The 115,343-nt window shown below is 55.5% G+C and carries 93 protein-coding genes and 5 pseudogenes (1 of these 98 running past the window's edge); 55 read left to right on the plus strand and 43 right to left on the minus strand.

Annotated elements, in window-relative coordinates; genetic code table 11:
• Positions 1–201: 201 nt before the first annotated feature.
• On the plus strand, positions 202–1,233 hold the full coding sequence (murB, locus tag AC3Y5R_RS10150) for a UDP-N-acetylmuramate dehydrogenase (protein WP_489921237.1): 1,032 nt from the start codon (positions 202–204) through the stop codon (positions 1,231–1,233).
• Positions 1,230–2,195, plus strand: a complete 966-nt coding sequence (gene birA, locus AC3Y5R_RS10155) for a bifunctional biotin--[acetyl-CoA-carboxylase] ligase/biotin operon repressor BirA (RefSeq protein WP_489921238.1) — start codon at positions 1,230–1,232, stop codon at positions 2,193–2,195. Before murB ends, birA begins: the two co-directional genes overlap by 4 nt.
• A gap of 53 nt (positions 2,196–2,248) precedes the next feature.
• Here birA and AC3Y5R_RS10160 read toward each other — a convergent pair whose 3' ends face one another.
• From AC3Y5R_RS10160 to AC3Y5R_RS10180, 5 genes are read right to left on the minus strand one after another with little or no spacing between them, the layout of a single operon-like run.
• Entirely contained in the window at positions 2,249–3,028 is a 780-nt protein-coding gene (locus AC3Y5R_RS10160; RefSeq protein WP_489921239.1) for an SDR family oxidoreductase, read from the minus strand.
• A 15-nt stretch (positions 3,029–3,043) separates the two neighbouring features.
• Positions 3,044–4,114, minus strand: a complete 1,071-nt coding sequence (locus tag AC3Y5R_RS10165; RefSeq protein WP_489921240.1) for a M24 family metallopeptidase — start codon at positions 4,112–4,114, stop codon at positions 3,044–3,046.
• Positions 4,111–5,763 (minus strand): GMC family oxidoreductase, encoded by a 1,653-nt coding sequence (locus tag AC3Y5R_RS10170; protein ID WP_489921241.1) that lies wholly within the window; start codon positions 5,761–5,763, stop codon positions 4,111–4,113. The genes AC3Y5R_RS10165 and AC3Y5R_RS10170 overlap by 4 nt, the downstream gene beginning before the upstream one ends.
• Before the next feature lie 11 nt (positions 5,764–5,774).
• A complete protein-coding gene (locus AC3Y5R_RS10175; RefSeq protein WP_489921242.1) occupies positions 5,775–7,088 on the minus strand; it encodes an MFS transporter in 1,314 nt (437 codons plus the stop codon).
• A gap of 51 nt (positions 7,089–7,139) precedes the next feature.
• The gene (locus AC3Y5R_RS10180) at positions 7,140–8,006 is read right to left on the minus strand and encodes an MBL fold metallo-hydrolase (RefSeq protein ID WP_158782733.1); all 867 of its coding nucleotides are present in this window, start codon (positions 8,004–8,006) and stop codon (positions 7,140–7,142) included.
• 178 nt (positions 8,007–8,184) lie between these two features.
• Here AC3Y5R_RS10180 and AC3Y5R_RS10185 point away from each other — a divergent pair, with 178 nt between their 5' ends.
• The gene (locus AC3Y5R_RS10185; protein ID WP_489921243.1) at positions 8,185–9,357 is read left to right on the plus strand and encodes an ROK family transcriptional regulator; all 1,173 of its coding nucleotides are present in this window, start codon (positions 8,185–8,187) and stop codon (positions 9,355–9,357) included.
• On the opposite strand, the gene AC3Y5R_RS10190 is transcribed toward AC3Y5R_RS10185, so the two are convergent.
• Positions 9,354–9,725, minus strand: coding sequence for a winged helix-turn-helix transcriptional regulator (locus AC3Y5R_RS10190; RefSeq protein WP_489921244.1), 372 nt, complete (start codon positions 9,723–9,725; stop codon positions 9,354–9,356). The genes AC3Y5R_RS10185 and AC3Y5R_RS10190 overlap by 4 nt on opposite strands.
• A 59-nt stretch (positions 9,726–9,784) precedes the next feature.
• Here AC3Y5R_RS10190 and AC3Y5R_RS10195 point away from each other — a divergent pair, with 59 nt between their 5' ends.
• The 5 genes from AC3Y5R_RS10195 to AC3Y5R_RS10215 all read left to right on the plus strand — a co-directional run bounded on the left by AC3Y5R_RS10195 (position 9,785) and on the right by AC3Y5R_RS10215 (position 14,782).
• Complete coding sequence (locus tag AC3Y5R_RS10195) at positions 9,785–10,516, plus strand: SDR family NAD(P)-dependent oxidoreductase (RefSeq protein WP_489921245.1); 732 nt, start codon at positions 9,785–9,787, stop codon at positions 10,514–10,516.
• A 248-nt stretch (positions 10,517–10,764) separates the two neighbouring features.
• Positions 10,765–11,013: a helix-turn-helix domain-containing protein gene (locus AC3Y5R_RS10200; protein ID WP_489921246.1), complete on the plus strand. Its 249-nt coding sequence runs from the start codon at positions 10,765–10,767 to the stop codon at positions 11,011–11,013.
• A complete protein-coding gene (locus AC3Y5R_RS10205; protein ID WP_489921247.1) occupies positions 11,013–12,329 on the plus strand; it encodes a type II toxin-antitoxin system HipA family toxin in 1,317 nt (438 codons plus the stop codon). The genes AC3Y5R_RS10200 and AC3Y5R_RS10205 overlap by 1 nt, the downstream gene beginning before the upstream one ends.
• Before the next feature lie 106 nt (positions 12,330–12,435).
• Entirely contained in the window at positions 12,436–13,914 is a 1,479-nt protein-coding gene (locus tag AC3Y5R_RS10210; protein WP_489921248.1) for a GIY-YIG nuclease family protein, read from the plus strand.
• Between the two features lies 1 nt (position 13,915).
• Positions 13,916–14,782, plus strand: coding sequence for a hypothetical protein (locus AC3Y5R_RS10215; RefSeq protein ID WP_489921249.1), 867 nt, complete (start codon positions 13,916–13,918; stop codon positions 14,780–14,782).
• Between the two features lie 56 nt (positions 14,783–14,838).
• On the opposite strand, the gene katG is transcribed toward AC3Y5R_RS10215, so the two are convergent.
• The gene (katG, locus tag AC3Y5R_RS10220) at positions 14,839–17,019 is read right to left on the minus strand and encodes a catalase/peroxidase HPI (RefSeq protein WP_489921250.1); all 2,181 of its coding nucleotides are present in this window, start codon (positions 17,017–17,019) and stop codon (positions 14,839–14,841) included.
• Positions 17,020–17,304: 285 nt separating this feature from the next.
• Entirely contained in the window at positions 17,305–18,657 is a 1,353-nt protein-coding gene (gene gorA / locus AC3Y5R_RS10225) for a glutathione-disulfide reductase (protein ID WP_489921251.1), read from the minus strand.
• Positions 18,658–18,836: 179 nt separating this feature from the next.
• Here gorA and rnz point away from each other — a divergent pair, with 179 nt between their 5' ends.
• On the plus strand, positions 18,837–19,751 hold the full coding sequence (rnz, locus tag AC3Y5R_RS10230; RefSeq protein ID WP_158782723.1) for a ribonuclease Z: 915 nt from the start codon (positions 18,837–18,839) through the stop codon (positions 19,749–19,751).
• 49 nt (positions 19,752–19,800) lie between these two features.
• On the opposite strand, the gene AC3Y5R_RS10235 is transcribed toward rnz, so the two are convergent.
• Positions 19,801–20,643, minus strand: coding sequence for a 23S rRNA (adenine(2030)-N(6))-methyltransferase RlmJ (locus tag AC3Y5R_RS10235; RefSeq protein ID WP_489921252.1), 843 nt, complete (start codon positions 20,641–20,643; stop codon positions 19,801–19,803).
• Between the two features lie 91 nt (positions 20,644–20,734).
• Positions 20,735–21,559: a CPBP family intramembrane glutamic endopeptidase gene (locus tag AC3Y5R_RS10240; RefSeq protein WP_489921253.1), complete on the minus strand. Its 825-nt coding sequence runs from the start codon at positions 21,557–21,559 to the stop codon at positions 20,735–20,737.
• 202 nt (positions 21,560–21,761) lie between these two features.
• Here AC3Y5R_RS10240 and prlC point away from each other — a divergent pair, with 202 nt between their 5' ends.
• Entirely contained in the window at positions 21,762–23,807 is a 2,046-nt protein-coding gene (gene prlC / locus AC3Y5R_RS10245) for an oligopeptidase A (protein ID WP_489921254.1), read from the plus strand.
• Positions 23,807–24,562, plus strand: a complete 756-nt coding sequence (rsmJ, locus tag AC3Y5R_RS10250; RefSeq protein ID WP_489921255.1) for a 16S rRNA (guanine(1516)-N(2))-methyltransferase RsmJ — start codon at positions 23,807–23,809, stop codon at positions 24,560–24,562. The genes prlC and rsmJ overlap by 1 nt, the downstream gene beginning before the upstream one ends.
• A gap of 71 nt (positions 24,563–24,633) precedes the next feature.
• On the opposite strand, the gene uspA is transcribed toward rsmJ, so the two are convergent.
• Positions 24,634–25,071 carry a universal stress protein UspA gene (gene uspA, locus AC3Y5R_RS10255; RefSeq protein ID WP_158782718.1) on the minus strand — a complete coding sequence of 146 codons (438 nt, stop codon included), beginning with the start codon at positions 25,069–25,071 and terminating at the stop codon, positions 24,634–24,636.
• A gap of 442 nt (positions 25,072–25,513) precedes the next feature.
• Here uspA and uspB point away from each other — a divergent pair, with 442 nt between their 5' ends.
• On the plus strand, positions 25,514–25,849 hold the full coding sequence (uspB, locus tag AC3Y5R_RS10260; protein WP_489921256.1) for a universal stress protein UspB: 336 nt from the start codon (positions 25,514–25,516) through the stop codon (positions 25,847–25,849).
• 59 nt (positions 25,850–25,908) lie between these two features.
• On the opposite strand, the gene pitA is transcribed toward uspB, so the two are convergent.
• Positions 25,909–27,411, minus strand: a complete 1,503-nt coding sequence (pitA, locus tag AC3Y5R_RS10265) for an inorganic phosphate transporter PitA (protein WP_158782716.1) — start codon at positions 27,409–27,411, stop codon at positions 25,909–25,911.
• 244 nt (positions 27,412–27,655) lie between these two features.
• Here pitA and AC3Y5R_RS10270 point away from each other — a divergent pair, with 244 nt between their 5' ends.
• Complete coding sequence (locus AC3Y5R_RS10270; RefSeq protein ID WP_489921257.1) at positions 27,656–28,840, plus strand: BaiN/RdsA family NAD(P)/FAD-dependent oxidoreductase; 1,185 nt, start codon at positions 27,656–27,658, stop codon at positions 28,838–28,840.
• A 56-nt stretch (positions 28,841–28,896) separates the two neighbouring features.
• On the opposite strand, the gene AC3Y5R_RS10275 is transcribed toward AC3Y5R_RS10270, so the two are convergent.
• Together AC3Y5R_RS10275 and AC3Y5R_RS10280 are read right to left on the minus strand one after the other, a co-directional pair.
• Positions 28,897–29,328 carry a PTS mannitol transporter subunit IIA gene (locus AC3Y5R_RS10275; RefSeq protein WP_489921258.1) on the minus strand — a complete coding sequence of 144 codons (432 nt, stop codon included), beginning with the start codon at positions 29,326–29,328 and terminating at the stop codon, positions 28,897–28,899.
• Complete coding sequence (locus AC3Y5R_RS10280) at positions 29,328–30,764, minus strand: sugar porter family MFS transporter (RefSeq protein WP_489921259.1); 1,437 nt, start codon at positions 30,762–30,764, stop codon at positions 29,328–29,330. Before AC3Y5R_RS10280 ends, AC3Y5R_RS10275 begins: the two co-directional genes overlap by 1 nt.
• A gap of 518 nt (positions 30,765–31,282) precedes the next feature.
• On the opposite strand from AC3Y5R_RS10280, the gene AC3Y5R_RS10285 reads away from it, so the two are divergent.
• The 10 genes from AC3Y5R_RS10285 (at position 31,283) to AC3Y5R_RS10330 (ending at position 41,024) form a co-directional block, all read left to right on the plus strand.
• Positions 31,283–32,170: a LysR family transcriptional regulator gene (locus AC3Y5R_RS10285; protein ID WP_489921260.1), complete on the plus strand. Its 888-nt coding sequence runs from the start codon at positions 31,283–31,285 to the stop codon at positions 32,168–32,170.
• A gap of 225 nt (positions 32,171–32,395) precedes the next feature.
• On the plus strand, positions 32,396–33,208 hold the full coding sequence (locus AC3Y5R_RS10290) for an alpha/beta fold hydrolase (protein ID WP_489921261.1): 813 nt from the start codon (positions 32,396–32,398) through the stop codon (positions 33,206–33,208).
• Complete coding sequence (locus tag AC3Y5R_RS10295; protein WP_489921262.1) at positions 33,205–34,323, plus strand: LLM class flavin-dependent oxidoreductase; 1,119 nt, start codon at positions 33,205–33,207, stop codon at positions 34,321–34,323. Before AC3Y5R_RS10290 ends, AC3Y5R_RS10295 begins: the two co-directional genes overlap by 4 nt.
• A gap of 83 nt (positions 34,324–34,406) precedes the next feature.
• Entirely contained in the window at positions 34,407–35,372 is a 966-nt protein-coding gene (locus AC3Y5R_RS10300; protein WP_489921263.1) for a BMP family protein, read from the plus strand.
• Positions 35,373–35,376: 4 nt separating this feature from the next.
• Positions 35,377–36,885: an ABC transporter ATP-binding protein gene (locus AC3Y5R_RS10305; RefSeq protein WP_489921264.1), complete on the plus strand. Its 1,509-nt coding sequence runs from the start codon at positions 35,377–35,379 to the stop codon at positions 36,883–36,885.
• Complete coding sequence (locus AC3Y5R_RS10310; protein WP_489921265.1) at positions 36,878–37,975, plus strand: ABC transporter permease; 1,098 nt, start codon at positions 36,878–36,880, stop codon at positions 37,973–37,975. Before AC3Y5R_RS10305 ends, AC3Y5R_RS10310 begins: the two co-directional genes overlap by 8 nt.
• Positions 37,957–38,898, plus strand: coding sequence for an ABC transporter permease (locus AC3Y5R_RS10315; protein WP_489921266.1), 942 nt, complete (start codon positions 37,957–37,959; stop codon positions 38,896–38,898). Before AC3Y5R_RS10310 ends, AC3Y5R_RS10315 begins: the two co-directional genes overlap by 19 nt.
• A gap of 43 nt (positions 38,899–38,941) precedes the next feature.
• Positions 38,942–39,343: a RidA family protein gene (locus tag AC3Y5R_RS10320; RefSeq protein WP_489921267.1), complete on the plus strand. Its 402-nt coding sequence runs from the start codon at positions 38,942–38,944 to the stop codon at positions 39,341–39,343.
• Between the two features lie 64 nt (positions 39,344–39,407).
• Complete coding sequence (locus AC3Y5R_RS10325; RefSeq protein WP_489921268.1) at positions 39,408–40,415, plus strand: aldo/keto reductase; 1,008 nt, start codon at positions 39,408–39,410, stop codon at positions 40,413–40,415.
• 51 nt (positions 40,416–40,466) lie between these two features.
• A complete protein-coding gene (locus tag AC3Y5R_RS10330) occupies positions 40,467–41,024 on the plus strand; it encodes a flavin reductase family protein (RefSeq protein ID WP_489921269.1) in 558 nt (185 codons plus the stop codon).
• A gap of 70 nt (positions 41,025–41,094) precedes the next feature.
• On the opposite strand, the gene AC3Y5R_RS10335 is transcribed toward AC3Y5R_RS10330, so the two are convergent.
• Positions 41,095–41,481, minus strand: a complete 387-nt coding sequence (locus AC3Y5R_RS10335; protein ID WP_489921270.1) for a RidA family protein — start codon at positions 41,479–41,481, stop codon at positions 41,095–41,097.
• A gap of 321 nt (positions 41,482–41,802) precedes the next feature.
• On the opposite strand from AC3Y5R_RS10335, the gene AC3Y5R_RS10340 reads away from it, so the two are divergent.
• The gene (locus tag AC3Y5R_RS10340; protein ID WP_489921271.1) at positions 41,803–42,675 is read left to right on the plus strand and encodes a hypothetical protein; all 873 of its coding nucleotides are present in this window, start codon (positions 41,803–41,805) and stop codon (positions 42,673–42,675) included.
• A 338-nt stretch (positions 42,676–43,013) separates the two neighbouring features.
• Entirely contained in the window at positions 43,014–45,233 is a 2,220-nt protein-coding gene (gene fhuE, locus AC3Y5R_RS10345; RefSeq protein WP_489921272.1) for a ferric-rhodotorulic acid/ferric-coprogen receptor FhuE, read from the plus strand.
• A 216-nt stretch (positions 45,234–45,449) separates the two neighbouring features.
• Here the strand turns inward: fhuE and AC3Y5R_RS10350 are convergent, their stop codons facing one another.
• Complete coding sequence (locus AC3Y5R_RS10350) at positions 45,450–46,313, minus strand: SDR family NAD(P)-dependent oxidoreductase (RefSeq protein ID WP_489921273.1); 864 nt, start codon at positions 46,311–46,313, stop codon at positions 45,450–45,452.
• Positions 46,314–46,405: 92 nt separating this feature from the next.
• Between AC3Y5R_RS10350 and AC3Y5R_RS10355 the strand changes: the two genes are divergently transcribed.
• A complete protein-coding gene (locus tag AC3Y5R_RS10355) occupies positions 46,406–46,981 on the plus strand; it encodes a TetR/AcrR family transcriptional regulator (protein ID WP_489921274.1) in 576 nt (191 codons plus the stop codon).
• 23 nt (positions 46,982–47,004) lie between these two features.
• On the opposite strand, the pseudogene AC3Y5R_RS10360 reads toward AC3Y5R_RS10355, so the two are convergent.
• The 5 genes and pseudogenes from AC3Y5R_RS10360 to ltnD all read right to left on the minus strand — a co-directional run bounded on the left by AC3Y5R_RS10360 (position 47,005) and on the right by ltnD (position 51,868).
• A pseudogene (locus AC3Y5R_RS10360) lies at positions 47,005–48,148 on the minus strand (GntT/GntP/DsdX family permease).
• Positions 48,149–48,292: 144 nt separating this feature from the next.
• A pseudogene (gene otnI / locus AC3Y5R_RS10365) lies at positions 48,293–49,069 on the minus strand (2-oxo-tetronate isomerase).
• Between the two features lie 2 nt (positions 49,070–49,071).
• Positions 49,072–49,695 carry a 3-oxo-tetronate 4-phosphate decarboxylase gene (gene otnC / locus AC3Y5R_RS10370; RefSeq protein WP_489921275.1) on the minus strand — a complete coding sequence of 208 codons (624 nt, stop codon included), beginning with the start codon at positions 49,693–49,695 and terminating at the stop codon, positions 49,072–49,074.
• Positions 49,692–50,954 carry a 3-oxo-tetronate kinase gene (gene otnK, locus AC3Y5R_RS10375; RefSeq protein WP_489921276.1) on the minus strand — a complete coding sequence of 421 codons (1,263 nt, stop codon included), beginning with the start codon at positions 50,952–50,954 and terminating at the stop codon, positions 49,692–49,694. The genes otnC and otnK overlap by 4 nt, the downstream gene beginning before the upstream one ends.
• A complete protein-coding gene (gene ltnD / locus AC3Y5R_RS10380; RefSeq protein WP_489921277.1) occupies positions 50,954–51,868 on the minus strand; it encodes an L-threonate dehydrogenase in 915 nt (304 codons plus the stop codon). The genes otnK and ltnD overlap by 1 nt, the downstream gene beginning before the upstream one ends.
• A gap of 212 nt (positions 51,869–52,080) precedes the next feature.
• Between ltnD and ygbI the strand changes: the two genes are divergently transcribed.
• The 4 genes from ygbI (at position 52,081) to AC3Y5R_RS10400 (ending at position 60,215) form a co-directional block, all read left to right on the plus strand.
• The gene (ygbI, locus tag AC3Y5R_RS10385; RefSeq protein ID WP_489921278.1) at positions 52,081–52,839 is read left to right on the plus strand and encodes a DNA-binding transcriptional repressor YgbI; all 759 of its coding nucleotides are present in this window, start codon (positions 52,081–52,083) and stop codon (positions 52,837–52,839) included.
• Positions 52,840–53,350: 511 nt separating this feature from the next.
• A complete protein-coding gene (locus AC3Y5R_RS10390) occupies positions 53,351–56,800 on the plus strand; it encodes an autotransporter outer membrane beta-barrel domain-containing protein (RefSeq protein ID WP_489921279.1) in 3,450 nt (1,149 codons plus the stop codon).
• 189 nt (positions 56,801–56,989) lie between these two features.
• Positions 56,990–59,113, plus strand: coding sequence for a TonB-dependent siderophore receptor (locus AC3Y5R_RS10395; protein ID WP_489921280.1), 2,124 nt, complete (start codon positions 56,990–56,992; stop codon positions 59,111–59,113).
• Between the two features lie 13 nt (positions 59,114–59,126).
• Entirely contained in the window at positions 59,127–60,215 is a 1,089-nt protein-coding gene (locus AC3Y5R_RS10400) for an ABC transporter substrate-binding protein (protein WP_489921281.1), read from the plus strand.
• A gap of 54 nt (positions 60,216–60,269) precedes the next feature.
• Here the strand turns inward: AC3Y5R_RS10400 and proP are convergent, their stop codons facing one another.
• Positions 60,270–61,775 (minus strand): glycine betaine/L-proline transporter ProP, encoded by a 1,506-nt coding sequence (gene proP, locus AC3Y5R_RS10405; RefSeq protein WP_489921282.1) that lies wholly within the window; start codon positions 61,773–61,775, stop codon positions 60,270–60,272.
• Positions 61,776–62,259: 484 nt separating this feature from the next.
• On the opposite strand from proP, the gene AC3Y5R_RS10410 reads away from it, so the two are divergent.
• Complete coding sequence (locus tag AC3Y5R_RS10410; protein WP_489921283.1) at positions 62,260–62,508, plus strand: hypothetical protein; 249 nt, start codon at positions 62,260–62,262, stop codon at positions 62,506–62,508.
• 53 nt (positions 62,509–62,561) lie between these two features.
• On the opposite strand, the gene AC3Y5R_RS10415 is transcribed toward AC3Y5R_RS10410, so the two are convergent.
• The 6 genes from AC3Y5R_RS10415 to AC3Y5R_RS10440 form a co-directional block, all read right to left on the minus strand.
• Positions 62,562–63,518, minus strand: coding sequence for a D-2-hydroxyacid dehydrogenase family protein (locus AC3Y5R_RS10415; RefSeq protein ID WP_489921284.1), 957 nt, complete (start codon positions 63,516–63,518; stop codon positions 62,562–62,564).
• A 14-nt stretch (positions 63,519–63,532) separates the two neighbouring features.
• Positions 63,533–65,116 (minus strand): EAL domain-containing protein, encoded by a 1,584-nt coding sequence (locus AC3Y5R_RS10420; RefSeq protein ID WP_489921285.1) that lies wholly within the window; start codon positions 65,114–65,116, stop codon positions 63,533–63,535.
• A gap of 109 nt (positions 65,117–65,225) precedes the next feature.
• Positions 65,226–66,281 carry an AI-2E family transporter gene (locus AC3Y5R_RS10425; protein WP_489921286.1) on the minus strand — a complete coding sequence of 352 codons (1,056 nt, stop codon included), beginning with the start codon at positions 66,279–66,281 and terminating at the stop codon, positions 65,226–65,228.
• A gap of 63 nt (positions 66,282–66,344) precedes the next feature.
• Positions 66,345–67,997, minus strand: coding sequence for an ABC transporter permease (locus AC3Y5R_RS10430; protein WP_489921405.1), 1,653 nt, complete (start codon positions 67,995–67,997; stop codon positions 66,345–66,347).
• Positions 67,998–68,045: 48 nt separating this feature from the next.
• On the minus strand, positions 68,046–69,020 hold the full coding sequence (locus AC3Y5R_RS10435) for an ABC transporter substrate-binding protein (protein ID WP_489921287.1): 975 nt from the start codon (positions 69,018–69,020) through the stop codon (positions 68,046–68,048).
• Positions 69,017–69,721 carry an ABC transporter ATP-binding protein gene (locus AC3Y5R_RS10440; RefSeq protein ID WP_489921288.1) on the minus strand — a complete coding sequence of 235 codons (705 nt, stop codon included), beginning with the start codon at positions 69,719–69,721 and terminating at the stop codon, positions 69,017–69,019. Before AC3Y5R_RS10440 ends, AC3Y5R_RS10435 begins: the two co-directional genes overlap by 4 nt.
• A 248-nt stretch (positions 69,722–69,969) precedes the next feature.
• Between AC3Y5R_RS10440 and AC3Y5R_RS10445 the strand changes: the two genes are divergently transcribed.
• Complete coding sequence (locus AC3Y5R_RS10445; RefSeq protein ID WP_489921289.1) at positions 69,970–71,190, plus strand: MFS transporter; 1,221 nt, start codon at positions 69,970–69,972, stop codon at positions 71,188–71,190.
• A 47-nt stretch (positions 71,191–71,237) separates the two neighbouring features.
• Here AC3Y5R_RS10445 and AC3Y5R_RS10450 read toward each other — a convergent pair whose 3' ends face one another.
• On the minus strand, positions 71,238–72,053 hold the full coding sequence (locus tag AC3Y5R_RS10450) for a TIM barrel protein (RefSeq protein ID WP_489921290.1): 816 nt from the start codon (positions 72,051–72,053) through the stop codon (positions 71,238–71,240).
• 490 nt (positions 72,054–72,543) lie between these two features.
• Here AC3Y5R_RS10450 and AC3Y5R_RS10455 point away from each other — a divergent pair, with 490 nt between their 5' ends.
• Together AC3Y5R_RS10455 and iolB are read left to right on the plus strand one after the other, a co-directional pair.
• Positions 72,544–74,049, plus strand: coding sequence for a CoA-acylating methylmalonate-semialdehyde dehydrogenase (locus AC3Y5R_RS10455; protein WP_489921291.1), 1,506 nt, complete (start codon positions 72,544–72,546; stop codon positions 74,047–74,049).
• 88 nt (positions 74,050–74,137) lie between these two features.
• Complete coding sequence (gene iolB / locus AC3Y5R_RS10460) at positions 74,138–74,962, plus strand: 5-deoxy-glucuronate isomerase (protein WP_489921292.1); 825 nt, start codon at positions 74,138–74,140, stop codon at positions 74,960–74,962.
• A 136-nt stretch (positions 74,963–75,098) separates the two neighbouring features.
• Here iolB and AC3Y5R_RS10465 read toward each other — a convergent pair whose 3' ends face one another.
• The 4 genes and pseudogenes from AC3Y5R_RS10465 to AC3Y5R_RS10480 all read right to left on the minus strand — a co-directional run.
• On the minus strand, positions 75,099–76,583 hold the full coding sequence (locus AC3Y5R_RS10465) for a nucleobase:cation symporter-2 family protein (RefSeq protein ID WP_158780831.1): 1,485 nt from the start codon (positions 76,581–76,583) through the stop codon (positions 75,099–75,101).
• Positions 76,583–77,697: pseudogene (locus AC3Y5R_RS10470) on the minus strand (amidohydrolase family protein). The gene AC3Y5R_RS10465 and the pseudogene AC3Y5R_RS10470 overlap by 1 nt, the downstream one beginning before the upstream one ends.
• A gap of 2 nt (positions 77,698–77,699) precedes the next feature.
• A pseudogene (ygfK, locus tag AC3Y5R_RS10475) lies at positions 77,700–80,288 on the minus strand (putative selenate reductase subunit YgfK); the annotation flags it as partial.
• A gap of 44 nt (positions 80,289–80,332) precedes the next feature.
• A pseudogene (locus tag AC3Y5R_RS10480) lies at positions 80,333–80,956 on the minus strand (xanthine dehydrogenase family protein molybdopterin-binding subunit); the annotation flags it as partial.
• A gap of 345 nt (positions 80,957–81,301) precedes the next feature.
• Between AC3Y5R_RS10480 and AC3Y5R_RS10485 the strand changes: the two are divergent.
• From AC3Y5R_RS10485 to fdhF, 3 genes are read left to right on the plus strand one after another with little or no spacing between them, the layout of a single operon-like run.
• Positions 81,302–83,242, plus strand: coding sequence for an FAD-dependent oxidoreductase (locus AC3Y5R_RS10485; RefSeq protein WP_489921293.1), 1,941 nt, complete (start codon positions 81,302–81,304; stop codon positions 83,240–83,242).
• Positions 83,239–83,778 (plus strand): 4Fe-4S binding protein, encoded by a 540-nt coding sequence (locus tag AC3Y5R_RS10490; protein WP_489921294.1) that lies wholly within the window; start codon positions 83,239–83,241, stop codon positions 83,776–83,778. The genes AC3Y5R_RS10485 and AC3Y5R_RS10490 overlap by 4 nt, the downstream gene beginning before the upstream one ends.
• Positions 83,771–85,921 (plus strand): formate dehydrogenase subunit alpha, encoded by a 2,151-nt coding sequence (fdhF, locus tag AC3Y5R_RS10495; RefSeq protein ID WP_489921295.1) that lies wholly within the window; start codon positions 83,771–83,773, stop codon positions 85,919–85,921. The genes AC3Y5R_RS10490 and fdhF overlap by 8 nt, the downstream gene beginning before the upstream one ends.
• Positions 85,922–85,981: 60 nt before the next feature.
• Here the strand turns inward: fdhF and AC3Y5R_RS10500 are convergent, their stop codons facing one another.
• Together AC3Y5R_RS10500 and AC3Y5R_RS10505 are read right to left on the minus strand one after the other, a co-directional pair.
• On the minus strand, positions 85,982–86,824 hold the full coding sequence (locus AC3Y5R_RS10500) for a MurR/RpiR family transcriptional regulator (RefSeq protein ID WP_489921296.1): 843 nt from the start codon (positions 86,822–86,824) through the stop codon (positions 85,982–85,984).
• Between the two features lie 246 nt (positions 86,825–87,070).
• Positions 87,071–88,990: a bifunctional 5-dehydro-2-deoxygluconokinase/5-dehydro-2-deoxyphosphogluconate aldolase gene (locus tag AC3Y5R_RS10505; protein WP_489921297.1), complete on the minus strand. Its 1,920-nt coding sequence runs from the start codon at positions 88,988–88,990 to the stop codon at positions 87,071–87,073.
• Between the two features lie 540 nt (positions 88,991–89,530).
• Between AC3Y5R_RS10505 and iolD the strand changes: the two genes are divergently transcribed.
• Positions 89,531–91,849 (plus strand): 3D-(3,5/4)-trihydroxycyclohexane-1,2-dione acylhydrolase (decyclizing), encoded by a 2,319-nt coding sequence (gene iolD / locus AC3Y5R_RS10510; RefSeq protein WP_489921298.1) that lies wholly within the window; start codon positions 89,531–89,533, stop codon positions 91,847–91,849.
• 112 nt (positions 91,850–91,961) lie between these two features.
• On the opposite strand, the gene AC3Y5R_RS10515 is transcribed toward iolD, so the two are convergent.
• Both AC3Y5R_RS10515 and AC3Y5R_RS10520 read right to left on the minus strand, forming a co-directional pair.
• On the minus strand, positions 91,962–92,519 hold the full coding sequence (locus AC3Y5R_RS10515) for a DcrB family lipoprotein (protein WP_489921299.1): 558 nt from the start codon (positions 92,517–92,519) through the stop codon (positions 91,962–91,964).
• Positions 92,520–92,616: 97 nt separating this feature from the next.
• Positions 92,617–93,282 carry a 7-cyano-7-deazaguanine/7-aminomethyl-7-deazaguanine transporter gene (locus AC3Y5R_RS10520; RefSeq protein WP_489921300.1) on the minus strand — a complete coding sequence of 222 codons (666 nt, stop codon included), beginning with the start codon at positions 93,280–93,282 and terminating at the stop codon, positions 92,617–92,619.
• Positions 93,283–93,549: 267 nt separating this feature from the next.
• Here AC3Y5R_RS10520 and tusA point away from each other — a divergent pair, with 267 nt between their 5' ends.
• On the plus strand, positions 93,550–93,795 hold the full coding sequence (gene tusA / locus AC3Y5R_RS10525; RefSeq protein ID WP_158780797.1) for a sulfurtransferase TusA: 246 nt from the start codon (positions 93,550–93,552) through the stop codon (positions 93,793–93,795).
• On the opposite strand, the gene AC3Y5R_RS10530 is transcribed toward tusA, so the two are convergent.
• Entirely contained in the window at positions 93,792–96,065 is a 2,274-nt protein-coding gene (locus AC3Y5R_RS10530) for a zinc/cadmium/mercury/lead-transporting ATPase (RefSeq protein WP_489921301.1), read from the minus strand. The two genes, tusA and AC3Y5R_RS10530, sit on opposite strands and share 4 nt — an antisense overlap.
• Positions 96,066–96,156: 91 nt before the next feature.
• Positions 96,157–96,783: a lysoplasmalogenase gene (locus AC3Y5R_RS10535; RefSeq protein WP_489921302.1), complete on the minus strand. Its 627-nt coding sequence runs from the start codon at positions 96,781–96,783 to the stop codon at positions 96,157–96,159.
• Positions 96,784–96,923: 140 nt separating this feature from the next.
• On the opposite strand from AC3Y5R_RS10535, the gene AC3Y5R_RS10540 reads away from it, so the two are divergent.
• A complete protein-coding gene (locus AC3Y5R_RS10540; protein WP_489921303.1) occupies positions 96,924–97,280 on the plus strand; it encodes a DUF2500 domain-containing protein in 357 nt (118 codons plus the stop codon).
• 60 nt (positions 97,281–97,340) lie between these two features.
• Here the strand turns inward: AC3Y5R_RS10540 and AC3Y5R_RS10545 are convergent, their stop codons facing one another.
• On the minus strand, positions 97,341–97,610 hold the full coding sequence (locus AC3Y5R_RS10545; protein ID WP_489921304.1) for a DUF1145 family protein: 270 nt from the start codon (positions 97,608–97,610) through the stop codon (positions 97,341–97,343).
• The gene (gene rsmD, locus AC3Y5R_RS10550; RefSeq protein ID WP_489921305.1) at positions 97,600–98,205 is read right to left on the minus strand and encodes a 16S rRNA (guanine(966)-N(2))-methyltransferase; all 606 of its coding nucleotides are present in this window, start codon (positions 98,203–98,205) and stop codon (positions 97,600–97,602) included. The genes AC3Y5R_RS10545 and rsmD overlap by 11 nt, the downstream gene beginning before the upstream one ends.
• 165 nt (positions 98,206–98,370) lie before the next feature.
• On the opposite strand from rsmD, the gene ftsY reads away from it, so the two are divergent.
• The 4 genes from ftsY (at position 98,371) to rpoH (ending at position 102,707) form a co-directional block, all read left to right on the plus strand.
• A complete protein-coding gene (gene ftsY, locus AC3Y5R_RS10555; RefSeq protein WP_489921306.1) occupies positions 98,371–99,936 on the plus strand; it encodes a signal recognition particle-docking protein FtsY in 1,566 nt (521 codons plus the stop codon).
• A gap of 5 nt (positions 99,937–99,941) precedes the next feature.
• On the plus strand, positions 99,942–100,610 hold the full coding sequence (ftsE, locus tag AC3Y5R_RS10560; protein WP_158780783.1) for a cell division ATP-binding protein FtsE: 669 nt from the start codon (positions 99,942–99,944) through the stop codon (positions 100,608–100,610).
• Entirely contained in the window at positions 100,600–101,589 is a 990-nt protein-coding gene (ftsX, locus tag AC3Y5R_RS10565) for a permease-like cell division protein FtsX (RefSeq protein ID WP_158780776.1), read from the plus strand. The genes ftsE and ftsX overlap by 11 nt, the downstream gene beginning before the upstream one ends.
• A 263-nt stretch (positions 101,590–101,852) precedes the next feature.
• Positions 101,853–102,707: an RNA polymerase sigma factor RpoH gene (rpoH, locus tag AC3Y5R_RS10570; protein ID WP_158780774.1), complete on the plus strand. Its 855-nt coding sequence runs from the start codon at positions 101,853–101,855 to the stop codon at positions 102,705–102,707.
• A gap of 129 nt (positions 102,708–102,836) precedes the next feature.
• Here the strand turns inward: rpoH and panM are convergent, their stop codons facing one another.
• Entirely contained in the window at positions 102,837–103,232 is a 396-nt protein-coding gene (gene panM, locus AC3Y5R_RS10575) for an aspartate 1-decarboxylase autocleavage activator PanM (RefSeq protein ID WP_489921307.1), read from the minus strand.
• Positions 103,233–103,617: 385 nt separating this feature from the next.
• On the opposite strand from panM, the gene AC3Y5R_RS10580 reads away from it, so the two are divergent.
• From AC3Y5R_RS10580 to ugpQ, 10 genes are all read left to right on the plus strand, one after another.
• Positions 103,618–104,733, plus strand: a complete 1,116-nt coding sequence (locus AC3Y5R_RS10580) for a branched-chain amino acid ABC transporter substrate-binding protein (protein ID WP_489921308.1) — start codon at positions 103,618–103,620, stop codon at positions 104,731–104,733.
• 88 nt (positions 104,734–104,821) lie between these two features.
• Positions 104,822–105,748 carry a high-affinity branched-chain amino acid ABC transporter permease LivH gene (gene livH / locus AC3Y5R_RS10585; protein WP_158780769.1) on the plus strand — a complete coding sequence of 309 codons (927 nt, stop codon included), beginning with the start codon at positions 104,822–104,824 and terminating at the stop codon, positions 105,746–105,748.
• Positions 105,745–107,019 (plus strand): high-affinity branched-chain amino acid ABC transporter permease LivM, encoded by a 1,275-nt coding sequence (locus AC3Y5R_RS10590; protein WP_158780768.1) that lies wholly within the window; start codon positions 105,745–105,747, stop codon positions 107,017–107,019. The genes livH and AC3Y5R_RS10590 overlap by 4 nt, the downstream gene beginning before the upstream one ends.
• The gene (gene livG / locus AC3Y5R_RS10595; RefSeq protein ID WP_489921309.1) at positions 107,016–107,783 is read left to right on the plus strand and encodes a high-affinity branched-chain amino acid ABC transporter ATP-binding protein LivG; all 768 of its coding nucleotides are present in this window, start codon (positions 107,016–107,018) and stop codon (positions 107,781–107,783) included. The genes AC3Y5R_RS10590 and livG overlap by 4 nt, the downstream gene beginning before the upstream one ends.
• A 1-nt stretch (position 107,784) precedes the next feature.
• A complete protein-coding gene (gene livF, locus AC3Y5R_RS10600) occupies positions 107,785–108,495 on the plus strand; it encodes a high-affinity branched-chain amino acid ABC transporter ATP-binding protein LivF (RefSeq protein ID WP_489921310.1) in 711 nt (236 codons plus the stop codon).
• Positions 108,496–108,773: 278 nt separating this feature from the next.
• Positions 108,774–110,090, plus strand: a complete 1,317-nt coding sequence (gene ugpB, locus AC3Y5R_RS10605; protein ID WP_489921311.1) for a sn-glycerol-3-phosphate ABC transporter substrate-binding protein UgpB — start codon at positions 108,774–108,776, stop codon at positions 110,088–110,090.
• A gap of 117 nt (positions 110,091–110,207) precedes the next feature.
• Positions 110,208–111,095: a sn-glycerol-3-phosphate ABC transporter permease UgpA gene (ugpA, locus tag AC3Y5R_RS10610; protein ID WP_489921312.1), complete on the plus strand. Its 888-nt coding sequence runs from the start codon at positions 110,208–110,210 to the stop codon at positions 111,093–111,095.
• Positions 111,092–111,937, plus strand: a complete 846-nt coding sequence (ugpE, locus tag AC3Y5R_RS10615) for a sn-glycerol-3-phosphate ABC transporter permease UgpE (protein WP_489921313.1) — start codon at positions 111,092–111,094, stop codon at positions 111,935–111,937. The genes ugpA and ugpE overlap by 4 nt, the downstream gene beginning before the upstream one ends.
• 3 nt (positions 111,938–111,940) lie before the next feature.
• Positions 111,941–113,014 (plus strand): sn-glycerol-3-phosphate import ATP-binding protein UgpC, encoded by a 1,074-nt coding sequence (locus tag AC3Y5R_RS10620; protein WP_489921314.1) that lies wholly within the window; start codon positions 111,941–111,943, stop codon positions 113,012–113,014.
• Entirely contained in the window at positions 113,011–113,769 is a 759-nt protein-coding gene (gene ugpQ / locus AC3Y5R_RS10625; RefSeq protein WP_489921315.1) for a glycerophosphodiester phosphodiesterase, read from the plus strand. The genes AC3Y5R_RS10620 and ugpQ overlap by 4 nt, the downstream gene beginning before the upstream one ends.
• A 137-nt stretch (positions 113,770–113,906) precedes the next feature.
• Here ugpQ and AC3Y5R_RS10630 read toward each other — a convergent pair whose 3' ends face one another.
• Positions 113,907–114,203 (minus strand): DUF2756 domain-containing protein, encoded by a 297-nt coding sequence (locus AC3Y5R_RS10630; RefSeq protein WP_489921316.1) that lies wholly within the window; start codon positions 114,201–114,203, stop codon positions 113,907–113,909.
• 156 nt (positions 114,204–114,359) lie between these two features.
• Here AC3Y5R_RS10630 and ggt point away from each other — a divergent pair, with 156 nt between their 5' ends.
• Positions 114,360–115,343, plus strand: partial view of a gamma-glutamyltransferase gene (gene ggt / locus AC3Y5R_RS10635; RefSeq protein ID WP_489921317.1) — the 5' portion only. 759 nt of this gene lie beyond the right edge of the window; only the first 984 of its 1,743 coding nucleotides appear in the window; its start codon is at positions 114,360–114,362; the stop codon falls past the right edge of the window.

Here is a 115,343-nt window from a genome sequence, read left to right on the forward strand (position 1 = left end):
GCGCCGATGGTAGTGTGGGGTCTCCCCATGCGAGAGTAGGGAACTGCCAGGCATCAAATAAAACAGAAAGGCCACCCCTGCGGGTGGCCTTTTTGTTTTGTCTGTATCCAGGTGGTTACTCTCTGACAAAGTAAAAAAAGAAGCCCTCACCCCCATCCAATCGGGTAAACTACCGGCAGTTGAATTCGTTAAGGCCGTATCATGTCCAGCCAGCTCCACTCTTTAAAACCTTTCAATACTTTCAATCTTGATGCCAGCGCAGAGCAAATTGTGGTGGTGGAAACCGTCGCTGAACTGACCGCCGCCTGGCAGAACAGCCAGCAGCAGCCTGTTCTTTTGCTTGGCGAAGGAAGCAATATCCTGTTTCTGGAGGATTTTCAGGGCACGGTAATTGTTAACCACCTGAAAGGTATCAGGGTGGAAGAGAGTGAAAGCGCCTGGCATCTGCATGTTGGAGCCGGTGAAAACTGGCACAGGCTGGTGCAGTACACGCTAAAAAACGGCTTCTCTGGCCTGGAGAATCTGGCGATGATCCCTGGCTGCGTCGGTTCAGCCCCGATTCAGAACATCGGCGCTTACGGCGTTGAGCTGAAAAACGTCTGTGAATATGTCGATGTACTGGATCTTGCCAGTGGTGAAACGCAGCGTTTATCTGCAGAGCAGTGCCAGTTTGGCTATCGCGACAGCATCTTCAAACATCAGTATCAGGCAGGCTATGCCATTGTGGCTGTTGGGCTGCTGCTGAAAAAGCAGTGGCTGCCGGTAATGACCTATGGCGATCTGATCAAATTAGATCCCGCCACCGTCTCGCCGCAGCAAATTTTCGACTCCGTCTGCCAGATGCGCAGCAGTAAATTGCCCGATCCCAAAGTCACCGGAAATGCCGGGAGCTTCTTCAAAAATCCGGTAGTTAACGCCGAACTGGCGCAGTCTCTGCGGGAAAATTATCCTGATGCTCCACTCTATCCTCAGGCTGACGGTAAAGTCAAACTGGCGGCTGGCTGGTTAATCGATCGCTGCGATCTGAAAGGGTTCAGCGTGGGCGGGGCAGCCGTACATCGCCAGCAGGCGCTGGTGCTGATCAATCAGAATCAGGCCACTGGCAGCGATATCGTGGCGTTAGCGCATGAAGTGCGCCAGCGCGTGGGCAGCAAATTTAACGTCTGGCTCGAGCCTGAGGTGCGGTTTATCGGCGCCCGCGGCGAAAAGGATGCCGTCGGAGTGATTGCATGAAAGCAAATACCGTCCCCTTAACGCTGATCGGCCTTCTCGCCGATGGCGAATTTCATTCCGGCGAACAGCTTGGCGAACAGCTGGGCATGAGCCGCGCGGCTATCAACAAACATATCCAGACCCTGAAAGACTGGGGCATTGATGTGTTCACCGTCACCGGCAAGGGTTACAGCCTCCCCGCACCGATTCAGTTGCTGAATGAAGAAACTATCGTCTCCCAGCTCGATCATGGTCGCCTGGCGGTGATCCCGGTGATCGATTCCACCAACCAGTATCTGCTGGAAAGAATGGATGAGTTACAGTCCGGCGATGCCTGCGTGGCGGAATATCAGCAGGCAGGAAGAGGGCGGCGTGGCAGACAGTGGTTCTCACCATTCGGCTCTAACCTTTATCTCTCCATGTACTGGCGCCTTGAGCAGGGCCCGGTAGCCGCTATGGGCCTAAGTTTGGTGATTGGTATCGTGACTGCTGAAGTCCTGCAGGCGCTGGGTGCGAGTGATGTGCGGGTAAAATGGCCGAACGATCTCTACCTTAACGATCGCAAACTCGCCGGTATCCTGGTGGAATTGACCGGTAAAACTGGCGATGCTGCGCAAATTGTCATGGGTACGGGCATCAACCTGGCAATGAACTCGCCGGATACCGCTATCGTTAATCAGGGCTGGATCAACCTGCAGGAAGCGGGCGTTAAAATCGATCGTAACACTCTGGCAGCCAGCCTGGTCAATAAAATGCGCGAGTCTCTGGAGCTGTTCGAGCGTGAAGGCCTGGCACCATTTATCGATCGCTGGGGTGAGCTGGATAACTTTATCAACCGCCCGGTAAAACTGCTGATTGGCGACCGGGAAATCCCCGGCATTGCCCGAGGCATCGACCAGCAGGGCGGCTTATTGCTGGAACAGGACGGCATCGTTAAATCCTGGGTGGGTGGCGAAATTTCGCTGAGGCCGCAGGATAAATAACAGCACCCCGGCGGCTTTGAAGCCGGTTGCGGCATATTCACCAGGGACGCCGCCTAATCATGATAAATCTGGCTACGGCCGCCATCCATCACAATGTCCGCCGCATTTATAAACCGCGCTTCATCCGACGCCAGGAACAGGGCTGTATAAGCCACTTCTATCGGTTCACCAATACGCTTACAGGGCAGCAGATCCTGCTGGCGCTGGCGTTCAGCGTCCGGTTCCGGTCTGCTGTTAAGCCATGCTTCAGCCGCAGGAGTCAGTATCAGCCCCGGCGAAACGCTGTTGATGCGTATTCCCTGGCTGGCGTACTCCACGCCTAATGAACGGGTTAAACCAATCAGGCCATGCTTGGCCACCGGATAAGGGAAACTTCCGGGAATAATCTTGTGGCCATGCACCGAGGCAATATTAACAATATTGCCATACCGACGTGCCAGCATCCCTGGCAGCACAGCCCGGATACCATTGAGCGGCCCCTGGAGATTTACTGACAGGCAGCGCTGCCAGTCTTCTTCACTGAGGCTCAGTGGGTCGCGGAACACATTAATTCCTGCGCAGTTAATCAGAATGTCGGGCTGGCCAAGGTGGTTTTCCGTTTCACTGACACACTCGCGCAGACGAGCGGCGTCAGTCACGTCGGCTCGTAAAGCGAGACAGTGCTGACGGGTTTCCTCTGCCAGTGAGAGTGCCAGTGAATCGCACTCATCAGCATTAATATCAATCAACGCCAGTCTGGCCCCCTCCCTGGCAAACAATTGTGCAATAGCACTGCCGATACCGCTGGCGGCACCGGTGATGATGGCCGTTTTTCCTTTCAATCGTTCTGACATACATTTTCCTGTTGGTTAAGGCCTGGTTATCAGCCAGTCGGCAAACCTCATCACGGAGTCGCCACGCTGCAGAGATATTGTCGGCCAGTTACCGGTATGGGTGAGGGAGTGCAGCCCCTCTGCCGTGAGCAGCACTGTTTCTTCACTTTTTACGCCAGGCAACGTCGGATTCCATGCCAGCGCTCTGTTGATGGTCAGTTTGCCCGGTGTATCGGGGGTGACAATAAAATCCCGGCACCCATAGCCTGCCGGGCCACCCTGATGATGCGCACGCCATTCATCAGGAAAACCATAACGCGAGTAGCTTGCCTGGATATCGGCAAAGATGGTTTGCCAGTGACGTTCTGGCCGTGATGCAGCCAGCATATCCGCATGAATTTCAGCCACCGTATGCAAGCGCTGGCGGCTGTCTGCGGCAGGTTCTCCCAGATGGATCATGCGGGTAATGCTGATGTTTAACCCATGGCGCTCGGCACCCAGGGTGATCATCATTTGTTGCTGTATCTGAGCCGGGCCGGGGACAGGGTGCTTAAAGGCTGCAATACGGTCATCGGCGGCGACCAGGGTACAAACCGGGCGGATAGCCAGCGGCAGGCATTCGGCATAAATTTGCGCGTCGACCTGTTGTTCACTCATTCCCGGCCGTACGCCGCGGGCCACCTTTTCAACCAGCGTAGCGACTTCCCTGCCCAGCCTGATAAAGCGCTGGCATTCGGCAGCGTTTAAGTCTGTGCGGATGTTTGTCAGCTCCCGGCTGTTACCCAGCGGTATATCACTGCCTGTGCGTGAAAATGGCAGGCTGGCGAGAACGGTATTCAGCGTGGTAAACCACGGATAGGCGATCGTTTTCAGCGGAAATGGCAGTGGTTCCTCGGCTAAAATGCGTGACATCTCATTTTCCGGGGCAATCAGCGTAACCCCTTCTGCGGTAATTAGCAGGCTGGCCACACCGGTTTCGGCGCGGTCAACCACATAGAAGCTGGCCCCTTCTGTCAGCCACGCGACATTGTCCCGGCGGGTCAGCAGCAGGGCGTCAAGCTGCTCTTCTCGCAGACGCTGTTGGAGGTGGCGAATTTTCTCGTTCATGCCACGATCCCCTGCGATGATATGTTCTGATGGTATGACTCTTTGCCCATGATCAGATCGGCTGCACGATGCGCTACGGCCATCACCGCAGCATTGGTATTGCCACTGATAATGTTCGGCATCATTGAGGCATCCACCACCCGTAAACCCTGCACGCCGCGAACGCGTAAATCAGCATGAAGTACCGCCAGGGGATCGTGGTCATGGCCCATGCGGCAGGTTCCTACCGGGTGGTAGCCGGTTTTAACCATACGTTTGCAATGGTCAGCGATCTGCTGGTCTGAAGAAATGTCTTCTCCGGGGAAGATCTCCCTGTCGACCATTGCCTGGATTGGCTGGGAGGCAATGACTTTGCGGGCAAAACGCAGGCCTGAAATGGTGGTTGACAGGTCATCGGGATGACCAAAAATCTGCGTATCAATCCGCGGTAGTGAAAGCGGATTACGATCGCGTAAGGTGACGCGCCCCGTTGCTTTCGGGCGCAGAAGTAGTGAGTTGACGGTCACACCATTGCCGGGGTCGGTGCCCATCACATCGCGGTCAAGGTATATGGTAGGCACACAGAACATCTGGATAGTGGGCGTTGCGCTGAGATCATGCGGGTTAAAGAACGCGCAGGTTTCAACGCCGGTAGTCGTGACCGGCCCACTTTTAAACAACAAATATTGTAAACCGGCTTTGATCATTGGCCAGCCTTTATCCTGACCATAGTAGCCAAATGCTCCGTTAGTGCTGGCGACTACAGGAACTTCATAGTGATCCTGTAAGTTTCCCCCCACGCCGGGCAGAGAGTGACGCAGTGGGATATCCCAGGCGGCCAGCTCCTCCTGTGGACCGATACCAGAAAGCATCAGGATTTTCGGGGTCTGATAGGCTCCGGCGGCCAGAATTACTTCCTGCCCGGCACGGGCCTGCTTCGTCTCGCCTTTCTGTACATATGCCACCCCCACGGCCCGATCGTCTTCGAAGAGCACCTCACTGACACTGGCTTCGGTTGCGACAGTCAGCCTGCTGTCATCTTTTAGCGGCGTGATAAATGCATCAACGACGCTGCATCGTTTGCGGGTTTGCCAGTCAATAGTGTGTTGCATAAAGCCGACCCCATAGGGGTTGCCGGTGTTGAAATCCGGCGTATAAGCAATCCCCAGTGCCTGCATCGTTTTCACATAAGCGCGGCTGAGCGGGCTGAAGTGCCCCAGATGTGAGACTTTCATCGGGCCACCGACGCCGTGGAAAGGGGCACCCAGGTGATCGTTATCTTCTGTCGCCTTGAAATGAGGCAGCAGCGCGGCAAACGACCAGTCGATATCGCTGCGCTGAACGGCAGTGTTCCAGTCAGCGTAATCCTGTTCATGACCGCGCATATAGACCATGGCATTTACCGTTGAACCTCCCCCCAGCACTCTGGCCTGCGGCACAATCACCCCCCGACCGTTCAGTTGCGGCTGTGGCTCGGTCTGATGCAGGGTCAGGTAAGCATCGCTGGCGAGGAATTTCATATAACCCGCTGGCATTTTGAGTACCGGATCGTAGCGTCCACTGCCTGCTTCCAGTAACAGCACACGTGCGCCCTGTTCCCGCACCAGCCTTGAGGCGACAATACAGCCTGAGCTTCCGCCGCCAACAATAATGTAATCGTAAGTTTTCATTGAGTAGTCCATTATTCCGAAGCCATTGGGTCCAGAATCCGGGCTCGTGCTGCTGCCGGATTATTTTGTTCCCCCGGATCGAGCGGGCTGAGCAGGAAGAACCAGGAAAAGAGCGCGCTGACGAGATACAGCGAAGCGTAGACCCAGATCACCCCGGCAGTTCCAAACAGCGCATTGAGAATGCCGTACAGCGCAGGGCCAAAGAAGGTGGAGAGTCCTGCCGAGAAACAATAAATCGCCATCGCATTGCCTTTGTCTTTCGTATCGCACAGCGAGGAGAACAGCGCCGCAGCAGGAACATAGCCGCATAATGTAATGCCGTACAAGCAGGCAAAGATGACGCTAAGCGCGAAGTTACCGTGACTCCACTGCGGAACGAAGTACATCAGCAGCATGGAAACCGCCGAACCAATACCGCCAAAAAAGGTCAGCACGCGTCGCCAGCCGATCCGGTCGCTGAGCTTGCCAATCACCGGGTTAAAGCTCATGCCAACCAGCCCCATGATGGTGATCAGCGTCAGGTATTCGGTCTGAGAGAAGCCGATGCCGGTAAAAAATCCCGGCAGGAAAATGAAAAAGCCGAAATAAGGCGTGGTGTTAATGATGCGCACCACTGCGGCGGCAGCGATACGCGGACGCCGCCACAGGATATCGATACCGCCCATCAGGGTGCGTAATGTGCTCTGCTGGCGATGTGATTCATCCAGCAGAGGGACATTGCCGGTACGATCTTTCACCGCAACGAACATAATGGTTGCTCCCAGCGCCACCAGTACCAGTGACAGCCAGAAGGTGGCATATTCGCCCATCACCTTGATGGAAAAAATAGCGACCAGCGAGCCCAGCGTGGGTAAGCCTCCGGTAAACGCAAGCCAGAACCAGCCGGTTGCTGACCCTCGCATCTCTGCCGGGGCGGCGGCCTGTATCCACACCAGGAAGGCATAGGCAAACATCGGGTAGGCGACCCCCCGCAGGCCGTAAGTTAGTGCGGTTAACACCACGCTTTTATTGGGTAAAGCGAAACTGAGAAACAGGATTTCGAACACGATCCAGATAGCTGCCCCCAGCAGCATCACGCGACGCGGGCCATATAACGTCGAAAGTGAACCAGCCAGCCAGGAGCCGAGCGTCACCGTAATGCCGTAGAAGGCGATCACGGTAGCGGCAATATCAAGCGTAAAGCCATTCTGGCTCAGGTAGGGAGCCAGATAATTGGATTCAACGCCGTCGCCTATCATGAAGATCAGTACGGCGATATAGCCCCAGGCAAGATTCCCCGGAATGCCAAGCCGTTGTAAAAGTGTAGGGTGAGATGAGGTGGTCATCGCAGGTTTATCCCATATGTTGTTATGTTAGTGTTCGCGCCACCGGCGCTTTTACTGGTGTTGGGCATCCTTGAGGTACAGCAGTCGTTCTCCTGGCATCATCAGATGGAATTTCTTCCCCGGATAACGCGCCATGATGTAATCCACGAAATAGCTAGGATTGTCGCTGTTACAGCTGAAAAGATCGTAATGGCAAGGCAGCAGCAGATCGCTGCGCAGGGTATGGTGGAGATCGGCCGCATCCCGAAAGCTCATGTTGGGCAGGATGCCGCGCTGACCACGCGCGTAGTCGCCACCGTTGATCGGCAATACCACGATATCCGGCGAGAGCGACTGCATTTGCGCCAGCAGTTGCTGAGTGACCAGCGTATCTCCACTGTGCCAGAAGCGGATATTATCGGTGGTGATAAAATAGCCGAGGTAGCGATCATGACCCTCGGCATTTTTTTCATACTCGCTGTGGGCTGCGGCAATAGGTTGAATGTGAAATGCACCGACCTGGAAGGTTTCATTGGTGATGGCCGGACGCACATTCTGCGCAAAGGGATGGCTCTGCGCCAGAGGGATGGCATCGGGCGAGGGTAGCCATATCGGCAGACGCGGTACGGCCTCTGCCAGCGGGGCCAGCGTAGCCATGTCCATATGGTCATCATGGAAATGGCTGATCAGGACAGCATCACAACCTTTCAGGTCCGTTGGGGCCAGCACCGGGGGATAATTACGGACAAATTCCGTTCCCGGATTTTCCCGCTCAATGGCGTCACTCAGATAGGGATCGATAGCCAGCAGATCGCCGTGGGCATTTTTCAACACGTAACCGGCCTGACCTAGGCTCCAGATCGCCAGCATATTTTCAGGCACGCAGGTAGCTGACAGTTCTGCGGCCAGGCGCTGTGGTTCGCGAAGCGTAAAATGCATGGTTCGGTGTCCTCGTCCCGTTTACTGATACAGGCTGAACTCTAAAAGAAACAGGAAATAAGGGATCGAGTGCGGCTCACAGAACATAGTTAACAGAGTTTAGTAAACTACGATTGCGCCTTGTCAGCGTGAAACCGGGCGTTCATGCTGCTTTATTTCCTGCAGGGGAGAGGGACGGATGTTTACCAGCGGCCTTAACAATCAGCAGATACGTTACTGGAACAAACAGCTATTTATGCGTCTGTTATGGCGTCATAAGCGCCTGAGTCAGTCCAGAATGGCGCAGCTCAGCGGACTTTCTATTCCGGCTGCGGGCAAAATTCTACAGGAGTTGATGGATGAAGGACGCATCTGGCACTCTGGCCTGCGGCTCAGTAACAGAGGGCGACATAGCGGTAGTTATCAGTTACCTGAAGCCGGTGACTGGACTCTGTGTATGAACATCACCCCGACCCGGATTGAAAGTATTCTCGCCGATGCCCAACTGGTGGCGCAGGATGACTATCAACACCGGGCGATTAACGTCGCCTCGCCGGAAGCGTTGCTGACCGAGATTGAAGCGGTCTGGCAGCAGTACCGCAAATGCTGGCCATCACGCACTATTAAGCTGGCCCTGGCGGTACATGGTCAGGTCGATCCTGTTACCGGTGTTTCGCAACATATGCCGCAGGCCGCATGGAAAAAACCGGTCGAACTGAAGTTTTTGCTGGAGGAGAAGCTGGGGGTTCAGGTTCGTGTGGATAATGACTGCGTCATGCTGGCGCTCGCCGAAAAATGGCTGAGCAGCAGTCATCAGGCTGATTTTTGTGTAATCAATGTGGACTACGGCATCGGCTCTTCTTTCGTTACCAATGGCTTAATTTTTCGTGGCAGCCTGTACGGTAGTGGCCAGATAGGGCACACCGTTATCAATCCTCACGGCGCGCGCTGTAGCTGTGGCCGGCAGGGGTGTCTGGAAACGGTAGCCTCGCTGTCAGCGCTGAAGCAGCAGGCGCACCTGCGTGCGCCAGACAAGCCAGCCCCCATCACCACGCAGTTGCTACAGGCATGGCGTTCGGGAGATCGCTGGGTACAGGAGTGGGTTAATCAGGCGGCTACCGCTGTGGGGATAAGTCTCTATAACCTGCTAAATATTATCAATATTAACCAAATCTGGTTTTATGGCCGCAGTTGTGGCTTTGGTGAAACCTGGCGTGACACCGTGATCCACCAGATTGCTTTTAATCCTTTCGATCAGCAGGACAGCCTGAAGAGCAAAGCCACCAATATTCACTTTGGTCAACTGTCGCGCGCCAGCCAGATCCTGGGCATTGGCTATTTATATGTGGAAGACCACCTGCCAGCGGGCTAAATATCTGGCCGCTGATCATAGGCCGCCTGAGCCTGTTCCATCTTGCCGCTCTCCTGCTGTGCCCAGTGAATCAAAGCTTCAAAAGGCTGCCGTAACGAATGTCCCAGCGGCGTGATGGCGTATTCCACTGCTACCGGAGAAGAGGCGATAACGTGCCGTGTCACCAGGCCATTCCTTTCCAGCCGTCGCAAAGCTTCAGTCAGTGCCTTATGAGTGATCGGATCGAGCCTTTTTTTGATCGCATTAAATCGCGATGGTTTCTCGCAAATCACGGTGAGGATAAGCACCGACCACTTGTTGGCGATCTGCTCCAGCATTGGTCGCGTGGCGTTAATGTTGGCCAGTATGGCCTCGACGGAGTGGGTCATCGGGTTTCCCTGTGTATATCTTGATGATTCAACTTCAGCCAGAGAAAAAAGGGTTCCTGATGCAGAAACTGAAAGGTAAGACCGCGGTGATCACCGGCGGTAACAGTGGGATTGGCTTCGCCATTGCAGAGCGTTTTATACAAGAAGGAGCCTTTGTTTTTATCACCGGGCGACGCCAGGCCGAACTCGACAAAGTCGCCACGCAACTGGGTGAAAGCATTGAGGTTGTTCAGGGAGATGTCACCGATTCAGCCGATCTTCTGAAGCTGTTTGAAACGGTTAAAGCGCAGAAGGGCAAGATCGATATTCTGGTCACCAGTGCCGGCTATTCCGAGCATTCCGCGCTGGACAGCGTCACCCCTGAGCATTTCGATAAAATCTTCGACCTGAATGCCAGGGGAACGCTGTTTACCGTACAGGGCGCATTGCCGCTGATGGAGAAAGGGGGAGCCATTGTGCTGATCGGCTCGATTGCCGGATCGGTTGGCGTGGAAGGCTACGGCGTTTATGCAGCCTCCAAGGCTGCTACCCGCTCCCTGTCGCGCACCTGGACCAGAGAGCTGGCCGGCAAAGGCATCCGGGTTAACACACTGAGTCCTGGCCCGGTCGACACGCCGATGTTTGACGGCGCCTCGGACGAATTCAGGAAAGCGATGACCGACCTGATCCCGCTGGGGCGTCTGGGTAAACCGGAAGAGATCGCTTCTGCAGCGCTGTTCCTGGCCTCCGATGAGAGCAGCTATATCGCCGGAGCCGAGTTGTGCATTGATGGCGGCATGACTCAGGTCTGACCGTTTTAGCCCTGCCTTTATTCCTCTATAAAAAACGATGCTCAGTTCTCTGGATTGGGCCTCGTTTTGCCTCTCACCCCCTTTTCCCGCATCCTTTTTACCTGCTTTGACAGGTATAACCAATTTTACACGCTCGGGCAGGTAAACCTGTTTTTACCCGCTACAGCCGTTAAAATTGATTTTACCTGCTATAGCCGGTAAATTAACAGCAGGCTGGCTACTCCATGACCAGATGCCGGAGCGTATTAATGAAAATTACATCCCCGAGACAACTTTCGATCTATCTGAAAGACCTGAGAAAATCGCAGAAGATTAGTCAGAGCAGCGTGGCAAGCCATGTCGGGATCCGCCAGGATACTCTCTCAAAATTCGAGCTGAATCCAGACACCACCAAAATTGAAACGCTGTTTAAGATTCTTTCGGCGATGAACCTTGAGCTGCATATTGAACATAAAAATGAGCGCAACAGAGCAGAAGAATGGAAAGAGGAGTGGTAATGAAAAGCCTCTCCGTCTATATGAATGGTTATCTGACCGGTTCTCTGATTCAGCAGAATAACGGCGGGAATACCTTCGTGTATCATCCTGACTGGCTGGCCCTTGAAGGAGCGCGACCGCTCTCTCTCTCGCTACCGCTGCGCAGAGAAAAATATGAAGGCGCTGAAGTTTTTAATTTTTTCGATAATCTCCTGCCTGACAACCGCAGCATTCGTGAAAGGATCGCGGCTAAGTATCATGCGGAGTCCTTACAACCTTTTGATTTACTCTATGAAATTGGCCGGGATTGCGTAGGGGCGCTGTTGCTGTTGCCGGAAGGGGAGATCCTGCCGGAGATCAGGGTGATCAACGGGCAGCCGCTGAATGCCGCAGAGCTGAGCGCAACGTTAAAAAGTTATCAGGTAGCTCCCACTATGGGGCAACAGCCAGAAGGCGAATTTCGGATTTCCATCGCCGGAGCGCAGGAAAAAACCGCACTGCTGTATCACGAAGAGAGCTGGGCGATCCCTCTTGGGGTGACCCCCACAACCCACATCTTTAAACTGCCAATAGGTTCGTTGCAAGGTCATGATTATAAGCTGGATCTGACCGACAGCGTGGAGAATGAATGGCTGTGTATGCAGCTGGCGCAGGCGTATGGTCTGGAAGTGGCCCGCAGTGAAATGATCTTTACCGGAGAGGTGAAAGCGCTGGCAGTTGAACGATTCGACAGACGTCTGGCCAGCGATGGATCGTGGATTGTCAGGCTGCCACAGGAAGATTTTTGCCAGACCCTGGGTCTTGCTCCGAGCAAAAAATATGAAGGCGATGGCGGGCCGGGTATCGTCAGCATCATGAATATTTTGTTGGGATCCGACACTGCAAAGCAGGATCGTGAACACTTTATGCGAACCCAGGTCTTTTTCTGGTTGCTGGCCGCCAGCGATGGTCACGCCAAAAATTTTTCTCTGTTTATTTTGCCGGGCGGCGGGTACCGCCTGACCCCACTGTATGACATTCTTTCCTGCTATCCGATGGTGGGTGGCCAGGGGCTGGCAAAGCAGGATATTAAATTAGCCATGGCTCTGTCTTCTACTGAAAAGGGGAAAAAGGATGACTGGTTACGGATTTTCCCACGGCATTTTCTGGCAACGGCAAAAAACTGCGGCTTTGATGAGAAGGAAATGCAGTCGATAATGACAGAATTCTACGAAAAAACACCTGCCGTACTGGAGCAGGTTCGTGCTGCATTGCCTGAGGGTTTTCCACAGAAGATCAGTGATGCCATTCTGGGGGGCATCGGGCAGTACTACTCCCGATTAGGCCGCACAGAATAATCAGGTTGTCTGTTTCCGTCTGTTTTAAGAGATAGTTATAAGCTAAGTATTTGCCAGAAATTGCCGATAACCCTGAGAATTTCCAGTTCAGGGAGAATCAACGACCATGAGCCACATCATGCAGGAAGAGTACCCGCAGCTGCGGAGCCTGGATCCACTGGCGAATACTATTATTGATAAAACCGTCGATAACGTTACGCGAAAACTGGTTGCCGGATACCGAAATAAAAATAACTCTCAGCCCGGAGCTAAAAATCCAAAGGGCGATATCAAAGTTAAAGATACTCTGGCGGCCACATCGGCACAAAGCGTGCTGGATGTTGCCAACCGGGGAGCGGGCTGGAAAGAGTTGATTGTGAAAACCTTCAGCCATGGCCTTTCCTCTCTTGCCACCATGAAATTCGACGGTGAATTTACGGTCAAAAATGGTGTGGCAGTGGGGTTAAGTGACGTTCCTGACTCGCCGGGTGTTTATGTCGTTTTCAATAAAGACGGTCAGGCCCAATACATTGGGGATGCCGGGAAAATAAAAACCCGCTGGCTGGCGGGGCACCTCAATGAGCATAAACAAGGTGAGCGGAAAGGAGAGCCTTATAAGCTGGCCACTGAGTTTGAGGAAGGTTGCACGGTAAAATTTATCAGCCTGGACTCGGTGGAAACCGCTGCAGCAGTGGAAGCTCATATTTTGAAAACTGAGCTTCCACCGGTCAACAGCCGGGAGGAACTCAAATATGAACAGGGCAAAAGATCGAATATTGAAGCCCAAAAAATGAAAGACGCCCTGAAGAGTGCCGGGACACTGGCAGCCGGCGCGGCTAAAGAAGCTGCGTACAATGTTGGCTGGGACGTTTTTGAGCGGCTGACCACCACGATGATCAAAGCATTAAAAGATGAAATGGTGGATCTGTTTATCACCTGTAAGGCACAGCTTAAAATCAGGCTTAAGCGCTTTTTCAACAAAGTCTGGCAGATTATCAGACAATTGATTGAAGCCCCGCTGTCATTGCTGAAGGGGATATTTGAGTTTGTACTGAATGCATTAAGTCAGACCATCGGTAAAATTTATCAGCTGGCGAAAAATATCTATGAATTAGGGCTGTCGGCCGTTGCCCTGATAAGAGGATCGGAAAGCCTGTCCCGCCAGGAGATGACGGATAAAATCTCCGAAGTCATTATCACCAGCGGAGCGCTTATCTTCTGGGATGCTTTGGAGCCTTTTATCGAGTCCGGGCTGACAGGATTATTTGCACCTCTTGCGCCATTCGCACCTTATATCTCCGCCACGGTTTGCGCTGTCGGGTTTGGCGTCACCAGCTATTATCTCTCCGCCATTGTTCCGGGCATAGTTTCCCTTATCGTTAACAGCGAACCTCGCTTTGCCGCTGCCGGGCGGGAGGCTTATACGGAGTTGGTCAATAATTTTGAAGCCAATGAGAAACTGGTTACGGAGCTGAACGATTACGTCAGAACGTCGTCCGGGCTTATTGTCGAAATGGAAAGCATGACGCAGGAGTTGAACAATAATGTCATAAAACTGACCCGCTTTTCACTGGCTGATGAAATCGCCGTTTTAAAAGGAAACTAGTGTGACTTCTTCTGTGCCAGCACTCACAAGAGACGATCGCCAATCTGTTGCCCAATTTCGGGAAAATATCACCTCGTTACTCACCCAGCTAAAAACGGAGTTAGAGCAAAGTAAAAGGATCAAAGACGAAGCCCAGGCGTTTAATGAACGGGGATTTATCAGCCGCTGGACAGGAGCACTGACCACTCAGAATGATAAGGATCTGGCCCAGATGATTGCCGGTTTAGGCGGCAGTCTGCGGATCACTCAGGAAGTCGTGCAGTGCTTACTGCAGATTCAGTCGCAGAAAAATCAGGCGCTGAAAGGTTTCCACGGCGCGCTGGTGGATAAAATCGAAGAGCTGAGTTCGAATGACACCGTCCTCGATTTGAACATTCGGGGTAACCTTTCCCTGATCCTTGGTCACCTTAAGGAGCAGGTAGAGGAAAAGCTTGAACAAGCTGAGCGGGTGGAACAGCAAGCTCTGCAACTGGAAGAACAGGCTGAAAATCTGGAACGTCTTGGCGACCGGATTTCTGCTGAGAAAAGAGATCGTTCCCGGCTTGCAGAACAACAGGCCGACCTTGAAGAGTTCACTGAACGGCTCGGGGAAAAAAACAGGCTGGTAGAGGAAGAGGTTGCCGCTTTACGTCTGCAGGTCAGCCATCTTGAACAGGCGGCAAAGAGTGGCCAGCAGCAGCAGGAAGCTCTGCGTAATGCACTGGAAGAGAACGAGGAAAAGATGAATCTCTCTCTGCAGTTACAGGAAGATAAAAATGCATTCCTGTCCCGGACGATGCGGAAAAACCGCATCGATTTTCGCGATGCTCTGCTTTTTCTGACCAGTGTGGCCGTGGTGGCACTGCTGTGGATACAGTTCGGGAAATAATTCCGTGCGCTTATAGCCCACTAAAGCCAGCTGACGCTGGCTTTAGTGAGTTGGGCTTACTGCAGATCGAAACGATCCAGATCCATCACCTTGCTCCATGCTGCCACAAAGTCAGTGACAAATTTCTCTTTCGCATCGCTGCTGGCGTAAACCTCCGCCACGGAACGCAATATCGCATTGGAACCGAATACCAGGTCAGCACGGGTTGCGGTGAACTTCACCTCACCGCTCAGGCGGTCACGCCCTTCAAACAGCTCGGCAGTGCCGTCAGTAGCTTTCCACTCGGTGCCCATGTCCAGCAGGTTAACGAAGAAGTCATTGCTGAGTGCATCAGTGCGCTGGGTGAAGACACCGTGCTGGCTGCCGTCGAAGTTCGTGTCGAGCACTCGCAGGCCACCTACCAGTGCCGTCAGCTCTGGCACCGTCAGCGTAAGCTGCTGCGCCTTGTCGATCAGCAGTTCTTCCGTAGAAGCACCATTGCGCACGCGGCGATAGTTGCGGAAACCATCTGCCGCCGGGTTAAGCAGCTCAAAGGCTTCAACATCGGTCTGATCCTGACGGGCATCCACTCGTCCGGTCGTGAAAGGCACGCGGATATTCACGCCTGCAGCCTGAGCAGCCTTCTCAACACCGACCACGCCAGCCAGCACAATAACGTCAGCCAGCGAGGCTTTGCCGGAAGCCTGCTGGATGCTCTCCAGCACGGACAGGGCATGAGACAGACTGGCGTTCACCGGCCAGTCACGCTGTGGAGCAAGCGCCAGACGGGCACCATTCGCACCACCACGCTTATCGCCACCGCGGAAAGTAGAGGCAGAAGCCCAGGCCACTGAAACCAGTTCGCTGACCGACAGGCCAGACTGTGCGATTTCCGCCTTCAGGTTTTCAATCTCTGAGGCCCCAGGCTGATGGATAGCCTGCGGCAGCGGATCCTGCCACAGCAGCGCTTCTTTAGGCACTTCCGGGCCGATATAGCGGGCTAACGGTCCCATGTCCCTGTGCGTCAGCTTGTACCAGGCACGGGCGAAGGCTTCGTTAAAGGCCTGCGGATCGTTAAGGAAGCGGCGTGAAATCTTCTCGAATTCCGGATCGAAACGCAGCGTCAGGTCGGTCACCAGCATGGTGGGCTTACGCTTCCTGGTGGTATCGAACGGGTCCGGAATGATCTCCGGCGCGTCCGAGGCTTCAAACTGAATGGCGCCAGCCGGGCTTCGGGTCTGGGTCCATTCATATTTGAACAGGTTCTCGAAGAAGTAGTTACTCCACTGGGTCGGCGTCTGCGTCCAGGCCACTTCCAGACCGGAGGTGATGGCATCTGCCCCTGCGCCGCTGCCATGGGTGCTTGCCCAGCCAAGGCCCTGTGCTTCAATTGGCGCGGTTTCCGGATCGACGCCGACATGGCTGGCAGGAGCCGCGCCGTGGGTTTTCCCCAGAGTGTGGCCACCGGCAATCAGAGCCACAATCTCTTCATCGTCCATCCCCATATTGCCGAAGGTGGCGCGGATCGCCGGGGCCGCTGAGGCAGGATCGCCGCTGTGGTCTGGCCCTTCCGGGTTGACATAGATCAGGCCCATTTCGGTAGCGCCCAGCGGTGAATGTGCCAGCGACTCAGGATGACGGTGCTCAAGCCACTTTTTCTCATTGCCCCAGTCCACGTCCATATCCGGTTCCCAGACGTCCTCACGTCCGGCACCGAAGCCAAAGGTGCGGAATCCGGCGTTCTCCAGAGCAACATTACCCGCCAGGATAATCAGGTCGGCCCAGGAAATTTTCTGACCATACTTCTGTTTCACCGGCCACAGCAGGCGGCGAGCTTTATCCAGGCTGACGTTATCAGGCCAGGAGTTTAATGGCGCAAAGCGCTGCTGACCGCGTCCCGATCCGCCACGGCCATCGGCAGCGCGATAGGTGCCAGCACTGTGCCATGCCATACGAATGAACAAACCGATATAGCTGCCCCAGTCGGCAGGCCACCACGGTTTAGAGTCGGTGAGAACCGTTTTAAGGTCGCCTTTCAGAGCGTAATAATCTAACTTGCTGAATTCTTTACGGTAGTTAAAATCAGGAGAGAGAGGGTTAGAACGGTTCGAATGCTGGTTTAAAAGGTCAACGCGCAGCTGATTTGGCCACCAGTCACGGCTGGTCGTGCCCCCACCGGCATGCTGATCCTGCTTGCCCTGATGGAAGGGGCAATTTCCGGCAACTAAGGTATCGTGTGAATCGGTTGGTGTGCTCATTGCTTGACTCCGTTTTCTGAGGTGCTGATTTTTTATTACGATAGTCGCCTTTCATGATAAGTCCTATCTGTAAAGACCTACGGATTTAATAGTCATTACCTTTCATTAAGGCACGAAAATATTTCCTGACGGGCGCACTATGGCTCACGGAGTAAAGATTAGGGCAAGGTGAAAGGCCTTGCTTTGATAGGGATATAGTACAGGAGAGATTTTTTGATAAAAAAAGAAGCTCCGGGCGGAGCTTCTTTACGACGGGTGGGAAAAATGCCCGTGAACAGGCGCTGATTAGCGCATGGTCACAAATTCTTCCGAACCGGTTGGATGGATAGCAACGGTGTTATCGAAGTCTTTCTTGGTTGCGCCCATTTTCAGCGCCACGGCGAAGCCCTGCAGCATTTCGTCCATGCCGTAGCCGATGCCGTGAATACCGACGATCTTCTCTTCTTTACCAACGCAGACCAGCTTCATGCGGCATGGCTGCCGGTGCTGAGTGACGGCGGTATACATGGCGGTGAAGGCGGATTTATATACTTTCACTTCGTCATCGCCGTACTTCTCACGCGCTTCCGGCTCGCTCAGGCCCACGGTGCCGATTGGCGGGTGGCTGAACACCACGGTCGGCACGTTGCTGTAATCCAGATGCTCTTCCGGCTTATTGTTAAACAGGCGCTCAGACAGACGGCGACCCGCTGCAACAGCCACCGGAGTCAGCTCAACAGCCCCGGTGTTATCACCGACCGCATAGATGCCGGAAACATTGGTGTTCTGGTATTTATCGACGCTGATATAGCCCTTTTCGTTCAGCTTCACGCCGGTAACGTCCAGGTTCAGGTTGTCGGTCATTGGTTCGCGCCCAATTGCCCACACCAGACAATCCACGGTCTGCTCTTTGCTGTTTTCCAGCTGCAGAGTCAGGCTGCCGTCCGCATTTTTGATCACCGCTTTCGGGATGGATTCAGTGTGCAGCGTCGGTCCTTCGGCATTCATCACTTCAACCAGCGTTTCCACGATCAGCGGATCGAAAGTACGCAGCGGCGCATGTTTACGCACGAACAGATGCGTTTCAGAGCCCAGTGCGTTGACCACGCCAGCAATTTCAACGGCAATGTAACCCGCACCGACAACGGCAGTGCGTTTTGGCAGGGCATCCAGCTCAAAGAAGCCGTCAGAATCGATACCGTATTCCGCGCCAGGCACGGACGGATGGGTTGGACGGCCACCGGTAGCAATCAGGATATGGTCAGCGGTAATTTTCTCACCGTTCACTTCCACAGTGTGGGCGTCCACAAAGCGGGCGTAGCCTTTGATCACGTCAACTTTGTTTTTACCCAGGACGTTATCGTAAGAGGTATGGATGCGATCGATATAAGCGCTGCGGTTTTTAACCAGCGTAGCCCAATCGAAGCTGTTCACCATCGTGTTGAAGCCATAGTCAGGACCGTACTGGTGGATCGCTTCGGCGATCTGCGCTGCATGCCACATCACTTTTTTCGGCACACATCCGACGTTCACGCAGGTGCCGCCCAGATCTTTTGCTTCGATCAGCGCGCATTTTTGTCCGTACATGGCCGCGCGGTTAATTGAGGCAATGCCGCCGCTGCCGCCACCGATGGCGAGGTAGTCATAATGTCTGGTCATCGAGAGGGTTCCATAAGTCAGTGAAGTTAATTGGCATAGAGTGTAACGCCACTCGACCGAATGCCGCAAAGTTTGCGTCTATGATTGTGATAGGGCAGGCACGCCGAAATCGGTAATAATTAGGATTTACTGCGACTGCGATCGCTGTTTTCGCTTATCAACTGGCAGAGAGAGGCCGGATGGAACTGCTATTTTTAGGAACCGGCGGGGGAACGCCCAGCCGCCTGCGTAATGTCACCAGTATCGCATTGAATTTGCAGGGAGCGCGCAGTTGTTGCTGGCTGTTTGACTGCGGTGAGGGCACCCAGCATCAGATGCTGCGTAGCCCGGTAAAGATCGCCAGGCTGGAGAAAATTTTTATCACCCACCTGCATGGCGATCACGTATTTGGCCTGCCAGGTTTGCTGACCAGCCGCTCGATGAACGGCATCAAAGATCCCATCACGCTGTATGGGCCAAAGGGGATTAAGACCTTTGTGGAAACTGCGCTCAGCCTGAGTGGTTCGTGGCTGACTTTCCCGCTGGAGATTGTCGAAATCACTGCCGGAGAAGTCTTTGACGATGAGCATTTTCGCGTGACGGCTTACCCGCTGACGCACCCTGTTGAATGTTATGGCTACCGGATAGAAGAACAGGATAAGCCGGGAACGCTGGATGCTGAAAGCCTGCTGGCCGACGGGATCAAGCCGGGCCATCTGTTCCAGCAGCTCAAGCTGGGGAAAACGGTGACGATGGAAGATGGTCAGGTTGTCGATGGCCGTCACTACCTCGGCCCGTCGGTGCCAGGGCTGACGCTGGCTATATTTGGCGATACCAGCCCGACGCCTGCCGCGCTTGAGCTGGCTGCCGGTGCGGATGTGATGGTGCATGAGGCCACGCTGGAAGTGGCTCTGGAAGAAAAGGCCAATGGCCGGGGACACTCTTCAACCGTGCAGGCAGCCACGGTGGCGAAACAGGCGGGGGCGAAAAAGCTGATAGTGACGCATCTCAGCTCGCGTTATCTTCGGGAAGATACGGAACGTTTAGTGGCGGAGTGCCGGGCAATCTTCCCGGAAACCGAGATGGCGCATGACTTTTCGGTATTTCGTTTCTGACCAGTGAGGGCAGCGTGGGACGAATTTCTTCGTCCCACGCTTTCAGTTCTTACTCAGGCACAATCCAGCTGACTTTGGTGTGGCCGGTTCCGGCGGGTACCAGATGTTTGTGCAGCCACGGCAGCACGTTGTTCATCTGCTGCTCCAGTTTCCACGGAGGGTTGATCACCACCATGCCGGAAGCGGTCATCCCTCGCTGATCGCTGTCCGGGCGCACCGCCAGTTCAATCTGCAGAATACGGCGGATGCCGGTCGCTTCCAGCTCGGAGAACATACGCTTGATTTGCTGACGCAGCACCACCGGATACCACAGCGCATAAACGCCGGTACCAAAGCGCTTGTAACCTTCCTGAATCCCTTTCACCACCGCCTGATAGTCGGTTTTGATTTCATATGGTGGGTCGATAAGGATCAGGCCACGACGGGAAGGAGGCGGCAGTTTGGACTTCAGCTGCTGGTAACCATCGGCGCGTTCAGTGCGGGCACGTTCATCTTTCTGGAACTCATTACGCAGCAGCGGATAGTCGCTCGGATGCAGCTCGGTCAGGCTGAGTTTGTCATCAGCGCGCAGCAGGTGACGGGCGATCAGCGGTGAACCCGGGTAGTAGCGCAGCTTGCCGTTCGGGTTCAGCGCCTTAATGCAGGAAATATAGCTGGCCAACTCTTCTGGCAAATCGTCCTGCTGCCAGATGCGGGCAATCCCTTCCAGATACTCACCCGTGCGTTCGGCGTGCTCGCCGCTCAGCTGATAGCGCCCGGCACCGGCATGGGTGTCGAGGTACAGGAAAGGCTTCTCTTTCTCGTTAAGCGCATCGATGATCAGGCTCTGAACGGTGTGTTTGAGAACGTCGGCGTGGTTGCCGGCATGAAAACTGTGGCGATAACTCAGCATGTCGTGGGATCTTTCCGGTGTTAAAGCGATTGTACCGCCTGAGCGGCACAGGTTGCGGACAGTATAACCGTCCGCAGGGGAAATTGCTCTGTTATCCTGGCTGGTGCTGCCAGACCGGATAGGTGAAAAACAGCAAATGAAGCATATTAAAGCCGAAATGTACCAGCGTGGAGACCCAGATCCGCCCGCTCCACAGCCACGCCAGGCCGTAGATCACACCGGTCAGGGCTGCGAAGAACACCAGCAGCGGCCCGCCAGCAGAATGCGCCAGACCGAATACCGCCGCCGCAATTACCAGTCCCCAGGTATTTCCCGCCAGCTGGCTCAGCCGCTGCTGGATATAGCCGCGAAACAGCGCCTCTTCCGCCAGTGAAACAAAGAACAGGTTAGCCAGCATAAACGAACCCAGCCACTCGGGCTGATGCAGCTCAACGCGCAGTCCGCCAGCCAGCGTGGCAACCAGCAGCAGGATCGGCATCGCCAGCAGCAACACCAGCCACCACAGCTTATTGGCTGGCGGTTCGGCAGGGCGCTTCAGCAACGTAGGCATGCAGCCCAGTAGCACGAACGGGATCAGCGACTTATCGAAGTTGTACCAGAAAGAGAAAGGCGCGCTCTCCGGCCCGGCCTGCACGCCGGAAACAATCAGCTGATTGTTAAAGCCCGGGATCAGATGCAGCATCAGCGCGGCCGCACTGGCCACCAGAAGGATTTCTCCCGGCAGGGCAAACGCGGACTGATCTTTCTGCCTGCCACAGTAAATGGCGACCACCGCCATCAGTGCCAGAGCAATAATCCCCAGCGGTTGCAGAGTGTGGTTAACAACTGCGAACACCACCGAAATCGCCAGCAGGCCCAGTGAGGCCCGCAGATGAAAAGGTAATAAGAATAACGATGCGGCTAAAAGATACCACATGGTAGGACGCTCCCTGTTTTATGACCAAAAGTACCAGCAAGCTGGCGGCAAAAGTATGCTACCAGCCCGCTTTACAGGCAAATAGATTAGTGCGGCAGGCGGCTGTCTCTGCCCCGCCTTGATTTTCACTACACTTAGCCTCATGTTAGCTTAATCGCGTGTTAAACCGCGCTTCAAACATATCATGAACAAGGACTGCGCTATGACCAATCCGCTACTCACATCTTTCACGCTTCCTCCTTTCTCCGCTATCAAACCAGAGCACGTTGTGCCAGCTGTGACTCAGGCTCTGAATGATTGCCGTGCGGCGGTGGAAAAAGCCGTGGCCCAGGGCACGCCTTACACGTGGGAGAATCTGGTTCAGCCGCTGGCGGAAGTGGACGATCGTCTGGGGCGTCTGTTCTCCCCGGTCAGCCACCTGAATTCGGTGAAAAACAGCCCGGAGCTGCGTGAAGCCTATGAGCAGACGCTGCCGCTGCTGTCCGAGTACAGCACCTGGGTTGGTCAGCATGAAGGTCTGTATCAGGCTTATCGCAACCTGAAAGAGCACAGCTACGAAGGGCTTAGTGCCCCACAGAAGAAAGCGGTCGATAACTCGCTGCGTGACTTCGAACTGTCCGGTATTGGCCTGTCGAAAGAGAAGCAGAAGCGCTACGGTGAGATTGCCGCACGCCTGTCCGAACTGGGTTCGAAATACAGCAACAACGTGCTCGACGCCACCATGGGCTGGAGCAAGCTGATTACTGAAGAGAGTGAACTGTCCGGAATGTCGGAAAGTGCGCTGGGCGCGGCTAAAGCTCAGGCTGAAGCGAAAGAACAGCAGGGCTGGCTGCTGACGCTGGATATCCCAAGCTATCTGCCGGTGATGACCTACTGCGACAACCAGGCCCTGCGCGAAGAGTTGTATCGTGCCTATTCAACCCGCGCTTCCGATCAGGGACCGAATGCCGGTAAGTGGGACAACAGCGAAGTGATGGCTGAAGAGCTGGCGCTGCGTCATGAGCTGGCTCAACTGCTGGGCTTCGACTCTTACGCGGATAAATCACTGGCGACCAAAATGGCCGAGAATCCGGCTCAGGTCACTGACTTCCTGACCGACCTGGCGAAACGCGCTCGTCCCCAGGCTGAGGAAGAGCTGGAGCAGCTGCGTGCCTTCGCGAAGAAAGAGCACGGCATTGACGAGCTGAATCCGTGGGATCTGACTTATTACGGCGAAAAACAGAAGCAGCATCTGTATGCCATCAGCGACGAACAGCTGCGTCCTTACTTCCCGGAAGAGCGTGCGGTTAGCGGCCTGTTTGAAGTGGTGAAACGCATTTATGGTATCACCGCAAAAGAGCGTAAAGATGTGGATGTTTACCATCCTGACGTCCGCTTCTTTGACCTGTTCGACGAGAGCGGCGAACTGCGCGGCAGCTTCTACCTGGATCTGTACGCACGTGAGCACAAGCGTGGCGGAGCCTGGATGGATGACTGCGTGGGCCAGATGCGTAAAGCCGATGGAACGCTGCAGAAGCCGGTTGCTTACCTGACCTGTAACTTCAACCGTCCGCTGGCGGGCAAACCTGCACTGTTCACCCACGACGAGGTGACTACGCTGTTCCATGAATTCGGCCACGGCCTGCATCATATGCTGACCCGCATCGAAACTCCGGGCGTATCCGGCATCAGCGGTGTGCCATGGGATGCGGTCGAACTGCCGAGCCAGTTTATGGAAAACTGGTGCTGGGAGCCGGAAGCGCTGGCGTTTATCTCCGGCCATTATGAAACCGGTGAGCCGCTGCCGCAGGAGCTGCTGGATAGAATGCTGGCGGCGAAAAACTACCAGGCGGCGCTGTTTATCCTGCGTCAGCTGGAGTTCGGCCTGTTCGACTTCCGCCTGCACGCCGAGTTTGACCCGGCGAAAGGTGCGCAGATCCTTGAGATGCTGAAAGAGATTAAAAAGCTGGTGGCCGTGGTGCCAAGCCCGTCATGGGGCCGCTTCCCACACGCCTTCAGCCATATCTTTGCCGGTGGCTACGCGGCGGGTTACTACAGCTATCTGTGGGCTGACGTGCTGGCAGCTGATGCTTATTCTCGTTTCGAAGAAGAAGGGATCTTCAACCGTGAAACCGGCCAGTCTTTCCTGGATAACATCCTGACCCGTGGCGGTTCGGAAGAGCCAATGGCGCTGTTCAAACGCTTTCGCGGCCGTGAACCACAGCTGGACGCCATGCTGGATCATTATGGAATTCAGGAACAGGCGTAGTGAAGATTGCTTTAATTGATGAATCGGGCGCCGGATACGGCGCCTTATCTGTTTTGGCCGCACGCTGGCAGCTGGAGCACGATGACGGGGCGATAATGGCGTTAGTGATGACGCCAACCCATCTGGAGCTGCGCAAGCGGGATGAGCCGAAGCTGGGCGGCATCTTTGTCGATTTTGTTGAGGGTACCATGGCTCACCGTCGTCGATTCGGCGGCGGCAGGGGAGAAGCGGTGGCAAAAGCGGTGGGCGTCAAGGGCAGCTATCTGCCGGCGGTGGTTGATGCTACGGCAGGGCTGGGACGGGATGCGTTTGTGCTCGCCTCACTGGGCTGCCGGGTGCAGATGCTGGAGCGTCATCCGGTGGTGGCGGCTCTGCTCGACGATGGCCTGCAGCGCGGTTATCAGAGTGCGGAAATTGGCGGCTGGCTGCGCGAGCGGCTGACGCTGATCCACGCTTCCAGCCTGGCGGCACTGAGTGAAATCAGCGAAAAGCCGGACGTGGTGTATCTCGATCCAATGTATCCCCACAAGCAGAAGAGCGCGCTGGTGAAGAAGGAGATGCGGGTATTCCAGACGCTGGTGGGCGCGGATGATGATGCGGACGGTTTGCTGGCACCGGCACGCAGACTGGCGAAGAAACGGGTGGTGGTGAAGCGTCCGGACTACGCACCGCCGCTGGCCGGTGTGGCAACGCAGTCTGCGGTGGTGACCAAAAGCCACCGTTTTGATATCTACCCGCCGCTGGTGGGTGAATGAATCCTGTTTCTTCGTGAAAGGCATGCCCTCTCAGCTGAAAGGGCGGAATTGATTCCGCCCTTATTACGCAACTACTCGTCTTCCTCGTCGCGCAGCGGCACAATCAGCATATCGATATGCACGGTATTAATCAGCTGGCGGGCTGAAGACATCAGCTTGCTCCAGAAGTCCTGATGGTGGCCACAAACCACCAGGTCCACGTCGTATTTTTTAATCGCATCAACCAGCACCTGGCCCAGATCGCCGCTGCCGCTCAGGGTTTCGGAAACCGGGTAGCCTGCGCTGTTGGAGAGATCGGTCAGAGCCGTGTGGGTCTCTTCGGAAATGCGTTTTTGCATATCGCCCAGGTTTACGTCGATCAATCCGGTATAGAGGTCGGAATAGTTCACATCAACGTGGATCAGGGAAATTTTGGCATCGTAGGGACGGGCCATGGAAACCGCTTTGTCGACCAGCAGTTTACTCTCCGGCGAAAGGTCGACTGCGATCAGAATGTGTTTGTAAGACATAACGATACTCCTTCCATTCGTTGCGGCTGCGTATCCGCAAGACAAAATTGTCTTTGTGGCATCTTAACACATTGAAATCCGTTGTAATGTTTACGATGTGGGATTTCGCGACGCGCGCCCGGCATTTATTTTGCTGGCGCTTATCTTATCTCCCTCAGTATAGCCCTGATTGTTAACAGATGAGTATGCCGTGCGCGGCCTTTGCGAGCGGGATCAAAATGAATTTTTCTCTCTTTCCTGCCGAAGCGAAAAACATCGCTGGAAAAATTTTAAGCAAATCTCCTACACTGATATTAACGGCTTGTTATGCGCTAATAACGCTCGCTCTGCGGTTACAACTACAATTCTGTTTGGTTCAATGAAGTGATTGGCTAGTCATCGTGGGGCTTGTCCGGCTTTCCCTGCTGAACACTCCCTTTTGATGGATTGCCGGGAGGGGATCATGATCAGCACCATCGCGCTATTTTGGGCTCTGTGTGTAGTTTGTGTGGTGAATATAGCGCGCTACTTTTCCTCTTTGCGCGCGCTGTTAGTGGTGCTTCGCGGGTGCGACCCTTTGCTGTATCAGTACGTGGATGGCGCAGGATTCTTCACCTCTCATGGACAGCCGGGCAAGCAGGTGCGGCTGGTTCGCTATATCTGGTCACAGCGCTATCGCGATCATCATGACGATGAATTTATTCGCCGCTGCGAGCGGGTTCGCGGTCAGTTTATCCTGACCAGCGCGCTGTGCGGACTGGTGATTATCAGCCTGGTGGGCCTGTTTCTCTGGCACTGATCGATGAAAAAAAAGGTGGGAACCAGTCCCACCCTTTTCTGTTTTCGCCGCTGAGAACGTTAAACGAACTTCAGGGCAATCCAGTAAAGCGCACCGGACAGGACAATCGACACCGGCAGGGTGAACACCCACGCCAGCAGGATATTTTTGATCGTCTTACCCTGAACGCCACCGCCATCGACCAGCATCGTTCCGGCGACGGAGGATGACAGGACATGAGTGGTGGAGACCGGCATACCGGTATAGCTGGCCACGCCGATAGAGACGGCTGCGGTCATCTGTGCCGACATCCCCTGAGCGTAGGTCATGCCTTTCTTACCGATTTTCTCACCGATAGTGGTGGCAACACGACGCCAGCCAACCATGGTACCCAGCGACAGCGCCAGGGCCACCGCGACGATAATCCATACCGGCGCGTACTCAACGGTATTCAACAGATCGCTTTTCAGCTTGTTGAGGTAGCGCTGATCTTCACTGGAGGTTTCCGGCAGTTTGGCCGCTTTGTCGGCGGTATCGGAGATGCACATCATCAGACGACGCAGCTGGCTGCGCTGTTCAACGCTCAGTGCATCGTAGCTTTGCAGGTTGTTATTCAGCAGGCTCTGGGCATGCTGAATAGCAGGCAGCGCCCGGGCTGCATCGCAATGGAACTCATGTGGGCCACCGGCACTTTCTTCCGGGGTGGGAACCACCGGCGGAGCCATCTGGATGATGTGAGTCAGCGAATCAGCATGCTGCTGATAATACTGCTCCAGATGGTTGACGGCATCGCGGGTGCGGGCGATATCGTAGCCGGAGGCATTCATGTTCACTACGAAGCCAGCCGGTGCCACGCCAATCAACACCAGCATGATCAGGCCAATGCCTTTCTGACCGTCGTTCGCACCGTGTGAGTAGCTCACGCCGATAGCGGAAACAATCAGCGCGATCCGGGTCCAGAATGGCGGCTTCTTCTTGCCATCAATCTTTTCACGTTCCGCAGGCGTCATATGAATACGGCGACGCTTCTTGTTGCCGCTCCAGTAGCGGCGCAGGATAAATACCAGCCCGCCAGCCAGCACCAGGCCAACAATGGGTGAGATCACCAGCGACATAAAGATGCCGATCATTTTCGGTATATTCAGCGCGTCGACGACCGAGGTTCCGGTGATCAGCGCGTTGGTCAGGCCAATGCCGATGATGGCCCCGATGAGGGTATGAGAGCTGGAGGCTGGCAGACCGAAGTACCAGGTGCCAAGATTCCAGATAATCGCCGCCAGCAGCATGGAAAAGACCATGGCCAGCCCGTGAGCCGATCCGACATTGAGCAACAGATCGGTGGGTAGCAAATGAACGATAGCGTAAGCAACGCTCAGCCCGCCCAGCAGTACACCAAAGAAGTTAAATACCCCGGCCATCACCACCGCCAGTTGCGATCGCATTGCTCGGGTATAAATCACTGTAGCCACCGCGTTTGCCGTGTCGTGGAAGCCGTTGATGGCTTCGTAGAACAAAACAAAGAGCAGGGCGAGGACGAGTAACAGGCCGGTATGGTAATCAAGACCAGCAAACAGATGTAGCATAAGCGTTACGCCATTTTTTGGAGGACATGAACGCGGCGCATTATCCGCGAGAACCTGTCTCAGGGGAAAGTGAAATATAGACTTTTTTTGACATTAATGTGTCAGTAAATCGAATTTACCCCCTTAAAATGCTTATAAATCATCGTGCTGTAAAATGTTTCTGCTGTGACACTTTTGTGACTCTGGTATCCCCGCGCCCTGAACATTACAATCACCGTTTTTGAGCAGTGGCGCGGAGCGAGTTGTGGGGAAATTTGACGTTATCATTATTGGCGCCGGTGCGGCTGGCCTGTTCTGTGCCGCCCAGGCGGGGCAGCGGGGCAAGCGCGTGCTGTTGCTTGATAACGGCAAAAAAGCCGGGCGAAAAATTCTGATGTCTGGCGGTGGCCGCTGCAACTTCACTAACCTTTACACCGAACCGGCGGCCTATCTTTCGCACAATCCCCATTTCTGCAAATCCGCGCTGGCACGCTATACCCAGTGGGACTTTATCGATCTGGTTAACCGTCACGGCATTGCCTGGCATGAGAAGACGCTGGGCCAGCTGTTCTGTGACGACTCGGCGCAGCAGATTGTCGATTTGCTGCTGAAAGAGTGCGAGGCCGGGAACGTCGCGCTGCGTCTGCGCAGTGAAGTACTGAATGTGGCGCGTGATGATGCAGGGTATACGCTGGAACTGAACGGCAGCACGGTGCAGGCGGAAAAGCTGGTTATTGCATCAGGCGGCCTCTCAATGCCAGGTCTGGGTGCCTCGCCGTTTGGCTATAAGATCGCGGAACAGTTTGGCCTGAAGGTGTTCCCGACCCGCGCCGGACTGGTGCCTTTCACGCTGCATAAACCGTTGCTGGAGCAGCTGCAGACGCTTTCCGGCGTGGCGGTACCTTCAGTCATGACGGCGGAAGATGGCACGGTATTTAAAGAAGCGCTGCTGTTTACCCATCGCGGCCTGTCCGGCCCGGCAGTGTTACAACTTTCCAGCTACTGGCAGCCCGGCGAGTTTGTCACCATCAATCTGTCGCCAGAGCGTGAACTGGATGCCTTTATTAATGAAGAGCGTGAAGCGCACCCGAACCAGAGCCTGAAAAACACCCTGGCAAAAGTGCTGCCACGTCGCCTGGTTGAATGCCTGCAACTACTGGGCAACGTTCCAGAATACACGTTGAAACAGCTTAACAGCCGCCAGCAAAGTGAGCTGGTGGAGTCGCTGCACAACTGGCGCGTACAGCCGAACGGTACCGAAGGATACCGCACGGCGGAAGTGACGCTCGGCGGCGTGGACACCAGCCTCCTGTCCTCGAAAACGATGGAAGCGCGGGATGTGCCGGGCCTCTATTTTATCGGCGAAGTGGCAGATGTCACGGGCTGGCTGGGTGGCTATAACTTCCAGTGGGCGTGGAGCTCGGCCTGGGCTTGCGCTCAGGCTTTGTGACGATTTTCGACCATCAGCCCCATAGCCAAATCCGGATACTATGGGGCTTGTCCCTGCTATTTGCGATTCAAAATCCGCAGAAAGTCCGTCTTGCTGGTAATCAGTGAGAGCGCGTTGGAAATAACCTCATCGCTAAAAATAGATGCGATATCTTTCAGCACATCAATATGTTCTTTCTCTTTGGCAATCACGCCGATGGCAATAAACATGACGTTGCTTCTGTCCCAGATCACTCCATCAGGAAACTGAAAAATCTCCACGCCGGTTCTGAGGATGATCTGCTTTTCCGATTTGGGGAGATGCGGCAGGGTAATGCCGTTGCCGAGGAAGGTGGAGACCTGGCGCTCTCTTTCATTCAGAAAGCTGACGCAGTCCTGGCTGACATACCCTTTGAACAGGCACTCTTTCCCCACCATGGCTAAAACCTCGGCCTTATTTTTTGCATGGCAGCCGAGATGCAGATTCTCAACGGTGATCGTATCGAGCATTACCTTTCTCCTTTTATTGCTTCCAACACAGCATGTTCTTCACTGCCTGCCGACAACTCTGCTTCCAGCTGTTCCAGCGATTTATTCGAGGTTTCCGGCAGGGCTTTAATCACGAAGAGGATCGCAAGGTAGTTGATGGCGGCAAATATCAGGAACACCGGACCCAGCCCCAGTTTCGCCTGCATAACTGGGAAGAGGTAGCTGACAACCGCGTTCATAATCCACATAAAGAACACCGAAATACCCATCGACAGGCCACGGATTTTTAGCGGGAAGAGTTCAGCCAGCACGACCCAGGTCAGGAAACCAATCGTGCCCTGCATCACGCCGACAAACAGTGCGCCCAGCAGCCAGATCACCGTCGCCTTGATATCGCCGGTCATCGTGTAGTCTGCTACGGCAATCAGCAGGTGCAGCGTTGCCATAATGGCAAAGCCATTAACGATCAGCGTTTTCCTTTTAAAACGATCGACCAGATACAGTACGCCAAACAGCATGCCACCCACCGAGAACACCCCATTGAGCACGTTACAGATCAACGAGGTTCTTTCAGAGAACCCGGCACTTTTCAGGATCTCCGTACCGTAATACATGATTACGTTAACCCCGGAAGTCTGCTGGATCGCGGCCCAGGCAATCCCGACCAGCAGCAATTTCAGGATCCACGGCGTATTGAAAATAATGTGGAAGGCACCTTTAGCGTGCAGCTTGTTCTCCTTTTCAATGTCCATCAGCATGATGATGTCTTCATACTCTTTAATGGCACGCTGTTCAGGACGGATCTGTTTTAAAATCACCAGCGCTTCTTCGCGGCGATTTTTACTGATCAACCAGCGCGGGCTTTCTGGCGATCGCCACATCCCGACCAGCAGAAAAATTGACGGGATAGCCTGCACGAGCAGCATATAGCGCCAGACTTCCGGGAGATGTCCCCACAGGGAACCAATCGCCGCATTCACCGTGAAGGCGGCCAGCTGACCAATAACAATGGCCACTTCATTCAGCCCGGTCAGTTTGCCGCGCATTTCTGTGGGGGCGACTTCAGAAATGAAGGTGGGCGCAGTGACCGATGCCCCTCCCACAGCATAACCCAGCAGGAATTGGGCAATCAGCAGGCTGGCGATGTTGGGGGCGAGTGCGGAACAGAGCGCGCCGAAGAAGAAAACAAATGAGAGGCAGAGTAAATATTTTCTCCGGCCGAAGAAGTCAGCCAGTTTTCCGCCACAGACGCTGCCAATGGCGGCACCGATCAGCAGCACGCCCATCACCAGACCTTCGGAAGTCGGTGTCAGGGCCATATCTGTTTTCAGAGAAGAGAAAGCGCCATTGATGACCCCGGTGTCATAACCAAACAGCAAACCACCAAACGTAGCGACTAAGGCAATCTGGTGTAATCGTTTTCTTTGTTGTGGGTTCAGATTCATCAGCAAAGACATAATTTACCCTTTTATTGAATTATCCGTTACAGGCAGGTTGGTACATAACCCAATGAGGTACTCACCGGGTGATATGGCATCAGAAGATAGCACTGCAATTGAAATGAAAATTCCACATCAATCACATTGCGATTGTTTAATTCCGTTTAATTGTAATCCTGGAACAGGAATCTTCATTCAACCCCGATTTTTGTTTATTTTAATCTGTTGATTAAAAATAATTTTTGTGTGTAATGAGAAATAGCTCACAAAAAACCTTAAAAAAATAAGACTAAAAATAAAATATTTTTTATTTTTTTGCTATTTTATTTTTTCATTTTTAATATTTTACGGAATGATAATTCCATTTAAGGAGAGCGCTTTCTTGCGGGCAGGGTGCCTGCAGGGGGAGTTAAAAACCGGAACGATTCACGAAAAATGTGCTGCCCAAAAGGCAACAGCCTCAACGCCCGCCTGGTCCCAAACTTGCATCATCAACCGCATCAGATTGGGCGATGTTCAGGCAGTTGAGGTCACCAGTGAATTTAAATACCTATAAATATTTCAACGAAGTAGCGGAAACCGGATCGATCCGTCGCGCCGCCGATCGTCTGCATGTTGCCCCCTCCGCCATCAGCCGCCAGATCTCATTATTAGAGCACAGCATGGGCGTGATGCTGCTGGAGCGCACCAATAAGGGGATCCGCCTGACGCCAGCCGGAATGTTGCTGGAGCGGTTTACCCGCAAAATGGTCCGGGATTTGGATCGTATTCACGAATCGATAAAAAATTTAAAAGGGCTGCGCGAAGGCGAGGTCAAAATCTGGGTGATTGAGGCGGTAGTGCAGGCGATCCTGCCACGCATCATGACTGAATTTAATGAAAATTACCCTGCTATCCAGTTCTCGATTAACAGTGAATCCTCGGACCGCACCATTGAAGCGATTATTCGCGACGAAATAGATATTGGCATCGTCTTTAACATGGGCGATCGTCCCGGCATTGAGGTGGTACGGCGCTGTCCTGCACCGATTCAGTGCCTGGTGTCACCAAAGCATCCTCTGGCGGAGCATCACTCCCTTACGCTGGAAGAGATCTGCTCGTACCCGGTTGCGCTTCCCGTTTCCAGTTTCGGCAGGCGGCAGACCTTCGATAAGGTCGCCCGTAGCCTGCATCTCAGCCCGCAGTCCATTGTGAACACCAACAACCTTGAGCTGACCAGAGCGATGGCGATTGCCGGACGTACGCTGACCATCGGGCCTTCGCTGATAGCGAAAAAAGAGATTGAACAGGATCTCCTGCGCGCGATCCCCATTGAGAATGACGCATTGCAGTCTGCCAATATTGAAATTTGCGTGCATCGCGACCGCACGCTCTCTTTTGCTGCCCACCAGTTTCTTAAGCATGTCTGCCGGGCCTTTGACTGACACCTGATAAGTTTTTCTTATTCTCCTGGCAAGAATCGTTCTATTTAAATGACTTATTTAAAACGGTTTTTTCTGGCGTCTGGTGTTCTTAAACCGGCAACGCGGCGTGCTGCATTCGGTATTACTGGGGTTCGCGGGCAGCGTGGTACTTATTAGTCATCGCGAACAAAACCCCCTGACGTGGTCAGGTAAGAATCCAACGAGGGTAAAGAGATGCCGAGCATCATGACGAATGGAATACGGACCCATTACGAGATTCAGGGAACGGGTCCGGCAATCATTTTTGTTTCCGGGCTGGGCGGCACGGCCGCTTACTGGAAGCCCCAAGTGGACATTTTTGCCAGTGATTTCACCGTGGTGACCTATGACCAGCGTGGTTCCGGTACTTCGGATCACCCTGCCGGGCCTTACAGCATCGAGACTTTGGTGGATGACCTGCACGCGCTGATTGAAGAGTTACAGCTGGTAAAACCGGTGCTGATTGGCCATTCCACCGGCGGTGCCATTGGTCAGGTCCTGGCGGCACGGGATCCTGAGTTGCTGGCAGGCATGGTGCTTTACGCAAGCTGGGCAAAATCAGATATGCATTTCAACTGGTGTTTCCGCATGCGCCGCGCGCTGTTAGTTGGCAGCACGCTCGAAGAGTACGTCCATGGCAGTGCGCTGTTTCTTTATCCGCCCGAGCATGTCCGGGCGAATGCTGAAGCGCTGTCGCCTGAGCTGCTCGCCTCAGCTACGAAGTTTCCCGAGCGGGAGGTGGTTCTCAGCCGCATCGACGCGATCATGGCGCACGATGCTACCGCAGCTCTGCCGCTGATCAGCATCCCAACTCTGGTGACCTGTGCGAAGGATGACATTCTGACGCCGCCTTACCAGTCGCGGCTGCTGGCAAGCGCCATCCCCGGCGCTGAGCTGCACATCGTGCCGCAGGGCGGCCACAGCTTCTCGGAAACTGAAACCAGTTTGTTTAACCAGATTACGCGCGACTTTATGGCGGGCATCCATGCTCCGGCGCATTCCCTGAGGAGTCCTCTATGAGCAGTACCGACAAATGCACTGAGTTTGGCGTTTTTCTTCCTGTAGGCAATGGTGGCTGGATCACCTCCACCACCAGCCCTCAGCTGCCTGCCACTTACGACTACAACAAAGAAGTGACGATCCTTGCCGAGAAGTTAGGCTTCGACTTTGCGCTGTCGATGGCGAAATGGCGTGGCTACGGTGGCCCTTCCCGTCACTGGGACGTCACCCTGGAAAGCCTGACGACCATGGCCGGTCTGGCGGAAGCCACCAGCCGCATCGGCGTGTGGGGCACGGTACACACCATGGTCTTCCACCCGGCCGTGGTGGCCAAAATGACGGCGGTACTTGACCAGATCTCCAGAGGACGTTTCGCGCTGAATATCGTCTCGGGATCTAACCCTTCCGATCAGGGGCAGATGGGCCTGTGGATGGATCTGGATCACGCCGAACGTTACGAACTGGCCGCTGAATGGCTGACCGTGCTGAAGCGCCTGTGGACCGAGGATCGCGTCGACCATCAAGGCAGGCACTATCAGCTGACCGACTGTATGTCGAACCCAAAACCGGTCAGCCCGCCGCCGATTATCTGTGCCGGAGCGTCTGACCGTGGCTTCCTGTTCACCATGGAGCACTGCACCGGCAGCTTTATGCTGGGGTCAGACCATGACGATTTCATTAAAACCGGCCTGCGGGCCAAAGAGCTGGCTGCGCAGCAGGGCAAGCCAGACTTTAAAACTTACGGCCTGTTCACCATCGTGCCGGGCGCTACCGATGCCGAAGCCCACGAACGTGTTGAGCTGTATGACTCCGGCGTGGATACCATCGCGCTGGATAACCAGACCCGCGAATACTCCGGCGATAAAAGTTTTAAGCAGAACACCATGGCGCAGCGTTTTGTCTCGCAGGGTGAGCAGCGTAACTCAATGACTCGTGCGGCGCTGGTCGGCTCCCCTGAGACGATTGGCAACAAGCTGGCGGCCATCATCAAAGGGGCGCAGCTTGATGGCGTCACGGTGATTGTGCCGGACTTTATCGACGACCTCCGCATTGTGGGAACCGAAGTGCTGGAAGTGCTGGAACAAAACGGCGTGAACACTAACGCCCGTGCTTACCAGAAATCTGTGAAAAGTTGACCTGTCGTACCGTTCAGGCTGAGAACACTTCAGCCTCATTGTGAATTCTCTTACCCGCCAGGCGGATTGTCAGGAGTTGAGCTATGAAGATGAAAATGATGTTGGCTGTGGCGGTGTATGCCGCGCTGGGTTGCGCCTCGGTGGCTCACGCAGATGACAGCAAACCGCGCGTTGCGGCGCTGTTCACCCAGACCGTGACTCAGGGATCGTGGGATATGGCGGGTTATGGCGCTTTCAACGCGATGGCGACCAAAGAGGGCTTTACTCCCAGCTATCTCGAACATACCACTTATGAATCGGCTCCTTCGATACTGCGTCAGCTGGCTTCGGACGGCGTGAAGCTGATTATTGCCCACTCCTCAGGATATTCGGCAGCCATCAAGGAAGTGGCTCCTTCCTTCCCGAATACCCAGTTTGTGCTCTACTCCTACGAAGGCTCCACCAATAACCTGGCCAACTACTCGGCGTGGTCGGTGGACTGGGATGAGTACGGTTTTGTGCTCGGGGCGCTGGCTGCCACGGCAAGCAAGACCGGCCATATCGCGGTGATCAGCGGTGAACCGATTCCTTCCGCCGAGCGTACCGTGCAGTTCATCAAGAAAGGGGCGGCATACGTCAATCCCAAAGTGCTGGTGGACTCCGCCTACGTTGGCTCATTCACTGACGTGGCGCGTGCCAAAGAGATCGCTACCGGGGCCATCGCTCGCGGCGCCGACTTTGTGATCCCTTCTGCCGATACGGCGGATGCGGGCATTCAGCAGGCGGCGGACGAAGAGGGCGTACTGACCATCGGCTCTTATACCGACCAGTCGAAGTCCTTCCCGAATTCCGTGATGACCTCAACGGTGATGAACTTCGATAAATCCTACGCCGATATCGGTAAACACTTCGCCGACCATCAGTTGGGTAACCGGATTATCACGGAAAACTTAGCCACTGACGGCTGGTCGCTGCATACGCCATTTGCCCACGTTGGCAAAGACGTACAGGCCAAAGTGTTCAAGGTTATCGATGACCTGAAGGCCGGTAAGATCAAGATTGAGGAGTAACATCATGTCCAGTCCCGTTATCGAGCTTGATCACGTTTCGAAGCGTTATCCCAACGGCTTTGTCGCGCTTGATAAAGTGAGCCTGGCCTTTTATCCGGGGGAGATCCACGCGCTGCTGGGCGAGAACGGTGCGGGCAAGTCGACATTGATGAATATCCTCTACGGCGTGCATGAACCTACCGGAGGCGGCGTGCTGATGGCGGGCCGCCAGGTCATCCACCGGAGGCCTGCCGATGCCATCGCTAATGGCATCGGCATGGTTCATCAGCACTTCAAGCTGGTGGCGCCGTTTACGGTGGCGGAGAACCTGGCGTTGGTGGCGCGCGGAGAGCGTAAAAAAGCCTTCCGCCGTCATGCCGATATCCGGGCGTTTATGCAGGCCTACGGAGTCGATCTGGATCCGAATGCCATCGTTGGCCAGCTGCCGCTGGCTTTGCAGCAGCGGGTAGAGATCCTTAAAGCCCTGGTGAATGACACCCGTGTGCTGCTGCTGGATGAGCCTTCGACCATCCTGACGCCGACAGAAATTGTCGCGCTGTATGACACGTTACGGCGCATCTGTGAACAGGGTACGGCGGTGGCGGTAGTGACCCACAACGTGGATGAAGTGCTTGCCAACGCCGATCGCTACACCATTTTGCGGCGTGGCAAAACCAATGGCACCGGGCTGACCAGAGAGTGTACGCCAGCCGCGCTGGTGGAGATGATTATTGGCCGCGCGGTTGCCAGCGGCACCCGCCCTGGCTCGCCACGCAGCGCTGGCAAAGAGCAGATGCGCATCAGCGAAGTGAACCTGCGTCCAATGAGCGGTTCTCCGGGGCTGCACGATATCAACCTGGTGCTGAGCAGGCGCGAAGTGATCGGGGTTGCGGGTGTGGAAGGCAATGGTCAGACCGAATTCTTTGAACTGCTGGCAGGCCAGCGGCGGCCTGATTCGGGTGAAATTACCCGCAGCGGGGCTGATATTACCGTGGCGCTGGTGCCGCAGGATCGCCATCACGAGGGGCTTTCGCTGGATCTTCCGGTTTCTCACAACCTGCTCTATCCAAAAATTATGCAGGGCGAATACCGGCGGCTCGGACTGCTGGATCACGCGGCGATTGCGGAACGCGCCAGAGAGATGATCGCCCAGTCGGATATTCGCACCCACTCACACGGCACGCCTGCCCGCTCGCTGTCTGGCGGCAATCAGCAAAAGATCGTGGTGGCGCGGGCGATGGCGGAATCGGCATCGATTGTCGTGGTGTATCAGCCCACCCGGGGGCTCGATATGGCAGCGGCTGAGGCAGTACTGAACCGCCTGGCTGAAGCCGCAGATACCGGGACAACCGTGGTGATTATCTCCTCCAACATTGAAGAATTAATCCGTATGTCGGACCGCATTGTGGTGATGAACGGTGGCCGGGTCACCGGTGAAGTCAGCGGGGACGAAATGACCCTCGACAGGATCGGCAGCCTCATGACTTCGGGTCGCGGCATGCCGTCGCAAGTAGCAGAGGTGGAACATGTCTGAATCTGTAAAACCACTGGCGGAAACCGGCGCGTCGCTGCGTCGTGCGCTGGTGAAACTGAGCGGCTTCCGCTCATTGTGGGTCACGCTCAGCGCCTTTGTCGGATCACTGCTCCTCGGGCTGGTACTGATCGCCGCGATGGGGGTTCCTCTGCACTCCGCCGTGAGCGTCGCCTTTGAGGGTGCATTTGGTAATAGCCGGGCGATATCGGACACGCTGGTGTTTATGACGCCGCGGCTGCTGGTGGCCCTTGGAGCGCTGGTGGCTATTCGTGGCGGGATGTTTAACCTCGGTGGTGAAGGCCAGCTGCAGATGGGCGCAATCGGCGCGATGCTGCCGTTCCTCACCTTTGGCGATATTGGCCCGATGCTGCTGCCGCTGGCGATCGTCAGTGGTGCTCTGTGCGGTGCTATCTGGGGCGTGATCCCGGCCGTGCTGAAAGTCTGGCGCGGCATCGACGAAATCATCGTCACGCTGATGATGAATTTTATCGCTATCTGGTTCCTTAAATATCTGGTGCAGGGCCCGATGCGGCCTGTTGGTTCTAACTTCAACATGTCTGCCCAGCTTCCCGCTGGAGGCGTGTTCCATCAGGTGATTGAAGGGACCCGCCTGCATGCCGGCGTGTTTCTGGCGCTGCTGATTGCGGTGGGCGTGTGGGTGATGCTGAAGCACAGCGCGTTCGGCCTCAAGCTGCGGGCCAGCGGCCAGAGCCCGCGTTTCGTGCAGTTTCAGGGGCAGTCTGCGACCAGAAATGTGCTTTCCAGCATGGCGATCTCGGGTGCGATCGGCGGTCTCGCCGGGACGTTTGAAGTGCTGGGCGTGCAGTATCGCCTGATTGACGGTTTCTCTTCGGGGCTGGGATTTGAGGGGCTTGCCGTCTCCTTCCTCGCAGGCCTCGAACCTTTTGGCGCGGTGATCGTCTCGCTCTATTTTGGCGCCATCAACAGCGCGGCTCTGGCGTTACAGAGCACTTTTTCGATTCCGGCGGCGATAGCAAATGTGCTGGGCGGGATGCCGATACTGCTGCTGGCGGTGATGAGCGGTGTGATGCTGGTTAAGGGGAGGCCTGTATGGAATTCAACACTGTAACCCTGGCGCTGTTTCTGGCGGGTGGACTGCGGCTTTGCGTACCGGTACTGCTGGCAGCGCTGGGAGAGAGCGTTTCAGAACGGGCTGGGGTGTTCACCATCGGGCTGGAAGGGCTGATGCTGTTTGGTGCCTCTTCTTCAGCGTTGGGCCTGGCCGTCACAGGTTCCCCGGTGCTGGCACTCGGTACGGGCATGCTGGGCGGTTTACTTGCTGCGGCAGTTCTTGCCGCCGGAACGGTGCTGGCGCGGGCTAACCAGATCGTGATGGGCATTGGCTTCAATCTTTTCGCTATCGGCGCAACTTCGTTGATCCGTCAGATCTGGCTGAGCGGTGCGCCAGCGGCGGGGTCAATGCGTTCCGTCTCGATGCTGAAGCTGCCCCTGCTTTCGGAAATTCCGGTATTGGGCCGCGCCCTGTTCTCGCAAAGCCCGGTGTTCTGGCTGGCGGTGCTGGTCACCCTCGCGCTGTGGTTCATGTTCCGTTTCACCCGGCTGGGGCTGTTGGTTCGTGCGGCAGGTGAGAATGCTTTAGCGGCTGATGCGGCGGGCCATTCCGTATTACGAATTCGTTATGGAGCCACCCTGTTTACCGGCCTGATGGCCGGGCTGGGTGGCGCGTATCTGTGCATTGTCGCTTCTGGCGGAACCTTCGTCGACGACATGACCGCCGGACGCGGCTACTTAGCCATCGCCATTGCCATCTTTGCGCGCTGGAAGCCTCTGCGAGTGCTGATTGTCGCCGTGGTGCTCGGCCTGCTGGAAGCGTTGCAGTTCCAGGGACAGTATCTGGGCATCGATATTGCGCCTTCGCTGCTGATGGCAATGCCGTTTGTGGTGGCGCTGATCGCCTGGATCATGATGGGCCGGGCGGGAGCCGCACCGGGCGATTTAGGCCGTCCATTCCTGCGGGGGTCGGGACGGTAGCAGTTATTAACCATGGGCCACGGCCCGACACTGGAGAAGCAGAATGAATCAGGCAATCAATCCCGAAGGTTGGATCATTGGCAAAACGGCGACCGGCCTCAACCACCTCAACTGGGGGGTGAAAGCAGGCAACCACGTCTACGTCGCGGGCATGCTTTCCACCGATCCTGTCGATGGCAGCATTGTCGGCACGGGCGATATTGAAGTGCAGACGCGCCGCGTTCTCGACAGCATCAAAGTGGTGCTGGAATCCGCTGGCAGCAGCATGGATCACGTGGTGATGAACCAGATCTTCCTGCGCAACCTCGATGACTACCATAAATTCAACGAGATCTACGTGACCTACTTCCCGGCGATCCTGCCAGCCCGCTTCTGCGTGAAGCTGGAAATGGTACGGCCGGAGTTCCTGGTGGAGATCGCCTCAACGGCAGTCATTCCAGCCTGATCGGCCGGATAATCAGGGGCAGGCACCGGGTCTGCTCCGCTGCAGCAATCAGAGGACGTTTCAGATGCAATATCGTTATATGGGTCGCAGTGGCCTGAAAGTATCAGAGCTCTGCCTGGGCACTATGATGTTCGGTGGTGCCACCGACGAGGCGACTTCGCGCAGCATTATCGCCGCTGCGCGGGACTGCGGGGTCAATTTCCTTGATACCGCTGACATGTATAACAAAGGCGAGTCGGAACATGTGGTGGGCCGGGCGATTGCTGAAGAGCGCGATCGCTGGGTACTGGCGACCAAAGTGGGGAATCCGATGGGCGAAGGCCCGAACCAGCGCGGCATGTCACGAAAGTGGATCCGGGAAGCTGCGCACGGCTCTCTGATGCGGTTGGGCACGGACTACGTCGATATCCTCTATATGCACAAAGCGGATTTCAACGCCCCGCTGGAAGAGATGGTGCTGGCGTTTGCTGATTTAATCCGGGAAGGGAAAATCGGTTACTTTGCCGTGTCCAATTTTAAAGCGTGGCGGCTGGCGGAAACGGTGCGCCTGGCCCGTGAAGCGGGAATTGCCGGGCCGGTAGCAACGCAGCCTCTCTACAACCTGGTCAACCGCGAGGCGGAAGTTGAAATCCTGCCTTCTGCGGCTTACTTCGGTGCAGGCACTGTCTGCTACAGCCCGCTGGCACGCGGCATCCTTACCGGCAAGTATCGTCAGGACGTGGCGCCAGACAGCAACAGCCGGGCAGGGCGTGCCGATCCGCGCATGCTGGAAGCCGAATGGCGACCGGAATCCCTGCAGGTGGCGAGCGCACTGGCTGCTTATGCTGAGCGGACAGGACGTAAACCGGCGCATCTGGCGCAGATGTGGGTGATGCGTAACTCGCTGGTGACCAGTACGCTGGCAGGTCCACGTACGTTTGAGCAGTGGCAGGATGCGGTTGATGCTCTGGATTGCCCCTGGACCGCCGAAGATGAAGCGTTTTGCGATCAGCTTGTGTCGCCTGGCAAAGGTTCCAGCCTTGGTCCGGTCGATCCGCATCATCCCATTGAAGGCCGCATTGTCCGCGTGTAATTGCTGAATAATACCAGGCCAGCAACGGCCACAACCCATACAGGTTTGCCCATGACAGAGTCGATTAAAACAACTGCCGTTCCTTTTAATGCCCTTGCTGATGAAGCAGCAATTATTGCTGATGCTTACCGTGGCGGGATGCGGCTGTTCGCTGCGGGAGTTTGCCTGATAACCGCCAGCAGCAACAACGAACCTGGCGGGATGATTGCCACTGCCGTGACCTCGGTCAGTGCTGAACCGCCAACGCTGCTGGTGTGCGTTAACCGCAATGCCTCAATGTTTGAGACACTCCAGCAAACTGGCCATTTCTGCGTCAACGTGCTGAGCAGAGAAGCCGTGTCGCTGGTGGAGATTTTCAGCAGTGCTTCACGTCGTGCTGAGCGCTTTAAAAGCGGTGACTGGATGACCTCGGCCAGCGGCTCGCCGGTCTGTGCGGAGGCGCTGGTCTCTTTCGACTGCCGTCTGGCGAAGATTGTGGACTGGCACTCGCACGGGATATTCCTCGGCGAAGTGACGGGTGTGGTGCACCCCCGCGCCAATGCTGCTCCGTTACTCTATATGGATCGTCGCTTCCATCATCTCAGCGAACTGACGGCATCTGACGCCTGAAGTGGATTGGCAGGCGCTTCGCCGGGTGGTGAAACGCCTCGCTGATGACATCAGAGAATAAAATGCCGCTTCACAGCGGCATCATCACCACCAGATCAATCTCCAGCATCAGCTCCGGCTCGGCCAGCGCAGAGATCTCGAACAACGTACTGGCGGGTAACTCAAGTCCGGCAAAGAAACGCTGACGGACGGGATGAATTTCCGGCACCAGCGCGAGGTCAGTGACGTAGGTAGTTGTTCTGACAATCGCGTCACGGGTTACCCCTAATCCTGCCAGCAGCCTGTCGATATTGGCGTAAACCTGCTCAACCTGCTTTTTCATATCACCTGTTCCCACCACATTGCCGTCTTCATTCCACGCCACCTGGCCGGTGGGAAAGACCGGCGTGCCGGGCCTGATTTTAATATGGTTGTAATAGCTTCTGGCTTTCAGCCCTTCAGGATTGATCACACTCATGGCGTTCCTCAATGGTGGCATGTTGGTCATAACGTCATAAAATGTTAGCACTCAGCGGCATTCTGCCGTACACGCATTTTGGCTACGCCACGTTGCCGGATGGGCAACGCCGTTTCGGTCACCACGGTGGAAATAAGCAAGCCAGGGAAATATTAAGAAATATCAGGGTGAGAGTTGACTGAAATATTCGTGCCCATTTGATAATAAGTACACATTAAAGGAAATGTCTTTCGGGCCGATAAGTTTGAATATCCGATAATATTAAAAAGCCATTGCCAGAGCAATATTCCGGCGCCCCGCAGACAGAAGATGGAAAAGGCTATGACGGACAGCTGCGTTCTTACCCCAGGTATGGAAACTACTCCCTATAGTGTGAATGTTATCAATGACCTTGTGAAGCGCTCCCGGGCAGAACACCAGGCAGATTTACGCAAGTCAGCAGCAAAGAGTGGCTCTCTCTCGTACAATTATCGTAATTCGGTATTGTTAGCGAAAATAAAACTTCAGTCCGTTAACAGCATTGGCAGTAATAATACCCAAAGTTTGTGTCAGTTGATTGCCCTCTACTCCAGCCGCGCGGATGTGAATGCGGTATTTTTATCTGACCGGCCGCTCTCTCCTGACGCTGGTCGCGCCGAGCTGGCCAGTCAGGCGGCAGAATACATCAGAGCCAGCTATCGGGGAAAAGCAGTCAGAAACCCTTTTACCGGGCTGTGCCGCAAAACGGCCTCACTGATCGCTTACAATCGCAGCGGAGCCTTTACTTCCGCAGAGCGGTTAGCCGCTTATGATCAGATCAATAAATCTGACGGCGATTATGACAACGTGGTTTATAACAAAACGCATCTTAACAGCTGGCAAAATGCTGAATATGGCAAAGTGGTTGAACTCGCGACACTGTTGAAAAAAGTCGCCGGTATGAGCGAGGGGGAAAAGCAGGAGAAAGATATCACCGAAGAATTAAACAGCGTGATACAGTGGAAAATCGATTTACTGGAAGAAAAATATGCACTCCGCTATCAGGCTGTGGAGTACGCTAATCTGGTCAGTCCCCACCGCGCGGATTTACTGATTGTCAGCAAGACATCTGCGGGTGCTTTCACCTGGAAAACGGCCGGCTCAGAAAATTTATATCAGCTGATAAAACACAATCGGGCGGTGATCGCTCTCAGCGGTATGGTCAGCCTGTACTGAGAAGCGCCAGGCCGCTTCCCGCTGGCAGGATAAAACCTGATGAAACAATCACCTGTGGTGATGATTATCTCTCTCTCTTCTTAAGTTTATTATCTCTTATATTTGATAATGACCCATTGTAATGACTGCCTGTTATTCAACAGGCGATTTAAAATATTGCATTAATTCCATTCACAGGCCATCAGGTGTTGCGAGACAACAGTACTTCCTGAAAGTTCAAAACCTTATTTTGCATTGCCAATCTAAATGATTATACTTCTCATTCGCTTTTTGATGTGAAGAGATGTTCTCTCTTTGCAACCTGCTGATCTAAAAATAAAATCTCTTGAGGGTAAATAATGTTTTTTGCTCCTTCTCTTTCCCGGGAAAATCGTACTGGTCACTCCTCTTCCGCCAGAATGGCTGCTCCGTTACTCTCTTTGCTGGCCGTGGTTATCGCCACAGAATTGCATGTGCCGACCGCTGCTGCTGACACCACCACGGACACCGCTCAAAAAGAACAGAACCTGGTGGTGAATGCCACGACTGACACGGCTTCCAGCACGCAAAACACGGACTACAGCGTCCCGGTGACCAGCGCCGCGATCAAAATGGCGCTGACCGCTCGTGATACGCCTCAGTCAATCAGCGTCATCACTAAACAGCGCATGGAAGATCAGAAACTCGACACCCTGAACGATGTGTTGAAAAACACCACAGGGATCAGCGAATTTAACTCGGGAGCGAACCGCAGTAACTTCTACTCTCGCGGCTTTATGATTGATAACTATCAGATTGATGGTGTGCCAGTGCTGATCGATTCGCAGTGGAACATTGGTGATACCCTTTCTGATACGGCAATTTACGATCGGGTTGATGTGGTTCGCGGCGCGACCGGTTTAATGACCGGTGCGGGCAGCCCGGCGGCCTCGATCAATATGGTGCGCAAGCAGGCCGACAGCAAAGAATTTAAAGGCGATCTCTCTGCCAGCTACGGTAGCTGGGATAATCAGCGTTATGTTGCCGACCTTTCAGCTCCGCTGACAGAGTCTGGGAATGTGCGTGGCCGCGTGGTGGCCGGTTACCAGGATGGTGACAGCTGGCTGGATCACTACCATACCCAGAAAAAATTCCTTTATGGCGTGGTGGATGCCGATCTGACCGACTCCACGACCCTCTCGCTGGGCTATGACTACGAAGAAACCAATATTCAGGGTGCGACCTGGGGCGGCCTGCCAACCTTCTACCTCGATGGCAGTAAAACCAATTACGATCGCAGTACCAATCTTTCTCCTGACTGGGCCTATAACAACAGCGATTCTAAGAAAGTCTTCGCTAAGCTGAAACAGGATTTCAGCAACGGCTGGCAGTTCAACCTCAGCGGCTCCCATACTGAAGCGACCATGGACAGTAAGCTGCTGTATATCGACGGATACTTCGATAAAACCACCGGGATTGGCGTCGGGCCTTATGCGGGCTACGACCTGTTAGGCGGCACCGGTTACAACACTGCGAAGCGTAAAGAGGACTCTGTTGATTCCTATGTCACCGGGCCGTTTGAGCTGTTCGGACGTGAGCACCAGTTGATGGCCGGGGTGACTTACATTCGCCAGCATGACCGCTATTTAAGTTCGTCAACCAGCTTCACCTCGGCTGATGTGGGTGATTTTAATAACTGGGGTAACTATCCGGAACCGGACTGGGACGACCAGGCGTTGTCTCAGGACAACACCATCCGTCAGAAATCGGCCTATATGGCGACCCGTATTTCACTGGCCGATCCGTTGCATATGATCCTCGGTGCGCGTTATACCCAGTATCGGGCTAACACGCTGACGCAGAATATGGAGAAGAACAACATCACGCCTTACGCGGGCCTGGTGTATGACATCAACGATACCTATTCTGCTTACGCCAGCCACACCTCGATCTTCAAGCCGCAGACTTATCGTAATGCCAGCGGCGCATATCTCTCTCCGGTTACCGGAAAAAGCTACGAGACCGGGATCAAAGGTGACTGGAACAACAGTCGTGTGACAGCTTCATTAGCCGTGTTCCGTATCGAGCAGGATCATCTGGGTGCTACGGATTATGCGCTGGTGCCGGGCAGCAACGACTACGCCTATTATGAGCAGGATGGCACGGTCAGCAAGGGTGTTGAGTTCGAAGTCAACGGGGCGGTCACTGACAATCTGCAGATGACCTTCGGCGCAACCTGCTATGTGGCGAAAGACGGTGAAAACGCTGCGCTGAACCCGACTCAGCCACGCACCACGCTGAAGTTGTTCACCAGCTATCGCCTGCCGATGCTGCAGGATCTGACCGTGGGCGGTGGAGTTAACTGGCAGACGCATACCTGGGATAACGTTGCCGGGCCGGACGGCGCCAGCACTCTGTATGCAGAGCAGGGCAGCTATGCGCTGGTTGATCTTTTCGGTCGCTATAACGTGACCAAACAGTTGTCGATTCAGGCTAACCTGAACAACCTGTTCGATAAAACCTACAACATCGACGTGGGCAGAAACACCGTTTACGGCGAGCCGCGTAACGTCTCTGTGACCGCTAACTACCGCTTCTGATCCACCTCTGGTAAGAATGCCCCGGCAACGGGGCATTCTCAGTAGTATAGAACTCATATTCCCTTGTATCCTGCGCGCGGCCTGTTGAAGAACATGCCATTACATTGTGATGCAATGGCATGACTCCGACGGCCACTCTGTTCAATGGCCCGAAAGGACAATATGGTCTCAATCAGTGGAGTTCACCAGCAGGATTGGCGGCGGGTACGAATACGATCACATATCTCGCTTTATCAAACCCAGTTGCTTTCCAATAGCCCGATCGACCATGCGTTTCGGCAGCAGCCGGGGCAGCGTCCAGTTCTTCCATTTCTGCTGAACCAAGGTATAGCAGACCTGAGGATTTTGATGAGTCAGGGACGTGTATACGGCTTCGCCAACCACTTCAGGCTTCATCCCTTTGCGGCCTTCTCCGATAAACCAGCTGACAAAACGGTCGAGGATCGGCCCGTAATCCGTTTCCCGATAGCGGCTGTAATCTTCCTGTATGGCTTTATCCAGAATAGGCGTATTAACAAAGCCAGGTTCAATCAGGATCACCTCAATGCCATACAGCTGCAGTTCGCGGCGTAATGATTCCGAAGCACCTTCGAGTGCGTGTTTAGAGGCGGCATAGGCCCCCAAAAAAGGCGCACTGAAGCGACCTCCCACTGAGCTCATGTTAATGACGCGGCCGGGTTTGCCTGTCACCGGCGTTCCGGCCCCCAGCAAAGGGGCGAAGGCCTGAGTGGTGATGACCGGGCCAAGCAGATTGGTCTCCAGTTGTGCCCTGATCTCGTCAACGGGTTGATGCAGCAACGGCCCGGCTTTACAGGCTCCGGCATTATTGATCAACCCTGCCAGCGTTCTGCCCTGCAAAAATGTACTGACCTGCTGCGCACACTTAGCGACGGCTATTTCATCAGTGACATCCATCATTAAGGGCATGAAACTGTCGCCCAGCTTTGTCCGCATTCTGTCAGCATCTTCCTTTCTTCGCACTGACCCAAAAACAACGAAATCTTTAGCCAGCAGGACTTCGGTTATGGCAAGGCCAATTCCCGAAGAGACACCGGTTACCACTACCACTTGTTTTGACACGGGCATATTCTCCAAAATGTACCGCGTTCACCTTTATGATGTACAACGTACATTTTCCGCACCACTCCCGTCAAGGTGTATAGTGTGCATCTATGGCATTTCCAAAGAAAACCGATCGCGAGACGATCCTTGCTGCAGCGATGTTGCAGGTAGAACGAGAAGGTCCCGATGCGCTGGCAATCCGCAGTATTGCCAGCGAGCTTGGGCTCGCCCCTAACGCTTTATACCGTTACTTTCAAAACCTTGCAGATCTGAAGTGCGCCCTCGGCGAAGAGAGTCGCAGGCGGATGCTGGCAGCAATGAAAGCGGCGGCCAGCGGCAAAAATCCGGCGGATGCAATACGTGCCCTTTCTGATGCGTATCTGGCGTTTGCCAGAGAAAGTCCGCATGTTTTCGCGCTGACGCTTGCGGCTCCGGCTGAGGGTGATGATGAAAATGCAATGCATCTTCAGTGCTGGCGGTTCGTCACCGGCCAGGTGAGCCGATTGTATGGGGAAAAGCAGGCACCAGAGGCATCAGTGGCATTGTGGGCGTTGATGCACGGCATGTGTGTGCTGGAGCAGGCGGGCGTGCTGGGAGAGTTGAAACCAGGCAGTGGCGGATCCTTCGGACTGCAAATCTGGATCGCTGCTGCGGGCGACCAGGCGTCTCAGGCCAGCCCGTCCTGAGACGAACTGGCCCTTCAACAGCGTCACACTACCGCAGAAACCAGCCAGACCAGCAAGAACCCGGTAACCCCCATCGCCGTGGTCAGCACCGTCCAGGTTTTCAGACCATCAGCCACCGACAAGCCCAGGTAGCGGGTCACCACCCAGAAACCTGCATCGTTCACATGTGACAGTCCCAGTCCGCCGAAGCAGGCAGAGAGCGTGACCAGCACCAGCTGGATATCGCTCAGCCCGGTAACGGCCTGTGTCAGCAGTCCGCTGGTGGTGAGGATGGCCACGGTAGCCGAGCCCTGTGAAGCGCGCAGCGCCAGCGCTTTACCCACGCCGGATTCCACCAGTACTTTACCAAACGCACCGCCCGCACCCGCTACCAGAATCACCCCTGCAGAGCTGGGGATCGCCCGGTCCAGCAGCTCGCCCAGCTTGTCTTTGGTCAGGCCGCGACGCAGGCCCAGCAGCCAGGCAGACAGGGCCAGCGCAATCAACAGAGCAATTGCCGGGGTGCCAATCAGTGTGAGCAACTGGCGGATAGCATTGCCTTCGGGCAGGGCTGTATGGGCCAGCGTACCCACCACGATCAGCAGGATTGGCACCACAATCAGCGAGGAGATCAGCCATGCGCCAGGCGGTTTAATGCCTGTTTTTCGCGGGCTGTTTTCCGGTTTGGCCAGCTGTAGCTGTTCCAGGACGTTCAGCGACAGATGGTACTGACGCAGGTTCATCCACTTAGCCACAAAGTAGCCCACCACGCCAACCGGGATAGAGATGGCAATACCCAGCAGTATCAGCCAGCCAATATCCGTACCCAGCAGACCGGCAGCCGCAGCCGGACCCGGATGAGTGGGCAGCGCAACATGGACGGTCAGCATCACGCCAGCCATTGGCAGGCCGTATTTCAGCGGCGAAACGCGGGCGACTTTGGTGAAGCCGTAAATCAGCGGGATAAATGGCCCCCAGCACGATGATGATCGTTATCGATCCCAACAGGCCGCCCATCCCGGCGACGATCACTTTCATAATATTGTCGGCCGGGATCCCGGTGGCGATCGCTACCAGCAGGCTGACCACCAGCAGAGCAACGAAAGGGTGGATTTTGGCTTTGATGACCATCAGCAGCAAAATCAGCACGCTGGCGACGGCGATGGTAAGTAGCAGGGCGGTAGACATCAGTTCAGCCTCTTGGGGTTTTATATTTTTCACTGTTTTCAATAAGATAATAGGTAATGCATTCCCCGGTCTGCGCCTGAACCAGGCAGCAGAAAGCCGTCGCTGCGCGCAGAAACGCGCAACGTCAGTCACGAAAACTTGCTGTTATTTATACGGAGTGAACCAGTCCAGACCTTCCAGAGTTGAAGCCCGCGGGAAATATTCGCAGCCGATCCAACCCTGATAGCCGCTTTGGTCGATCGGGTCGAACAGCCACGGGTAGTTGATCTCGCCCTTGTCCGGTTCATGACGATCCGGTGCGGAGGCGATCTGAATATGCTGATACTGCCCGGTAAAATCGCCGATCAGATGGCTGAGGTTGCCGTCCACCAGCTAGGCGTGGAACAGATCGAGCTGGGTGAACACACCCGGACGATCGATGCGCTTCACCATTTCCAGCGTCTGATACTGGCTGGCGTAGAGGTAACGCGGTTTGGTTTTCGGGTTCAGCGCTTCCAGCAAAATGCGGATGCCGTGTGACGCAAAGCGGTCGGCGGCGTAGCGGATGTTCTCAATAAAGGTGCGGCAGTATGCCTCGCGATCCGCACCTTCAGGGACGGTCGCGGCCATGATATGGACCTGCGGGCAATTCAGCGCCACGGCATATTCCAGCGCCATGTCGATATCCCGCAGGGCTTCTTCTTCCCGTCCCGGAATGGCGGAAACGCCCCATTCACCGGCTTCGACATTGCCGGGTCCGGTATTGAACAGTACCATCTCAAGATGGTTACGCACCAGCGCCTGCTTCAGCTCTGCCGCGTCGTAGTCGTAAGGGAAAAGAAACTCCACGCCGCGAAAACCAGCCTCAGCGGCGGCATCAAAGCGCGCCAGAAACGGCAGGTCGGTAAACATGGTCGAAAGATTGGCAGCAAATTTAGGCATGTTCAGCTCCGTAATTCAGCCACTTCGTCATCATTCAGATAACGAATCGGGCGATCGCCTAGGGTGAAGATCAGCCGGGCGGTCTCTTCCAGTTCTTCAGTGTTATCAGCTGCTTCACGCAGGGTTTCCCCCACCACTACCGGCCCGTGGTTCGCCAGCAGGAACGCTTTATAGTGCGGAGCCAGCCTGGCAAGATCCTGCCCCAGACGGTCATCTCCCGGACGATAATAAGGAACCACCGGGACATCACCGACGCGCATCACCACATACGGGGTGAAGGGGCGGATGCAGTTCTGCGTATCCAGCCCTTCCAGGCAGGAAAGTGCGGTGAGGTACAAACAGTGCAGATGCACAATCGCCCCACAGGCCGGGTTATTCTGGTAAATCGCCCGGTGGAAGCTGATCTCTTTCGACGGTTTGTCACCGCCAATCCATTCGCCTTCCGGCGTCACTTTCGACAGACGTTCAGCCACCAGTTCACCCAGGCAGGAGCCGGTGGGCGTGGCCAGCAGCGTGCCGTCTTCGAGCTTCATCGACAGGTTACCGGCCGAGCCGGTGGCATAGCCGCGCTGGAAAAATGACGCGCCCAGGCGGACCATCTCTTCACGTGCTTGTTGTTCAGTCATAGCGGAAACTCCGTCTGGGCGCGGGCAAAGAAGTTTTCATCACCAAAGTTACCGGACTTCAGCGCCAGCGAGACTGGCTGAGCCACGGCTCTGACCCAGGGGACGCCGGGCGAAATCACCGGACCAATATGGAAGGCATCAATGCCAAGGGTTTGCGCAACCACGCCGGAGGTTTCACCACCCGCGACGATAAAACGCTGCCAGCCGCGCTGCTGCAGATCACGCACTACGGCGGCAAACAGCTGCTCAACGGCTTCGCTGCTCTCCTGCGCGCCATACTTCTGCTGAATACGCTGAAGTTTTTCCGGTTCTGAAGTGGCGAACAGCAGCGGTGCCAGGTTCTCCGTGCTGTGCTCTGCCACCCAGTCACAGAGTTCGGCGGCATAGACTTCACGCTGTTGCAGAGCGCGTTCCACGTCAATCCCCAGTGACGGAGCCTGGTCACGGTAGCGCGCAACCTGACGATTGGTCATGGTAGAGCAGGAGCCTGAAAGTACCACCGCACGTTCACCCGCAGGGGCTCCGGCAGCCTGTGCCTGTTCGCTGTTGTGCGCGGTATTGGCCCACTGGCGGGCCAGACCGATAGCCAGCCCGGAACCACCGGTGACCAGTTTCAGATCGCGGACTGCTTCGCCCTGGGTCAGCAGATGCTGTTCATTCAGTGCGTCCAGCACCACATAGCTCACGCCTTCCTGTGCCAGCGCGGCCATTTTTTCGCGCACGGCGGCAGCGCCCCGATCAAGGGTCTGGCTGGCAACCAGCCCTGCCTTACCGGCAGCCTGAGCCTCCATCAGCCGCAGCAGATTGCTGTCGGTCATCGGCGTTACCGGATGGTGACGCATGCCCGAGTCGGACAGCAGCTGATCCATCACAAACAGATGACCCTGATAAACGGTGCGACCGTTGACCGGCAGAGAGGGGGAAATAATGGTTTGCGATTCGCCCAGTGCAGCCAGCAGTGCGTCCGTTACCGGCCCGATGTTACCTTTCACGGTGCTGTCGAAGGTGGAACAATATTTAAAATAGAAGCGCTCGCAGCCCTGCTGTTGCAGCCATTCCAGCGCATGCATGGAATCAGCCACCGCCTTTTGCGGCGCGCATGAACGCGACTTCAGGCTGACCACTATTGCATCAGCATTCAGCGCCAGTGGCTCCGGTGGCACGCCGTTAACCTGTACGGTAGCCATGCCGTTCTGCACCAGGAAACTGGCGATGTCGGTCGCGCCGGTAAAATCATCGGCAATCACTCCCAGGCGCATTATCCACGCTCCTGTCTGGCTGGCAGCGTAATGCCGCTGAAAATCTTGATCACCGCGCTGTCGTCTTCGCGGCCATAGCCTGCGTTGCTGGCGGAGGTGAACATGTTGAAGGCGGTTGAGGCCAGCGGCAGCGGGAAGTGCAGCGCTTTCGCCGTATCAGCCACCAGGCCGAGATCTTTCACAAAAATATCCACGGCGGATTTGGGCGAGTAGTCACCGTCAACCACGTGGCGCATACGGTTCTCAAACATCCAGGAGTTGCCGGAGGCGTTGGTCACCACGTCATACATGGTATCCAGCGGGATCCCGGCCCGGGCAGCCAGCGCTATCGCTTCTGCACCGGCGGCAATATGTACACCGGCCAGCAGCTGGTGGATGATTTTTACCGTAGAGCCGAGGCCGATTTCGCTACCGATGCGGTAGACTTTGCCCGCCACCGCATTCAGCACCGGCTGCAGTAGTTCAAAGGCCTGGTCACTGCCTGAGGCCATCACCGTCATCTCACCGATGGCAGCTTTCGCCGCGCCGCCGGAGACGGGGGCATCCAGCATCACCAACTGGTATTCCGCCAGCTGCTGCTCAATCTGTAATGCATCCTGTGAAGAAATGGTAGAGGACACCATCACCGCCGTACCGGGCTTCAGCAGCGTCGCCAGTCCGTTCTCAGCAAACAGGATCTGCTTCACCTGCGCGGCATTTACCACCAGCAGCAGCACTGCATCCAGTTCAGCCGCGAAGCTGGCAGCACTGGTTTCAGCAGCCTGAGCACCGCTGTCGCGCAAAGTTTGCAGCGCCTGCGGGTTTAAATCGACACCCCAGGTTTTCAGCCCGGCTTTAATACAGGATTGCGCCGCACCCATCCCCATGGAACCGAGGCCAACGACACAGACCGACACTGATGTTGCGTTTGACATACGCCCTCCGTGTTAAAATTAGTGATTATTTGTTTTGTTGTGTGAAGTATAGGCGTTTTTAACGGCCATTTTGGTGATATTCCTCACATTAATTAACAGGGGTGCATCTGTTTTTCACAAGGATTAACACGAGTGATAAAAAATGGCTGCAGGCAACAAGGCTGCTCCATTACACTGATGCGATTCGTCAGCCACTACTACAAGGAGAGAGCATGATCCCGGTCGAACGACATCAACAAATTTTAGCGCTGGTACAGGAAAAGGGCGTGGTGAGTATTGCTGAGCTGACTGAGCGTCTGGGCGTCTCCCATATGACCATCCGCCGCGATCTGCAAAAGCTGGAGGAACAGGATGCGGTGATGCTGGTTTCCGGCGGCGTGCGTTCGGCGGAGCGGCTGGCGAGCGAACCTTCACATCTCGATAAAACCAGCATGTTCAGCCAGGAGAAGCAGGCGATTGGTGCAGCGGCAGCGCGGCATATTCCGCTGAACAGCTGCATCTATCTGGATGCGGGCACCACCACGCTGGCGCTGGCCCGGGCGCTGGAAGTCAGGGATGATTTGCTGGTGGTCACTAACGACTTTGTTATTGCGAACTTTCTGATCGAGAACAGCCAATGCCGGATGGTACACACTGGCGGAAGCCTGTTACGCGATAATCGATCCTGTGTCGGCGATGCGGCGGCTCAGGCGTTGCGCGGACTTTCGGTAGACATCGCGTTTATCTCCGCGTCCTGCTGGGGGGCCCGTGGCATTTTTACGCCGGATGAGGAAAAGATCACCGTGAAGCGAGCCGCCAGCGAAGTGAGCCGGAAGCGGGTGCTGCTGGCCGACAGCTCAAAATACAACAAAATTGCCACTTTTCTGGCCCTGCCACTCACCCGGTTTGATGGTGTGATCACCGATCCTCGCCTGTCAGAATCGGCGCGGCAGGAGCTGAACGTCCTGAATATCGAGATTACACTGGCCTGAAAGCGGCATTAATCCGCCGAATAAAGGCCAATAACATCGTGTATTTATTTAAAATCCCGACAAAGACATAGAAGAAATTCTATGTTTTTGTCGTTGGCTGGGGATTATTGGCCTTTTTCAGGAATGAAGAAAGCGTTATTTTTAAATGCATGCTCACTTAACTTATTATTCTGCATTCTTTTGTTAAAGTAATTAATTTGAGTTACTGGAACCTCTAACGTTTTGTCTGGAATATTTTGATTTAATCGTTCTGACAGAAAAATATCTTTTCTCATACAGAATGATCACTTAATATTGCCCCGCAAGAATGAGCAATTGAATCAGGGGCGATCCTTTATAAGATCTGGCCGGGTCCCTTTCTGTTATCAATACATTACCTATGAATTCTCGCGGTATTCTCTTTTGAGGTCATTTGTTGTTACTGATATCTCACTGACTTTACAGCAATGAAAGGTAGAGACTCTTTTCTCTATCGTTTTAATTTTCGTTGATATTAATGAAAGGATGCACCATGGCTATTACTCAACGGCCGTTTACACTTAATTTGCTGACGCTGGCACTTTTTCCTTTGTATACTTTTGCGGCTTCGCCCTGGACAGTAAATGATGGCAGTACGTTGCAGGTGACTTCAGGTTACAGCAGTACAGAGAGTACTGATTTCCCGCTTTATGCGTCGGGACTGAATAGCCTGCTGATTACCGACAGTAATTTACGATTCAGTACCATGACTAATGGAGCCTATGCCGCTTATGTCGCTAACCAGGCCAGTCTGGAACTGAATAATGCCTCACTGTCCACGCTGGGAAGTGTTGCTTCAGGCATCTATGCAGATAACGCGACCCTGAAGATGACGGGCGGTGTTATTACTACGGTTGCCTCTCAGGCGCATGGTATTGCCGCTACCAACTCCAATTTGACGCTCACCGATGTCAACATTCTGCCAGGCGGAGCGAATGCCTATGGGATTAAAATGTCGGGTGGCACGTTAAATGCTGACGGTGTTGTTATTTCCGGTAGTGCGGCAATTGGCGGTATGACGCTGACTAATGGCGCCACTGCCACTTTAAATGACGTTGGCATCACTCTGCTGAACAGCGGCGGTGATAGCGCTATTTCACTGACCAATAGTTCATTGGTGGGAAACAACGTTACCATCGATTCAAGCGTATACACGACCCAGGGTGGAGTGGCTGCCGTCCAGGTAGGAACGAACAGTTCGTTGGAATTGACTGACAGTACAATCAATTCGGTATCTGGCGGTGTTCGTGGCTGGCTTAACAGCAACACGACGCTGACCAACGTGGATGTGAATACGACCGGCGGAGCCAGCCATGCTGTTGATGCCAATAAGGATAATGCCAGTGTCATACTGCGTGGTGGCACCTATACGACAACCGGTGTTAGTGCATATGGGGTTTGGTTGGCCGCTCAGGGAGTTTCTCTGGACGCGGACGGTGCCACGTTTCAGACTCAGGGAAACAGCTCACACGCTATCACTGCCCAGTTGGGCACGGCGACAGTCAAAGACAGTACTCTGATGACGATGGGAGCGAGAAGCTTCGGCTTCTATAATGAAACCGTGTCTGAAGGGAGCAACCTGAACATCACGACTTCGGGCAAAACTGCTTACGGTGCGATAGCGGTCAATCAGACAGGTAAAACTGGCAGCCAACTGACACTGACGGATTCCTCCATCACAACTTCTGGCGAGGATGCCTATGGAGTGTCGGCTACGAACGGTGGGGTGATGATCCTGACGAATTCCGCAGTGAACACCTCAGGGGATGGGGCATTCGGTGCTGCTGCGTTTAAAACGGGTTCTGTCAGCCTGGAAGGATCAACGCTGACCACTACAGGTAACAATGCGTTCGGCCTTATCGCGACGGACAGTGGCACAGTCATTAGCGCTGCGGGGACAGCTATTAAAACCTCAGGCGTTGGGTCCTATGGTGCAGTAGCCAATACTGGCAGCACGGTGAATCTGACCGACAGCACGATCTCAACATCTTCTGACAAGAGTGGTGGCGTGTATGCGCTGAACTCTTCAACCCTCAATGCAGATGGGGTTACGGCTGACACGGCGGGAACAGAATCTTTTGGCCTCGCCACCGACTCCTCGACCCTGAATATCAGTAACAGCCAGTTTACGACCACTGGACTGGATGCCACAGGGTTGTTTGCAACATCTGCTGTCGCCGGAACAGCCAGTAACGTCACGCTGGATAACGTAAGCTTAACCAGCGATGCGGCATCAGGAGCCACGACCAGAGCCGCCGTGCTAAATCTGGCCCTGAAAAACGGCACTGTTATCAAAGGGGGGGATGGCGTGGCGTTAAGCGCGATCTCCGTTGAGAACGACGACGGCACAACAACGTACTCAGACTTCCAGACCACCGCCGATGGCAGTGTTGCCCTGCTGGGTAATGTGGTTACAGACAGCTACGACAATAATCTCACTCTCTCACTGGCGAATGACTCGTCACTGACCGGCGCCACGCAAAACGTCAGCCAGCTGGTGCTCGACAGTACCAGCCGCTGGCTGATGACTGGCGATTCTAACCTTCAGGACCTGAAGCAGGATGGTCTGGTCACTTTCAGCAACAGCAATGGCGGATTCAGTACCCTAACCGTTGATGGCAACCTGACCGGCTCAGGCACGTTTGCCATGAATACCCAACTTGGGGATGACACTTCTCCAACGGATAAGGTGCTGGTGACGGGCAATGCGGAAGGCAGCTTCCATGTCACCATCAATAACAAAGATGGCCAGGGTGCTCAGACCGATGCGGGCATCTTGCTGGTGCAGGTTTCCGGGGATGCCCAGTCAGCCACGTTCGCCCAGAACAACAGCGTGGTGGCGGGTAACTACGAATACTTCCTGAACAAGGTGAATGGTAACACCTGGTACCTGCAGTCTTCTTATACAGCGGTTGACCCGGTTACTCCAGTCGATCCGGTTGACCCCGTTAATCCGGATAACGGAGATAACTCGGACGCAGGTGGTGAGGCTGCCGTTGTGCCTGATGCTGAAACCCCTTCAGATACCAAAACCTGGCGACCTGAGGTGGCAGGCTACCTGATTGCACCTTACCTGAACGCAGCCTATGGCTTCACTTCAGCAGGCACCTACCATGAGCGTCTGGGGGCGATGCAGGGCGATCGCGCCGCATGGGGCAGGATTTATGGCCGCCATGACAGTTACTCTGCCGGACGTTTTGCTTTTGACGTTAACACCGCGTTTATTCAGCTGGGTGGCGATACGTTGAAAAAAGATCTTGCTGATAACTGGCACGTCAAAGCCGGGCCGATGTTAACGCTGGGCCGTCAGCACAGCAGCAACAAAGATAACGGACGTAGCGCACGTCCGGGACTCTCCGTGGACGTGGGGAAAACGGATACCACGGCTTATGGAATTGGCGGCTACGTCACCACCTGGAATGACGACGGTAGCTATCTGGATACCGTTGGTCAGCTGACCCGTTACAGTAACCGGTTTACCAGTCTGACCGATGCCAAAATGGACAGCTATGCTGCGCTGCTGTCGGCGGAAGTGGGCAAACCCTTTACGCTGGCTGAGCAGGTCAAACTGGAACCGCAGGTGCAGCTGATGGGGCAGTATATGAACATCAGCCAGACCTACGCCAGCGGCGTGAAGCTGAAAGACCAGAACGTGTTTATCGGTCAGGCGCGGGCTGGGTTGCGTCTGTTTTATGATGCGCCAATGGTTCAGCCTTACGTCAAAGCGGATGTGATCCAGCAGCTGGGCAGCACGCCGGGCGTGGATATGAATGACGAAACCCTCCGACCGGACGTTCGTAAAGGCGTGTGGCGCACGGGGGCGGGGATCAGCGGCAAAGTCACCAGCCAGCTTAACCTGTACGCTGAAGCCACCTATTCACACAGCTTCGGCCAGGGCTATGAAGGCTATACCGGCAATCTGGGCGTGAAATACCAGTTCTGACGGTTCGGTTAAGCGGTAAATAAAAAAAGATGCCTGCCAGTCAGCTCTCCGGGGCTGTCGGCAGGCATTTTTCGTTCCAGCAAGAGGGAAATGTAGTAGTGACGAAATGACACTGGCGATGCAATTGATAACGCCAATGAAACTAATTATCATTCGCGCACAAAAACAACTTCACTTGCGCGTTAATTTATGAAATCGCCTTTATCTCCTGATCGTCTTTCCGGGAAAACACATTTTATTCTTTTTGCCTCGCTGCTCAGCAGCGGCACTGTGCTGGCGGCAGAAACGGCAAAAGATCAGACTCTGACCGTGACCGCCGAACAACCCGGCACGGGCGGCAGTTACAGCCTGGATTCTGCCACCACGGCCACTAAAACAGCAGCGCCGCGTAACGAAACGCCGCAGTCGATCAGCGTGGTTACGCCACAGGTTATGCAGGATTATCAGGTTAGAACCGTTAATGACGCCGTGAAGTTTGTCAGCGGCGTGACTCAGGGCAACACGCTGGGCGGCACGGAAGATGGCTTTGTAAAACGCGGTTTTGGGGCTAACTCTGACGGCTCGATCTTTCTCGATGGCGTGCGCAGTAATCAGGGACTGTCGATGGACTCCACCATTGATCGTGTGGAAGTGCTGAAAGGATCGGCCTCACTGCTGTACGGCATCCTCAATCCTGGCGGGGTGATTAACCTGGTGAGCAAAAAGCCGCAGTATGAGTGGAACACTCACCTCAGCGGCAGCTCCAGCAGCTACGGTGGCGGGACGGGAACCGTTGACGTTACCGGTCCACTGGGCGATGGCTTCGCCTTCCGCCTGATTGCCGAACGCCAGCGTGAAGATTACTGGCGCAATTTCGGCGTCAACGAGCATACGCTGATCGCCCCGTCACTCAGCTGGTTTGGTGAAAAAGCCTCTTTCAACCTCAGCTATGTTGAAGACAAATACGATGTGCCTTACGACCGTGGCACCGCCTTTATCAACAAAAAGCCGGTTAATATTCCCTACAACCAGCGTCTGGACGACAGTGCGAACCACGCCTGGGGCAAGAACAAGCGCCTGAACTTCAATTACGCTTACGCGCTGGACGACACTTGGGATACCCATTTCAGCTACGCCTGGATGCAGCGCCGCTACGACAGTAATGAAGTGCGTGCCACCGCAATCGACACTACAACAGGCATTGTTTCCCGCCGTGCCGATGCCAATCGCGGCTTTAACCACCAGACCACTTACCTGTCATGGGATATCGGCGGCAGCCCGGAAATCTGGGGGATGCAGCATGATGTGATGCTGGGTGTCGACTATGAGCAGGACGAAACCTATAAGGCATATTCGTATCGGGGCAAGGTTTCAAAGACCTTTAACATGTATGACCCGGTTTACGGCGAAGAGCCGGTGATCGGCAGCAGTACCTACAGTGATTCGATCAGTAATCTTCGGACTAACCTTTACAGCCGGTCGGTGTTCGCGAAAGACAGCATTCACCTCAACGACAGATGGATAGCGGTGCTGGGCGGTCGCTACCAGCGCTACACCCAGACCGGCAGCAGCGGGTTTATCGACCCGCAAACCACGCTGAACGACCGGGGTGATGCGTTCCTGCCTCAGGTGGGGCTGGTTTATAAAGTGCTGTCGGATCTCTCGCTGTACGGCAGCTACAGCCGCTCGTTCACTCCTTCCACCCAGACCGACGATGATGGCAACGTGGCTTCCACCGAGAAGGGCACCACTTATGAAGTTGGCGCGAAATGGCAGGTTGTGCCCGCCGTTTCCGCCACTCTGGCGCTGTACCGCATCGATGAGGAAGATATGTCGGTGTTTATCAACGGCGTGACGCGCAACATCCCGAAAGCGCGCTCCAGCGGAGCGGAGGTGGAGATTAACGGCGAGCTGGCGCAGGACTGGAACCTGATTGCCAACTACAGCTATGACAAAACCGAAATTGTTGAGGACAACACTAATCCGGACAATGTCGGCAATCGCCTGGTCAACGCCCCAACCAATATGGGCAGCCTCTACCTGAGCCACACAATGCGCTTCTCCTGGCTGCCTGGTGAGCTGCGGGTGGGCGGCGGCGGTCGCTATGTCGGGAGCCGTGCAGGCGATCCGGAAAACAGCTTCACCATGCCTGATTACATCGTGGCCGATGCCTTTATTGCCTGGGATAGTAAGCTGGTCGGCAAACACACCCAGCTGAAGCTCAATATTAACAACCTGTTTAATAAAGAGTATTACGAATCCAGCGCCGGTAACCTTCGGGTGATCGAGGGCGATCCGCGTGAGATTACCCTGCAGGCCGCTGTAGACTTCTGATCGGGGAACTGAGATGAAAAAGACGCTTCTTTTACTGCTGCTGGCCAGCAGCCTGGTACAGGCTAAGACCCTCACCGATATTCTGCAGCGTAAAGTTGAGATCCCTGACAACCCGCAGCGTATTGTGGTGGGTGAGGGCCGGATGATTTACACCCTTGCGCTGGTGGAAGAGGGCAATCCGGTAAAGCGCGTGGTGGGCTGGCCTGGCGATCTGCAACGACTCGACCGGCAGACCTGGGATCGCTACAGTGCGGCTTTCCCGGAGATGAAAAAAATCCCCATCGTCGGTAACGCCAACTATGCGCAGATCAGCGTGGAGAAAGTGATCGCGCTTCGGCCGGATCTGGTGATCCTCCCGGTCTATGCCAAACAGGAAAGTAATCATCACAGCTTTCAGCGGCAGTTGACCGAAGCGGGGATCCCGGTGATCTATATCGATACCCGTGTGGATCAGTTGAAGAACACCGTGCCGAGCCTGAAAATATTGGGTGAAGCGCTGAATGATCAGGGAAAAGCGCAGCGGTTTATCACCTTCTACCAGCAGCATATGAACCTGATCCGCGACCGTCTGCAGCAGGCGAACCCACCCCGACCCAGCGTGATGCTGCAGCTGCATATCGGCCGCAGGGAAGAGTGCTGTACCACTGTCGGGCATGGTAACCTGGCGGATTTGCTGAATTTTGCGGGAGGCAACAATATTGCCTCCGGTCGCTTTGGCAGCGTGTTCGGACAGCTGAGCCCGGAAGCGGTGATTGCCGCTAATCCGGACATGTTTCTGGCAACAGGCATGGCGGGGCCGGGTCAGGTACAGCAACTGCAGCTTGGGCCAAAGATTGGCGCTCAGCAGGCACAACAGAGCTTTGCTCAGGCGCTGAAGCGGGAAACGCTGCTTTCACAGCTGCCAGCTATCCGCAACGGCAAAGCGCTGGCGGTGTGGCACAACTTCTATATGAGCCCGTGGCACCTGCTTGACGTGGAAATTTTTGCCAAAGCCTTCCACCCTCAGTTGTTCAGCGATCTTGACCCGGAAAAAACACTGGACGAGATGAACCGCCAGTTCCTGCCCGTGGCGGAAACGGGCACCTACTGGACGAAACCCTGATCTGCAGAAAAAAAAAGCCCCGGATAACCGGGGCCTGCATCAGTACAGCAAACGCTACTCGTTGATATGCGGATGCTGATTAATCAGGTGCTTACGCTTCTCTTCCAGCTCAGCGATCTGTACGCTAATCTCGTCGATCTTCGTTTCGATATTGTCGTGGTGCTCCTGCAGGATCTCTTTTGCTTCCGCGATATCAGAAGCAGCAGGCGTCGCGCCACGCAGCGGCATATTGGCCGTTTCTTTCATCATAATACCGGTCACCAGGCCTACCACTGCCACAATCATCAGGTAGTAAGCAGGCATGTAGAGGTTAGCGGTATATTCCACCAGCCAGGCGGCCAGCGTTGGCGTCAGACCGGCGACCAGAATCGAGATGTTAAAGGCACTGGCCAGCGCGCTGTAGCGGATATGGGTCGGGAACATCGCTGGCAGCGAGGAAGCCATCACGCCGGTAAAGCAGTTCAGCACCACCGCGAGGATCAGCAGACCGGCGAAAATCAGCCCCATCACGTTGCTGTTGATCAGCATGAAGCAGGGGATAGCCAGCGCCAGCAGCGCGATACTGCCGACGATCACGAACGGACGACGACCGAACTTATCGCTCATCAGCCCCATCACCGGCTGCACAAACAACATCCCGATCATGATGGCGATAATGATAAGCACGCCATGGTCTTCGGAATAGTGCAGGTTATGCGAAAGATAGCTCGGCATGTAGGTCAGCAGCATATAATAGGTGACGTTGGTGGAGAGCACCAGACCGATACAAGCCAGCAGGCTTTTCCAGTGTTTGGTGGCAATCTCTTTAAACGAAACCTGCGGACCTGCAGCCAGACCTTCACGGTCACCCTGTTCCAGCTTGTCGACATGCTGCTGGAACGCCGGGGTCTCTTCCAGCGCGTTACGCAGATAAAGCCCGATGAAACCCAGCGGCAGAGCAACGAAGAATGGAATACGCCAGCCCCACTCAAGGAATTTTGCTTCACCGATCACCGTAGAGATCAGCACCACTAACCCGGCACCGAGGACGAAACCGGCAATCGAACCGAAGTCCAGCCAGCTGCCCATAAAGCCGCGCTTGCGGTCAGGAGAGTACTCGGCGACGAAAATGGACGCGCCAGTGTATTCACCACCGACCGAAAAGCCCTGCGCCATCTTACACAGCAACAGCAGGATCGGTGCCCAGATGCCTATCGAGGCATGGGAGGGGATCAGACCAATACAGAAGGTACTGACCGACATGATCACAATGGTAATAGAGAGGATTTTCTGGCGGCCGTACTTGTCGCCCAGCGCACCAAAGAATAGACCGCCAAGCGGGCGGATCAAAAACGGCACGGAGAAGGTTGCCAGTGCAGCAATCATTTGCACGCCCGGATCGGCACCCGGGAAGAACACCTGGCCTAAGGCATAGGCCACAAAACCATAAACCCCAAAATCAAACCACTCCATGGCGTTGCCGAGCGACGCTGCAGTAATGGCTTTGCGTAACCTGGCATCATCAATGATCGTTACGTCTTTTAAGCCAATCGGCTTAACACGCTTCCTACGTAGCTTCATATAAAACACCCTGTAATTGACTGTTTCCCAATTAGATTTTTTACCCATTCGCCGTGGTTAAGTCTGTTGTGGCAGGCGAAACGGGTTAAATTATGTAGGGTCTCTGACCCCACTGACAGCAAAATGTAGCGGGTATTGACGCCCCTCAACAGATTTCCGTCTGCACTGAGTATATCGCCTCTTCGCCATGTAACATAATTTCTACCTGAAATCAGATTGGGTAACCTGATAAGCAATGGATCCAACAACTCTTTCAGCATGGCATGTCTGATTGCAAAAAAAGAGTGCTCAGTGGGGTGTGGTGGCGGCAGACGCACGGCCGTCAGCCAGTGAATGTCCCGGTGATGCCCCTGCAGAATGAATGGTTAAATTGTGCCGGGGGCGTGGTTAAGGCAGTGGAGCGGCTGTTGCAACAGGGCATATTCTGGGGCAGCAGGCCGCAGAGCTTAACCGCCATGGCATGCTGCCAGGCCGCCTGGACGGTATGGTCGCGCGTTTTCAGACGCTGGGGATAACGCTGGCACAACAGAGTGGCAGCGCGGCAAATCGTCAGATCTATCAGGAGTATCAGCAGCTGGCCGATCATATTATGCCCACCCTGGCGCGAATGAATCAGCGAGTGGAAGCAAGACGCGAAGCGGTCGGGATAACGACGAAAACTCAGGCTGAATTTCCGGCTGCGGATGAAACATTGGATGTGGCATTACGCGCGGTTTTAAAACGTCGGATTTGATTAAACAGACCGCCGACAAAACTTGTCAGGCGGCCAGCCAGAATAAATTAAAATTACTTATCTAACCTGCGTACTGTTTTACCCGCTAACCAGGCCTGAATATTCTCTACTGCCTGAGAAAAATAGCGCTGATAGTTTGTGTCGGCGACATAACCCAGATGCGGAGTCGCCAGCAGACCGGGCAATGTTCTTAACGGGCTGTCGGCAGGCAATGGCTCCCGATCAAAAACGTCCACGCCTGCACCAGCAATTCTTTTTTCACTCAGCGCAGCGATCATTGCCTGTTGATCAACCAGCCCGGCACGGGAGGTGTTAATCAGCAGCGCGGTGGGTTTCATCTGCCCAAATGCTTCAGCGTCAATAACATGGCGGCTGCGCTCGCTGAGCACCAGATGCAGCGAGATCACGTCGCTGTGCTGCAGGAGTGTCGCTTTGTCCGGCATCAGGCGCACGCCGCACTCTGAAGCCCTTTGCTCGCTGAGGTTCTGGCTCCATCCGCAAACTTCCATGCCAAAAGCCTGGCCAATCCGTGCCATCTGTTCGCCAATTTTTCCCAACCCAATCAGTCCCAGCGTTTTGCCGTGCAGCGTCATGCCCAACGTCTGCTGCCATGGGCCGTTATCGCGCAGCGCGGTATTTTCGGTAACCAGATGGCGGGCAAGGCCGAGGATCAGCGCCCAGCTCAGTTCGGCAGGCGCTTCCGAGCCGCTGGCGGTGCCACAGACCACCACGCCGTGGCGGCTGGCGGCCTGCAGGTCAATCGCCGCATTGCGCATGCCGGAGGTGATCAGCAATTTCAGATTGGGCAAACGGGCAAAAAGATCGGCTCCGAAGGGCGTTCTTTCACGCATGATAATCACAATTTCTGCCGCCTGCAGCGCCGCGACCAGCTCCTCTCTGTGGTTGAAACGCTGGCTGATGGCGTGCGTTTCCACCCCGGGCTGCAACACTGCCCAATCCGCACAGGAGAGGGCAACGGACTGATAATCATCGAGAATAATACACTTCATCTTTTTCCCCTGCTTCAGCCGGGTGGGGGTGACGTGAACGGCTGGTCTGCTGATTGTATCCACGTCATCATCGCGGCACTGGTCATCGGACGGGCGTAGAGATAGCCCTGAATATAGTCCACGCCGCGCGCTTTCAGCCAGGCCAGCTGCAGCGGCGTTTCCACACCCTCGGCGGCGACAGACAGCTTCAGCTTCTTGCTGAGCATAATGATGGCGTCAAGCACCGGCGTCTCATCCTGCAAAGATTCGATGGCGTTAACGAAGCCGCGATCGATTTTCAGGTAATCAAGCGGGAAGGTTTGCAGATAGGAGAGCGAACAGTGGCCGGTGCCGAAATCGTCGATGGAAATACGGATGCCCTCACTGCGCAACTGCTGCAGCTTGCGGACCACTTCATCACCTTCGGAAATCAGGCTGCGCTCGGTCAGCTCCAGCGTCAGGCTGATCTGATGCATGGCAATGCGTGCGGCAAACGTGCGGATGTCCTCGATAAATTCAGCATGCTGGATATGTTCGGCCGCGACGTTCACCCCGAGATGAAAGCCTGGTGGTAGCGTCCAGTTTTGCACATCTTCGGCAATCAGATCCATCAGATGACGGGTCAGCGGTACAATCATCTCTTCCGACTCTGCGGCCGCGATAAACAGATCGGGACGAACCCAGTTGCCGTTGGGCAACTGCCAGCGCATCAGCGCCTCTGCGCCGCCGTAAGTCTGGTTTGCGATGTCATAAACCAGCTGGTAATTGACCGAAAATTCCCGGTGATTAATGGCTCGCTGCAACTGGTCACGCATTGACAATTTGCGCTGCAGCCAGTTGTTGGTCACCGTCATTAACAGCAGCGAAAAGATCACCGCCATCGGCATAAAGGTCAGCAGGCCGTGTCGCCAGGTCAGGGCAGCATCACTGGGCGGCGAGGTAACGCGGGCAACAATCGGGTAGCGATTTGAGGTGACGGTCAGCGTTGAAGCACTGAGTAAGAAGGAGCCTGCCGGTGGCGCGTAGCCGCCATCAATATTGTAGCCACCGCCAAACTGCAGCTCAATGTTGTAACCATGGCTTTTGCCGACCGCGTGCATAAAGTCCAGAAGATACTGACCATCAACCACTGCATAGGTGCTGAACTGGCTCGGGGTGTCGCGAATAAAAATCACTGCCGGACGGTCTTTCACCGCGTAGGTTCCGGCGATCGACAGCATCCACCAGGCTTTGCGGTGTTCTGGCGGTTGACGCTGGATCATAGTGGGCAAATTGCCGTTAATGCTGCCAAAGGCGGAGGAGCAGGTGACTTCACCACTTTGCATTACACCAATGGAGCGAAAATAGGGATAAAGCGCGGCCAGATGCATTAAATCGTCATCGATATCGCTGCATCTGGCACCGTCAAACTGACGCAGCTGGCCCACCATATTCCACGCCTGGTCGCTGATGGATTCAGCCTGGGTCAGCAGCATGGATGCCGTGACGGCCTGTTGTCGCTGCACGATTTGGCGGGCATCAATAAAGGTAAAGACGATGCACAGGATCAGCGGCAGCAGGCCTGCAATGGCGAGCAGCAGCCCCTTTCGATCACGCCGTTTTTTGAGCAGTGATTGCACTTTTTTCCCCTGTCACCCGGCAAGCTGGACTGGCCGCACTGGCGATAAAATAGCATGGCTCTGAGCGCCAATAACTAAATAACTTGAGCGGAAAGCGGTGCGCAACTGTTTATTGTCGACTGACTTCACTTGATTTAGGGCGGCCGGTTCCCAGCAGAATAGCCAGCTTAGCGCCGCCCGGCGTGGTTTCCATCAGGATCTTACACACGCTGGTCAGCGGTACGGAAAGCAGCATGCCGACCGGCCCGAGCAGCCATCCCCAGAAGATCAGAGACAGGAACACCACCAGGCTGGAAAGCCCCAGGCCTTTACCCATCACCCGCGGTTCCAGCATATTGCCGAAGAGCATATGAATGGCGATAAACAGCGCCGCCACCATCCCGGCATCAAAAATGGAATTTAACAGCAGCGCCTGAATCAGCGGTGGGATACCGGCGATCACCGGGCCAATATTGGGGATAAAGTTAAGCAGGAAGGCCACCACGGCCCAAAGCAGCGCGAACTTAATGCCCAGCATCGTCAGGGCCAGCCACACCGCCACGCCGGTAATCAGGCTGATCAGTGTTTTCAGCGCCAGATAGTGCGTCACGCCTTTCAACGCTTTATGCAGACCGGCGATGCGGATCCTCGGGTTAATCAGCGCAAAGCGCAGTTTATAGGGCAGGTGATGAACTTCCAGCAGCATAAATACCACCGTCATCAGCAACAGCACGATGTTGGCCATCGCGCCGGAGAACTGGCTCAGCACCGTGGTTGCCACGTTCATCACTGAATTGGGATCGAGCCGTTCGGCCATGCGGTCGGTGGATAAATTGAGATGAAAATGGGCGGCGAAATGCTGCACGATGGTTAACTTGTGTTCCATCTGTCCGCGGATTTGAGGGTAGATATTGCTGAACTCATTGACTGACCCGGCGATCATCGCCACCAGAAGGGCGATAAAAAACAGGACGGCAACGACTACCAAAGTAATCGCCAGCCCGCGCCGCACACCATGGCGCATCAGCATCGTCACCAGTGGGTTTAATACAATAGCCAGAAACAGGGCCAGTAAAAACGGCACCAGGATCTCTGATGCCGCCTTGATGCCTGCGAGGATCACCACCAGGGTGGCCATTTTCAGCAGCATATTCTGCCCCATCTTCTCCTGCTGCAGCTCGCTCATTCCCTCTCCACTCTGTCAGTTTGACCGTTAAGTGTAGTGGCTGCAGGGAGTAACAGGTTGATTTCAGGAATGCTCCGAGGCTTTTTGCTGGCGTTGCATCAGGGCCAGAGCGACCAGCATCAGCGTCAGGCTGACCATCATCGCGATACTGGCCATTGCCATTCCCTGCCCGATCGATCCTTGTTCAAACTGGCGCCAGATAAAGACCGCTACGGTTTGCGTACCTGCCGGGGCCAGCAGCAGAGAAGTCACCAGCTCGCGTGAGGCAATGGCAAACACCATCAGCATTGCGGCCAGCAGGCTGGGGAAGACCAGCGGCAGGATAATGTGGCACAGCGCCTGCACCGTGCTGGCACCGTGTACACGGGCGGCAGGTTCAAGATTTCCGCCAATTTGTTTTAACGCGCTGCTGACATAACGCACCGGCCAGGGCAGCAACAAACAGCAGTAGGAGAGCAGCAGGATCGCCCAGCTGTTATAAGGCGAAACGGGCCAGAAGGCGTGGTTCCACAGCAGTATCAGACCGACTCCCACCACCACGCCGGGCAACGCCGCGGGCAGCAGTGACAGAGTATCAATCATCTTCGCCCCGCGCATTTTACCCTCCACCACCAGCCAGGCGGCCAGAAAGCCGAGCAGTCCGGTGATCAGTGCCGACCCCAGTGCCAGTCCCATGCTGGTGGAAAGGGCCGAAAAGGCCTCGCCCTGGTGATCAAACAGCGCTGCAAAGTGGCGCAGGGTGAAATTATCAGAGTGAATTCCGCCCGACAGCGTGGACATAAAAGCGGTGAGCAACAGGGAGGCCATCGGCAGGGCAACCACTAACGCCGCAACCAGCCCAAACACTATCATCACTGGCCAGCGCCAGGCCCCCGGAGAAACCAGACTGGTGTCGGCTGGCTTGCCGGTAATGCTGGTCACTTCTTTGTTGCCGACCAGCTTCTTCTGCAGGGCAAAGGCGCAGAGGGCAATCATAACCAGCATTACTGACAGCAGCGAAGAGCCGGGAAGATCGATCGGCCAGTCCGCCAGCCGTTGCTCAATTCCCACGGTCAACATCACCACTCCGGCGCGTGCGCCCAGCGCGGCAGGCACGCCGTACTCTTCAATTGCCAGGGTGAAAGCCAGCAGCACCCCAGCCGCCAGCGACGGTAAAGCCATAGGCAGCGTGACGTGCCAGAACGCCTGCCAGGCCGACGCACCGTGAACCCGGGCCACGGTTGCCAGCCGCTGACCGCTGGCGAGCATGCTGCGGGAAACGGCAAAATAGACCACCGGAAAGATATTCAGCGTCATCACCAGCATGATACCGGTCTGGCTGAACAGCAGATTATTCAGGTTACTGCCGGTCAGCTGCTGCAAATAGCCGTTTTGCTGCAGGGCCAGCATCCAGCTCAGTGCGGCAATATAGGGTGGGGTAAGGAAAGGGATCAGGAACATCAGATCCCAGAAGCGTGCCAGCGGCAGGTGAAACAATCCGCGCAGCGTGCCCAACGGAATACCTAACAGCGCACTGAACAGTGCCACGCCAACGCCGGTTTTCAGCGTGCCATTCAGCAAAGCGGGTAGTTCGGGATCGTGTAGCAGAGCGGAAATGGGGGTGAATGCCCCGGCAAGCGACCCTTCGCTCAGTGCCGGAAACAGCGCCTGTAGTAATATAAACAGCAGTGGCAGCACCACCAGAATAGTCAGCAGTGCCACCGTAAACAGTGGCATCAGAGAGAGTTTCACAGGCAGATTTCCTGAAAGTGGGGCGCGAACCGGTTACTGCTGAGCGAACAGCTTGCCGAAACGTTGCAGAACCGAGGCGCGGTCGCTGTTGCCGTCACTCTTCGCTGGCAGGATTTTAAGCTCGCTGAGCAGCGGGCGTTTCGCCCCGATATCCGAACGTGCAGGCATCAGCCAGGCACCGGCGACCAGCTCCTGACCTTCCGGAGAGAGCACGTAGTCGATAAAGGCTTTGGCATCCGCCGCGTGCTGGGTCGACTTCAGGATCATCATCGGACGTGGAGCAACCACCGTGCCGCTGGCCGGGAAGATCACCTTTATGGCTTCGCCATCCTGGATGCTGTTGTAAGAGACGTAGTCAACTGCGCCAAATACGGCGGCCTTTGCTCCCTGCAGGACCGGTGTCAGGGCCTGAGCGTTAGGGCCGCTAATCACCATGCCGTTACTCTTCAACTTATCGAACAGCTGCCATGCGTCGTCACCCCTGCCGTTTTGCAGGCCAATCAACAGATCCAGTGAGGCACCGGAAAGCGCAGGATCCGGTGTGGTGACCTTATCCTTAAAGGCTGGCATGGTCAGATCCTTCCACTCTTTGGGTTCCGGCGTGCCGCTTTTGGTGTTCCACACGATCCCCAGTGCAGAGATGCCCTGCGCAACACAGGAGTCGGTTTTCAGACTGGCCGGCACTTTGGCCGCGTTGGCGCTCTGGTAGGGCAGCAGCCAGCCGCGATGCTGCAACTCTTCGGCGGTGTCCCAGGAAGCGGAGATCAGCACGTCCGCCAGCGGGTTCGCCTGTTCGGCTTCCAGACGCGCCATCACTTTACCGGTGGTGGCCTGGAAAATATTGACCTTCACCCCGGTCTGCTTTTCATAACCGGCGGCGAGTTTTTTAGCCAGCGATCCCGGCCCGGCGGTATAGACCGTCAGCGCACTGGCATCGTTGATCATCATGGCAGATGTGAAGATCATCGCGAAGATGGCTCCTGTTTTCTTGGTCAGAATGGATTTCATGCTGTTTCCCCGGAGAGTGGTTTTACGGCCTGGATGGACGTAACGGAACCTTGTGACAAATGAACAATATTGTCGGCCAGCACCTCGGCCTCGTTGCGATCGTGCGTGACATAAACGGCAGTGATGCCCAACTGAGTAAGCAGGATGGACATTTCGCGGCAGAGAGATTCACGCAGGTCGCGGTCGAGGTTGGAGAGGGGCTCGTCGAACAACAGAATGGAGGGCTCGGCGATGATGGCGCGGGCCAACGCGACTCGCTGCTGCTGGCCACCGGAAAGGTCGGAAGGTTTGCGTAGCGCGAAATCGGCGAGGCCAACACGTTCCAGCGCGACCATGATTTTAGTCAGGCGTTCAGCATTGGGTACGCGGCGCATCAGCAGCGGAAAGCCGACATTCTGCGCCACGCTCATGTGCGGCCACAGGGCGTAGTCCTGAAACACCATGCCGATATCGCGCTGTTCCGGTGGCCGGAAGGAGGTTGCGCTGGCTATCAGCCGGTCGGCAAAGTGAATTACACCGCTCTGCGGCTGGAGCAGGCCAGCCAGCAGTTTCAGCAGGGTGCTTTTTCCACATCCGGAAGGGCCGAGCAGGGCCACGGTGGTGCCGCCTTCAACGGTCAGGTCAAGGTTGTTCAGTACGGTGTTTGCGCCAAAAGCATAACGAATGCCCTTCAGCATAATCGGGGTTGGAGTTCGCGTCATCAGGCCGTCTCATCACAGTTCAGGCGTGGCCTGACCTTCATCATCAGCCGACGAGTCGCGCGCTCCTGGGGGAAAGTCAGGGGAGCCAGCATCTTGTTATCCTCTTTGGGATTTTATTCAGCGGGCAGTATAAGAAGAGTATGTGACGGAATTATGGCTACAGACAATGGCGGCCTGGGGCTGACCTTTTTTGTTAAAATCAGGTTATAGTAAAAACTCCTGTTCTTCCCTGAAGGGTGTTGATTTCCATGCCTGAACAACCTGCGCTGGAGCCTGCTCCGGGCGGTTTACGCCTTAACCTGCGCATTATTTCCGTCGTGATTTTCAATTTTGCCAGCTATCTGACCATCGGTTTACCGCTGGCGGTGCTGCCCGGCTATGTCCATGACGTGATGGGCTACAGTGCGTTCTGGGCCGGGCTGGTGGTCAGCCTGCAATATTTCGCCACTCTGCTCAGCCGTCCCCATGCCGGGCGTTATGCCGATCTCTGGGGGCCAAAGAAAGTGGTGGTTTTCGGCCTGTGTGGCTGCTTCCTCAGCGGGGTTTGTTATGCGCTGGCGGCAGCTGGCGCGGCTGTTCCGGTGCTCAGCCTGTCTCTGCTTTGTCTGGGCCGGGTTATCCTGGGAGTGGGGCAAAGTTTTGCCGGAACGGGTTCCACGCTGTGGGGCGTGGGTGTGGTCGGATCGCTGCATATTGGCCGGGTGATCTCGTGGAACGGCATTTTCACCTACGGGGCAATGGCCATCGGCGCACCGCTGGGCGTGGGGATCTATCGCTGGGGCGGCCTGGTGCTGCTCTCAGGAATTATCATCGCCATCGCGCTGGTTGCTATCCTGTTCGCCCTGCCACGGCCGACGGTAAAAAGCAGCAAGGGCAGGCAGCTGCCTTTCCGTGCCGTACTGGGCAAAGTGTGGAATTTTGGCCTGATCCTCGCCATGGGATCGGTAGGCTTTGGCGTTATCGCCACATTTATTACGCTGTTCTATCAGGCAAAGGGCTGGGAAGGCGCAGCCTGGGCGCTGACGCTGTTTAGCGGAGCCTTTGTTGGCACGCGGCTGCTTTTTCCTAATGCCATTAACCGGCATGGTGGACTGGCGGTGGCTATTGTTTGTTTCGCGGTGGAGGCTGTTGGCCTGTTTCTGGTCTGGGGTGCCGTCGACCCGTGGATGGCGAAGTTGGGCGCTTTCCTGACCGGAGCTGGCTTCTCACTGGTTTTCCCGGCGGTCGGTGTGGTGGCGGTGAAAGCTGTACCGCCACAGAACCAGGGCAGTGCGCTGGCAACCTACACCGCCTTTATGGATTTGTCGCTGGGGATCACTGGTCCGCTGGCCGGACTGGTGATGAGCTACTTTGGCGTGCCGGTTATCTACCTGCTGAGTGGTCTGCTGGTGTGCCTGGCGATCCTGCTGACGCTGAAATTACGTCGCAGCCAGCCGCAGCATAAAGAAGAACTGGTGGAGATGTCCTGAAACAGAGCCGCCAACCGATAAGCGTCGGGGGCTGGCGGCTCCGCTATTCAGTTTTGCAGCAGCGCAATGCTCTGGCGAATCTCACGTTCAATTTCCGCCGCGCTCCAGCCGTCCATCACCGAAGAGAACGGCTCAAAGGCATAAATGCCGTGATAGCCCATGCGCTCCAGCCGCTTCACCTGGGCCACGCTGTTCAGCACATCTCCGTCGCTTAACATAATACGTTCTTCATCCGTCAGTTGTGCCGTCGGGCGAGTGTCTTCCACCCCGGACAGATGCACCAGCCCGATACCGTTAACGTCGATACCCTGCTCAAATTCGCTTTCCGCATTCTCATACAGATGGTGGTGAAAGGTATCCAGTACCAGACGGAAGGGGACGCTGGCATCGCGGATCATCGCCTGTGCCTGAACCGCCGAGCGTAATGAGCTGATCGGGAAGCCAAGAGGTTCAACCAGCCCTGCAATGCCATACTTCTCAAACAGCGGTGCCAGCTTTTTCAGCGCGGCGATAGTGTCGTTCGCCGTCACCGGCGTACCGTCGTTCAGCGGGCACATCACCAGCGCTTTGGCGCCAGTGGCCAGCGCATCTTTCAGCAACCCTTCTGCTCTGCGCATCAGTGCATCATCAGGCTGATTAAAGGGATACAGCGCATTGAGGGTGACTATCTCCAGACCATAGCGCTCCGCCAGCGAGCGCACTTCGGCGGCGGACAGATTGTCGGTGACTTTGCCCCCGCGCATGTCATTGCGCAGCTCAACCTTATTCAGGCCGAGTGAGTGAACCAGCTGGAAAAAATGCCCGATACTCAGGTTTGGGGCGATTTTACGGTTGATACAGAAACGGGTCGGGTCGATGGCCATCTTACTGCTCCTGCAAATGGAGTGGGCGCGGCGGGTTCAGCTCTTCAGCCGTGGAACCGGTCAGTTCCGCGTGAAAAGATAAAAGAACATTTATTTCATGTTTAATAAATTATGAAATTTAAATTTTTGGATCGGCTTCGCAAAATTTCGTTTTACGCAGGGCAGTCAGCGGTTTTCTGCAGGCATATGTGAGCATTGTCGCAGAGTTTTCATGCTGATGGTTTGTCTGCACAGATACCGCCTTAATCCGCGGCATCATTGGGTTTATCTCTCTCTACTTTTATCGGGGCTCTTCGACACAGGCGGCAATATCGGTCAGCAGTAAAATGCGATCTGCGCCGCTAAAAACGAATTTTCTAAAGTGAATTATTTGAAAAATTTATTCCAATATAATACTGTCTTTGCACGCATAACAGGATTTATCCGGCCAGGGGGCGAACGAAAAACTCAGCCCGCCTGCAGGGAATATCACCATCCAAGAGGCCAGAACATGACTATCACAGGAAATTTTATTGGCGGGAAAACGTCCCTGAGCGCCAGCAATGAAACCATCCCGGTTTACGATCCGGCGACCGGCAAAGTGGTGCGTGAGCTGACGCAAAGCACGGCGGAAGAAGTGGAAAAGACAATTGGCGTTGCTCATGCAGCGTTTGACGACTGGTCCCGTACTTCTCCGCTGCGCCGTGCCCGTGTGCTGTTTAACTTTAAAGCCCTGATGGAGCAACACCGCGATGAGCTGGCGGCGTTGATCGTCAGTGAACACGGGAAGGTCTGGTCTGATGCGCTGGGCGAGCTGACCCGCGGAATGGAAGTGGTGGAGTTTGCCTGTGGTATTCCGCACCTGATCAAAGGTGAAAACTCGGCGGATGTGGCAACCGGCGTAGACAGTTATTCGCTGATGCAGCCGCTGGGCGTGGTCTCCGGCATCACCCCATTTAACTTCCCGGCGATGGTGCCGCTGTGGATGTTCCCGATTGCGCTGGCCTGTGGTAACACCTTTGTCCTTAAGCCACCGGCGCTGGATCCTTCTGCTTCCGTTCGCATGGCCGAGCTGCTGACCGAAGCCGGCCTGCCGGACGGCGTCTTTAACGTGGTGCACTGTTCTAACGAAGATGCGGAACAGCTCTATACCGACCCGCGCGTGCAGGCCGTCAGCTTCGTAGGTTCTTCCGGTGTGGCAGAGCACATCTATAAAACAGCCAGCGCCCATGGTAAACGTGTGCAGGCCTTTGGCGCGGCGAAAAACCACGCCATCGTGATGCCGGATGCGGATCTGGAAGCGACCGTTAACGCGATTATGGGCGGTGCTTTTGGGTCAGCGGGTGAACGTTGTATGGCGCTGCCGGTGGTGGTGGCGGTGGGTGACGACACGGCAGACAAGCTGATTGCCGCCCTGACGCCACTGGTCAAAGCGCTGCGCGTTGGTCCAGGGATCCAGAAGGGCAGTGAAGAGAACGAGATGGGCCCGGTGGTCTCTGCGGCGCACCAGAAAAAAGTGCTTGGCTACATTGATAAAGGCGAGCAGGAAGGCGCGAAGCTGGTGGTTGATGGACGTAACTTCCAGGTACCGGGCTTTGCCGGGGGCTACTATATCGGAGGCACGCTGTTCGATAACGTAACCCCGGAGATGGTTATCTGGCGGGAAGAGATCTTTGGCCCGGTGCTGAGCATTATGCGTGCGCCGGACTACGCCAGCGCGCTGAAGCTGGTCAACAGCCACGAATTCGGAAATGGCAGTGCAATATTTACCAGCAACGGCCATACCGGCCGCGATTTTGTGCGTGAGGTGCAGGCGGGCATGGTTGGCGTAAACGTGCCGGTTCCTGTGCCGATGGCTTTCCACAGCTTCGGCGGCTGGAAGCGTTCTGTATTTGGGGCGTTGAACGTGCACGGGCCAGATGGCGTGCGTTTCTACACCCGCATGAAAACGGCCACGGTGCGCTGGCCGGGTGGTCAGAAAACCGTTTCCGAGTTCAGTATGCCTACGCTGGGCTAAGCGCGTTTCGTACGGAAAATTCAGTCATTTAAACCCCCTGATATTGCCTGTTAGCCAGGCAGTATCACAGGGACAGAGGAGCAGCAGAATGGCATTGCTATCCAAAGCACAGCAGCCGGATGCGCAGGGGCGCATCCAGCATGTCACACCGGAAAGTGCCAGCTGGCGCTATGTCGGTTTCGATGCTTACCAGCTGAAAAAGGGCCAGACCCTGGCGCTGGAAAGCGGCAGCAAAGAGCTGTGCCTGGTGCTGGTCGCCGGGCTGGCTTCGGTGAAAACCCGCCACGCAGAGTTTCCGGGCATCGGCAAACGGATGTCGCCGTTTGAGCGTACACCGCCTTACTCAGTGTATGTGCCGCATCATGACAAAGTGGAAGTCTATGCGGATTCCGACCTTGAACTGGCAGTGTGTAATGCACCCGGCAACGGCAATCTGCCTGCCAGACTGATCTCACCTGAGGATGTCGGTGTGGAGCAGCGCGGGAAAGGCCGAAATAAACGCCTGGTGCACAATATTTTGCCGGATGATAAGCCAGCCGACAGCCTGCTGGTAGTGGAGGTTTACACCGACGAAGGCAATACCAGCTCTTACCCGAGCCACAAGCACGATCGGGAAGATTCAGAGACAGAGACCTGTCTGGAAGAGACCTACTATCACCGTTTTAATCCGGAGCAGGGTTTCGCCATGCAGCGCGTCTATACTGACGACCGCTCTCTGGACGAGTGCATGGCGGCTTACAACCGCGATGTGGTCACCGTGCCACGAGGTTATCATCCGGTGGCTACTCTTGCCGGTTACGATAACTACTATCTGAATGTGATGGCCGGGCCAGTCAGGTTGTGGAAGTTCAGCTGGGAGAAAGATCACGCCTGGGTAAACAGCGAAGATTATCCGCGTAAACCGGGCAACTGAACGACAAATTCATAGCCTGCTGCATACTGAAACCGGCTCTGGAAGGCCAGAGAAAGGCCTTCCGACAGACTGAAATAACCTGACAGGATAACCAGGGTTGCCGCCGTAATTATCCTGAGAAGTCGTTCTGACCTGTTCATTCCTGTTCCCTCTCTCTTTGCTGCTGTTCTCTGGCCCGGCGCAGAAGCAACCAGACTCTGACCGTTTTGACCGCGACGCGGCGTGCTGCGGTTGATTCCGGATCGGCAGCCAGCTCCACCGGTTGGCATGCCTCACAGCTGCGATTTTTAAAGTGAAGACCTTTCCCGTTCAGGATCAGATTCGAGACAATTGCTGTGCAGGTCCCCACGGTGATCCCGCTGTGTAAAAACATCCTTGCCAGCTCCGGAAGCTGTGAGAAAAGTTGCGGCACCAACACCGGCATCAGACCCAGACCCAGCGTCAGGGCAACCACCATCCCATTGTTATTATTCCGGTAATTGACCTGGCCCAGCGTACGGATCCCCGCCACGGCAACCATGCCAAACATCACGACACCTGCCCCACCCAGCACCGGTTTCGGCACCACGACCACCAGTGCGGCAATTTTGGTAAACAGCCCCATCAGGATCAAAATGCAGCCCGAAGCGGCAACCACAAAGCGGCTTTTAACGCCTGTCAGGCCAATCAACCCAACATTCTGTGCGAATGCAGCATAGGGAAAAAGATTAAAGAAGCTGCCGCAGAATGTTGCCAGCCCGCAGGCCAGTAGCCCTTTTTTCAACGTTTCGCTGTCCGCTTTTCGTCCTACCAGCTCACCGGTCGCCATCATGGAAGACATGGTTTCCACCATCACCACGACCATGACCATCGACAGCAGCAGGATGGGGATCAGGTGGAATTCCGGGTGGCCGAACTGTAGCGGAACGGGCAGGCTAATCCACGGACTGGCACTGACCCGGCTGAAATCCAGTGAGTCAACGAAGTACCACACCGTTGACCCAATAATCAGCCCAATCAGCACAGCGATGTTTTTAATCAGGCCGGAGCCAAAGGTATAGATATTCAGGATGATCACCAGCGTCAGCGCAGCCAGTGCCAGTGACAGAACATTGCCAAAGTCGGCCATGCTGCTGCTTCCTCCGCCAATCCACCCACCGGCTACCGGCATAATTGACAGTCCAATCAGCGTGACTATCGAACCCATCACCACTTTAGGAAAGAAGCGAACCAGCTTACAAATCCACGGCGCACACAGTAGCGTGAACAGACCAGCGATCATCACCGCCCCCGAAATGCCTCCCATGCCGTACTCTTTGCCGATAAGCACCAGTGGGATCAGTGCGGCAAAAGTACAACCCTGGACCAGAGGCAGGCGGCATCCGAGCCACCGGCCAATGCCTATCGTCTGTAGCAGCGTGGCTATTCCGCACACCACCAGATCACATCCAATCAGTACCACGATCTGGTTATCCGCCAACCCGATTGCCGAGCCGACAACCAGCGGAACGGCAACGGCCCCGGCGTACATCACCAGCACATGCTGTAAGCCATACAGGGCCATTTGACCAATGGGCAGCACTTCATCCACTGGCAGAGAGGAAGAGGGCGTTGGGTCAGAGTGAAGTGCAGAAGTCTTCATCAGGAGAGTTCTCCCATTTTTTTCCACAGCCTGCTGGCTGCTTTACGCGCCTGGGCATACAGGGGGGCGACATCGAAGGGGAACTGGCGATCTTCATACACCATACGCCCGCCAACCATTACGCTGTGAACGGCTGAACTACCGAGGCCAAAAGCCAGATGCCCGGCCAGATTTTCCGGCTGCAGCGGAGTGGGAGAGGTGTAATCACAGATTGTCAGGTCGGCGGTATAGCCCGGAGCCAGCTGACCAAAGCGCCCGGTAAAGTTGCGTTCCAGCAGTACATTGCCGTTTTGCAGCATGTGCATAAAGCTGTCCGGCCAGAGAGGCCCACCGGCATCCCGATGTTTGAAATAAGCGAACTTCAACTCCTCAAACATATCCGCGCCAATGCCGTCCGTTCCCAGTGCTGCCAGCTGGTAACCGGCGAGGTGGCGGTTATAGCCAACGTGATTGTTCATATTGGAACGGGCGTTATGGACAAGGCAGGCCCGGCGTCAGGGACGGTGAATGGCGCATGAGCACCAAGGTGGGATTCCACCAGCGTGTTTCGGGGGTGGCTGCCGCGTTCGGCATCAATCAGCCGGGCAAAGGCGATATTCTCTTCCACGCCAGCTTCCAGCTCCTTGATCCCAAAATTGCGATCGGTGGTTTCGAAGCAGGTCATCCCACGTAGCCCTGCTTCAAGAAAGCCTTTGCGCAGAATGGCCAGCGAGCCTTTGATCAGACCGGGCGAGGCATGGTGATCAATCACTGCGGTACACCCCTGACGGATCGACTCCAGTGAGCAGATCAGACCACTGTAATACAGCGACTCCTCATCGAGCGCCCGATCCAGCCGCCACCAGAGGTTTTTCAGGGTAGAGATGAAGTCCGGACAGGGGGCGATTGGGGCAAGAATGCCCCGGGACAGACCGGAGTAGAAATGGTTATGGGCACAAACCAATCCGGGCATAACCAGCTTGCCATTCATCTGTTTGATTTCAGCCCCGGGATACTGTTCAGCCAGATTACTGCCGACTGCCACAATCTTGTCATCTTCAACGGCAATATCGTATCCCTGTTCTACCTGACAGGGTTCAAACTGCACGGCGGTACAATTTTTCAAAATCAGCATGATTATTCCTCCACGCTGCCCAACAGATATGAGTGGTGCTGGCGCGTATAATCGATAATCCGCACCATCTCCTTCAGCTCGTCCGGTGTTTCTCCGGTAACGCTACCTTGCCCGTCAAGGTTCAGTCGCCAGACACGATCCTGCAGACGGACCTGCACGCTCTGCTGGCTGATGAGAAAGCCGGGATTGGTACTGTTGCCGAAATCATCCTGACGGCTGAAAACGGTGACCTTGTCTTTATAGGGTTTGCCCTGCCACGGGCAGAACTGGGCGCAGTTGCCACATTCGTTGCAAAGCGCATCCAGATGCAGAATTTGCTGACGGCTTTGGAAGCCCGGCACGCTGAGTGCCACATTGGCGCGATTAGGGCAGACATCCACACACTTCGCGCAGACGTAATTACATTCAAGGCAGCGGGTGGCCTCCTGGCGGGCAAAGGCATCTTCGTTGCTGGCATCAATCTGCGTGACTGCGACGATCCCCCTGCGGGTATATATCGCGGCCGGATCGCTGTTCAGCCAGCGCTTGTCATCCTTGTCGGAACGAATGTTTTCCCGCTGCAGGATGGCATTGGCGGCTTTACGTGCCCCGCCAATGGCTGAAACAATGGAGGCTGGCCCGGTCTGGACATCGCCGATCAGATACACGTCAGGCAGGCTGGTTTCCAGCGTGTGCGGATTAACCTCCACTCTGCCGGAAGGGGTCAGCGGCAGGCCAATTTGACTCAGCACCCTTTCGTCCGGATTCTCCCCGGTGGCGGTGATAAGCGCGTCAAAATGCTGTGTTTCTGTTTGCTCTGTTGCCATCGGGCGACGGCGTCCCTGGGCATCCGGCTCACCAGGTTGCATCAGGCGTAAGGTCATATTGCCCTGAAGATCGAAATGTTCAGGGTTCACCAGCGTCCGGAATGCCACACCTTCCTGTCGGGCAGCGGCAATTTCTTCCGGCCAGGCGGGCATATCCAGCTCCTCCCGTCGATAGACAATGGTGACCGAGGTGACGTCTTTAACCTTCAGGGCGGCTCTTGCACAGTCCATGGCCGTGTTACCTGCCCCCACTACCGCAATCTCCCCGCGCAGGGTTTCTGGCAGGCATTTCTGGTTGAACAAACGCAGAAAATCAAAGGACTTCAAAACATGTGGATTGTTACCGGGCAGGGCAAGGGTATTGGTTTTACCCGCGCCGATGCCGATGCAGACAGAGGTGAAACCCTGCTGCCGTAGCTGAGCGATAGTCAGCCGGGGGTCGCAGCTGTAGACGAATTTCACACCGTGATCGGCAATAAACCGGATGTCCTGTTCGATCAGGCTGGCAGGAATGCGAAATTGCGGAATGATGTGCCGGACCACGCCGCCGGGGCTGGCTTCCTGCTCAAACAGGGTGACCGGATGCCCTGCGCGCGCCAGGAAATACCCTACGGCAAGCCCAGCCGGACCGGCTCCCAGTACCGCTACCGGATGTTTGTCACCGGACCCCGCTGGTTTGTGCCAGCGCTGGCGATAGCCCTCCCAGCCTTTTTCCAGCGCAATTTTTTTGATTCGCCTGATGTTCAGGGCATTGTCGTAATCCAGGCGGGTACAGTTGTTCTGGCACTGGTGGTCGCAAATATGGCCAGTGATGGCGGGTAGAGCATTACGTTGATAGATCAGCTCCAGCGCTTCGGTGTAGCGTCCTTCACCGGCAAGACGCAGGTATTCCGGAATGTCCTGTCGAATGGCGCAGGCTGTCACGCAGGGAGCGACATAACAGTCGGTAAGTGGCAGCGGTCCCCCGGCATCTATTTCATCCCGGCTTTTCCACTCCTTCTTCGCCCATCCGGCAGTGAGTGCCGCGCTGGCAAGTGATTGCAGCCGCGGTACATCGATCTGTTTGCGGTCCCAGCCTTCATGGGTTTCCAGAATTTGTGCACAGGCTTTCATTCGCAAATAGCCGCCGGGCTTCAGCAAATCGGTTGCCATGGTGATGGGTTGAATACCAGTGGCGAAAATATCGGCAATGTTATACTGGCTGGCTCCCCCGGAGTAGGAGACAGGAAGCCTACCTGCAAAATGTGCCGACAACACGGCTGCCACATTAATGGAGAGAGGATAAAGCGCGCGGCCCGACATATACATTTCTTCACCGGGAAGGCGATGCTTATGATTTTGGGCACCCAACGTATTCGTCAGCTTCACCCCGAAGGTTCGCTGCTGTTTTTTACCCAGAGCAATCAGACGCTCAAGCATTTCCAGTGCCCGGCTTAGCTGGAGATCGTGCCCAAAAGACTCTTCACTGAGCGAAATATAGTTAAAGCCATTGCCATCCAGGATCTCCCTGACTCGCTGATAGCCCAGCAGGGTCGGGTTGAGTTTGACGAAAGTATGCAGATTTTTCTCCGTCAGCATGTAGCGACAAATTGATTCGATCTCATCGGGGGGGCAGCCGTGCATCGTCGAGAGCGTGACGCTGTTAACCATGCGGGAGGAGATCTGCCCCGGCAGAGCGAGCAGTTCCTTCCGGTCAGCTTTTTCCAGCAGCCGCCAGTGGCTGGAAGAGAGACAGCTGAGTAACGTCTGCTGGTAGCGGGTAAATTTTTCGTTTTTACCAGCGTCGGTCCAACTATAGGGCAGGATCGTCTACTGGGGTGGGGTCAGTCCACTGAGCCATAAATGTTCAGGATCTGTTCGTTGTCATCGTACCCGGCCGTAATGGATTCCGGCTCAATATAAGCATGTTCCTGAAAGCCCACCTCATAGTCGCGTTCGAAAATATGGGTGGAAGCGGCGAACCCGGCCTCAATATCGCCTTTCACCGTATGGTGATGATTGATAATGTTATTTTCTCTGTCGCTGTGGATCAATCGGGCACCAGGGCTGATTGACTCTCTGACGGAAGTGATCGGCGTCCACGGGGTGTAAACCACTTTGATTTTGTCTGCGGCCAGGCAGGCAGCTTCATAATTTTCTGCCGCCACCACGGCTATCACATCGCCACGAAAGGCGATTTCACGATCGACTATTGGCGGATAGTCAGGAATAACCACCCCAATATGCGTCTCGCCGGGAATATCTTCCCAGGTGGCTATTCTGACCACACCAGGCACTTTTTTCGCTTCGCTAAGATCGAGTTTCTCGATCCGACCTGCAGCAATATCGGCATAGCGGCACACGCCATAAAGCATATTTTTCAGCACGATATCGTCGCCATAAATGGCGGCGCCTTTTACCTTTGCTGCCCCGTCGACGCGCGGGACTTCACTGCCAACCAATAACGTATTCATCGGGCATGGCCCTCCAGAGATCCATTTATGACACTCACAAAGCAAGGGATATGCCAGAGAGGTCAGGAGGCTCATTGTTGCTGCAGAGTTGTGATGGCGGTTAGAAATATGGCCTGTCTGCAAAGCGTTAAGGCGTGCATGGATCGCGTTGTTTTTTCAATTTGAAGTGTTTTTTATCAAATTGAGACGGAGCGAAGGCGTATTGGCAGGGCCAGCGGCAGAAGGGAACGTCTGCAATCAACATATTGAGAGAAGGTTCACATAAAGAAGTAATTTCTTCCTGTTTCTGCAAACTCGCCTCTTTTTTGCATTAGCCACTTAGCGGAATCGCAAAAAGGAATAATTATGAATCGATTCGTTGTTGTTAACCCCGGTGAGTGTATTGGATGTCACGTTTGCGAAGTGGCCTGTGTGCTTGCACATAACCAGCAGGCCTGGCCTGCCAGCCCTGAGCAGTTCCGGCCACGTATTCACCTTATTACCAGTGGCGATAGCGCCGTGCCGTTAACCTGCCGTCATTGCAATAACGCCCCCTGTGTGGCCAGTTGCCCGACAGAAGCACTGGTCCCGGAAGGTGACAGCATTCGTTTGCGGGAAGAGAAGTGTATCGGCTGCAAAAATTGCCTGCTGGCCTGTCCCTTTGGCGCTATCGAGCAGGTGAGTGACCGGCCTGTGGTGCAGAAATGTGACCTGTGCCAGCAATTGGCAGCGGGGCAGGCAGCCTGTGTTGAAACTTGTCCCGCGCAGGCACTTCAGCTGATGGATGAGGCTGAACTGCAGCGACTGCGGTTGTACCGGCAGCATGCGACTGCCGGAGGGAAAAATCGGCCAGCCCCCATCGCTTCTAAAGGGGTTGAGCTGCTTGACAGAACCCCGCGCATCGGCGCTGCCAAACTCGCAGCAAAGGACAGAAAGCTTCACTTCAGGGAGATCTATCAGGGGCTTAATCAGGCCCAGGCACGATATGAAACGGATCGTTGTCTGTATTGCGCACAGAAAGCGTGGTGTAACTGGACCTGTCCTTTGCATAACGCTATCCCGGATTTTATTCAGCTCGCGGCTGCAGGAAAGCTTATCGAAGCCGCAGAACTTTCCCACCAAACCAGTAGCCTGCCGGAAATTTGCGGGCGGGTTTGTCCCCAGGATCGCCAGTGTGAGGGGGCATGTACCCTGAACGGTCAACCCGGCTCCGTCAGCATCGGTAATATTGAGCGTTACATCACGGATGAAGCGCTTGCCCGGGGTTGGAGGCCAGACTTGCATGGAGTAAAAGACAGACCGGAGCGTGTGGCTATTGTGGGAGCCGGGCCGGCCGGATTGGGCTGTGCCGATGTGCTGAGGCGACAAGGGGTTCACGTGGATGTTTACGATCGCCACCCGGAAATTGGCGGATTGCTGACCTTTGGCATTCCCTCTTTCAAACTGGATAAGCAGGTGATGGTGAACCGACATTCGATATTCAGTGAAATGGGAATCAATTTTCATCTCAATTGTGAAATTGGCCGCGATATTCCTTTTTCCCGACTGCTGGAAGAGTACGACGCGGTCTTCCTTGGCGTGGGGACGTACGGACTGATGGGCGCAGGACTGGAGAATGAAGATGCGCCTGGGGTGATGCAGGCCCTGCCTTATCTGATCGCGAACACGCGGCAGGTGATGGAGCTGGAAGAGGATGAGCAGCAGCCTTATGTCTCGCTGAAGGGTAAAAAGGTGGTAGTGCTTGGCGGCGGGGATACCGCAATGGACTGCCTGAGAACGGCCGTGCGGCAACAGGCGGAAAGCGTGATTTGTGCCTATCGCCGTGACGAGAAAAGCATGCCTGGCTCTAAGAAGGAGGTCACCAATGCCCGCGAAGAAGGGGTGGAATTCATGTTTAACCTGCAGCCGCAGTATATCGGGCTGGATGAAGCGGGCTGCCTGAACGGCATTGGGCTGATCCGTACTGAAATGGGGGCGCCCGGCAGTGACGGGCGTCGCAGGCCACAGCCCATCGCCGGGTCAGAGTTTGTGCTAGCGGCCGATGCGCTGATCCTGGCGTTTGGCTTTCAGGCGCACGAGATGCCCTGGCTGGCCGGGCAGGGGATTCGCTTTGACCTCTGGGGCTTGATTATCACCGGGCAGTCAGGCCGCAAAACGCAAACGCACAATCCAAAAGTTTTTGCCGCCGGTGATGCCGTTCACGGGGCCGATCTGGTGGTCACCGCGATGGCCGAAGGCCGCCGTAGCGCCGGTGAAATGATGCAGATGTTTGAGGAACAGCAACAGCTGAGGGAGCGTGCCTCATGAGCTTTATCGTGGCTTCACCGGAGAAGTGCATCGGCTGCCATACCTGTGAAGTGGCCTGTGCGGTCGTCCATGTCGTCCATGTCGTCCATGTCGGCGGTGTGGCGCTCACCGCCCGTCACTATTTTCCCCGGCTCAGGGTGATAAAGCTGAGCAACATCAGTGCGCCAGTAATGTGCCGACAGTGTGAAAACGCCCCCTGCGTGGCGGTTTGCCCGACAGGAGCTCTGTACAGAAAAGGAGAAGCGAGCGAATCAGTCAGCCACAACTGCATCGATTGTAAAAGCTGCGTCGTTGCCTGTCCGTTTGGCGCGATTGAGATTGTCAGCCAGCCTGACCTGAGTCCGCAGATTATTAAATGCGATCTCTGCAGCGGGCAGCAATCCGGCCCGACCTGCGTCTCTGTCTGTCCCACGGATGCGCTCGCCATTGTCACTGCTGCAGGTCTCAGCCTTCAGCAACAAAAAAAACAGCAAAAAACCGCCAAAGGCAGCCGCCTGAGCGGGCTGCTTCTGCTGGAGGAATCAAACCATGGATGAAGTGATTACTGTCTGCCCGTACTGCGGCTGTGGCTGCAAAATCGCACTGCAAACCGAGGGCGGTAAGATTGTCGGGGCCAGGGGGGCGAAGGGCGTAACCAATGAAGGAAAACTCTGCCTGAAGGGCTACTTCGGCTGGGAATTTCTCAATAATACCCGGCTACTCACTCCCCGATTGCAGCATCCGGCGATCCGCCGTAAACGGGGTGGCCCTTTTGAGGCGGTAAGCTGGGAGGAAGCGATCTCTTTTGCCAGTTCACGGCTGCAGAAGATTAAAGATCGCTATGGCGCGCAGAGCATTATGGTCACAGGTTCGTCGCGGGGGCCGGGCAATGAAACCAACTATGTGATGCAAAAATTCGTCCGGGCAGTGTTGGGGAGCAACAATATTGACTGCTGTGCCCGCGTTTGTCATGGCCCCTCGGTGGCAGGATTGCAGGCCACGCTGGGGAATGGCGCAATGAGCAATTCGCTGGAGGATATCGAGAACAGCGACTGTCTGCTGATTTTCGGTTACAACGCCGCTGACTCTCACCCCATTGTGGCCAGGCGAATCGTCAGGGCTAAACAGAAGGGGGCCAAAATTATCGTATGCGATCCCCGCTATATCGAAAGCGCCCGGCTGGCAGATCTCTGGCTCCCTCTGAAGAACGGCAGCAATATGGCGCTGGTGAATGCTTTCGCCAACGTGCTGATTGCTGACGATCTCTGCAATAAAAATTATCTTGTACAGCATGTTGAGGGCGTGGATGAGTGGCGGGAAGTGGTATCGCTCTATTCGCCAGAGTCGGTACAGGAGGTGACGGGCCTGGCACCCGATCTGATCCGCCAGGCGATGCATCTTTATGCCGGGGCGAAAAATGCCACCATCCTGTGGGGAATGGGAGTAACCCAGTGGGGACAAGGGGTGGATGTGGTGAAAGGGCTTGCCAGCCTGGCGCTGGCAACCGGTAACTTTGGCCGTCCCGGGGTTGGGGTCGGCCCGGTCAGGGGACAAAATAACGTCCAGGGAGCCTGTGATATGGGGGCGTTACCAAACCTTTTTCCCGGCTATCAACCTGTTACCGATCCCGCTGCCCGCGATAAATTCGCTGCAGCCTGGGGCGTGAAGTCCCTGAGCGACAAAGTGGGCCATTCCATCACCGACGTACCGCATCTGGCAATGGAAGGAAAGCTGCACGCCTACTGGATTATGGGAGAAGACCCCCTGCAAACGGAACCCGATCTTGCGTTGATGCGCAAGGCGATGGCGAAGCTGGAGCTGGTGATTGTTCAGGATATATTTATGACCAAAACGGCGGAGCTGGCCGATGTTTTGTTGCCTGCAACCAGCTGGGGTGAACATGAAGGGGTCTATACCAGCGCCGATCGGGGATTCCAGCGCTTTTATAAGGCGGTTAAACCGCAGGGTGACGTGCTGCCGGACTGGGAAATTATCAGCCGTATGGCCACTGCCATGGGCTATCCGATGCAGTATGCCGACAATGAGGCCATCTGGAACGAGCTGCGCCTGATGTGTCCGCTGTACAAGGGCGCGACTTGGGAGAAAATGGCTGATTTTGGCTACGTCCGGTGGCCCTGCCCGGAAGAGTCCCATCCCGGAACGCCTTATTTGTACGAGGGAAGCCATTTTTCACGGCCTTCTGGCAAGGGGCTGCTTTTTGCCTGCGACTGGCATCCGCCAGCGGAAGTGGTGGATAAAAAGTGGCCGCTGGTGCTCTGCACGGTCAGAGAAGTTGGCCATTACAGCTGCCGCTCAATGACCGGGAACTGCCATGCGTTGAGTGCTCAGGCCGATGAGCCAGGACGGGTACAAATTAACACGGAAGATGCGCAGGAGCTTGGGATCGTTCAGGACGAGCTGGTCTGGATAATCTCAAGGCGGGGGAAAGTGATCAGCAGGGCTGATATCAGCGAACGAACGAATAAGGGGGCCGTCTATATGACCTATCAGTGGTGGATCGGTGCCTGTAATGAACTGACGATCGACAGTCTCGCCCCCATCGCTAAAACGCCGGAATTCAAATATTGCGCGGTCAGGCTGGAAAAAATTGACGATGCTGCATGGGCTGAAAAATATGTGCCTGAAGCTTACCAGCAGATGAAAAACCGTCTGGCAGAAGCGGCGAAACCGCTGGCCTGATCAACCGGCACAGAAATGAAATGAGTCGGCTGAAAACGGGTGGAAAATTCCACCCGTTTTTTATGCTTTTTCGACGTTGTTCAGCGCCAGCGAGACGGCCAGAGTCTGGGCCAGGCACAGGGAAGCCACCTGGGAACGGAAGCCATCAACCTGCGCTTCCCGCACGACAAAACAGACATCGCTGAAGGCGGCCAGCGGGCTGACCTGGCTGTCGGTAATGGCGATCTGATGCGCACCGCGTTTGGCGCCCAGCTCGACCAGTTCCACCGCTTCACGCGCGTAAGGCGAATAGCTTATGGCGATCACCACGTCTTTCGGGTTTACCATGCTCAGCTGCTCGGCGAACATCCCGCCCAGGCCGTCGATCAGAAACGCACGGCGTTCCAGATGGCGCAGGGCATAGGTCAGATACGATGCCACGCTGAACGAACGACGCAGCCCAATCACATAGATATTCTCTGCCTGGTTCAGCAGCTCAACCGCTTTATTCAGCTGCTCCGGGTTAGTCTGCATTGCCAGCTGCTGCAGCGCCTGCGAGTTTACCATGGTGAATACGTTGAGGATTTCGGCTGGGTTCTCTGGCGGCGTGGCCGTTTCATCCGTTGCCGTCTGGCGGAACAGGCGTGCCCGTTCGGTATAGTTCACGGTCTCTTCCATCAGGTGCTGACGGAAAACCTGTTTCATTTCGTTAAAGCCGCTGAAGCCAAAAGCGTTGGAGAAGCGGATCAGCGTGGAGGGCGGCACGTCCGCCTGCTGCGCAATAGAGGCGACGGTATCAAAAGCAATGCTGTTGCTGTTATCAAGGATATAGCGAGCCACCTGCTTCAGGCGCTTACTCAGAGTATCGTAACGACGACGGATGTCGTCCTGTAACAGGGAAAGCTGCGTCGGGTTATTGGTCATTACTTCGGCTCGCTAAGAAAAATAAGTCACGTTCATCTGCCCGATAGTCTACCAGATGAACAAAAAATTTCACTTCCTAACGAAAATCAGGCGATCTATTTCATCGGGATATGAAACAAATCACAGATTGGTAGCCGATCCCCATTTTTTGCAGGGAATTTTACTTCGCGGCGAGAATTAAGTGCGGGGTTTCAGCAGAAGAAGGATGTAAAAAAGGGGCGAATAACTCGCCCCTGGTGCCACTGATTACTTCGCCGGTCGCACTTCGCGCCAGGCATTAATCAGCCGCAGATAGTTACTTTTGACCTCGTTGATCAGCACCTGGTCATCCAGCTCACCCTGCAGCCACTGCCGCGAAGGCTGGCCGAAGATGGTGCGGCCTACTGCGAAGCCTTTAACCCTGGGGGATTTGGCGGCGGCGGCGAATCCGGCTTTCAGCTTCTCTTCCGGCGCATCCAGACCGAGGATCAGGATCCCGCGGCAGTGGGGATCCTTCTGCTCGATCAGACCGCCGATCGCCTGCCAGCTTTCAGGCTGCAGCGGCGGCAGTTTCCACCAGTCCGGCTGAACACCCAGCGAATAGAAGTGGCTGAGGATATCCAGGTAATAAGACTCTTTTTTGTCCGGATTGCTATCCGGCAGGATCACTTCCAGCAACAGTTCGTGACCGCTCTTGTTGCAGCCCCGCCACACATCGAGGATCAGCTCATCCTGCTCCTGCCGCAGCTCTGCACTGTCGTGTGGGTGATAAAAGACCAGGCATTTCACCACGTGTTCCTGCGGCCAGTCGACCAGCTGCGAGCCAATGTTGCCGTGTTCCAGGCGCAGCGGGCGGGAGCTGGGCAGCTCAATAGGACGGCCAATCCACCAGCCTTTACCGGTTATGGCGTTAAGAGCGGGTTGCCCGTAGGTGGTGTCAGCCAGAATACCGCTGCGGTGATCCAACCCCGCTTCCCCGGCTGCGGCTTCAGCCGCCCGCAACAGCAGCTGTTTCAGTTCCGGCAGGCGCGAGGTATCCACATCCGCTTCATTAGCCATATCCAGCAGCTGCTTACGGTGATCGAAGGCGAAAACACAAAGCTCTGGCCACTGCTGTTTACGGGTCGTGACCCGGTGCAGATGAGTGAGGCGGGTATCCAGATCCGGGCGTTTCACCTCGTTGTCACGGCTGAGGAAATCATCCAGCTCGGCTTTGGTTGGCATCGCCGGAGCGCAGCCGTGGCGGGAAACCACCAGCGCACCGCAGGCGTTGGCATAGCGGCAGGCCTGCTCCCAGCTTTCATCGTTCAGCCAGCCGCGCAACAGCCCGGACATAAACGCATCCCCGGCTCCCAGCACGTTCAGCACTTCCACCCGCACGCCGCTTTGTAGTCGGGTCTGTTCCCATCTTTCCGGGATTTCGTCTTCCAGCACCACACAACCCATTGCGCCACGCTTACAGACCAACGTCGCTTTGCTGGCCTGTCGCACATTTTTCAGCGCCGTCAGCGTATCGGTACTACCTCCGGCAATATGAAACTCTTCTTCCGTTCCCACCACTAAATCGAAATAGTGCAGCACTTCCTGCAGCTGTTGGGTGACGTGCTGCGACTCGATGAACCGCGTTTCACCATCGCCCAGTGAGGTCAGCCCCCACAGCACCGGGCGATAATCGATATCCAGCGCGGTGCGTAATCCGTTACGACGGGCAATTTCCAGCGCTTTCAGCACGGCAGCGCGTGTATCCGGGTGAGAAAGGTGGGTGCCGGTCACCGCCACGGCGCGGGAAGAGGCGATGTACTCTTCCTCTATATCTTCCGGTATCAGGCCCATGTCCGCGCAGTTATCGCGGTAGAACACCAGTGGGAAGGTATCCTGATCTTTGATCCCCAGGATCACCAGCCCGGTCAGGCGGGTTTTGTCAGTGATCAGGCATTGCGTATCAGCGCCGACACGTTGCAGCTCTTCCCGCAGAAAACGACCCATATGCTCGTCGCCAACCCGGGCCAGCATTGCCGATTTCAGTCCCTGAATGGCCGTACCATAAGCAACATTGCCGGAAGAGCCGCCGAGATATTTGGAAAATGTGCTCATATCTTCCAGCCTGGCACCAATCTGCTGGCCATAGAGGTCAACGGCTATACGTCCGATACAAATCACATCAAGCCGTTTCTGTTGTGTACTCATACCTGTTTATTCTTTCTGTGATAAGCCAATTCAGCTGCGCTTCTCCAGCGGGTCTCCCGAAACTGCCTTCCCGGCTTCCGGACCTGATATGGCAATCAGTATGGAGAATAAAAATTTCAAATTCAATATTAAATGAAACAATTAACCCAAAAGTGTGAGATGGATAAAACTCTTCTGCCGGCGATCCCTGCGGATCAAAATGTCACTGTTTATCCCGCTTGCAGGGCGGTGTGACCTTGCTCCCAATCCTGCAGAATTAAAGTGGCGAACATACTGAAGTGAAACGAAATTTTTCGTTTACTGACGCAAGCGCTTTTCACCTTGCAGATCGCCCTTCAGGCAGCGGTTTCATTAGATAATTTGATCTCTCTCGCAAAATGAAATGTTTCTTCTGTAATTGTATTTAGTGAAAAAAATATTTGTTTATAATCGCCTCACGTTTCACTTACAGCCGTCGCCGATTTACTGAAGACCGTGGCGACCACACATGCGAATTGCGGCTGGCCTCAGGCCCACCGCTGTAACGCTAAGGAAGATCAAATGGCTAAGATCAGATTAACCACGGCACAGGCCCTGGTCAGATTTTTGGACAACCAGTATCTGTCGGTAGATGGCGTGGAAACCAAGTTTGTTAAGGGGATTTTTGCCATCTTTGGCCACGGCAACGTGCTGGGGCTGGGCCAGGCGCTGGAACAGGAGAGCGGCGATCTGGTGGTGCATCAGGGGCGTAATGAGCAGGGCATGGCCCATGCTGCCATTGGTTATGCCAAACAAAAGCTGCGCCGTGAAATCATCGCCTGCACCTCATCCGTGGGGCCTGGCGCTGCCAATATGATCACCGCAGCCGGGACGGCTTCTGCAAACCGCATCCCTTTATTGCTGCTGCCGGGCGACGTGTTCGCGACCCGCCAGCCAGATCCGGTGCTGCAGCAGATCGAACAGAGTCACGATCTCAGCATCAGCACCAACGATGCCTTCAGCGCCGTCAGCAAATACTGGGACAGGATTAGCCGTCCGGAACAGCTGATGACCGCCTGCATTAATGCCATGCGCGTTCTGACCGATCCGGCGGAAACCGGTGCGGTGACCCTTTCACTGCCGCAGGATGTGCAGGGTGAAGCCTATGATTATCCGGATTATTTCTTCCAGAAGCGCGTTCATCTGCTGGATCGCCGTCTGCCAACGGAAGCGCAGCTGTCTGCCGCCCTGAAGCTGATTGCCGGTAAACGTAAACCGCTGATCGTTTGCGGAGGTGGGGTGAAATACTCCGGGGCGGGCGAGGCGCTGCGCCAGTTTGCCGAGCGGCATCAGATCCCGTTTGCTGAAACTCAGGCGGGCAAAGGCACAATCGTCTCCGATCATCCGCTGAACGTTGGCGGCGTGGGCGAAACGGGCTGCCTGGCGGCTAACCTGCTGGCGAAAGAGGCCGATCTGGTGATTGGCGTTGGCACCCGCTACACCGACTTCACCACCGCATCTAAATGGATTTTCCATAACGAAGACGTCAGCTACCTCAATATCAACGTCAGTAATTTCGATGCTTACAAGCTGGATGCTGTGCAGGTGGTGGCCGATGCCCGCGAAGCTCTGACTGCGCTGGACGAGCGGCTGACGGCACAAGGCTTCTCCAGCGGCTGGGGTGAAAAAGTGTCGCAGGCGCAGAGCAAACTGTTGAAGGAAACCCAGCGCGTTTATCAGGCAGTTTACAGCAATGACGGTTTTGTACCTGAGATTGACGATCATCTGGATCGTGAAGCGGTGTACGCCGAATTCAACCGCCTGACAGACTCATTCCTGACCCAGAGCAGCGTGCTGGGCACGCTGAATGAAAACCTCCCAAAGGACTCGGTAATCGTCGCAGCGGCGGGTAGCCTGCCGGGCGATCTGCAGCGTGTCTGGCGCACCAAAGATTACAACAGTTATCACGTTGAGTACGGCTACTCCTGCATGGGGTATGAAGTGAGCGCCTCGCTGGGGGTCAAGCTGGCCATCGCCCCGATTGGCTGGACCAATGATGATATGCCGGAGCTGGGAGGAGAAAACACCTTCCAGCAGATTGTCAGTGAAATGGCACTGGCCGGGTTTACCGGAAGTGAAGTCGGCAGCAAATACCCGCGCGATCCGGCGGTGCTGAAACCGATGCTGGAAATTCGCGGCATCCAGATCTGCAATGCCTGGTTCAGCACCTTTTTTGCTGACGGCGACAAGGCCAAAACCATCGATGAATTCATCAATCACCGTGACTTCCTGCACGCCATGGGGGCAAAGGTGATTGGGTGTTCCGAGCAGAGCAAAAGCATTCAGGGTACCGCGCTGGCGGTGCTGGAAGAGAAACCGTATTTCACCGATGAAGAGTGGCGCCTGACGGCGGAAGGCTACAACGAGCTGGCGAAGCTGGCTGCGGAAAAGGGGATGCAGGTTTGCCTGCATCACCATATGGGCACGGCGATCCAGACCACCGAAGAGATCGACCGGTTTATGCAGCTGACTCACGACGATGTCTGTCTGCTGTTTGATACCGGCCATGCTTATTACTCCGAGGGCAGCCAGGCGAAGATGCTGGCGATCCTGCAAAAGTACCTGCCGCGCATCAATCACGTTCACCTGAAGGATGTGCGCGATGAGGTGGTAACACAGGTCAAAAGCCAGAGGCTTTCTTTCCTCGACGGCGTGAAAAAAGGTACCTTCACCGTGCCGGGTGACGGAGTGATCGACTTTATGCCAGTCTTTAAGCTGCTGGATGAATCAGGTTATCAAGGCTGGATGGTGGTGGAAGCCGAGCAGGATCCGGCGCTGGCCAATCCCTTTGAATACGCGGTAAAAGCGCGGGAGTATATTCGCGAGCATGCTGGCCTGTAGTGCAGATCCCGCCAGCTTTTCGGTTGTATGTGAAAGCTGTTCAGTGTCCCGGCCAGATGAAAAAAGCCCCTGGCGTTACGACCGGGGCTTTTAATATTTCACCGCGAAAAGGTTATTTCAGCGTGATGCTATTGATGATGTTTTCCGCTTCAGTCTGCGACTGCTGCTGGTTGTCCGCTGGCAGCGTGATCTGGAGGGTCAGCAATTTGCCGTCAACCTTCGCCAGCACCACAGAAGACCAGGAAGACTGGTTCTTGGCAGAGATCACCGTGTTCAGTTGCTGAACCTGCTGGCCCTTCAGCTGTACGGATTTATTGCTCACGACCTGCAGCTGCGGATCGCGGTTGCGCTGTTGCTGCTCCAGACGCTGGGACAGCACGTCCAGCCCTTCGGTGGTGCTGTTGCCCTCGATGACGATAATCGCTTTCTGTCCGGTTGCATCCGCGTAGACGTGCATATTATTGGCCTGAGTGCCCAGTTTGCCACTCTGATCCGACATGCCCGCGGGCAGCGAGAAGGTCAGCTTGCCGTCCATCAGGGTCATGTTCTGGCTACTCTGGCTGCTGCTGGCGCCATTGTCATCGGCTGCGGCTTTGTCATTTTTGCCGTCGCAGGCGGTCAGTCCAACCACCAGTAAACCGATACCGGCATATTTCAGTAAGTTACGCATCATGATCCCTTTTACGTTAGTCGTGTGCCTGTTACAGCCACTCATAAAATAGTATTCAGCTGGCAAAAGCAACCGACACTCTGTGACAGAATGCAGCTTAGCCGAAGTTCACCAGAGTGTGACTGGATTTTTCCGCCAGGCGCTTCAGGGTGGCATTCAGCAGCACGCCGTAGGCTGGCAGGAAGAAAATCATGCAGATAATCACCTTGAAGCTGTAATCCACCAAGGCGATCTCCACCCAGTTCTGCGCCATAAACAAATCAGGGCTTTTATAGAAAGCGATAAAGAAGAAGGCCAGCGTATCGCTGATATTGCCCAGGAACATCGCCGAAGCAGGCGCAATCCACCACTGTGGCAGCTTGCGCAGGCGGTTAAACACGTGCACATCCAGGATCTGTCCCAGCGCATAGGCCATAAAGCTGGCGCAGGCGATACGGGCGACAAACAGGTTAACGTTTTCCAGCGCGGCAAATCCCTGCCATTCCCCCTGATAGAACAGGGCGGAAATTGCATAGGAGATCACCAGGGCCGGGATCATCACCGCCAGAATGATGCGACGGGCCAGCGGCGCGCCAAAAATCCGCACGGTTAAATCGGTAGCGAGGAAAATAAACGGAAAGCTGAACGCGCCCCAGGTGGTATGCAGTCCAAATACAGAGACCGGCAGCTGCACCAGATAGTTACTGGAGGTGATCACCAGCACGTGAAATAACGACAGCCAGATCAACGCATGCGTGCGCTGACGGGAAGAGAAAGAAATCATCAATGTGACCTTTTTGAATATTGGGGTGAGGGAACCCAAAAAAATTTATCTCGCCTGAGCGATTGCGCGGCATCTTACCGAAACAGCCTGCTAATGCAATGGTTAATTTTAGCGCAAACGTTATCGTCGGTGGAGCCCGCTGACTGAGTAAAAGCCAGCGTTGACGGTCAGGTTAGTGCCCGCTAATGCTTTGATGGATGGCACCGCTTGCACATACTGATGCTGCGGGTAAAATGGCCGCAGTTTTCCTGCCTTGTTGAGAATGTTATGAGCGATCTGTTCGCCAACCCTGACCAGACCCTGGATGCTCAGGGGTTGCGCTGCCCGGAGCCGGTAATGATGGTGCGTAAAGCCGTGCGCCATATGCAGGACGGCGAAACGCTGTTAATTATCGCCGATGACCCGGCAACCACCCGCGACATCCCCGGCTTCTGCCGCTTTATGGAACATACGCTGGTGGCCCAGGCAATCGACGCCATGCCTTACCGTTATCTGCTGAAGAAAGGGCTTTAACGCTTACGCAGCAGTCTCAGGGCGTTAGCGGTTACTAACGCCGTGGCACCGGAATCCGCCAGTACCGCCAGCCACAGGCCGGTGATCCCCAGAAGGGTGGTTACCAGAAACACTCCCTTCAGCCCTAAAGCCAGCGTGATGTTCTGCCGGATATTGGCGTGAGTCGCCCGTGACAGACGGATCATCGTTGCCAGCCCGTTCAGGCGGTTATGCGTCAGCGCTGCATCTGCTGTTTCCAGCGCCACGTCGCTGCCGCTGCCCATTGCTATCCCCGCCGTGGCGGCTTTCATCGCTGGCGCATCGTTGATGCCGTCCCCGACCATTGCTACCGGGTTTTGTTGATTCAGTTCGCTAATCGCCGCAACCTTATCTGCGGGCAGCAAGCCTGCGCGGTAATCCATCCCCAGCTCGCTGGCAATGGCCGCGGCGGCACGAGGATTATCTCCTGTCAGCATGACTGCCTGAACGTTCAGCGCCCGCAGTTCCCGCAAGGCTTCAACGGCACCCGCCCGCAGTGTATCCCGCAGGCCAATCAGCCCCACTGGACGGGCATCCTGCAGCAGGATCACCACGGTATTCCCGGCTGATTCAAGCTCTTCAACCTGCGCAGACTGCCCGGCACTCAGACAGTTTTCCGGCACTCTTACCGGGGCGCTAATTAAAAGTTTGTGACCACTAACTATCGCTTCAACGCCGCTACCAGGCAGCGCTCGCTGAGCACTGGCTGGAGGCACTGTCAGCTGCCGGGAGTCTGCCAGCGCAACAATTGCCTTAGCCAGAGGATGCGAGGAACCGCCTTCCACGGCCGCAGCTTTAGCCAGCAGCTCTGTTTCGCTTTCCCCGTTCAGGCTGACTATGGTGGTCACCTGCGGTTTCCCTTCGGTCAGCGTGCCGGTTTTATCGAACGCCAGCGTACGAACAGCGTTCAGGCTTTCCAGCGCGGCACCGCCTTTGATCAGCACGCCTCTTCTGGATGCGGCGGCAAGACCAGAGGTGATTGCTGCCGGAGTGGAGATCACCAGCGCACAAGGGCATCCAATCAGCAGCAGAGTCAGGCCCTTATAAATCCACGGTTGCCATTCGCCACCCAACAGCAGAGGCGGGATTACCGCTACCAGCAGCGCCAGCGCCATAATCACCGGCGTGTAAATACGGCTGAAGCGGTCCAGGAAGCGCTCAACCGGCGCGCGATGCGCTTCGGCTTCTTCAATCAGATGCAGAATACGGTCGATAGCGCTTTCGCCAGGACGGGAAACCACTTTCAGTCTGACCTGGTGTTCAACGCTGAGGCTGCCAGCGGCAATCACCTCGCCCTGCTGGCGTTCCACCGGTACTGATTCGCCAGTCAGCGCGCTTTCATCAAAGCTGGCCCACGGTGATTCCAGGCTTGCATCGGCGGGCAGGCGGGAACCTGGTGCAACTTCAATAATATCGCCAGGGCGCAGCTCGCTCAGTGCTACCGTCTCGCGCGTCTCTCCCTTGAGGCGAACTGCGACTTCTGGTTTCAGCGCCATCAGTGCGGTGACGCCCCGGCGTGCACGACTGGCGGCATAGGACTCAAGCCTTTCACCCAGCATATACAGCAGCAGCACCATTGCGGCTTCAGCGGTTGCTCCGATAAACAGGGCACCGATGGCGGCGACCGTCATCAGTGTCTCTATGGCAAAAGGGGTTCCGCTTCTCATCAGGCGCAGTGCGCTGCAGGCAACCGGCCACGCACCAAACAGCGTGGTGACAGTAAAGGCGATTTGTCCGGCAAGCGGGCTGACCTGTTGTAGCAGCCAGCTGGCCAGCATCAGCACGACCAGCGCCAGCAGGGTGCCATTCTCCTGCCAGAAACCGGGTGCCGGTTCTGCAGGCTGAGAAGTATCGCTGCGCTTAAGGCTGAACCCCGCTTTCTGCACGGCAAGTTCGACCTGCTGGCGGATGTCCTGGCTGGCGTTCACCACCAGTTTTTCAGTGGCAAACAGCACCCGGGCCTGAGTGACCGAGGGCAGCTGACTGACCGCGTTTTCAATCTTTCTGGCACAGCTCGGGCAGTCCATCCCGGCAATCTGCCAGCTGTAACCAGGCGCTGATCCGGTGCTGTCACTTTCCTCATCGGGACTGTCGCCGGAACCGCAGCTGGCTTCACTGCAGCAGCCGCTTTCCCCTGAAGGCGCGCTGATGGAAGTAATTTTGCTGATAACCGGGCGAGTTTTTCCACTGCAGCCGTGCTGGCTGTCAGCGTGGCAATGACCACAATTGCAGGACGAAGAGTGCTGGTGCATAAAGCCTCCTTAGACGACGGCGGAAAATGTTCCCGCCGTTTGCCTATCTTACACTCTGGAGTCCACTCCAGAGTCAAGTCTGATCTGGAGGTTAAAGATACAGCGAACGCACAATCATAAAGTGACCTGCAAAGTAGCAGGCGGCAACAATCGCGCTGTCTGAGGTAAAGCGACGGCGATAGTGGCTGACAAACCAGACAATATTAGCCAGCAGCAGCAGCGAAGTGCCGATCATCAGCGAGAAGCTGTAAGCCGCCGGGCGGAAGAAATACTGTTCTGCGGTCAGCCAGACCATCAGCAGCGTCATACCGATAAACGTACAAATCGGCCAGCGCAGATCTTCCAGCCTGCTCCAGATGGTGGCGATTAACAGCACGCCGATGATCACCAGCACCAGCGGGATTGGCCAGAAGAAGGTCAGGGTCATATGGCTGGCAAAACAGATGGTGTACAACAGGTGCGAAAGGAAGAAGGCACCGATGGCATACAGCATGCGCCGGTTTGGCAGCAGCGTCAGCGCATCACCAATCAGCGTTGCCAGCAGACCAAACAGGATCAGATAGTCGGTGGTGTTCAGCACCGGAGCTTGCCAGGCCCAGGCAAGAAGCAGCAGTAATGTGACCGGTTTAAAAACCCAGCGCTGCCACTGTGGCCCGCGATAGGAGGCATCCACATACAGCCAGCCGGAAAAAAGTACCGCCAGAAACGACCAAATCATAATGTGTCCCTTTGTTTTAGATGCAAAACTCCACAATTCCGAATTCAGTTTAGGCCAGGCCGCGACGATGTGACAATGGGAGGCCTCTGGTTGTATCCTTTTGGCTTTGAAATTGCCTGATAAGGAGTAACAACGAAAGTATGAAGCCACCACTGATATTTTTGATCATACTTGCTGTCATCGCCGTGCTGGCTACACGTCAGTTTATTAAGCAACGCCGGGAAGTTGCCGTCAATGATGCTTCACCGGTGCGATCGATGCCTGCGGAAGTCAAAGCCAAGCGCGAAACGCCGGTGCCAAATCGCCGTTCACGCCAGCGCGAAGTGATCCCTGTGGAAGATATGCGCTATGAAGCCTGGTTCCATCCGTTGAATGGTGCAGGGGACTTCAAGCTGATCCTTAAAGAAAAGGACTATAACCAGATCGATAAAGGGGCGAAGGGTGAACTGAAAGTGCAGGGCACGCGGTTTATATCGTTCAGTCCGGTACAGCAGTAAGAAAGCTCGCCGAAAAAGTGCGGTGGGTTCCACGCTTTTTCGGCTGGCTTTGCTAAAAATTTACTGTTTTGGCAGATATTTTTTTTGCCAGGCCAGCAGCTCAAATACGCCGAAGAAGAAGATTTTGGTCTGGGTAAGGCCGCTCAGTTTCGGTCCCTCTTTGGGCTGTGTGGCACGCATCAGCACCAGCTGCAGGCCGTGCATGACCACCATGAAAAACAGCGCCACATCAATAAAGTATTTTAGCGGTTTGGGGTACGGATGGACCAGATTGAACAGTAAAAAAGCCCAGACGCACGCCATTAATAACCTTCCAAGATTAATCAGCATCGTTCTCTCCCTTTCCTGAGGTGTGACGAACATACAGGCGAAATGCCACCTGTCCGGCAATCTTTTCCCGGTGAAGCTGCCAGCTGACCGGCACGGGCGGTATGCCATTTTCCACTTCGCTTTCCACGTAGACCAGCGCTTCATCCGCCAGCCAGCCGCCAGATTCCAGTTGCTCAATAGTTTGTTCTAACAGGCCTTTGCGGAACGGCGGATCGATAAAAACCAGATCGTGAGGTTCGCCTGCCTGCGCCAGAAATTGCAGCGTATTGGTGTTCACTACCCGTCCGGTTTTCGCGCCGAGCGTAGCGAGATTCTTCTCCAGCTGTTGGGCTACCGGCCGCTCAAGTTCCAGCAAGGTTGCCGAAGCGGCATGGCGTGACAGCGCTTCCAGCCCCAGTGCGCCGCTGCCGGCAAAGCAATCCAGGCAGCGCGCGCCCTGAATATCCGGGGCCAGCCAGTTGAACAGCGTTTCTCGGACGCGATCGGTGGTGGGTCTCAGTCCGGCGCTGTCAGGAACCGGGAGTTTTCTGCCGCGCCACAGACCGCCAATAATGCGGATTTGTCCGGCGCCGCCGCTGCGGGGTTTTTTAGTCATGCTACTGAACTCTTCATAATTTGTTGCACAGTTTAACGGGCTTACCGTGCGGAGGAAACGTAAAAAGGGTGCTGTGTTGCGTTAGCAGGAAAGTGTTAGACTAGGGGATTAAGATGATTTTCAGAGACCTGACCGATTTTTCCCCGCGAGGAGTGTGGTTGTACCATGGCAAAAAATAAAAAACGTGGCTTTTTTTCCTGGCTGGGATTAGGGCGTGAAGAACCAACGCCTCAGGAAGAGACAAAAGAGACGTCCGAGCAACAACAGCCCGTTACTGATGCCGCCACGCCCGCTGAATCGCAGGCAGAGCAGCGCGCCGAAGACCTCGTAGAAGTCACTGAAACTGTGGCTCATCAGCAGGCAGAACAGCACCAGGTTGCTGGAGCCGGAGAGCCGGAAGCCGAAGTGACGACCGGGCTGAAAGAAGCCCGTCAACCGCAGGACGTGCCTGCCTTCCAGCCGCTGGACGAGGCACTGCCAGAAGAAACCACCGTAATTAAACCGGAGCCGGAAGAAGAGCTGTTGCCTGAAGAGGTCGCCGAAGTTCATCCGGAGCCGGAAGAAGAGCTGCTGCCTGAAGAGGTTGCTGAAGTTCAACCAGATCCGGAAGAGGAACGCCTTCCGGAAAACGTTGCTGAAGCAGATCCTGAGCCGGAAGAAGAGGCAGAGATCCTGCCGGAAGAGCTGGAAGCAATCGCGCTGGCCTCAACAGCAGCCGAACCCGAGCTGATTGAGCAGGAAGAGTCGGTTGCTGCGGCACTGGCTAAGGTCGAGCAGACTCACGAAACGGCAGAGCAGGAGCGTCCGACTAAGGAGGGCTTCTTCGCCCGTCTGAAACGCAGCCTGGTCAAAACGCGCCAGAACCTCGGTTCCGGATTTATCGGATTGTTCCGCGGTAAAAAGATCGACGACGATCTGTTTGAAGAGCTGGAGGAACAGCTGCTGATTGCTGACGTCGGTGTGGAAACCACTCGCCGCATTATCTCTAACCTGACCAATCAGGCAAACCGCAAGCAGCTGCGCGATGCTGAAGCGCTGTATGGCCTGCTTAAGCAGGAAATGTCAGAAATCCTGGCTAAGGTTGATCAACCGCTGGATGTGACCGGCAAAACCCCGTTCGTGATCCTGATGGTTGGCGTCAACGGCGTGGGTAAAACCACCACCATCGGTAAGCTTGCCCGTCAGTATCAGGCTGAGGGCAAATCCGTGATGCTGGCCGCCGGGGATACCTTCCGTGCCGCTGCGGTTGAGCAGCTGCAGGTCTGGGGTCAGCGCAACAACATTCCGGTGATTGCCCAGCATACGGGGGCCGATTCTGCTTCGGTGATCTTCGATGCGATTCAGGCGGCGAAGGCCCGCCATGTGGACGTGCTGATTGCCGATACGGCGGGCCGTCTGCAGAACAAATCGCACCTGATGGAAGAGTTGAAGAAAATTACTCGCGTGATGAAAAAGCTCGACGAGCAGGCACCACACGAAGTGATGCTGACAATTGATGCCAGCACCGGACAAAACGCCATCAGTCAGACTAAGCTGTTCCACGAAGCTGTGGGCCTGAACGGTATCACGCTGACCAAGCTGGACGGCACCGCTAAAGGCGGAGTGATCTTCTCTGTCGCTGACCAGTTCGGCATTCCCATCCGTTATATCGGCGTGGGTGAAGGCATTGAAGATTTACGCCAGTTCAAGGCTGACGATTTTATAGAGGCACTTTTTGCCCGAGAGGACTAATTAGGATGATTCGCTTTGAAGAAGTCAGTAAGGCTTATCTCGGCGGTCGGCAAGCGCTTCAAGGGGTAGATTTCCATCTGCAACCGGGAGAAATGGCGTTTCTGACCGGACATTCCGGGGCAGGGAAAAGTACCCTGCTGAAGCTTATTTGCGGCATCGAACGCCCGAGCGCCGGGCACATCTGGTTCAGCGGGCATGACATCAGTCGCCTGAAAAGCCGGGAAGTGCCCTTCCTGCGCCGTCAGATTGGCATGATTTTCCAGGACCATCACCTGTTGATGGACCGCTCGGTGTATGACAACGTGGCGATTCCGTTGATTATCGCCGGGGCCAGCGGTGAAGATATTCGCCGTCGCGTATCGGCCGCGCTGGATAAGGTCGGCCTGCTGGATAAAGCGAAGAGTTTCCCGATCCAGCTTTCCGGCGGTGAGCAGCAGCGCGTGGGCATTGCCCGTGCGGTGGTGAACAAACCCGCTGTTCTGCTGGCAGATGAGCCAACCGGTAACCTGGACGATGCGCTGTCGGAAGATATTCTGCGTCTGTTCGAAGAATTTAACCGCGTGGGAGTGACCGTACTGATGGCAACTCACGACCGGGGCCTGATTGCCCGGCGCAACTATCGTCTGATGACGCTGAATCAGGGACGTCTGCACGGAGGCCAGGGTGGTGAATAAACGCAATACCCGGCCCGCGCCGAAAGCCGCGAAGCCAAAGCAGCCTTCCAAAAGCAAAGCGCTGAAGGGCGGTTGGCAGGAGCAGTGGCGCTATGCGCTGCGCGGCACGCTGTCCGATATGTGGCGTCAGCCGCTGGCAACGCTGCTGACGGTGATGGTAATTGCCATCTCCCTGACGCTGCCGAGCGTGTGCTTTATGGTATGGAAAAACGTCAGCCAGGCGGCGGAGCAGTGGTATCCGGCACCCCAACTGACCGTTTACCTGAGCAAAACGCTGGATGACGATGCGGCAGAAAATGTCGTGGCGCAGATTAAGAAAGAAGACGGTGTGGATAAGGTGAACTACCTGTCACGCGAAGAAGCGATGGGCGAGTTCCGCAACTGGTCCGGCTTTGGTGGTGCGATGGATATGCTGGAGCAGAATCCGCTGCCAGCCGTGGCCATTATCACGCCGAAGCTCAACTTCCAGAATTCCGACACCATGAACAACCTGCGCGATCGCGTGGCGAAGACGCAGGGCGTGGATGAAGTGAAGATGGATGACAGCTGGTTCGCCCGCCTGGCGGCGCTGACCGGGCTGGTCGGACAGGTGGCTGCGATGATCGGCGTGCTGATGATTGTGGCGGTGTTCCTGGTGATCGGTAACAGCGTGCGGCTCAGCATCTTTGCCCGCCGCGACACCATCAACGTGCAGAAGCTGATTGGTGCAACGGATGGTTTTATCCTGCGCCCATTCCTTTACGGCGGTGCGCTGCTGGGCTTTACCGGCGCGCTGTTGTCGCTGGTGCTGTCCGAAGTACTGGTGTTCCGTCTGGAATCTGTGGTGACGCAGGTTGCGGCGGTATTTGGCACCACCTTCAGCCTCCGTGGGCTGGCGTGGGATGAGAGCCTGCTGCTGCTGCTGATCTCCGCCATGATTGGCTGGATTGCAGCCTGGCTGGCGACGGTGCAACATTTACGTCGATTTACGCCGCAGTAACCCCTTCACACGTTTTTTTGATATAATATTCCTCTGTTGCATGAAGGTTGTGCCGCAGAGGAAGTCATCATTTTGTCACTTCCCCCGGCCATACTCCCCTGCCCGAGAATGTGTGTAAAATATACACCGGTGAAAGTGAACTTGTGGATAACTTTGCAGTCGAAGTAGCACAGATTGCTTTCATTTCTCCCCGTCATTCACGTAGTCTTGTGAATCGCACAGGGAAATGCGCAGCAACATTGCTTATTACAGAGAGGGTTTGAATGACCAAAGAAATGCAAACTTTAGCTATTGCTCCTTTGGGCAACCTGGATTCCTATATCCGGGCGGCCAATGCCTGGCCTATGCTGACGGCAGAAGAGGAAAAAGCGCTGGCTGAACGGCTGCATTACCAGGGCGATCTGGAAGCAGCTAAGACGCTGATCCTGTCTCACCTGCGCTTTGTTGTTCATGTCGCCCGTAACTACTCCGGCTACGGCTTGCCGCAGGCTGACCTGATTCAGGAAGGTAACATTGGCCTGATGAAAGCCGTGCGTCGTTTTAACCCGGAAGTGGGCGTGCGTCTGGTTTCTTTCGCCGTGCACTGGATTAAAGCCGAGATCCACGAATACGTCCTGCGTAACTGGCGTATCGTGAAGGTCGCTACCACCAAAGCTCAGCGCAAACTGTTCTTTAACCTGCGTAAAGCCAAGCAGCGTTTAGGCTGGTTCAACCAGGATGAAGTGGAAATGGTGGCCCGCGAGCTGGGCGTCACCAGCAAAGACGTGCTGGAGATGGAGTCGCGTATGGCGGCTCAGGACATGACCTTTGACCCGACGCCGGATGATGAAGGCGAAGGGCGTTCAATGGCGCCGATGCTGTATCTGCAGGATAAGTCGTCTGACTTTGCCGGTGGCATAGAGGAAGACAACTGGGAATCCCACGCTGCAGATAAGCTGAGCGACGCGATGCAGGGTCTGGACGAGCGCAGCCAGGATATTATCCGTGCCCGCTGGCTGGACGATGACAACAAAACCACGCTGCAGGAGCTGGCCGATAAATACGGCGTTTCCGCGGAGCGTGTGCGTCAGCTGGAAAAGAACGCGATGAAAAAACTGCGTGTCGCTATCGAAGCGTAACACTGGCAGTGTAGAGAACAGGGCGACTTTGGGTCGCCCTTTCTGTTTTCTGCGCCCGGATGAATGACTGTGCGCCGCTGCCAGGGCCAGCGCTCCCCGCTCAGACACTTTGCAGAACAGGGCTTCCGCTTACTTCTGCAGCCAGCCCCAACCGCCCACCTGCGCAACAAAACTCACTGACTGCATAAAAGCAGCAGCCGCCTCCCGGTCACTGAAACCCGCGTCGGCAATCCACCATTGAGTGATCGCTTTATTCTGTGCCAGCACCTCTTCCAGCAGATATTTACCCACTCCACGACGGCGCGTGACCTCGCGCACCATAAACTCTTCAAGCTCTCCGTGCGTTCCCTTGATCGTCGCCCTGACGGCCGCCAGCAGCCGATCGTTGAATTTCGCGGCATACAGCTGGTGATGTTCGTCCAGCCTCATTTCCAGCGCGGCTAAATCGGCCTCAGGCCAGATTTTTGCCAGGTCGAGGCGATCCTGCGCGGATAAGTGTTTCAATCTGATGATAGTGAGCTTCATGTGTGATACCTGCCTGGAACAAAGGGATATTGTAGCGAATTCGCTCAAAGAGGGACTCAGAACTTTTTTTGTACGAAAACGAAGCAATCTGTGCAATGCGTGTTAAAACTTAAGTGTTAACACTAACTGGTCGCCATTTATCCAGCATAACCCGCTGGATTGTCAGCATTAAAGCCAGCTTTAATGCCAGTGATTTATCCTGCGCGGGGCGGGTGTTTCTCAATGTGTCAGTTGATTTACAGAAGAAAACTCCTGTTTAATAACCTGAATTTTAAAGCCTTATTCCTAAAAATGACGGATTATTCCGCTAACTCTTTATAACCAAAGCGTTTTCTGCGGGATACCGGTGAATAAAAGTGCAAATACAACAGATGGGGTACTCAGGATGAAAATCAGTAAAGGTAGCGCGTTCCTGGCAGGCTGCGTGGCAATGGCGCTGAGCCATGCTGCCGTGGCAAAAGACATTAAAGTCGCCATTGTTGGCGCCATGTCCGGCCCGGTTGCGCAGTATGGCGACATGGAGTTCACCGGTGCGAAGCAGGCTATTGCCGACATCAACGCCAAAGGCGGCGTGAATGGCGATAAGCTGGTTGGCGTGGAATATGACGATGCCTGCGATCCAAAACAGGCGGTTGCGGTCGCCAACAAGGTGATCAACGACGGCATTCGCTATGTTATCGGTCACCTCTGCTCCTCTTCCACCCAGCCTGCTTCTGATATCTATGAAGATGAGGGCGTGCTGATGATCACGCCAGCGGCCACTAACGCCGATCTGACCACCCGCGGTTATAAAATGATTATGCGCACCACCGGTCTGGATTCAGATCAGGGGCCAACCGCGGCGAAATATATCCTCAGCGAAATCAAACCGCAGCGTATTGCCGTGATCCACGACAAGCAGCAGTACGGTGAAGGCCTGGCGCGTTCCGTCCAGGACAGCCTGAAAAAATCTGGCGGCAACGTGGTGATGTTTGAAGGTATCACCGCAGGCGATAAAGATTTTTCCACCCTGGTGGCGCGCCTGAAGAAAGAGAACGTCGATTTCGTCTACTTCGGGGGGTACTACCCGGAAATGGGCCAGATCCTGCGTCAGTCCCGTGCCGCCGGTCTGAAAACCCAGTTTATGGGCCCGGAAGGCGTGGGTAACTCCTCGCTGTCCAACATTGCCGGTGCTGCTTCTGAAGGCATGCTGGTGACGCTGCCGAAGCGTTATGACCAGGTTCCTGCTAACCAGCCCATCGTGGACTCGCTGAAAGCGAAGAAACTGGACCCGACCGGCCCGTTCGTCTGGACCACCTATGCTGCGCTGCAGTCACTGACTACCGGTATGGAGCGCAGCAAAAGTGCTGAGCCAGAGGACATCGCTAAAAACCTGAAAGAGGGCGCGCCAGTACCTACAGTGATGGGTGACCTGAGCTGGGATGCCAAAGGCGACCTGAAAGGGTTCGAGTTCGGCATCTTCAAATGGCATGCCGACGGTTCTTCCACTTCGGTGAAATAACAAAGCCAGTCCGGGCGGCGTTCACGTCGCCCGATGCAATAATAAGCCTCATTCCCACCACCAGGGTGGAAAGAAGTAAGGTACGGATATGTCCGAGCAGTTCCTCTATTTTCTGCAGCAGATGTTCAACGGCGTGACGTTGGGCAGCACCTATGCGCTGATCGCCATCGGTTACACCATGGTGTACGGCATTATTGGCATGATCAACTTCGCCCACGGCGAGGTGTATATGATCGGCAGCTATGTCTCCTTTATTGTGATTGCCGCACTGATGATGATGGGCATCGACGTCAGCTGGATGCTGATTGGCGCCGGGTTTATTGTCGCCATCGTGATTGCCAGCGCCTACGGCTGGAGCATTGAGCGCGTGGCCTACAAGCCGGTCCGTTCCTCCAAGCGTCTGATTGCGCTGATCTCCGCCATTGGCATGTCAATATTCCTGCAAAACTACGTCAGCCTGACTCAGGGCTCACGTGACCTGGCCTTGCCCAGCCTGATTACCGGGCAGTGGACGCTGGGCGTCAGCAATGGCTTTGCTGCGACAATTTCCACCATGCAGGTGGTGATTTGGGTGGTGACCTTCCTCGCCATGCTGGCACTGACGCTGTTTATCCGCTATTCCCGCATGGGCCGCGCCTGTCGTGCCTGTGCTGAAGATCTGAAGATGGCCAGCCTGCTGGGCATCAATACCGACCGCGTAATCTCACTGACCTTTGTGATTGGTGCCGCAATGGCGGCGGTGGCGGGTGTACTGCTTGGCCAGTTCTACGGCGTAATTAACCCGTATATTGGCTTTATGGCCGGGATGAAAGCCTTTACTGCCGCGGTACTGGGCGGCATCGGCAGTATTCCGGGCGCGATGCTTGGCGGTCTGATCCTCGGCATTGCTGAAGCGCTGACTTCTGCTTATCTGAGCACTGAATACAAAGACGTGGTCTCTTTTGCGCTGCTGATTGTGGTGCTGCTGGTGATGCCAACCGGTATTCTCGGTCGTCCGGAGGTGGAGAAAGTATGAAACACCTCAACCTGCTTAATGCCCTTGCTTCAGCGGTGATGCTGCTGGTGCTGGCGGCGTTCTTTATGGGCATGCGCCTGAATCTGGATGGCACCCATCTGGTGGTGAACAATGCCGGAAGCGTTCGCTGGAACTGGATTGCTGTCGGCTGTGCCGTGGTGTTCTTCTTCCAGCTGCTGCGCCCTTTATTCCAGCACGGAATGAAAAAAATGTCTGGGCCGGCGTTTGTTCTGCCGGGGATCGACGGCTCCACACCAAAGCAAAAACTGCTGTTTCTGGTGTTGATTATCGCTGCCGTTGCATGGCCGTTTCTGGTCTCTCGCGGTACGGTCGATATCGCCACGCTGACGCTGATCTACGTGATGCTGGGCCTCGGCCTGAACGTGGTTGTCGGCCTGTCCGGCCTGCTGGTACTGGGTTACGGCGGTTTTTATGCCATCGGCGCTTACACCTTCGCCTTGCTGAACCACTACTATGGCCTGAGCTTCTGGGAATGTCTGCCGCTGGCCGGTCTGGTGGCGGCGATGTTTGGCCTGCTGCTGGGGTTCCCGGTATTGCGCCTGCGCGGTGACTATCTGGCGATTGTGACGCTGGGCTTCGGCGAAATTGTCCGTATCCTGCTGCTCAATAACACGGAAATCACCGGAGGCCCGAACGGCATCAGCCAGATCCCGAAACCGTCGCTGTTTGGCCTGGAGTTTAGCCGCAGCGTTCGCGATGGTGGCTGGGATACCTTCAGTAATTTCTTCGGGCTGAAATATGACCCCAGCGACCGCATTATTTTCCTTTATATGGTCGCGCTGCTGCTGGTGATTGTGACGCTGTTTGTCATCAACCGCCTGCTGCGTATGCCGCTGGGCCGCGCCTGGGAAGCGCTGCGCGAAGATGAAATCGCCTGCCGCTCGCTGGGCCTGAGCCCGACCCGCATCAAACTGACCGCATTCACTATCAGCGCCGCCTTTGCGGGCTTTGCCGGTAGCCTGTTTGCCGCGCGTCAGGGTTTTGTCAGCCCGGAATCCTTTACCTTTGCCGAGTCGGCCTTTGTACTGGCGATTGTGGTGCTGGGCGGGATGGGATCGCAGTTTGCGGTGATCCTCGCTGCCGTGCTGCTGGTGGTTTCCCGCGAACTGATGCGCGACCTTAACGAGTACAGCATGCTGGTACTCGGTGGTCTGATGGTACTGATGATGATCTGGCGGCCACAGGGCCTGCTGCCGATGAAACGCCCGCACCTGAAGCTGAAGAGTGTGGAAAAAGGAGAGCAGCCATGACCCAGCCTTTACTGGCCGTGAATGGCCTGATGATGCGCTTTGGCGGCCTGCTTGCCGTGAACAACGTTGAGCTGGAGCTGCGCCCGCAGGAGATCGTTTCGCTGATCGGGCCGAACGGCGCGGGCAAAACCACGGTGTTTAACTGCCTGACCGGTTTTTATCGTCCGACGGGCGGCAGCATCAAGCTGCGGGATCAGCAGCTGGCCGGTCTGCCGGGGCAGAAGATTGCACGGATGGGCATTGTGCGGACCTTCCAGCACGTTCGCCTGTTCCGTGAAATGACGGTGATTGAAAATCTGCTGGTTGCCCAGCATCAGCACCTGAAAAGCAGCGTGTTTGCCGGACTGCTGAAGACGCCTGCCTTCCGTAAAGCGGAAAGCGAAGCGCTTGATAGTGCCTCCAGCTGGCTGCAGCGTGTTGGACTGCTTGAACTGGCAAACCGTCAGGCGGGGAATCTGGCCTATGGCCAGCAGCGCCGTCTGGAAATTGCCCGCTGCATGGTAACCCGTCCGGAAATCCTGATGCTGGATGAACCGGCGGCGGGGCTGAATCCGAAAGAGACGCACGAGCTGGATGAGCTGATTGCTGAGCTCAGAGGCGAGCATAAAGTCTCGGTACTGTTGATTGAACACGATATGAAACTGGTAATGGGCATTTCTGACCGCATCTATGTGGTTAATCAGGGAACACCGCTGGCCAATGGCACGCCGGAAGAGATCCGCAATAATCCGGATGTTATCCGCGCCTATTTAGGAGAAGCATAATATGAATCCGATGCTTTCCCTGCAAAACGTCAGCGCCCATTACGGCAAAATTCAGGCGCTGCATAACGTCAGCTTGCACATCAATCAGGGCGAAATCGTCACGCTGATTGGCGCTAATGGCGCGGGTAAAACCACTATCCTCGGTACGCTATGTGGCGAGCCGAGGGCGACAGAAGGGACGATCACTTTCGATGGTAAGGCGATCACTGAATGGCAAACCGCGCGCATTATGCGTGAAGCGATTGCGATTGTGCCGGAAGGGCGGCGGGTATTTTCCCGCATGACGGTGGATGAAAACCTGGCGATGGGCGGTTTCTTCGCTGAACGTCAGCAGTATCAGACTCGCATCAAGCGTGTGTATGAGCTGTTTCCGCGCCTTTACGAGCGCCGCATACAGCGAGCCGGAACGATGTCCGGCGGCGAGCAGCAGATGCTGGCGATAGGCCGTGCGCTGATGAGCCAGCCGCGCCTGCTACTGCTGGACGAACCGTCACTGGGTTTGGCACCGATCATCATCCAGCAGATTTTCGACACTATCGAACAACTGCGGCAGGAGGGAATGACGATTTTCCTCGTTGAACAGAATGCCAACCAGGCGCTGAAGCTGGCCGATCGGGGCTACGTGCTGGAAAACGGTCACGTGGTACTGGAGGATACCGGCGCGGCGTTGCTGGCTAATGAGGCGGTGCGTAGCGCTTATCTTGGGGGATAGTTGGCCCCGACAACTAAAGCGCGGGAAATGTCGACCGGTAATCCATCAACCCGCTCCTGGAAAGGGGTGGGTTGAGATGTTCCCGAAGATGCTTTTTGCGCTTTATATACTGCCGATATTGCACGCACACATGCTGGTTTATGGCGTGATCCCTCGTCACCTGTCTGTCACTCCCCTGTCATAAACTCGTTATCTTTCCGTCATTTTCACATGTCATGTTACATCCCGAACAATATTGCGCCATTTGGCGCGAATGACACCGGGCACAGGAAACCGACATGACATCGTTCTCCCGCAAAACCGCACTTTGCGTCGTACTGGGACTGACCTTCAGCAGCCACGCTCTGGCCGCCACTGAAATTCCTTTCTGGCACTCTATGGAGGGAGAGCTGGGCGTTGAAGTCGATTCTCTGGCAAAACGCTTTAACGAATCTCACCCTGATTACAAAATCGTGCCGACTTATAAAGGCAACTACGAACAGAGCCTGGCGGCCGGTATTGCTGCCGTACGCTCCGGTAAAGCGCCAGCGATCCTGCAGGTTTACGAAGTGGGTACAGCGACCATGATGGCCTCTAAAGCTATCGTGCCGGTGTATGACGTGTTCAAAAACTCAGGGATTGCTTTTGATGAATCCCAGTTTGTGCCAACGGTTGCCGGTTACTACAGCGACTCTAATGGCCACCTGATTTCCCAGCCGTTCAACAGCTCCACGCCGGTTCTGTATTACAACAAAGACGCCTTTAAGAAAGCCGGTCTGAACCCGGATGAGCCGCCAAAAACCTGGCAGGATCTGGAGAAAGATGCTGCTGCACTGCGTAAAGCGGGCATGACCTGTGGCTACGCCAGTGGCTGGCAGGGCTGGATCCAGATCGAAAACTTCAGCGCGTGGCACGGTCTGCCAGTGGCGACCAAAAACAACGGCTTCGACGGTACTGATGCCGTTCTGGAATTCAACAAACCAACCCAGGTCCGTCATATCCAGATGCTGGAAGAGATGAACAAGAAGGGTGAGTTCACCTACTTCGGTCGTAAAGATGAGTCTACCGCCAAGTTCTACAACGGCGACTGCGGCATCACCACTGCCTCTTCCGGTTCACTGGCTGACATCCGTCACTACGCCAAATTCAACTACGGCGTGGGCATGATGCCTTACGACTCTACCGTACCGAACGCTCCGCAGAACGCCATTATCGGTGGTGCAAGCCTGTGGGTGATGAAGGGCAAAGACGCAGCAACCTATAAAGGCGTAGCTGAGTTTATGCAGTTCCTGGCCCAGCCGGAAATCGCTGCCGAATGGCACCAGAAAACCGGTTACCTGCCAATCACCACCGCGGCTTACGAGTTGACCCGCAAGCAGGGCTTTTACGATAAAAACCCGGGTGCGGACACCGCCACTCGCCAGATGTTGAATAAGCCACCATTGCCGTTCACCAAAGGCATGCGTCTGGGCAACATGCCGCAGATTCGTACCATTGTTGACGAAGAACTGGAAGGCGTCTGGACCGGATCGAGCACCCCTCAGGCCGCTCTGGATAACGCGGTGACCCGTGGCAACCTGCTGCTGCGTCGCTTCGAGCAGACTGTTAAGCAGTAATAACGACTTGTGGGGCGAAGAAATTCGCCCCTTACAACCTCCCTGGCTGTACAACTGACTGTTTTTGTCGCGGCGGAAGGTATTCCGCCCGCAATACCTTAATTTCAGAGCGACCTTATGTCTTCTTCCCGTCCCGTTTTTCGCTCGCGCTGGCTGCCCTATCTGCTGGTGTTGCCACAGTTGCTGATCACCGTGATCTTCTTCCTCTGGCCTGCCGGAGAAGCGCTGTGGTATTCGGTGCAGAGCATCGATCCCTTTGGTATTTCCAGCACCTTTGTCGGGCTGGACAACTTCAAACGCCTGGCTGGCGATGAATACTACCTTGACTCCTTCTGGACCACGTTGGTGTTCAGCGGTCTGGTGACCGTTATCGGCCTGGTGGTTTCCCTGTTTTTTGCGGCGCTGGCCGATTACGTCCTGCGCCTGAAGCGTTTCTATCAGACGCTGTTTTTACTGCCTTATGCCGTGGCACCCGCGGTGGCAGCGGTCTTGTGGATGTTCCTGTTCAGCCCCGGGCTGGGCCTGATTACCCACTTCCTGGCGCAGATTGGCTACAACTGGAATCATGCGCAGAACAGCGGCCAGGCAATGTTCCTGGTAGTGCTGGCCTCCATCTGGCAGCAGATGAGCTACAACTTCCTGTTCTTTTTTGCCGCGATGCAGTCAATCCCAAAATCGCTGACCGAGGCTGCCGCCATCGATGGAGCCGGTCCGGTACGCCGCTTCTTCCAGCTCTCCCTGCCGCTGATCGCCCCGGTGGGCTTCTTCCTGGTGGTGGTGAATCTGGTCTATGCCTTCTTCGACACCTTCCCGGTGATTGATGCCGCAACGGGCGGCGGACCGGTGCAGTCCACCACCACGCTGATTTACAAAATCTACCGTGAAGGCTTTGCCGGACTGGATCTCTCTTCCTCCTCCGCGCAGTCGGTGGTGCTGATGGTACTGGTGATCATCCTGACGGTGATTCAGTTCCGCTACGTCGAAAAAAGGGTGCGTTACCAATGATTGAGAACCGACGCGGGCTGGATATTTTTAGCCATATCATGCTGGGGCTGGGCATCCTGACGGTGTTGTTCCCGCTCTATATCGCTTTTGTCGCTGCCACGCTCAGCAACACTCAGGTATTCCAGGTGCCGATGACGCTGATCCCTGGCAGCTCACTGTGGGACAACATCGCCAATATCTGGGAACATGGTGTGGCGCAGAGCAGCGCGCCCTTTGGCGTGATGCTGATGAACAGCGCGATTATGGCGCTGAGTATCACCGCCGGAAAAATCGTGGTGTCGATCCTCTCCGCCTTTGCGCTGGTGTGGTTTCGCTTCCCGTTGCGTGGGCTGTTCTTCTGGATGATTTTCATCACCCTGATGCTGCCGGTGGAGGTGCGTATTTTCCCTACGGTGGAGGTGATCTCCAACCTCAACATGCTGGACAGCTACAGCGGATTAACTCTGCCGCTGATGGCCTCAGCCACCGCCACCTTCCTGTTCCGCCAGTTCTTTATGACCCTGCCGGATGAGCTGATTGAGGCGGCCCGCATCGACGGAGCCAGTCCGATGCGCTTCTTTTGGGACATCGTGCTGCCGCTGTCGAAAACCAACCTGGCGGCGCTGTTTGTGATCACATTTATCTACGGCTGGAACCAGTACATGTGGCCGCTGCTGATCATCAACGATGTGCACCTGGGCACCGCCGTGGCGGGGATCCGCAGCATGATAGGCAACGGTGACGGCTCCACGCAGTGGAATCTGGTTATGACGGCAATGTTGCTGACCATGATCCCACCGATTGTGATTGTTTTAGTGATGCAGCGCGCCTTCGTTCGCGGGCTGGTTGAGAGCGAGAAATAAGTTATGGCAGGTGTAAAACTTCAGGCCGTAACCAAATCCTATGACGGTAAAAACCAGATTATTCAGCCGCTTGATGTGGCGATCCGCGACGGCGAATTTATGGTGATGGTCGGGCCATCCGGCTGTGGAAAATCGACGCTGCTGCGCATGGTCGCCGGGCTGGAGCAGCTCACTACCGGCGACATCTATATTGATAACGAGCGCGTGACTAACCTGGAACCGAAAGATCGCGGTATTGCGATGGTGTTCCAGAACTACGCCCTGTACCCGCATATGAGCGTGGAACAGAATATGGCTTATGGCCTGAAAATCCGCGGCATGGGTAAAGAGCATATCCGCCAGCGCGTGCTGATCGCTGCCAGAAGCCTGGAGCTGGAAGCGCTGCTGCACCGCCGTCCGCGTGAGCTTTCCGGTGGTCAGCGACAGCGTGTCGCAATGGGGCGCGCCATCGTGCGTGAACCTGCGGTTTTCCTGTTTGATGAGCCTCTTTCCAACCTGGATGCGCGCCTGCGCGTGCAGATGCGCCTGGAGCTGCAACAATTGCACCGCCGTCTGAACACCACCAGTCTGTATGTGACCCACGATCAGGTGGAAGCGATGACGCTGGCCCAACGGGTGATGGTGATGAACAAAGGCGTGCTGGAGCAGTTGGGCACACCGGTAGAAGTTTATGAACGCCCCGCCACGCGCTTTGTGGCCAGCTTTATCGGTGCGCCGTCAATGAACCTGCTGGAAGGTGAGTTGAGTGATGACGGCACGCGGCTGGCACTGGCGGATAACTTTGCGATTCCGCTGCCGGAAGCGAAAGCCCGCTGGGCCAGACGCCCGTTGACGTTGGGGATCCGCCCGGAGCATATTAAACTCTCCACACAGCAAGCGGGCTGTTTGCCGCTGGTGGTGGAAACGCTGGAGATGCTGGGCGCGGATAATCTGGCCCATGGTAAATGGGGCGGTGGCAATGTGGTGGTCCGTCTGCCTCACGTCGAGCGTCCGGCCATTGGCAGTACGCTGTGGCTGCATCTGCCGGCAGAATCGCTACACTTCTTTGACACCCTGAATGGACAACGTCTTGAATGACTGAGAAAGCCTGGCCTTACCCTGTCATCGTCGCCCACCGTGGCGGCGGGAAACTGGCCCCGGAAAATACCCTGGCCGGTATCGATACCGGCGCGAAGCTGGGCCACAAAATGATCGAGTTTGACGTCAAACTGTCGCTCGATGGCGAGATCTTCCTGCTGCACGATGACACCCTGGACCGCACCAGCAACGGCTGGGGCATTGCCGGTCAGCTGCCGTGGGAAAAGTTATTGCAGCTGGATGCCGGTGGCTGGTACAGCAAGGATTTCACCGATGAGCGGCTGCCGCTGCTCTCACAGGTGGCGGAACGCTGTGCGGGCTATCAGATGATGGCGAACATTGAAATCAAGCCTACCATCGGGCTGGAGGCAGAAACCGGACGGGTCGTGGCGCTGGCTGCCCGCGATCTCTGGCATACCCAGACTACGCCGCTGCTCTCTTCGTTCTCCTTCGCCGCGCTGGAAGCAGCAATGAAAGCGGCTCCTGAGCTGCCGCGCGGCATGTTACTGCACGAGTGGCATGACGACTGGCAGGCGATCGCGGAGAAGCTGGACTGCGTGTCGATCCACTTTAACCATAAAATTCTGACGCAGGAGCGGGTGGCACAGGTCAAAGCGGCCGGGCTGCGGATTCTGGTTTATACGGTGAATACGCCGGAAAGGGCGAAGGAACTGCTGAGCTGGGGAGTGGATGCGATCTGTACGGACAGGATAGACCTGCTGGGACCGGATTTTGCCATTAACCTCTGTACCTGACGCCATAACTGCGTTAGCTGCATGCAGAAACCCCGATCACTTACTGGAGTAAGACCCCGGGGATTTCTGCACTGGCCGCCTGGTTGTGGCACCATTTATTGGGTGAATGTTCAACCAGGGAGTAATTCAATTCCTGGCTAATTTGAGTTGTTTTGCTGTACCGGTGGTTGGGTATTGCTGCCCGGCTGCGACTGAAGAATACGCTGGGAAGCGCTGTTACGCTGTTCCTGCACTTTTCGCTGCAAATCCTGGCTCTGACGCTGCTGGTCCTGCTGTAGCTTCAGTTTTTGCTGGGACTGCTGCGTCTGCATTTGCTGCTGCATCCGCTGCGTGCTCGGGTTATAGCCAGGCTTGTCAGGATCATTGCTGTTGTTCAACATGTTTGCCATGCCACTCAACGGGACCAGTGCGGCAAATATCATTAACCATTTCATCAACTGCCCTCCCTGTTTCTTTCCCTAAGTGTATGCCAGTGTCGCGTTAATGAACCTTCCTGTTCTCTTAATTTGCTTCAAGTCTCGCCTTTTCACTTATTTAGTACACACTTAAGTGCTGTAAACAAACGTAAATAACACTAAAAAGGGGTGAAGATGACTGGACGTGCAGCGCGGTTTGCAGGGCCGCTGATGGCAGGGCTTTTTTTCTGGCAGGGGGCTACGGCGGCACCCACAGCTCCACCGGTTTCTTACGGGGTTGGAGCCGATACTTTCCATCCGGTTAAGGAACTGCACGGCATGGTAGCCTCGGTGGATGCCACGGCGACCCAGGTGGGCGTGAATATCCTCAAGCAGGGCGGTAATGCAGTGGATGCGGCGGTGGCGGTAGGGTACGCGCTGGCGGTGACTCATCCGCAGGCCGGGAACCTTGGCGGCGGCGGATTTATGATGATCCGTACTGCTTCAGGCCATACCACCTCTATCGATTTCCGCGAAATGGCACCCACCAGGGCCAGCCGCGACATGTTCCTTGATGGGCAGGGCAATGCTGACAGCAAAAAATCTCTGACCTCACACCTGGCTTCCGGCGTTCCCGGAACGGTGGCAGGCTTCTCGCTGGCGAACAAAGAGTACGGCACCTTACCGCTCAGTCAGCTGATTGCTCCGGCTTTGAAACTGGCAAGCTCAGGGATTGTGGTCAACGAGTCGCTGGCCGACGACCTGAAGGTCTATGGCAAAGAAGTGCTGCTCAGCCATCCTAACAGTAAAGCCATTTTCTACAAGCAGGACGGTACGCCTTATCAGCGCGGAGAAAAGCTGGTGCAGCGTAATCTGGCGCACAGCCTGGAGCTGATCGCAAAGCAGGGGCCGGATGCCTTCTATAAAGGCCCGATAGCTGACCAGATCGCTAAAGAGATGGCAGCCAACGGCGGGCTGATTGATAAAGCTGATATGGCGAACTACAAAGCTATTGAGCGCAAACCGGTCAGCGGCAGCTATCGCGGCTATGAAGTTTATTCCATGCCGCCTCCTTCCTCCGGTGGGATCCACATCGTACAGATCCTGAATATCCTGGAAAACTTTGACCTGGCGAAAATGGGCTTTGGCAGCGCCGATGCGATGCAGGTAATGGCAGAA

Source organism: Erwinia sp. 009765445 (assembly GCF_058137865.1).

Coding starts and splice junctions, on each gene's coding strand:
- AC3Y5R_RS10310 (WP_489921265.1), top strand. CDS start 36,878: ATGTCTGAATCTGTAAAACCACTGGCGGAAACCGGCGCGTCGCTGCGT.
- livH (WP_158780769.1), top strand. CDS start 104,822: ATGTCCGAGCAGTTCCTCTATTTTCTGCAGCAGATGTTCAACGGCGTG.
- gorA (WP_489921251.1), bottom strand. CDS start 18,657: ATGACCAGACATTATGACTACCTCGCCATCGGTGGCGGCAGCGGCGGC.
- katG (WP_489921250.1), bottom strand. CDS start 17,019: ATGAGCACACCAACCGATTCACACGATACCTTAGTTGCCGGAAATTGC.
- AC3Y5R_RS10450 (WP_489921290.1), bottom strand. CDS start 72,053: ATGGCCATCGACCCGACCCGTTTCTGTATCAACCGTAAAATCGCCCCA.
- AC3Y5R_RS10435 (WP_489921287.1), bottom strand. CDS start 69,020: ATGAAATCCATTCTGACCAAGAAAACAGGAGCCATCTTCGCGATGATC.
- AC3Y5R_RS10530 (WP_489921301.1), bottom strand. CDS start 96,065: ATGCACCAGCACTCTTCGTCCTGCAATTGTGGTCATTGCCACGCTGAC.
- AC3Y5R_RS10400 (WP_489921281.1), top strand. CDS start 59,127: ATGAAAAAGACGCTTCTTTTACTGCTGCTGGCCAGCAGCCTGGTACAG.
- uspA (WP_158782718.1), bottom strand. CDS start 25,071: ATGTCTTACAAACACATTCTGATCGCAGTCGACCTTTCGCCGGAGAGT.
- AC3Y5R_RS10195 (WP_489921245.1), top strand. CDS start 9,785: ATGCAGAAACTGAAAGGTAAGACCGCGGTGATCACCGGCGGTAACAGT.
- AC3Y5R_RS10520 (WP_489921300.1), bottom strand. CDS start 93,282: ATGATTTCTTTCTCTTCCCGTCAGCGCACGCATGCGTTGATCTGGCTG.
- AC3Y5R_RS10455 (WP_489921291.1), top strand. CDS start 72,544: ATGACTATCACAGGAAATTTTATTGGCGGGAAAACGTCCCTGAGCGCC.
- AC3Y5R_RS10340 (WP_489921271.1), top strand. CDS start 41,803: ATGACGGACAGCTGCGTTCTTACCCCAGGTATGGAAACTACTCCCTAT.
- panM (WP_489921307.1), bottom strand. CDS start 103,232: ATGAAGCTCACTATCATCAGATTGAAACACTTATCCGCGCAGGATCGC.
- AC3Y5R_RS10170 (WP_489921241.1), bottom strand. CDS start 5,763: ATGAAAACTTACGATTACATTATTGTTGGCGGCGGAAGCTCAGGCTGT.
- AC3Y5R_RS10540 (WP_489921303.1), top strand. CDS start 96,924: ATGAAGCCACCACTGATATTTTTGATCATACTTGCTGTCATCGCCGTG.
- ltnD (WP_489921277.1), bottom strand. CDS start 51,868: ATGTCAAACGCAACATCAGTGTCGGTCTGTGTCGTTGGCCTCGGTTCC.
- murB (WP_489921237.1), top strand. CDS start 202: ATGTCCAGCCAGCTCCACTCTTTAAAACCTTTCAATACTTTCAATCTT.
- ftsE (WP_158780783.1), top strand. CDS start 99,942: ATGATTCGCTTTGAAGAAGTCAGTAAGGCTTATCTCGGCGGTCGGCAA.
- AC3Y5R_RS10330 (WP_489921269.1), top strand. CDS start 40,467: ATGACAGAGTCGATTAAAACAACTGCCGTTCCTTTTAATGCCCTTGCT.
- AC3Y5R_RS10240 (WP_489921253.1), bottom strand. CDS start 21,559: ATGTGGTATCTTTTAGCCGCATCGTTATTCTTATTACCTTTTCATCTG.
- AC3Y5R_RS10440 (WP_489921288.1), bottom strand. CDS start 69,721: ATGACGCGAACTCCAACCCCGATTATGCTGAAGGGCATTCGTTATGCT.
- AC3Y5R_RS10235 (WP_489921252.1), bottom strand. CDS start 20,643: ATGCTGAGTTATCGCCACAGTTTTCATGCCGGCAACCACGCCGACGTT.
- AC3Y5R_RS10500 (WP_489921296.1), bottom strand. CDS start 86,824: ATGACCAATAACCCGACGCAGCTTTCCCTGTTACAGGACGACATCCGT.
- uspB (WP_489921256.1), top strand. CDS start 25,514: ATGATCAGCACCATCGCGCTATTTTGGGCTCTGTGTGTAGTTTGTGTG.
- AC3Y5R_RS10485 (WP_489921293.1), top strand. CDS start 81,302: ATGAATCGATTCGTTGTTGTTAACCCCGGTGAGTGTATTGGATGTCAC.
- ugpA (WP_489921312.1), top strand. CDS start 110,208: ATGTCTTCTTCCCGTCCCGTTTTTCGCTCGCGCTGGCTGCCCTATCTG.
- AC3Y5R_RS10290 (WP_489921261.1), top strand. CDS start 32,396: ATGACGAATGGAATACGGACCCATTACGAGATTCAGGGAACGGGTCCG.
- AC3Y5R_RS10445 (WP_489921289.1), top strand. CDS start 69,970: ATGCCTGAACAACCTGCGCTGGAGCCTGCTCCGGGCGGTTTACGCCTT.
- AC3Y5R_RS10165 (WP_489921240.1), bottom strand. CDS start 4,114: ATGAACGAGAAAATTCGCCACCTCCAACAGCGTCTGCGAGAAGAGCAG.
- AC3Y5R_RS10175 (WP_489921242.1), bottom strand. CDS start 7,088: ATGACCACCTCATCTCACCCTACACTTTTACAACGGCTTGGCATTCCG.
- AC3Y5R_RS10205 (WP_489921247.1), top strand. CDS start 11,013: ATGAAAAGCCTCTCCGTCTATATGAATGGTTATCTGACCGGTTCTCTG.
- AC3Y5R_RS10580 (WP_489921308.1), top strand. CDS start 103,618: ATGAAAATCAGTAAAGGTAGCGCGTTCCTGGCAGGCTGCGTGGCAATG.
- iolD (WP_489921298.1), top strand. CDS start 89,531: ATGGCTAAGATCAGATTAACCACGGCACAGGCCCTGGTCAGATTTTTG.
- rpoH (WP_158780774.1), top strand. CDS start 101,853: ATGACCAAAGAAATGCAAACTTTAGCTATTGCTCCTTTGGGCAACCTG.
- AC3Y5R_RS10335 (WP_489921270.1), bottom strand. CDS start 41,481: ATGAGTGTGATCAATCCTGAAGGGCTGAAAGCCAGAAGCTATTACAAC.
- AC3Y5R_RS10180 (WP_158782733.1), bottom strand. CDS start 8,006: ATGCATTTTACGCTTCGCGAACCACAGCGCCTGGCCGCAGAACTGTCA.
- AC3Y5R_RS10545 (WP_489921304.1), bottom strand. CDS start 97,610: ATGCTGATTAATCTTGGAAGGTTATTAATGGCGTGCGTCTGGGCTTTT.
- AC3Y5R_RS10395 (WP_489921280.1), top strand. CDS start 56,990: ATGAAATCGCCTTTATCTCCTGATCGTCTTTCCGGGAAAACACATTTT.
- pitA (WP_158782716.1), bottom strand. CDS start 27,411: ATGCTACATCTGTTTGCTGGTCTTGATTACCATACCGGCCTGTTACTC.
- AC3Y5R_RS10200 (WP_489921246.1), top strand. CDS start 10,765: ATGAAAATTACATCCCCGAGACAACTTTCGATCTATCTGAAAGACCTG.
- AC3Y5R_RS10280 (WP_489921259.1), bottom strand. CDS start 30,764: ATGTCTTTGCTGATGAATCTGAACCCACAACAAAGAAAACGATTACAC.
- livF (WP_489921310.1), top strand. CDS start 107,785: ATGAATCCGATGCTTTCCCTGCAAAACGTCAGCGCCCATTACGGCAAA.
- AC3Y5R_RS10515 (WP_489921299.1), bottom strand. CDS start 92,519: ATGCGTAACTTACTGAAATATGCCGGTATCGGTTTACTGGTGGTTGGA.
- fdhF (WP_489921295.1), top strand. CDS start 83,771: ATGGATGAAGTGATTACTGTCTGCCCGTACTGCGGCTGTGGCTGCAAA.
- proP (WP_489921282.1), bottom strand. CDS start 61,775: ATGAAGCTACGTAGGAAGCGTGTTAAGCCGATTGGCTTAAAAGACGTA.
- ugpE (WP_489921313.1), top strand. CDS start 111,092: ATGATTGAGAACCGACGCGGGCTGGATATTTTTAGCCATATCATGCTG.
- AC3Y5R_RS10185 (WP_489921243.1), top strand. CDS start 8,185: ATGTTTACCAGCGGCCTTAACAATCAGCAGATACGTTACTGGAACAAA.
- AC3Y5R_RS10630 (WP_489921316.1), bottom strand. CDS start 114,203: ATGAAATGGTTAATGATATTTGCCGCACTGGTCCCGTTGAGTGGCATG.
- rsmD (WP_489921305.1), bottom strand. CDS start 98,205: ATGACTAAAAAACCCCGCAGCGGCGGCGCCGGACAAATCCGCATTATT.
- AC3Y5R_RS10305 (WP_489921264.1), top strand. CDS start 35,377: ATGTCCAGTCCCGTTATCGAGCTTGATCACGTTTCGAAGCGTTATCCC.
- AC3Y5R_RS10620 (WP_489921314.1), top strand. CDS start 111,941: ATGGCAGGTGTAAAACTTCAGGCCGTAACCAAATCCTATGACGGTAAA.
- AC3Y5R_RS10295 (WP_489921262.1), top strand. CDS start 33,205: ATGAGCAGTACCGACAAATGCACTGAGTTTGGCGTTTTTCTTCCTGTA.
- AC3Y5R_RS10320 (WP_489921267.1), top strand. CDS start 38,942: ATGAATCAGGCAATCAATCCCGAAGGTTGGATCATTGGCAAAACGGCG.
- ugpQ (WP_489921315.1), top strand. CDS start 113,011: ATGACTGAGAAAGCCTGGCCTTACCCTGTCATCGTCGCCCACCGTGGC.
- prlC (WP_489921254.1), top strand. CDS start 21,762: ATGACCAATCCGCTACTCACATCTTTCACGCTTCCTCCTTTCTCCGCT.
- birA (WP_489921238.1), top strand. CDS start 1,230: ATGAAAGCAAATACCGTCCCCTTAACGCTGATCGGCCTTCTCGCCGAT.
- iolB (WP_489921292.1), top strand. CDS start 74,138: ATGGCATTGCTATCCAAAGCACAGCAGCCGGATGCGCAGGGGCGCATC.
- AC3Y5R_RS10430 (WP_489921405.1), bottom strand. CDS start 67,997: ATGCCACTGTTTACGGTGGCACTGCTGACTATTCTGGTGGTGCTGCCA.
- AC3Y5R_RS10505 (WP_489921297.1), bottom strand. CDS start 88,990: ATGAGTACACAACAGAAACGGCTTGATGTGATTTGTATCGGACGTATA.
- AC3Y5R_RS10390 (WP_489921279.1), top strand. CDS start 53,351: ATGGCTATTACTCAACGGCCGTTTACACTTAATTTGCTGACGCTGGCA.
- AC3Y5R_RS10410 (WP_489921283.1), top strand. CDS start 62,260: ATGGTCGCGCGTTTTCAGACGCTGGGGATAACGCTGGCACAACAGAGT.
- AC3Y5R_RS10190 (WP_489921244.1), bottom strand. CDS start 9,725: ATGACCCACTCCGTCGAGGCCATACTGGCCAACATTAACGCCACGCGA.
- AC3Y5R_RS10275 (WP_489921258.1), bottom strand. CDS start 29,328: ATGCTCGATACGATCACCGTTGAGAATCTGCATCTCGGCTGCCATGCA.
- AC3Y5R_RS10535 (WP_489921302.1), bottom strand. CDS start 96,783: ATGATTTGGTCGTTTCTGGCGGTACTTTTTTCCGGCTGGCTGTATGTG.
- rnz (WP_158782723.1), top strand. CDS start 18,837: ATGGAACTGCTATTTTTAGGAACCGGCGGGGGAACGCCCAGCCGCCTG.
- AC3Y5R_RS10465 (WP_158780831.1), bottom strand. CDS start 76,583: ATGAAGACTTCTGCACTTCACTCTGACCCAACGCCCTCTTCCTCTCTG.
- AC3Y5R_RS10210 (WP_489921248.1), top strand. CDS start 12,436: ATGAGCCACATCATGCAGGAAGAGTACCCGCAGCTGCGGAGCCTGGAT.
- AC3Y5R_RS10160 (WP_489921239.1), bottom strand. CDS start 3,028: ATGTCAGAACGATTGAAAGGAAAAACGGCCATCATCACCGGTGCCGCC.
- livG (WP_489921309.1), top strand. CDS start 107,016: ATGACCCAGCCTTTACTGGCCGTGAATGGCCTGATGATGCGCTTTGGC.
- AC3Y5R_RS10355 (WP_489921274.1), top strand. CDS start 46,406: ATGGCATTTCCAAAGAAAACCGATCGCGAGACGATCCTTGCTGCAGCG.
- otnC (WP_489921275.1), bottom strand. CDS start 49,695: ATGACTGAACAACAAGCACGTGAAGAGATGGTCCGCCTGGGCGCGTCA.
- AC3Y5R_RS10415 (WP_489921284.1), bottom strand. CDS start 63,518: ATGAAGTGTATTATTCTCGATGATTATCAGTCCGTTGCCCTCTCCTGT.
- AC3Y5R_RS10425 (WP_489921286.1), bottom strand. CDS start 66,281: ATGAGCGAGCTGCAGCAGGAGAAGATGGGGCAGAATATGCTGCTGAAA.
- AC3Y5R_RS10590 (WP_158780768.1), top strand. CDS start 105,745: ATGAAACACCTCAACCTGCTTAATGCCCTTGCTTCAGCGGTGATGCTG.
- AC3Y5R_RS10300 (WP_489921263.1), top strand. CDS start 34,407: ATGAAGATGAAAATGATGTTGGCTGTGGCGGTGTATGCCGCGCTGGGT.
- AC3Y5R_RS10325 (WP_489921268.1), top strand. CDS start 39,408: ATGCAATATCGTTATATGGGTCGCAGTGGCCTGAAAGTATCAGAGCTC.
- AC3Y5R_RS10490 (WP_489921294.1), top strand. CDS start 83,239: ATGAGCTTTATCGTGGCTTCACCGGAGAAGTGCATCGGCTGCCATACC.
- ygbI (WP_489921278.1), top strand. CDS start 52,081: ATGATCCCGGTCGAACGACATCAACAAATTTTAGCGCTGGTACAGGAA.
- otnK (WP_489921276.1), bottom strand. CDS start 50,954: ATGCGCCTGGGAGTGATTGCCGATGATTTTACCGGCGCGACCGACATC.
- ugpB (WP_489921311.1), top strand. CDS start 108,774: ATGACATCGTTCTCCCGCAAAACCGCACTTTGCGTCGTACTGGGACTG.
- AC3Y5R_RS10315 (WP_489921266.1), top strand. CDS start 37,957: ATGGAATTCAACACTGTAACCCTGGCGCTGTTTCTGGCGGGTGGACTG.
- tusA (WP_158780797.1), top strand. CDS start 93,550: ATGAGCGATCTGTTCGCCAACCCTGACCAGACCCTGGATGCTCAGGGG.
- fhuE (WP_489921272.1), top strand. CDS start 43,014: ATGTTTTTTGCTCCTTCTCTTTCCCGGGAAAATCGTACTGGTCACTCC.
- ftsY (WP_489921306.1), top strand. CDS start 98,371: ATGGCAAAAAATAAAAAACGTGGCTTTTTTTCCTGGCTGGGATTAGGG.